The organism is Bradyrhizobium sp. USDA 4503 (assembly GCF_054055815.1).
The window spans coordinates 6,727,532-6,840,858 of the sequence record NZ_JBSRXS010000001.1 but is presented as its reverse complement, the minus strand read 5'-3'; the positions used below and the strand labels follow the sequence as shown (position 1 = coordinate 6,840,858).

The window sequence follows — 113,327 nt, the reverse complement described above, 5'->3', positions numbered from 1 at the left end:
GCCAGCAGGGTGACGATGACGGACACCGCGAGGATCACCAGGACCGCGATACCGTGCTCGGCGAGCAGATCGAGCTTCTGCACCACGCCGACGCCGGCCGGAATGAACAGCAGCGAGAGATTGGCAAGCATGCCGCGGCTCGCGCTCTCGACGCCGTCATCGCCGAGCGGCCCGCGCGCCAGCGCCGGAAGGCGGTCGCGCGCCAACAGCAGCAACAGCAGCAGCACGAGGCCAACCACCGGGCCCGGCACCGGTACCGCCAGCGCGCGCACGGCGACCTCGCCGACCAGCTGGCAGAGCAGGATCAGGCTGAGGCTGGCGATCATGGCAGGAAGCTCACGCGAGACATCCGCCTATCAGGTCGGTGTGGCGGGACCTTGTCAATGCGTGGGTCTTGGATGCATGCGCAGATCTTGGGCGCCGCCGCCTTCAAATCCGTCACACTTTCTCAGACCGTCATCCCCGCTTTTCGTCCCTGCGAAAGCAGGGACCCATAACCACCGCATTCGGTGATGACCGGGATCGTGGCCCCAGCCAGCGCAACAATTGAGATTCGGGGTAATGGGTCCTGGCTTTCGCCAGGACGACACGGGGTGTGTGGCGCGGCCTGCATCCGCAATCGTCGTCCCTGCGAAAGCAACACGCGCTTCGACCAGCTCCGTCCTCCCGAGGTGTGTGCCTTGCGCCGCAAGGCTCGCACCTCAGGGTGACGGGGAGAGAGTTAGCCTTCTACGACTCCCGCCGTGCCAGCGCCATCAGCGTGCCGCTCATGGTCGCGACCAACGTCTCGGCGCCGTCCTGGATCGCATAGGCGCGGCCGTCGCAGACGGTCAGCGTGCGGCCGGGCTTGACCACGACGCCGCGGAACACGAACCGCTCGCCGCGCGCCGGCGCCAGCAGGTTGGTCTTGAACTCCACGGTGAGGATGTCGGAGCCTTCGGGCATCAGCGTGAAGGCGGCGATGCCGCAGGCATTGTCGAGGCCCGCGGTGATGATTCCGGCATGCACGAAGCCGTTCTGCTGGCAGAATTCCGGCGCGTAGGGCATCGCGAGATCGACCTCGCCGGGCTCCATCCGCGCGATCGAGATACCAAGCGTCTGCATCGCGCGCTGGCGTGCGAATGTATCGGTCGCGACCGCACGGTAATCGGGATTCTTCGGCTCGAAGCGGGGCATGGCGGTTACGCGATTGCGGGCTCGGACGGCACAAGATGCGGCATCGCCGCGTAGCGGATCGCCGGCGCAAACGGCGTCGATCTGCGCGCGGCACGGTCGATATGCACGGCCGCGATCTCGCAGGTCGCTGCGATCTCGCCGGTCTCCGCATTGCGCATCTCGTGCAGGATACGGATCGACTTGTCGCGGAACTCGACCAGCCGGCTCTTGACCTCGACGAGGTCGCCGGCGAGCAGCTCGCGCTTGTAGGCGATGTTCTGCTGCACGGCGGCCATGCCGCGGCCGGACTCGCGCAGATAGCTCGGCGTCAGGCCGAGCCGCGCGAACATGTTCCAGCTCGCCTCGTCGAACTTGCCGACATACCACATGACGTTCATGTGGCCGATATGGTCGCAGTGCCAGGGATAGACCGTGCCGCGATAGGTCGCCTCGCCCTCCATCGGATCCCTCCTTCGATTTTTGATACGGTAGCGTATCAGGGACGAAGCAGGCTAGCAATACGGTACCGTATCAAAGCATGATCCGGAAAAGTGCGAAGCGGTTTTCCCTCGCGACAAACGCAACGCGTTTGCGCGGAGATCATGCACAAACAAGCGATTAATGCGCGATGACGATCCCATCGCGCATTAGGATGCGCGGAGATCGCATGACTGAAAGCAAAGGCGACGTCTGGGTCGCGGCCGGCTTCGCCGAACTCGCGCATAGCGGCGTCGACGGCGTGCGGGTCGAGGTGCTGGCGAAGAATCTCGGCGTCACCAAGGGCGGCTTCTACCGCCGCTTCAGGGATCGCGCCGCGCTGCTCGAGGCCATGCTGACGCGCTGGCGCGACGGCCGCATCGCATCGATCGAGAAGCACACCGCGCTCGACGGCGCCAGCGCGCGCGAGCGTCTGAAGGCGATCATCACGCTGTATTCGGAGCGCATGAACACCGAGGCGATGGCGGTCGAGCTCGCGATCCGGCAATGGGCGCGCACCGATGAGGCCGCTGCCGCCGCCGCCGCGAGCGTCGATGCCGCGCGGCTGAAGAATGTCGCCCAGCTCTATCGCGCCACCGGGCTGCCGACTGAAGAGGCCGATGCGCAGGCCTTCCTGTTCTACTGCTTCATCTTCGGCCAGAGCCTGCTGTTCCTCGAGCGCGGCCCGCGCAAGCGCGCGCAATTGCTGGCGCAGTCGGCGGACAAGCTGCTGATGGAAAACCCGTAGAGAGAACTGCAGCCAATAGAGCCGGTGCAAACAGAAAGCGGCCGGCTTACGCCGGCCGCTCGCCAAACTCGGTCGGCTCGCTCAGGCGCCCTTCAGGCGCTTGTTGCATTCGCTGTAATAGCCGCCGCCCTTCTGGATCCACTTCAGGCCGCCATTGCCGCCGGTGGCCTTGTTGGCGTTGTACTGGTCGACGCAGGTGTGCATGCGTCCCTTGCCTTCGGACTCCTTGGCGTATTTGGGATCGATGGCGTTCGGAAATACGGCGGGTCCTGCCGGCGCCGCCGGTGCCGCGGCGGGCGCCTGCTTGGCTTCCTTCGGCGCGGCCGGAGCGGGCGCGGCGGCTGCCGGCGGCGGAGCGGCGGGCGCCGCAGCCGGGGTCGCGTCGGCGCCGCACTGCGCCTTGCGGAAATCATTCCACTTCTGGCCGCCGAGGGTGCCGGCCGACTTGGCCGCCTGGTACTTGGCGCTGCATTCCTGCGCGGTCAGGGCCTGCGCCGGCGCGCTCGCCGCAAAGGCTGCAAAGCCCGACACCGCAAGCACGCACAACAATCTGATTTGAATGGTCATCGCTGGTCTCCCGTCATCCCTGGTTTCCCGTTGGTTTCCCGTGGGGAGCATTGGCGTAAGACCATTATCCTAGCGCAACCCCGACTTGCGACAACGCGCCTGCGCGCCTGCGCGTTAAAATATTGTGGCGGCGGGACCGCTGCATGTTCATCCACGGTTCAGCATCGTCGCGCGACGTTTCGGCCCTCTTTCCCTCACGAGGTGCCCCATGAAGACGATTTCCACGCTCGCGTCCGCAACCGCCCTGGCCTCCCTGCTGCTGATGGGCGGAGCTTTCGCGCAAACGGCCGCGCCCGCCGCCAAGGACGCCGCTCCGAAGGCCGATACCAAGGCGCCGGCCGAGAAGAAGCCGCGCACCGCCCAGTCGCTGGAATGCTCGAAGGAAGCCGACGCCAAGGGGCTGCACGGCAAGGAGCGCAAGAAATTCCGCTCCGAGTGCAAGAAGGAGAAGTCGGACGGCGCCGCCGCTGCGCCCGCGGCGACGAAGTAACGTCCGGACAGGCTTGATGCGATTCGCTCTCCCCATCGGGGAGGGCAATCGCAAATGCGCTCGATCGCTCGACGAACCCGTGATGCCCGGCCTTGTGCCGGGCATCATGGGTGTTGGCTGGCACGTGGAAAAGACGTGGATGGCCGGGACACCTGCGCGAACACGCGCTTCGCGCTTCTGCCCGGTCATGACGAGTTTGTGGCGACACTGATCGCAATCCCCGGCGCGTTTCGAAGGGTGAAAAATCCGTGCGCCGGGCGAGCCGCGGCGCAATGCTGCAATCGCGAGATGCATTTGTCGCGTTCACGCGAATTTGCCATAAGGCGGCGTGACCCTGATCCGCGCTTCGATGGCAACGGCCATTCCCGACCGCAGCAAAGTCCTGAACGGGCTCGAGACCCTCGTCATCGGCACCGTCGGCGGCTTGCTGTTTCTGTGGGCAGAATTGCCGGGCGGCCTGATCTCGGGGGCGATGGTCGCGGTCGGGATCGCCGCATTGGCCGGACGGCCGCTCGCGGTGCCGGCGGTGCTGACGCAATCGGTGCTGCTGTTGCTCGGCATCTCCCTCGGCTCGCTGATGTCGCAGCAATTGCTGCAGCACATGAGCTCCTATCCGCTCACCATCGGCCTGCTGGCCCTGGCGACGTTCTGCTCGACCTTCGGCTCGAGCCTCTATCTGCAACGCATCCATGGCTGGGACCAGACCTCGGCTTTCCTTGCCGGCAGCCCGGGCGCGCTGTCGCAGATCACGATCCTCGCCGCGGAAAAGGGCGCCGACGTCGCGGCGATCGCGGTGGTGCAGACCATGCGCGTGATCATCTTGACCGCGGCGCTGCCGCTGGTGCTGGCGCTGACCGGGGTGACGCATGCAGCGCCGCCGCCATTGCCAACCTCAGTCGCCTCGCCGTTCGGCCTCGTCGCGCTGGTCGCCTTATCGATCGGCGTCTCGCTGCTGCTGCGCTGGATCAAATTCCCCGCCAGCTGGATGTTCGGCGCGATGCTCGCCTCCAGCCTGCTGCACGGCTCCGGGCTGGTCGATGGCGGCCTGCCGCCCTGGCTCCGCAACGTCGCGCTGGTCGGCATCGGCGCCATCATCGGCACCCGCTTCGCGCGGATGAAGACCTCGACGCTGCTCAGTCACGTCAATGCCGGGCTCGGCTCGTTTGCGATTGCCATCCTGATCTCGGCCGTGTTCGTCGCGGTGATCGGCTTCACCACCCATGTGCGGCTCGCGGACGTCGTGGTCGCCTTCGCGCCGGGCGCGATGGACGCGATGCTGGCGCTGGCGTTGACGCTGCACATCGACCCGATCTTCGTCGGCGCGCATCATCTGTCGCGCTTCCTGTTCGTCACCATCTCGACGCCGGGCATCATCCATCTGTTCGGCCGGCCGCAGGACGACGTCGACGATTAGGCCCCCTTTGTCCCGTCATCCTGAGGAGCGCCACCGGGTCCGCGCGAAGCGCGGCCCGATGACAGGCTCCGCGCGTCTCGAAGGATGAACGGCCCGGCTGGTGCCCGTCCATGCTTCGAGAGGGCCGCTTCGCGGCCTCCTCCAGCGGCAAAGGCGAAGCCTTTGCGCGGGCATGACGGATAACGGGAAAACCGTACGGCCCGACCTCAGGCCCTCGCGGCCTTCATCACGCCCCAACCGGCGATCGCGGCCATCACGAGCGAGATCAGCGCGTTGTAGCCGGCGAGCGAAATGCCGAGGAAGCGCCACTGCACCTCGTCGCAGCGCACCACCTTGACCTTGTCGAGCTGGTCCAGCAGCGAGCCGGCCTTGCCGAAATCCACCATCGGGCCGGTGCAATCGGTCGGCCCCGGCCAGAACCCCCATTCGACACCGGCGTGATAGGTGCCGAGCCCGGCATTGGCGAGCGCGGCGAGGCCGAGGATCACAAGGCCCGCGAGCAGCACCGGACGCGGCGCGTCGCGGGCGGCCGCGAGCACCACCACGGCGCCGAGCGGCACCGCGAGGTAATAGGCATAGCGCTGCTCGAGGCAGAGCGGACAGGGCATGATCTCCAGCACGAGCTGGAAGAACCAGGCGCCGGCCAGGGTCGCCGCCGCGATCACGGCAATCGCCAGCGCCGAGATCAGCGCCGGATTGCCGGCGGCGGAAGCATGCGACGGATGGGCGGTGGCAATCGTCACGTCGGTCCTCCGGGGAGCATCGTTCGAGAGGGTCATGGGCCCTGCTCCAAGGTCGTCGATTGCGGTCGTATCGCGTGAAAATACCGCTGTCGAGGCGCGGGACAATCACATCCGCGCGGGTTGACCGTGACGGCCACCGTCCGCCGCGGTCAGATCGCGTTCAGTCGGTGATGCATGGGAACGCGCAGGCCCCACTGGGTCATCGCCGCCTGCAGCTCATCGGAAAAGAAAAGGCTCGGATTGAGCAGCCTGCGTTCATGTACGTCATCGAGATCGACGAACCGGACAATACCGTTACGCTCGCGCCTCCGTCTCGAAGTAGGTTGCCGCAGCCGCGGCCAGGCTTGGGGACGGTGGCAGCGGCTGCCGCCGCCGGGCAAACTCTTCCGTGACTGCCATACGGACGGCAACGGCCTTGCGTCGTCCTCGGGGTCACACCCACCGGAAATTCCGCTGCCGGGGCGCGGGACATCCCGCCCGTGCGGGTTGACCATGACGGGCCGCCCGCTATAGTCCGCCGCGCTTCGCGACCCCGGCCTTCCCGGCCGGGACCGTTGCGAATGCCCCTGTGGCGGAACTGGTAGACGCGCTCGACTCAAAATCGAGTTCCGCAAGGAGTGCTGGTTCGATTCCGGCCAGGGGCACCAACTAGGCTGTTCGCTCCCATTCGCAAGCGTTCGCAGCCGTCCGCGCGGCGCTTCAAACCCTTGAAAAATAGGCACTTCTGCATAACTCGGTGATCGTCACCGTTTGTTCTCATCCGATCCCAGCCGTTCGATTTGTTGGTATTTCTGTTGGTATCGGGAGAACAGACGTTCACGGCGACTTCCGTTATTCCAAACTAGGAAATTGAGCAGATGGCCCGCAAGAGCGACGGCGCGCACGCAAATCCAAAGCAGATCAGGACTGACGTTGACTGCCGAGCTGCCCGCCCGAAATTCGGCGGGGACGCGTGGTAGCGCGCTCCGCGCCGCTTCATCTCGGCCTCAGCATTATAGGGCATGTATTTCGCAACTCCGGCCAGCACTTCTTCGCGCCACGAAAAACCGGTGATGCGCTTGCCGGCGACCAGCAGCTTGCCATCCGAGAGTTTTGTGTTGAGCAGGCCGCAATAGCCGTGGCAGACGGCGGAGACGATGCCGCCACGCTCCCAGATGACGCGAGTGATCTCTTGCAGCCCTTCGCTGTCCGGAAAATCCCACATGACTGCGTGACCGCCGGTGAAATAGATCACATCGTAATCCGCTGGGTCGATCTCATCAGGCCGCGCCGTCGCCGACAGAAGCGCCATGCGGCTCTTGTTCGCCAGCCACGCCTTTGCCGAGGCGTCCAGGAGCGGCCATTTGAGCGCGCGAGGTTCGAGCGGAGACGATCCGCCCTTCGGGCTCACGATCCTCTGTTCGTAACCTTTTTCCGCGAAGACATCGAAGGCGTGCGTCAGTTCGGACAGCCACAACCCGGTCGGGTGCGACCGATCGTCATAGTAGGCGACGTTGCTGACGACATGGAGAACACGCCTACTCATTGTTGCAATACCTTCGAAAAGCCCGAAGAAAGGAGCGCGCCGGAGATAGTCCGGCGCGCGTCATTCATCCACGGATGAACGCGAGAAGATCGGCGTTGATCACATCTGCGTTGACCGTGAGCATCCCGTGCGAGAAACCGGGATAAATGATCAATTTGCTGTTTTGCAGCAGCTTGTCCTGCATGAGCGCTGCCGCCTTGTAGGGGACCACCTGGTCGTCGTCGCCCTGCATCACGAGAGTCGGGACGGTGATCGCCTTCAAATCCGCGGTCTGGTCGGTTTCCGAGAACGCCTTGATGCCTTCGTAGTGAGCCTTCGCGCTTCCCATCATGCCTTGCCGCCACCAGTTCTCGATGACCCCCTGCGAGGGCTTGGCGCCCGGCCGGTTATATCCGTAGAAGGGACCGGCGGGCACATCGAGGAAGAACTGAGCGCGGTTGGCGGCAAGCGCCGCGCGGAAACCATCGAACACGGCGATTGGCGTGCCCTCGGGATTCGCGTCGGTTTTGACCATCAGGGGTGGCACTGAGCTGACCAGCACCGCCTTGGCGACGCGCCCTTGTGGTTGGCCATGCTGCGCAACATAGCGCGCAACCTGCCCGCCACCTGTCGAGTGGCCGATATGGATGGCGTTTCGAAGATCAAGATGCTCGGCGACCGCCGACGCATCGGCGGCATAGTGGTCCATGTCGTGGCCTTCGCTGACCTGGCTTGACCGTCCATGGCCGCGCCGGTCGTGCGCGACGACGCGAAAACCCTGCTTGAGAAAGAACAGCATCTGGTTGTCCCAGTCGTCGGCGCTGAGCGGCCAGCCGTGGTGGAAATGGATAGGCTGCGCGTCCTTTGGCCCCCAATCCTTGTAAAAGATGTCGGTCCCGTCCTTTGTTTTAACAAATGCCATGACGACTTCTCCTTTGTTGACAGGCCCAATCCGGTGATGTCGCTTTCAAATCGCGGGCAGAGCGTTCAATGAACGCGGCAGGTACAAGACCATCTGCGCGTCTTTGACGACATCGAACCGCAGGATGGTGCCCACGCCTAACCCGTTCAGCAACTGGCTGATCGGACCGCCGGCGCGCGACAGTTTAACATCGCGCGGAAACAGCGTCTGTGCGAGTTCGATAGGGTTGGTAACAAACTGTGTCTGCCGCCACTCGCCATCCACCAGCCCGATCGACGTGTTAGTTGAGAGGCGCGACTGCGATGTTATCCGGCGAAGCGTCGGCAGTGGTGCGGTCAACGTCACGTCCGATTTTCCGTCGGTCGCTGCGATGCTGGCCGTGATGCCGTTCGACGAGACATCAAGCCTTATGTCGGTCAGCCATTTCGGTAGTTGATAGCCATAGACTCCGCGCACGCGGGCGATCTCGGTATCTACCGGCAACGCCAGCACATGCGCGAAGAAGCTCTGCCGCCGTATCGAGTCGAGCAGTTCCAGCACGTGTGGTCCACGCGCGCCTGGCCGGCGGATGACGATGGCGACCGATACCTCGTTATAAGGATCGTTGTCACAGACCGCGTAGGAGAAGAAAGTGAGCGCTACGAGTCCGTATCCGGGCAGCGCATGCAGCGGCTCAAGCGGCGACGGCAACATCGAACGCAGCTTCTTGAGCGGCGCGAGCATCAAAGCCTGCACGTTGCTGGTGCGGTAGTAGAAGTTGGGCGCCCACGTCGGGCCGATCCGCGACGGAACCATCACTTTCCGGATGCGCCGGAAGAAATCGATATTGCCGGCGGTTGGATCTTTTGCCACCTCGTCGAGCTCGGGATTGGAGCGAAAGCGGTCATAGTAGCCGCCTTTCGGCACCATGACCTTGTGACCGGCGAACTCGACTTCCGTTAGGTCTTTAGCCATGAACGATGACTTTCGTCGATAAGCGAGGCCGGCGGACAGCCCATGGTATGCCGCTCGTCCCGCCAGCGGACGGGATGGTAACGTTGAAGTCCAGTTTAAGCTCAAGCATTAATTGCGGTTCCCTCCGCTGGTTGCGATCCCGGCGATCTGCCATCAAGCCGCCGCCTTTCGTTCCGTCACCCAGCGGCGATATTGGCGCGCGCTGCGCTTTGCCTGCATCTGCGAGGTAAGCAACGCCCAGACCGGAGATACGTTAGGCGCGCTGCGCCGGTTTCGGCTAAGGCGGACTAACTGGTAGCGGACGGCGGCCATATACGCCGAAGACGCGGCCGGCTTGTTCTTCCAGGTGATCGGCTTGAGCTTTGGAGCGTCCGATTTGCCGAGCCGCCAGTTGTGCGGCAGGTTCGGCTCGATCGCGAGTGCGGTCGCGATTCCTGCCATGGCCACCCCACTCTTGATCACGTTTTCCGCCACTTCACGGCGCCGGATGCCGCCCGTGACCATCAACGGCATTGCGACCGCGGCGATCTCGCGCGCGAATTCGAGAAAATAGGCTTCGCGCGCCAGTGTGCGTTCGTCGCGCGCCGAGCCCATCATGGCAGGCGCCTCGTAGCTGCCGCCCGATAGCTCCACGAGATCGACGCCGAGCGGCGCAAGCATCGCAACCACGGCCTGAGCATCCTCCGGCGAGAAGCCACCGCGTTGGAAGTCGGCCGAGTTCAACTTGACCGACACCGCAAAGCCAGACGACACAGTCGCCCGCACGCCGCGCACGATATCGAGCAGCAAGCGTGCGCGATTCTCCAGATTGCCGCCCCATTGATCCGTGCGGTGGTTCGCGAGCGGCGACAGGAACTGGCTCAGCAAATAGCCATGCGCCGCGTGGATCTCGACACCGGTGAAGCCCGCGCGTTCCGCGAGGGCTGCGGTGGCCACGAAGCGGCGTTCCACCTCGGCAATGTCGGCCGCTGTCATCGCACGCGGCATCGGGAAGACCTTGGACTGCGCGCCAAGGTCGAGCGGAATCGCGGATGGCGCCAACGTCTCCTGTCCGAGTCCCGCCGGCATCTGGCGGCCGGGATGATTGATCTGCATCCAGACCTGGCCGCCGCCCGAGCGTGCGGTGTTCGCCCACGTCTTGAAGCGATCGAGGAAGCGATCGTCCTCCAGCACGACCCCGGCCGGACCGGTCATCGCGCGCGCATCGACCATCACATTGCCGGTGATGATCAGGCCCGACCCGCCCGCGGCCCAGGCCTGGTACAGGCGGATCAGTTCGGCCGATGGCGCATGATCGGCATCGGCCATGTTCTCTTCCATCGCCGCCTTGGCGACGCGGTTCGGGATCACGGCGCCACTAGGCAGCGCCAGTGGGGAAAACAGCGACATTATGGATCTCCAAGCAGAAAGTTGGACAGACCATAACCTTTGAGTTAAGTTGAAGGTCAACCCTTTTTCGAGGATTGTTCGCGATGAATATCGGGGAACTGGCGAAGCGAACCGGGCTGACCAACTCGCGGATCCGCTTCTATGAGCGCGCCGGGCTTTTGAAGACGGTCGAACGGCTGCCGAACGGCTATCGGACCTATCCTCCGGAGGCGGTGCTGATGCTCGAATTGATCACAACTGCGCAGAACGCTGGATTCAGCCTCGACGAAATTCGTTCGCTGCTGCCGTCCGATCTCGAGCAGTGGGATCATCCTGTGCTAATCGACACACTCCGTCGCAAGGTGGCGGATATCGGGAGATTGGAGGCGCGGCTCGCGCAGAGCAAGGAGCAACTGGTTGCGCTTATCAAGGACATCGAAGCGAGGCCTGACGACATCGACTGCGCTGCCAACGCACGGCGGGTGCTGTCGCAATTGCTAGGCAAGGAGATGGAGAGACCAACAGTGACGGTCGGTGACGTGAAGCTTTTCGGCAAAACAAGGCGTCGTCGACGTCCCAGAGCCGGCTAAATGCACTGGAATCATCATCGACCGCGCGGGCGGCGATGTGCGCCTTTTTGAACTGAGCTAACATCGTTGGCTGTTGGCCCATCGCGATATTTGCTGCGGTTGCGCAAAGGAGGTCCGTATTGAAGCCACGCGGACTTCGCCGCCGGTTTATGAGTACACGGCCTAGTAGGAGGGGCGCGTCAGATCACGAAGTGCCCAGCCACCCCGGTGACGTGCATCTCCCAGATACCCCACTCACCGATGGAAAGGCTGGATTCCGGAGGGCTGGATGCAACTCTGATACTGTCTCTGTTGTCATCGGGTCACGCCATAAGCGGCGCTGGTCGCGGTTTCGCTCATGGAGATACCATGCCGGCCACTCGCCAAGTTGGTATGCCCAGGATTCGGCACGAGCGTAACACCTACTCGCGATGGCCAAGCATTCTGAAGCGGGTGGAACTGCTATTGAGATACGGAAGTTGGGGCCTGGCTGATCTTCGGGTGGTATGAGATATGCGTAGTTCTTTGTCTGCTTGACCAGCGTCCATCCCCGCCTGGGAAGAACCACGCTTAGCGTGAGGGAAGCTCCGAACCGATAGGCGTTCGGTCCAAATTTCTTTGGCGCCTTTCCACTCGCACTGAACTCGATCACTTCGATCGGCCAGCCTACAGGGGTGTGAGAGCGTGCCCTGGCGCGCGCGAGGGGCAGCGCCCCTGAGATCTCAACTATGAGGATGGCGGGCAGCTTGAGAGAGAAGAATCACAAGGCAACAGTGAGAAAGATCAAGAAGGCAGCCGCCGGGCCAGGTTGTCCATTGATTGCTAACTCCTTGTCTACCTGACATGGCCAGCAGGACTCGTTATTTCAACATTTGCTTCTCGGCTGCGGCGAGTACCACCGAAGCTTCAGTGGTCAGCACCCGGAAGGTAAAAGCCTCCTGGAAATAGAGATCGACCGTTGTGTCGGTGTGGTTGAGGTAGCCGATCGAGAGGTCCTGGCCGATATCCAGTTCGAAATCACCTCCTCGCGTCGTCAGGACAAAGGCGCCGCTGATGGCAGGCGCCCAGACAACGCCGCCGTCGACGATCCGTTCGAGGTGGTGAAAAACGGGGTATCCTTCGTCACTTCCGCCGCTGGCGCCCGTGTACGCCTCTGCCCCAAGGACGAGGGCATATGGCCCATTGCAGCCGGCAAGTCTGAGTTCACTGACCGCTTGCGCGACGGCACTGGGATAGGCTTTCACATTTGTCGGAAGAATGCATCCTGCATTGCTGCTGGCCTGGCGAATGCCCTCGATCCCTGCAGCCGCATATCCATCGAAAATCGCGCGGTCTTCGGCAAATGCGATTCTGCGGGCAGCATCCTTGACCGGCGTCCAGTCGGCGTCCAGGGCGCCACGCTCAACGTCATCGATCTGCTGACGCGAGAGCTGGAATGGAACGCGCAGTTCGACGAGCGCCCTCGCCTCGCGCTGTTGCGCCATCATTCCCTCGCCTGGAGCCGGAAGTTGTTTGACATGGCCAGTGCCCACCGCCGAGAAGCCACTCCCCTTGGCTTCGGGGACGTCGACCACGCGCCGCCCGGCAAGGTGCCGCTTCAGGGTACGGGAAGCCTCCTCCTCGATTTGAGCCCAGGCCGCGTCGGATATGGGAGCGAGTTGGCGGTGAAGATTATTCATGGTTCGCCTTCTTGTTTTAAAGACCCAATTCCAAGCGACCCGTCGTTGACGGGCGGATATGTGCGAGCTGTATCTGACGAGCCTGCTCCACGCTGCTCAGCGCAAACCGGCGCTTCCCCGCTGGCTGCCGCGGCGTCATTGTCTTCAGGCGAAACGTCGTCAAGAAATGTCGCTGACGGTACGAAGAACAGCGCCCCCGTAACGGCGCGGCTGACATCCAGCAGCCGGTCGTAGTTGCCGGGCGGCCGACCGACAAACATGTTCTCGAGCATCTGTTCGATCCGGTGGGGCGAGCGCGCATAGCCTATGAAATAGGTACCAAATTCACCCTTGCCGATCTCACCGAAAGGCATGTTGTCGCGCACGATCTCAAGCTGCTCGCCGTCTTCGACGACCGTCGTCAGAACATTATGTGCGTAGGGCGCCTTGGCCGCATCGTCCTGCTCGATGTCCGACAGTTTGTGACGACCGATGATATTTTCCTGCTCCGAGGTTGATATCGCATTCCAGCGCTGCAGATCGTGCAGATACTTCTGGGTGATGACGTAGCTTCCGCCGGCGAATGCAGGGTCCTCCTGTCCGATGGTCGTCGCGTCAACCGCGTCCTGATCGGACGGGTTCTCGGTTCCATCGACAAACCCAAGCAAGTCGCGATCGTCAAAATATTTGAACCCATGAACCTCGTCGATCGTCGTCACGGCTTTGCCCAGCCGGGACATGATCTGTGAGGCAAGCTCGAAGCATAGGTCCATGCGGACAGACCGGATATGAAAAAGGATGTCGCCCGGCGTGGAGACTGCGTGATGCACCCCATGGATTTCCCTGAAAGGATGAAGATACTTGGGCCGCGGATCACCGAACAGTCGGTCCCAGGCATCGGAGCCGAGAGCCATCACACATGATAGCCGCGCTTCCGGATCGCGAAATCCGACGGCTCGCAGGAGTGCCGACAGAAGGGCACATAGACCGCGCACCGCATTCTCGCTGTCCTTTCCGGGATTGATCCGGACGACGAGAAATATCGCGGCACGCGTCAGTCTTGCGACGACGGGTTGTGGGACGACAGCTGACACAATCACTCCTTGGCGGCCTGCTCGGCGCACTTGATGCTCCGGGCTGGCCCGTCCGGCTGAACACGGCCCGCGCGTTCGGCGCGGCCAGCGGTCGTTGGCATCGACGAGCTTCTCGAACGACGCGTCGTGCGGAAATCACCGGAAGGGCGATCGGGATAACGAACACACAAGGTCACTGGCATCCCTTGAGATGTTCACTCCGACCAATCAGGCCGAGGGCCGGTCAATCCATGTCCCGAAAGGCATGGCCATCGGCCTTGACACCTTCGATCACGCTCGACGGCAAAAGATCCTGAGCGGAGGTCCCGTCAAAAACCCAGTCGCCCTTGTCCGCGAGGTCCGGGAGCTGCGCGCCCTTGCGGACGTAGATCCCGATCGCCGGCTGCTTCACATTGATGTAGAGATCGTATTCTTCCATCGCGTCGATGCTTTCCCTCTTGCTCTATCGAGCCATTCATCGGCTACGGAGCAACCGCCATGCCAATTTGAGTGCATCGAGATATCAAGAGCTTACGCCGACCTGACCGACCGGATCTGACAAACTGTCCGATCGAGCACGGACAAATTGTCCACGCTGCGGGCGCAACGGGCTCGCGCAGCGTCGAGCCCGTTGTCGCCTCTGTGAAATCGAAACGTCTTGCCCCAGACAACAGCGGCCGCAGCGGTCCCGCTGCACTATCCCGGCTATCCAAGATCGACAGGACGTCCTGACGGCTCTTCTTCCAGTGTCACCGCAATGTCTGCGTTGGCGGACAAGCGCACCCTGTTGCCCTCGACGCCGGCGACGAATCCCAGCTCGATATAGTGCTGGTGACCTTTGTGCTGCCCGAAACTGTCGCTCTTCTTGAGCCTGATACGATCACCTTCGACCTGATCGACCGTGCCGACATGCACTCCGTCAGCGCCGATTACTTCCATACCGCCGTTGATCTTGTTCATGGCCATACCTTTCTCCCTGAAATCCATTGCAGCGGTCACGCGAGCCATAATCCATATCGACTGCGTAACCGCGGACCACGCGCAACCAAATCACTTGACCGGGCGGCCCGACTTTTCTTCCTCAAAGAGTTCGACGATATCGGCGTCAGAGCAGAGCCGCACCTTGTGATCCGTGACGCTGTCGACGAAATCCATGCCGATATAGTGGTGATGTCGTCTGTGCCGGCCGCCGCCAGTTTCGCTTTTCTTCAGCCTGATACGGTCGCCCTCGATGCTATCGACGACACCGATCTGCACACCGTCAAACCCGACGACCTCCATGCCTTCCTTGATCTGATGCTTCTTCAAGAATTGCACCTGCTCGTTCCATGTCTTTCTCAAGCCTGACGCTCAGATCGCTTCGTCCTCATCCGGAGGCTTCACTGTCTTCCCGTTGAATGTCAGACCGTCTTTCCCCGACGAGATCTGCACGGTCGAGCCGTCGCGGACGTCGCCCGCGAGCAGCATTTCGGCCAGCGGATCCTGTACATATCGCTGGATGACCCGCTTTAATGGCCTGGCGCCATAGGCGGGGTCCCAGCCCTTCTCGGCGAGCCAGGCTTGGGCCTTGGCGTCGAGCGACAGTGTAATTTTGCGATCGTCGAGGAGCTTGCGGAGACGCGCGAACTGAATGTCGACGATTCGGCCCATGTCGTTCTTCTGCAGCCGCTGAAACAAGATGATCGCATCGATGCGGTTGAGAAATTCGGCCGGAAATGCGCGCGGACCATCTCCATCACCTTGTCGCGAACGGCACTCGTCTTTTCGCCTTCCACCTGATTGACGAGGTATTCCGCCCCGAGGTTTGAGGTCATGATGATGAGCGTGTTGCGGAAATCCACTGTCCGCCCTTGGCCGTCGGTCAGGCGTCCGTCGTCCAGCACCTGCAGCAGCACGTTGAACACATCCGGATGCGCCTTCTCGATCTCGTCGAACAAGACGACCTGATAGGGTCGTCGCCGCACGGCTTCCGTGAGCACGCCGCCCTCGTCATAACCGACATAGCCCGGAGGCGCACCGATGAGCCGTGCGACCGAGTGCTTCTCCATGAACTCCGACATGTCGATGCGAAGGATGGCGTGCTCATCGTCGAACAGGAATTCCGCAAGGGCCTTGGCCAGTTCGGTCTTGCCGACGCCGGTCGGGCCAAGGAACATGAACGAGCCCATCGGCCGGTTCGGGTCCTGCAATCCCGCGCGGGCCCGTCGCACGGCCGTTGACACGGCACGAACCGCTTGTGTCTGTCCGACAACGCGTTTGGCGATCATCTCCTCCATCTGGAGGAGTTTCTCCCGCTCGCCCTCGAGCATCTTGTCGACGGGAACGCCGGTCCAGCGCGAAACTACCTGGGCGATATTGTCGGCCGTAACCGTCTCGCTGATCGAACTGCTCTCGCTGGCCTCGACGGCAGCCAGTTTTTTCTCCAGTTCGGGAATCGTGCTGTAAGACAGCTCGCCTGCCCGCTGGTATTCACCTTTTCGCTGCGCGTTCGCCAGTTCCGTACGAAGCTGCTCGAGTTGCGCTTTCATCTTCTGGGCGTCCGAGAGCTTGCTCTTTTCGGCCTGCCATTTCGTCGTCATGTCGGCGGAGCGCTTCTCGAGATCGACCAGATCCCCGTCGAGCGTCTTCAGACGGCTCTTCGACCCGGCATCGCTTTCCTTCTTGAGTGCCTCCTGCTCGATCCTGAGACGCACGATTTCGCGGTCGATCGAATCCAGTTCCTCCGGCTTGGAGTCGACCTGCATCTTGAGCCGTGCGGCAGCTTCGTCGACGAGATCGATGGCCTTGTCGGGAAGGAAGCGGTCGGTGATGTAGCGGTTGGATAACGTTGCGGCGGCGACCAGCGCGGCGTCCGAAATCCGTACGCCATGATGCTGCTCGTACTTGTCCTTGAGGCCGCGCAGGATCGAGATCGTGTCCTCCACCGTGGGCTGCGACACGAAGACCGGCTGGAAACGGCGGGCAAGCGCGGCGTCCTTCTCGACATGCTTGCGGTACTCGTCGAGCGTGGTCGCACCCACACAGTGCAACTCGCCGCGAGCCAGCGCGGGTTTGAGGAGATTGGAAGCATCCATCGCACCGTCTGTCTTGCCAGCACCGATGAGCGTGTGCATCTCGTCGATAAAGAGGATGATACCACCATCCGCGGATGTCACCTCGGAGAGCACGGCCTTCAATCGTTCCTCGAACTCGCCGCGATACTTGGCACCGGCAATCAGCGCGCCCATGTCGAGCGCGAGCAGCTTTTTGTCTTGCAGGCTCTCGGGAACATCGCCGTTCACGATCCGCAAGGCGAGCCCCTCGACGATGGCGGTCTTTCCGACACCCGGTTCACCGATCAGGACCGGATTGTTCTTGGTGCGGCGCGACAGCACCTGGATTGTGCGACGTATCTCCTCGTCGCGACCGATCACCGGGTCGAGTTTGCCGTCACGCGCGGCCTGCGTCAGATCGCGGGCGTACTTCTTCAGTGCGTCATATGCATTCTCGGCTGACGCGCTGTCTGCGGTGCGGCCCTTCCGGAGCAAATCGATCGCGGTGCCAAGAGCCTGGGCATTGACGCCGCCTTGCGCCAGGATCTTCGCCGCGTCGCTGCTCTTGTCCGTGGACAAGGCCTGCAGCAGGCGTTCGACGGTGACGAAACTGTCGCCCGCCTTTTCCGCTAGCTCCTCCGCAGCGGTGAACAGGCGCGCGGTGTCGGGCGCCATATAAACTTGTCCCGCACCCGAACCGGACACCTTCGGCAGTTTTGCCAAAGCCGCTTCCGTCGCGTGCAGGATCGCCCGCGAGTTTCCACCCGCCCGATCAATCAGACCGGCGGCCAAGCCTTCGTTGTCGTCGAGCAACACCTTGAGCACATGGAGAGGCGTGAACTGTTGGTTACCCTCCCGTGTTGCCAGAGACTGCGCCGACTGGATAAAGCCCCTCGCGCGGTCGGTATATTTTTCGGAATTCATGGAGCCCCTTTCAAACGCGCGGTCTGTCGTCAATGGTCAGGAACGGAATTACGATCCGGCCGGCGTCGGCGCAGCGTGTTGCGCGCCTGGAAGCTTCTGCCTGATCCCTTCGGCTTTGCCCTCGGTGGGATGGACGATGAGGTCGAACATGGCTATTGCCCATGGTTGATGATCAATTCCGGCTCTAGACGACTGCAGTATGAAGTGCCCCGGTCTCAGCGCGGCGTGGCGCGGGTGGCCGCGGATCGCGCGACCTTTTCGTCAAGGCGTTTTCGCAGTTTGGCGAGCTCAACGACCATTCGCTCGTGAGTCCCCTTGCCAATTTCCTCGATTTCATCGGAGGCGCGGACGGAAAATGCGATCCGGCGGCCGTCGACCGCTGTGACTTCGGCCATGGCGGTAACCGTCTGTCCAACCACAGTCGCAGCAAGATGCTGCACGTTGACCATGGTGCCGACCACGCTCCCGCCCGGCTCGAGATAATCACGAACGGCATTGAGGGCAGCATTCTCCATCGCCATGATCATGACCGGTGTCGCCAACACCGGCGGCAGGATGCTATCCTTGAACCGGTTGGCCAGATGTTCGGGCTTCACGACGAGCGTGAAGCGTCCGGTTGTGCCAGTCGATATGCGCTTCATCGGTCACGCTGCCCTCTTGAAGAGATCCTCGACATACTCCCAGTTCACGAGGTGCTCGAGAAACGCCCGAATGTAATCGGCCCTTCGATTGCGGTAATCGATATAGTAGGAGTGTTCCCAAACGTCACAGCCCAGTATGGGCTTTGCACCATAGACGAGCGGATTCTCGCCGTTGGGCGTTCTCATAACAATTGTCTTGCCGTTCTGCACTGCAAGCCAACACCAGCCAGAGCCAAACTGCCCGACGCCGGCGGCGATGAACTCCTCTTTCATCTTCTCGATCGAACCGAAGTCCGCCTTGATTTGCCGCTCCAGGATTCCCGGCAGCGCGCTTCCGGCATGCGGCTTCATCCATTTCCAGAAGTAGGTATGGTTCAGGTCCTGGCTCGCATTGTTGAATACAGGAACGTTGCTTCCAAAGGAGCCGATGACGACATCCTCCAGGCTCATTCCCTCCCATTCGGTGCCTTTGATAAGGGCATTGAGCGCATTGACATACGCGGCGTGGTGCTTGTCGTGGTGATATTCCAGCGTTTCCCTGGACATGTAGGGAGCGAGCGCGTCATGCGCGTAGGGCAGATCAGGAAGCGTGAAGGACATGGACATCTCCTCTGGAGAGAACATTCGCGACGGCGCACCGCCTGGTGCTTGCGACAAACGCGCGTCGCCGTGGATCTCGTGGTTCAGATGTCACCGGCTGTTTTCTCTTCGACCTCGGTTCTTCCGAGCAGAATGCAGTCATGCAACGGATGAAACGCCATGGGGTCCTCTCTCGGGGGTGAACGGCGGTGCCAAAGTGCGATCCTTGCCGATATCGGGCCGGAGGCCGGCAGTACGTGACGGATAGTCGTTGCCGCTGCGGCCCCCAATCCTGATCCTGAGCAACTCATGTGCCACATCGGAAGCTCTACGATATCAATCAGTTGCGTCGTAGGAGGGAAGCGCTATCGGACAACTTGTCGAAAGCAAAACGGACAAAATGTCCTGCGTGTCGCTTTGGGGCACTACTCACCAAACTGAGGGTGAAAGATTGCCTGTCAAAACTACCGTCCGATATGGATCGAAATCGATGAGGGCGATCGGCGATAACCCTCGAGAACGTCTAGCCTTCCAAGAACCGGCACGCCCAGATGAGGCTGCGTCGATCATTCACCTACGTCGGCCATGGCCGGCTATTTCGCTAGGATTGGGCTAAGGGACGCAAAGTTCCGGTATGAGCTCTTTAAGCGAGCTCTGGAAGCGTTTCGGAACAACACATCGAGACGACGGCGCGACTAGTCGGCCTCATCGAGTGACGGCCGGGCTGCACGAAATCCGTGCGCGTCCGCAAAACGTAGCGCCTCGACGATCATCGTCTTCACGACCTTGGGCTCATCATCGTGATTGAGCTCGTACTCCAACAGCATTGAGGCAAACGCCTCCTCGTCAACCTTTTCCAGCGCATCAGCCAGTTCATTCAGCGTCATCACGCATCGCCTCGTTCGCGATCTCGCCCTGCCGCTGGTACAGCGGGGCGCCCAGCTCGCCTAGTTCCCCTGACCATACATAATCGCGAGGGCGGCAAGGGCAAGCAGGATGTACTCGCCATTGTAGTCGGCGTCATCGTCGGTAGAGAGATCGAATTGCTTCCACACGCCGTCCAGCTTTCCAGCGTCATGCTCAGCAACGACTTTGACGGCGACCTCGCGGATGGCATCGAATTGCGAAAAGTCGAAGTGCAGCCCCTGATCGTCCATGAACAGCCCGTGGTTTTGCAAAAAGGCCGCCATCGGCATCGTCGTCTCACTGATATAAAAGAGCAGGTCGTCCGCTTCCAACGGCCGATCCTGTGCCTGCGGCATGAGACCGACCTGATTGATGAGCAGATGCGCCTTGGCCTGCATATCTTTCGATAGCTGCTGGTTGGACACAACGGTCATTTCTGGAGCTCCTCGCTCTTCACACCAGGCTGGGAGGTGTCACCAACGGCCGGAAAACAGCGGCCTGCCTGGCATCATTTGATGCGGCGTCCCTGGAAGTAGCCCTCGTTGGTGGTGTTCTCGCGGATGTTTGCTGTATCACCCTGTTCCGCGTAGTTGTCTTCGCGCTTCTTCGACGACGTATCTTTCTTGACTTCGGGGTCACCGCCGGTGCCCTTCGGGCTACGGTTGGCCGGCGGAACAGGGGGCATCTTCCCATGATGACGTGGCATTGCTGCGTCTCCTTGACATCAGACTCATTGTTGCACGCGGTTGAAGCTCCTGCCGCCCTTGGCGATTCCAGCAACAGCCATGCCAAGCGAGGCTTCACGCGATATCAATCGCTTGATGACCGCGGCCAGGGGCCGATGGACAATTTGTCTTTGCAGCGGGACGAAATGTCACCGGCTCTTCGGTCGCCATCAGTCCTCCGCAGGCAGCCAGACCGTAAATGTCGTACCCTTGCCGGGTTCGCTCTCAACGGAAATCTTACCACCCTGGCGGGTTACAAGCATCTGGCTGATGGACAGCCCCAAGCCGGTTCCCTCCCGCCTCTTGGTGGTGAAGAATGGATCGAAGATCCGCTGCATCACGTCCGGCGTCATACCGCCGCCGGTGTCCGTCACATCGATCATGACGCCACGGCGCCTGCCCTCATCCCGATCAAAGGTTCGAATCGTCAAACGCCCGCCTCCGGACGTCGCGTGAATTGCGTTGACGAGGAGATTGACCAGCACCTGCTGCAATTCAGTGCGATTCATTGAGACCAGGCGTGAGGCGTGATATTCCGTTTCGACGCTGATCGTTGTCTTGTTCAGCAGATGCTGAACGAGTGGCAACGTGTCGGTGACGACGACGGCTGGATCATATTGATCGGTAAAGCCGGCATACTCCTGTGGCTTGGCGAATTGCAGAAGCCTCGTCACAATTTCACTGACGCGATGCATCTGCTCGTCGATGAGCCGAAACTCCGTTTTTGCTTCGTCGGCCTTGGCGCCCATCATATCCCTGATGATCTCCAGGTTGCCCTGCATCACCGCGATGGGATTGTTGATCTCATGGGCTACACCAGCGGTGATTTCGCCAATTGCAGCGAGCTTTTCGGACATGATCAACTGCCTGGTTGTTGCTTCGAGCTGCTGGTTCGCATGCAGGAGCTTGTTTGTGCGCTCCTCGACGCGCTGGTTGAGCTCCTGGTTCCATTGCCGCAGCTGGGCGTCGCGCTCGTGGATCTGATCGAGCAGTCGATCCAGATGAACCGCAACCTGCTCGATCTCGTCGCGCCCATCGACGGGTCCCGTTCGTGCGCCTAGTTCGCCGCTTTCCACTTTCGAAATCGTCGTCGTCATCCGCTCAAGAGGCCGGAAGATACTTGCCGCCCACGTCAAGAACAGTGGAACAGTCAGTGCAACCGCGACGGCAAATGCCAGCGCGATTTCCAGAACCGTACCGCGCTTCGCTGCGGTGAACGGTTGCCGAAGATAGCCGGCGTAGAGCATTCCGACGCGACGATCATAGCTGTCACGGATCGGCTCATAGGCAGAGATGTACCAGTCGTTGACGACGAATGCGCCATCGAGCCAGGTCTGGCCACGATCGAGAACCGCATCTAGAACTTCCGCAGAGACGCGCGTGCCAATTGCACGCTGCCCCTCGAACATCCTCACATTGGTACTGATACGCACATCATCGAGGAAGAGCGTCACGGTCCCGCGACTGCCTTCCGGCAAACCCGCCCCGAAATAGATTAGATCGTTGATCGTGTCGACGAACGCAAGGTTCTGATTGAGCAGCATCCCACCAACCAACGCGGCCTTTCGTCCATTCGGCAGCGAAACCGGCGTCGCCGACTGCAGTACCAGCCCCCGGCTCTCCTGCGTCCGCGTGGTCGGCGCGCTTCCGGGTGTCGCCACGATGTCGATCTGGGCGCGCTTCGGAAGATCGGCGGAGATCGCCGCGAGCTCCATCGATTGAAACACATCAATCGCGGTTCGTGCCCGCCCCTCAAGCGCTGAGCTGACGACAGGCCAATTCCATCGCGGCACCGCTGCCATCTGATATTCACTCGCGATCACCGCGCCATCGTCAGCGACAACGTAAAGAAAATCGAAACCGCGAGCCTGAGCGATGTCCTTGAGATAATCGCTCAGGGCCCCACGCTCATAGCCCTGGGTTTGCACAATCGACTGAAAGCGCGCGGAGTTTACCGACGATACCAGATAGTCCTCCGTGTTCTCGAAAATTCGTCCGAGATACTGCCTGGCGATCGTCAGGTCGTCATGAACCTTGGACGTCAGTACCGCGTCGAACCTGACGTTCCAGCGATAAATGCTGATTCCAAGAAGCAGCGGAAGAATGACGAGCATCGGCAAGAGCGCCATCGCCAGCAGACGATACCGCACGGAGGCCTTCGGGGAAAAGCTCGTTATCAGAGCTGCCAACTTGCGCATTTGCGGTCGATTGTTTTGCGTGAGATCCCGAGACGGCGAGCCGCTTCCTCACGGTCGCCCCCCGATTCGCGAAGCACAAAAAGGATATGCCGCCGCTCCACGTCGGCGAGCGTGATATCGCTTGTCGATCTTTCGCCGCGTGACTTGAGATAATCCTCCCGGAACTCACCGAGGATTACCGTCCGCTCGATCAGATTGCGCAGTTCGCGTATGTTGCCCGGCCAATCGTACTGCAGGAGAAACATACGCATCCCAGCATCGATCGGAACGCGCGGCATGCCAAGCTGCTCGGAAATCTCGCGCATAAAGATCTCGGCAAGCTCGAGCACATCCTGATCGCGGTCCCGAAGGGACGGAAGATCGATCTGCATGATGTTGATGCGAAAATAGAGATCCGCGCGAAAAGTGCCGGCTGCAACCCGCTTCTGCAGATCGGCGTTGGTCGCGAAGACATAGCGGGCGTCGATCGGCACCTCCCGCTCCGAGCCGACGGGACGCACCCGACGATCCTCAAGCACACGCAACAGCTTGCTTTGCAGATGGTATGGGAGCTCGCCAATCTCGTCCAGGAAAAGAGTGCCGCCTTGCGCGAACATAAAAAGACCCTCTCGGGTCTTCCCTGCGCCGGTGAATGCCCCCCTCACATGGCCGAAGAGTTCGCTTTCGATCATTTCTGAAGGGATTGCCCCGCAGTTGACCGGCACGAACAGCTTGTCCGCTCGGTTGGACAACGAATGGAGCGATCGAGCGGCAACCTCCTTGCCTGTTCCGGACTCGCCAGTAAACAGAACCGGCGTCGGCAACGGCGCCACCCGGGCGATGGTCTCCCGTGCCTTTTGAATTGCTGCGGATGCTCCGAGGAGCTTGTTTCGCAGATACAGCTGCTGCGAGGACGACTTCAGCTCATGGCGCAGTACGAAATTCTCCCGCTGCAGTCTCGCCCGGTCAAGGCAACGCGCAACCGCATTCAGCAATTGATTGGATCGAAATGGCTTGATCACAAAATCGATGACGCCGATGCGCAGTGCGCCAATTGCTGTATCCAGATCAGCATAGGCTGTCATAAGGATGACATCGGTGAAGAACCCGATCGCTCGCTGCTCCGCAAGCCAGTCCAGGCCACTCTTTCCAGGCATGACATTGTCAAGGATGACGACGTCGAAATGCTGCCCATCGAGTTTCCGCGACGCATCCCTGGCGTCCGCGGACTCCTCGATCAGCTTGCAGCGCGGTCGCAGGAGCTTGACGAGGAAATTGCGTATGCCGGGTTCGTCGTCAACGACAAGAATCGAGGCTTGCGCAAGCCAAGGTCCAAATTCCGGGTCGACCACCGGTTCGGCAACGTCACGCGGGGTTTCCTCAGACATTCATATCTCTCCCGACACCGCTCTTGACGACCACCATCTCAACGCAGGGCGATGGCCTTCTCCAGCGCCATGAAAAAAGCGAAGGCAAAACAGTATGCCTACCCGCCACGCCAGGCCATAAGCCATTCCGCTCCTCGGCTGGATCGCGAACATCGCAGGATGCCCAAGCCAGCGCTTGAAGCCGTTGTCCGCGACCGTCAATTCGCCGATAGAGAAAACGCCCTGACGTTGGCATAGTGTTCCCCACCCATCTCTGTGGTTGTTCTCCAAGGCGACGGCGCGCTCGCGTTAACGCTCGCGCGCGGGTTACTTTTCTTCGGTCGGTGTCGAGATGAACGAGGACTTCCCGAAGTGCGGATCGATCGACGCTTTCTTGTCGTCACCAAGGAAGACGGGCGCCAGATCCTCATCGACCAGGATCTTCGCTGCCTGCGGCGTTTGCGGGTCCCCGTCAACGTCAAGGCGCGTCGCCGCCTCAAGGAGCAAGGCCCACACGTCATCGGACGACAAGACGTTCTTCACGAGGAGCGTGCCGGACCAGGGCCTCAAGCACCAAGCCAACAATCGGTCCGTTGCCGAGCGTGCGTTCCATCGAATAGCTGCTCCCTAATGCCTGTCCCCCGATCGACCGTGGTCACCCGTTCTGTCAAACCGTTCGTGAATCGTCGTCAAGTGCGGTACGCATCAGCGCGAAAGCCTGTCGAACACCATGCAGCTGATCGATGAGATGGAGGATGACGTGGATCCCCTCATCGTTGACACCTAGATCGCTCTTGAGATCGCGGATCAGGTGCGCGCGGGCGACGTCCGCGTCAGAGAATTGCGCGCCTGAAGCCGCCTCGGTTGGAATCAGCCATCGTTGCTCCAGCCAGAACTCGAGTGTCTGCACCCGCAGTCCCGACGAGATCAGAAATTCCTGTTTGTTGAGGGTCATCACAAGGTGCCTTCGCGCGGATCGAACTCTCTCCCCTTGGCCCAGTTCTCGACGAACGCTTCCAATTCCGGATCCGGCGATTTCGGCAGGACGATCGTCAGCTTCACCAATTCGTCTCCGGCACTTCCCCCTCGGCGCGGGGCGCCCTTTCCTCTGAGGCGCAGTGTCGTGCCTGTGTTCGATCCCTTCGGCACCGCCATCGTAACATCACCGGTCGGTGTCGGCACCCGGATTTGACCGCCCAGAACCGCCTCGGTCAACGAGATCGGCACTTCGAGCAGAATGTTGTCGCCGTCCCGCATGAAGCGCCGATCCGGCATGACCTCGACTTCGATGAGGGCATCGCCTGGTCCGCCTTTGCCGGCACCGGGAGCTCCCTTGCCCTTCAAGCGCAAAACCTGCCCATCTACCAGGCCCGGGGGAATTTTCACTTCCAGCGTCCCGCCATCCGGCAGTGTGATTCGCTTGGTTGCACCGCTGATCGATTCGACGAACTCGATAGGCAGGCGATAATGGAGATCTTCACCGCGCCGGTTTGCGCGTGCGCGCTGCCCGCGCCTTAGCAGCTCGGCAAGCGCATCGTCCGAATTCATGAAGTCGGCAAAGCCGGCCCCGCTCGTGTAAGCATGCGGGTCTCCAGCATCGGCGTAGTCGCGATAGAAGTGATGCTGCGGCCGCTCAGCTCCCGTCGCGTCGATCTCACCATTATCGAAGCGCTTGCGCTTGTCGGCATCGCTAAGCAGGTCATAGGCGCCGGCCGCCTCTTTGAACTTTTCCTCCGCAGCCTTGTCGCCGGGGTTGAGGTCAGGATGCAGCTTCTTCGCAAGCTTGCGATAGGCCTTTTGTATCTCGGCAGCCGAAGCTGAGGAGGACACTCCCAACACATCGTACGGGTTCTTAGCCAATTGCCGCTCCCGACTTGAAGATGGCAGAGATCGGCCTTTCCCGTAGCGGGGAACGGCCGCGAGCCGGGTCCCGATTATTCAACATGACCGGGATCCACGTATTTGGGGTAATTCTTCAGTTGCTGAGGCGTCATTCGTGCGGGATCCGGTGCTCCAGGAACACCGCGCGGACCTAGCTGCGCCCGCACGATGTCGTCTTCCGTTAGACGCGGCTTGCCGTCGTCGAGTTGTCCATTGCCTCCGAGACTCGTTGTCATCGCCTTCCAATCGTCCGCGTCACGCCTAGCGTTGCTCGGGCCGCCGCTCCTCGGGTCTTTCACCGGAACGCTGCTGTTCCGGGGGCCCGCGGCGCGGAGGCGCTCCCATTTCCTCCCTCTGCGGTTCTGTTCTCGCAGCGGGTGCGGCAGGTCTGGCTTCGATTTCCGGCCGCGCCGCCGGACGAGCCATGGGTTCGGGGCGAGGCTCCGGCCTCGGTGTGGACTCTGGCCGTGCTTCCGGCACGCGGATGTCCTCACGCTTTCGTTCTTCCGGAGGAAGAGGTCCTGGGGCCGCCTCGGGCCGCGGCGTTCGTTCACGCTCAGATTCGCGAGGTGCGGCTTTTCCGGCTTCATCCGCTGGCGACTTGCGCGCCGGCGCGGACCCCTCCGCTGGACGTCGAGCGTCTTCGAGCCGCTGCCGCGAGGGGTCCTGGGGACGCGCGCCCTTCAGCTCTTCGGGTCGATGTTTTTCCGTATTCGACGGCATCACCTCGGCGGGCGCGTGTGGTCGAACAATGTCCCGCCCGTTCAGGATCGATGGGCGTGGCGTAGCCATCACGGGCGGTGCGCCAGCGTTTGCTCTGTTAAACAGACGGGTGTCGTGGCTCGCGACCTCGACGTGTTTGCGTTGCAACGGCGTGGGTGCGAAATGTTGTTCCTTGGCGACGGCTCTGTCCGCAGCGGTCGGACGAGCCTCGACGCCGCCTCGTCCGCCATTGTAGCTGACGTTGTTCACCGTCTCATTGACGACGACGGTTTTCTGATAGACGTTTCTAATCGTCACACTCCGCACGTTGTTGACCGTGCTGTTGTAGAAGAATTGGCCACGATCCCAGCGGCCACCTTCGTAGCCAATGCCCGAATAGCCGAAGCCATAGTTGACGCCGCCATAAAAGCCGACGCGCTCACCCCAATAGCCCGGGTGGAAAATGTAGGCTCCCGCAAGCCGCCCCCAGTAGCCCGGGGTCCATAACAGGCCCGGTCGCGGTGGTTGCACCCAGGTTCCCGGCACCCAATAGTAGTCACCGGCATCCTCATCCCACGACCAATATCCCGGAGACCAGAGATAGCCCGGCGCAGGCACAGGGGGCTGTTCGTATCGAGGCAACGGCGGCGGCGGCGTTTCCACCGCCGTGACTTGAGAACAAGCTGCTTCCTGGGACAACGCGGCCGCCGGCATTACGCATGCGCTTCCAAGCAGCAATACGGCGAGAACTACGGGAGATGTCGTCGTCAACAGTCGCTTCAACATATGAGAACCTTCGCGAGAAAGCGTTGCTATTCGCGTGATGGCGACACCGTTCGCAGCGGCGAACGGTGTCAATTTCGGTACCCCTAGCGACCCGGCTGCAGCGTCATGCTCTCCAATCCTGCTGCGACGATCAGGCCGGTTTCCGCCTGCACGCTCAGGGGTTGCAGCGCGATGCTGTTGTTCGAACCGCCCAGCAGCACATTGCCGCCCACACCGACGATTGCCGCAGCCATCGCGTCGACGCCGACATAAGTCCCGGCGATATCGCCGCGGCCAGGCTGGGCAACGGGCGCGAACACCGACCAGGCAAGCGCCGTGCTCTCGGTAATGCCGATATCGAGACCAACCTTCTGAATCGTGGCGATATAGTAGTCCTCGGGGAGCCCGTTGATCCGCAAGACGCACGCCAGATTGGTTACCGCGCCGACGATAAAGCCGATGCTCGGCCCACCCTTGCATTCAAGTACGCCGACCTGCACCTTTTGGGCGGGCTGCTGGGCTTGCACGGGTGATACCAGGGCGGTCAGCATTGCTCCGGCAAAGGCAGTGAGGACCGTCGAACGTCGTCGCATAAGAAAGCTCCTACAAAATGAAGGCGGGATGCCTTCAAACTTCTGGTGATGTTGGAGTAAGGAAGCAATCGGGATTGCATTCCAGCACTTGAGAACCGGAGTTTCGTCCCGACGGCGGCGCAAAGCACGACTGGTAGCCGCGAGCTCGCGCCCGCGCTTGCAGGGGGCGTGCTATTTCGAATTCTTCTTGTCGTCGTCGATTTCCGTAAATTCGGCGTCGACGACATTGTCGCCGCCTGAACTCGGTGCAGAACCAGGAGCCGCGTGCGAGGAACTCTGCATGGCTTCCGCAAGCTTCATCGAGTGCTGCTGCAAGGCATTCACTTTCGTGTTGATCGTCGTGGCATCGTCGCCCTTCAACGCTTCGCGCAAATCGGACATGGCACTCTCGACTGCGCTGCGATCTGATGCCGCGAGTTTTGAGCCATGCTCGGCAACCGTTTTCTCCGTTGCATGCAGCAGCGCCTCGGCGGCGTTCTTCGCCTCGACTGCTTCCTTTCTCTTCTTGTCCTCCGCGGCATGCGCCTCGGCATCCTTGACCATCTTTTCGATGTCGCTCTCGGACAGGCCGCCGGATGCCTGAATCTGAATGTTCTGTTCCTTGCCGGTGCCCTTGTCCTTGGCCGAAACGTTGACGATGCCGTTGGCATCGATGTCGAACGTCACCTCGATCTGCGGTACGCCGCGCGGCGCCGGAGCAATGCCGACGAGATCGAACTGGCCGAGAAACTTGTTGTCGGAGGCCATCTCGCGCTCGCCCTGGAAGACGCGGATCGTCACCGCGCTCTGGTTGTCCTCGGCGGTGGAGAAGACCTGGCTCTTCTTCGCCGGAACCGTCGTATTCCGCTCGATCAGCCGGGTGAACACGCCCCCCAGCGTCTCGAGGCCGAGTGAAAGCGGCGTCACGTCGAGCAGCAGCACGTCCTTGACGTCGCCCTGCAGGACGCCGGCCTGGATTGCCGCGCCGACGGCGACGACCTCGTCGGGATTGACGCCCTTGTGCGGCTCCTTGCCGAAGATCTTCTGCACGACCTCCTGGATCTTCGGCATACGGGTCTGGCCGCCGACGAGCACGACTTCGTCAATGTCCGTGGCCGTGAGCCCGGCGTCCTTCAGGGCGTTGAGGCACGGCTCGATCGTCCGCTGAACGAGGTCCTCGACCATGGACTCGAATTTGGCGCGCGTGATCTTGACCTGAAGATGCTTTGGGCCGGAGGCGTCCGCCGTGATGAACGGCAGGTTGACCTCCGTCTGGGTGACGGTGGAAAGCTCGATCTTCGCCTTTTCGGCCGCTTCCTTGAGGCGCTGAAGGGCGAGCTTGTCGTTCCGCAGATCAATGCCTTGTTGCTTCTGGAACTCGTCGGCGAGGTAGTTGACCAGCCGCATGTCGAAGTCTTCGCCACCCAGGAAAGTGTCGCCGTTGGTCGCCTTCACCTCAAACACTCCATCGCCGATATCGAGAACGGAGATATCGAAGGTGCCGCCGCCGAGATCGTAGACGGCGATCTTGGCCTGCTTCTTCTTGTCGAGACCGTAGGCAAGTGCCGCCGCGGTGGGTTCGTTGATAATGCGCAGAACCTCGAGACCGGCGATCTTGCCGGCGTCCTTGGTAGCCTGGCGCTGCGCATCGTTGAAATAGGCGGGAACAGTGATGACGGCCTGCGTGATCTTCTCACCGAGATTGGCCTCGGCTGTTTCCTTCATCTTCTGCAGGATAAAAGCCGATATCTGGGAGGGCGAATACGGCTTGCCCTCAGCCTCGACCCAGGCGTCGCCATTGGACGCCTTGATGATCTTGTAGGGTACGAGCGTCTTGTCTTTCTCGACCGTCGGATCATCGTAGCGGCGGCCGATCAGGCGCTTCACGGCAAAAATGGTGTTGGTCGGGTTGGTCACCGCCTGCCGCCGGGCCGGCTGCCCGACCAGACGTTCGCCATCGGACGTGAACGCCACGACGGAAGGTGTGGTGCGCGCCCCCTCCGCGTTCTCGATGATGCGCGTGTTCTTGCCGTCCATGACCGCGACGCAAGAATTGGTCGTTCCGAGGTCGATTCCGATCACCTTTGCCACGTCGCGCTCCTCTACTTTTTAATTGACCGACAATGTGCGGTTTGCGTCCCTGCGCCAATACCGTTGAGCAACAGATGTGCCACATCACAGCTCGCGTGATTTCAACGACTTACGCCGCGAGATCACGACACGTCGGACATTTTGTCCGGAGCGTCTCGGACAAAGTGTCTATTGGCTTAGGCACGCGTGACGGGCCTCGGTCTGTCCTGCTGCAACCGACGCTATGGAAAGATTGTCGATTATCGCTGGACAAATTGTTCGTCGATCCACCGAAGCCACGTCGTAAGCTACTGACGTCGTTCAGTCGGCCGGGTGGCACGCATGTTGCGACGGGACTTCCGATAACGTTCACCCGAACGGTCCAGATCGTCGGCTAGCGCGAGCAATGACATGACCAACCAAACCCTGAGCATTTCGGCACGACGCCTTGCGTTCAACGATCGCAATGACGGCGATCTCGTTCGTGCTGTTCCCGTTGAAACGCCCGTCGCAATCGAGGTCTGTGGGATAGGCTATGCCGTGATGATGGCAACGCCGTCCGACCTTCGCGACTACGCGGCGGGATTCGCGTTGGCCGAGGGCCTTGTCAAGCATGTCCGGGACCTCAGCGACATCATCGTCCACGAGACGGAAGGCGGCTGGATCATCCGGCTCACCTTGCCTGCAGAAGGCACGGCAATCGCACTGGAGCGCGCTCGCAGGCGCGTTTCGGAGAGCAGCTGCGGGCTGTGCGGATTGGAAAATATCCAGCAGGTGCTCCGCCCGTTGCCGCCAATACGTGGGCGCATCACCACGAGCCGGGAAGCCATCGCTGGCGCGCTAAACGCCCTGCAACACCATCAGACGCTCGGCCGATCCACCGGCGGAACACATGCGGCGGCATTCTGCCGCCCCGACGGATCAATCCTGTGTGTTCGGGAGGACGTCGGTCGACATAATGCGCTCGACAAACTGATCGGCGCGCTGGCGCTGTCCGACATCCCGGCGTCCGGTGGTTTTCTGCTGCTCTCTGCCAGATGCAGCTATGAACTTGTTGAGAAGGCCGTTCGCGCGGGCTGTCCGATGCTCATCACCATTTCAGCGCCTACGAGCCTTGCGGTCGAACGCGCAGAGCAAGCGGGACTCACGCTCGTCGCACTGGCTCGCCCGGACTCCGCCCTGATCGTTTGCGACGTGCACCGAAACATCTCGTAAGGAAGCCTGTGCACATCCATGGACAATGCATCCGCCTTCGGGCATGCAGCCATCGGAGATCTACTCCGGACGACCGCTGCCCAGCAGGGCGGAATCCCAGCCCGCCGCGGTCGCACCGGCGTTGTAGGTCGATTCCAGGAAGGCAAGCAGATCGCCGTCAGGATCGCCGGACAGGCGCAGGTCGTCGTAATCGAGGAGAAACTCGCCCAGGCCGGCATCCCATCGCGCAGCGCTTGGCCCGATCTTCGCACTCTCGATACTTTGTGGCTGCGGATAGGTGAAGGAGTAGAATGCGGGTCTGGGACACGAGGGATCACCCGGCCACCACCCCATCTCCATCAACTCCGCATTCATTGCATTGCGCCGGACAAAACCGGCGTTCGGCGCCGGTGAAGCAGGTTTGCCGTTATAGAATGGCAGACGAATGTCGAACGTCCCCCACATCAGACCGATGGGTTGCGTCTTGCCCGTGAACCTTCCCTGAAAGACCTGCATGACGCGTTGCGTATTGAGAAGAATGCGCCACCAGGCGTTGACCATGTCGCGTTCGTATGGGCGTTGTTGCCTATCCTCGTCGAACGGGATCGGGTTGGACACTTCCTGCGGCATGAGCGTGATGGCAGCATCTATTCCCGCATGACGTAGCCGGTCGAGGAATGTGTCGACCAGCACTGCGACCGATGTCGGGCCCAGCGGCAGTTGTCCCGATCCGCCCGAACTCGTGAACCACTGCAACTCGTGCGAGACGAAGTCGGCGCGGACCTCGTAGACGCCGCCAGCGCAAGGGATCGGACCTGTGGTCGGGCCTCTCGCGCCGAGCCACAGCGGAACCCCAGCCCATTGCGCCTGGAAAGGTCCGGCCAGCTTGAGCTTCCCAACCGCCTGCAACACCATGTGGAGAAGATGTCGCGTCTGCTCGAAGGCCTGGCAGGACAGAGCCGGCCAAAGATCGCCAGAAGGAGCATTGGAAGATGACTTGCCGGTATTCATGGCATGTCCTCGCACAGTTGTTGGCGGGGGAGAATTTGCGCCTTGGCTTCAAGACAAGATCTGATCATGGCGGGCTCGATCAACCGTTCAACGCATGGAAAGCCGAAAGCCATCATTCGCCTATTGCAAGCCACGCCAAGGCTTGACGACCCCCGCTTCGAGAGCTCTTCGACGAACTGAAACCGCTGTGTATAGCTGCGAAATCCTGATCACGTTCGATCGATCAAATACCATTTCTTGGTCTAGATCCTGAATTGCACGCTCGAAGCGCTTCCGTCGCCACGCCTCAACGCGACGCAATCGCTCCACAAGAAGTCGGACGTCAGCGATCTCGGACGCGGCCTGTTCGATGTTGCTCGACACTCGACACCTCCCCAGCCTGCATGATCAATGCTAGCGCCATTTTTGGAGACGTCCAGAGCGTACAAGTGGCGATCGCGCCAGACTTGCAGACAACTTGTCCGATCGACTTTGACAAAGTGTCTGCGGGCTCACTGATCAACACCTTAAGCCGTTGATATGACTTGCCGCGCGGATGGCACGCGTATTGCTGCCGGTTGATCCGGTCGATGGGCTATGCCGTCGCATGTACGACCAGGATGGTTCACGATGCTGAATGTTGACGTGAACGAGACAGATGACGAACTACAAATCGTTGCAGAGCTGCATGGTCTAACGGCAAACGACATAGACGTGTCCGTTGAGCGTGGTGTACTCACCATCATCGCTGAGCGGCAGGTGAACGACGGCCGTGGTGCCGAACGGACAATCAGAGTCTTGAGCTCGATGCTATTACCCAGTTCGGTCGATGCTCATAAGATAAACGCGTATTTCGACGACGGCGTGATGACCGTGACGTTTCCCAAGCACAGGTAGTCGATCCGAGCCGACACTGCTAAAGCCATCGAGGCCATCGCGCGGCACGCCCGGAGGCGAGCGGGCATTTCAGCTCGCGACGCCGACTTTCGCGGACCTCAACGAACGCGATCCGATCGCGTAACCGGGCTGCACGACCGTCGTGACGGTGCCGCTTGGCACTGACGGATCTTTGACCTGGAACATGGCCTCGTGAAAGTGAGGATCAAACCGGCTTCCGGCCGGATCGAGCCTCTTGACGCCGTGCGCTTCCAGCGATCGCAACAGCTCCTTTTCGGTAAGCTCCACACCCTCGACAAACGTCTTGAAGGGGCCGGCACTGTCGCGCAGCTCCGCAGGAAGACTGGACATCGCACGTTCCAGATTGTCCGCGACATTGACCATATCGCCCGCGAACTTGGTTACGGCGTATTGCCGCATGTCGTTCAACTCACGCTCGGAGCGCCGGCGTACATTTTCGGCATCCGCGAGCGCCCGAAACAGCCGGTCTTTGAGATCGACATTCTCCGCCACGAGCCGCGCAATGGCCTCATGCACGTCTTCTGCGGCGCTTGGCGGCGTGTCCGCAGCATCTGGCGATCCGGAGGTTGTTTCCCTTGCAGAGCCCTCAGGCATCACCTTCTCTACACCTTGCTCCGCATGATGAGTCCCTCCTTGAGGGCGGTGTGAGTGAATCTGTCTGCTGTGATGAGGATCGTTGGGCGGGCCGTTATTAGTCATGGCAGCTCTCTTATCTCGCCGTTGATATGACGTTTGAAGGTCGGCCGGACAAGCGGCGTTCTTCGCTCGCCCGAGCCGGCCGTCTACCGCGTACCGCGGAGCTGCAGGCCCAGACCAAGCAGCGTGCAGCCCTGGAAAACCAGGTCGATCGACAACAACAGGCCAAGCAGCCAGAGACTGTTGAGTGGCCAACCTAACAGAAACGCCAATCCTGCGATCGCGGTGAGCAGTCCAGAGGCAAATAGCCAGCCCCAGCCGCGATCTCCCTTTGCTCTAAAGCTGAGCAACAGGCGCATGACGCCGGACGCGGTCGTGCAAACGGCCAATATGAGAGTCAAAACAAGTGAAGCGATTGCTGGATCCAGAACGATTGTCGTACCGGCCGCAGCATAGAAAAAGCCTCCCAGGCCCCAAAGAAAGAACCCACGCCAGTTTTTGACCCTAAACGCATGGACGATCTGAAAGGCGCCCGCGATGATCATCAAGACGCCGATGTAGAAGATCGTTGCGATGGTCGCCAACAGCAGATTGCTGAGAGCTCCGAAGCCCAGCACAATAAAGAGAATGCCCAGGGCGACGAACCAACCCCACTTCCCTCGCGCTTCGGTCATCAATCCCGTGAACGCCCGCCTCGGTTCCGGCATTCCAATTGTTTGCGCCATGATGAATTGCCCAGAGATTGAGTTGTTGGTGACTCGCTGCACATGGGCCGTGCCCCGCGATGCAGACGACGGCATTCTTGCAACTGACGACAACGCAATCGACGTGCCAGACCGCAATCGACGTGATTTCAATCAGTTATGACAATCGATGTCGCTGAAAGGTCATTTTGTCCGGAATCGTTGGGACAAAATGACCGAAGCGCCGAAAGGCTAACTCGCCGGCACGAGCGTCCACGAAGCAAGAATGTTGCTGGGATTCATGCCACGCCGCCTTTCGGAACGGCCTTGCCCACCACCCCCGTCCCGTTCGTCGGATCACTGCTCGGCGCCGTATTGTGAGGAAAAAGCTCGATCCCTGTCGGGACGGCCTCCACGTAGAGCGACTGACTTGGAAAGGCGAAATCAGATCCCGCCTTTTTCACGATCGCCTTGATGGCATACGCCAGCTCCTCCTTGATCTTCAGCCAGTCACCCCAGACCGTGGTGCGGGTGAAGCAATAGACCATGACATCGATCGACGATTCATTGAACTTGTCGACACGTACGAACGCGACGGCTTCAGGAGGATGAACGAAATCTTGACTGCCGAGGATGTACGCCTCGATTGCATCACGGACATCGCGGAGCTGGCCGATCGTCGTGCTGTAATCGAGGCCGATGATCCAGGAAATGCGGCGAAACCTCATCTGCGAGAAGTTGGTGACGGCATTGTCCGCCAAATACGAATTCGGAACGAATACGGGTGCTTGATCGAATCGGCGGACTTTCGTTGTCCGCAGACCAATGGTTTCCACCGTTCCCTCGACGATGCCCTCGGCGAGGATCCAATCGCCGTTTCGAAAGCGCTGCTCGCCAATGATGAAGATCCCGGAGATCAGATTCTTGAACAGATTCTGGGCGCCCAGCGCCACCGCGACGCCGACGAGGCCGAAGCTCGCCAGTACAGGCCCGACGTGAATGCCCCAGACCTCCAGGACGGCGGTCGCACCGAGCGCAACGATGATGGCGCGCCCGACCCTGACCGTCCAGCCGATCATGGCCTGACTGAAGATCGGCGTCCGGCCATCCAGAACCGCGCATAGGGGCCCGATCACCTCGAACAGTGCCCAGAAGATTGTGAATGCGGTCAACGAACGATCAATCTGGAGGAGCCCCTCCTTGAGCCTCTGATTGGTCAGCACGCATTCGCCGATAATAAATACGGCCAGGACGATCGGAATAAACTGAATCGGCGGAGCAAGTGCCTCGACGATCGTGCGGTTGAGGCCGACCTTGCTCGACGACCAGGAGTGGATACGGGAGACGATAAAGCGGCTGAAAAGCCGCCGGATCAGCACTGCGATCGCGAGAATGACGATCGAAACGATGAAGTGTCCAACGGTTAGGTCCAAGACGCTTCGCTGCCAGAACGAAAGCACGATTGTCCAGAGCGCGGTCAGTTCGCTATTCGGAGCATGTGTCATGCAGGAACGTGCCAGAGACTGCGGTGCTTTCCGCCGGAACCTGCGGCTCCGCGACAAACGAGGCGGTCAAATGACCGGGCTGACCGGAACTGAATTAACGTAACCACATTCTGATCACGCCCGAGACCAAGCCGACCGCCACAACGCTTGCGATCCAGATCGCGGCCATCCACACGAGCCGTTGCCATAGCGGAATCCGCGCCTGCATCAGTGATACCCTGCGGTGCCGGCCTTGCCGCGAAACACCCAGTACGCCCAGCCTGTGTATGCGAGGATGAGCGGAATAATCACGCAGGCGCCCACCAGCATGAACAACTGGCTTTCGACCGGTGCCGCGGCATCCCAGATCGTAATCGCGCGTGGAACAGCGTAAGGATAGATGCTGATTCCGAGCCCGATGAAGCTCAGCAGGAAGAGTGCCAGCGCCATGAGGAACGGCAACCGCTCGAACTCTCGCTTCAGACTCCAGAAGAAGGTTACCGCGCAGATCAGCACCAACAGCGGCACCTGGGCCGTCAACAAGACGCCGGGCATTGCGAACCACCGCCGCCAGTAGTCATAATCGAGAAACGGCGTCACCGCGCTGACGGCCCCCAGCGCCAGAAGCGTACCGGCGCCGAGCCAGAAGGCGGCACGGCGCGCGTGACGTTGGCTCGTCCCCTCCGTCTTCCAGATCAGCCACGTTGCGCCGAGCAGCGCATAGCCGATCACAACCGCGACGCCGGTCAGGATGCTGAATTGGCTTAGCCAGTCGAGCCAGCCGCCGGCATAGGCATCATTGACAACGTGGATACCCTGCAGAACTGCCCCAAGCGTCACGCCTTGCGCGAACGCCGCAATCAAGGACCCCAACCAGAAGGCGATGTCCCACAATGGCCGATGCCCTGGATCGCGCCAGCGGAACTCAAAGGCGACGCCGCGGAAGACGAGCCCAAGCAGCATGGCGATCATCAACGGATAGGTGGCCGGAAGGATGATCGCATAGGCGAGCGGAAACGCCGCCAGCAGACCGCCGCCGCCCATCACCAGCCACGTCTCGTTGCCATCCCAGACCGGCGCGATCGAATTCATGGCCTGGTCGCGCTCGTCGCCGACCGCAAAGCTCGGGAACAGAATTCCGATGCCAAGGTCGAACCCGTCCATGACGACGTAGGCCATCACCGCAAGTCCGATAATCGCAGCCCAGAAGGTCGTAAGGTCGATGCTGGACATGGCCTCACTCCGCCGCAGTCAGAGGCACGCCGACACTGCCCGCCGGCGTAATGCCTGCGGCGCGCTGCGGCACCTTGGGCGGCTCCTTCTCACCCGGCGCGGGCGGCTTCGCCATCAGGCGCAGGAGATAATAGGTGCCAGCGCCGAACGCTGCGAAATACACCAGCACGAAAGCGACAAGGGAGGCCGCCACAGCCGGCGCAGCCAGCGGCGAATGTGATTCCGCCGTTCGTAACAGTCCATAGACCGTGAAAGGTTGCCGACCGACCTCCGTCGTCACCCATCCAGCGATCACAGCGACAAAGCCGGCCGGTCCGAGAACGACGCACGCGCGATGCAACCAGGCCCAGTCGTAGAGCATTCCCCGGAAACGCGCGAGCAGGCTCCAGATACCGACAGCGAGCATCGCAAATCCAAGGCCGACCATGATCCGGAACGACCAGAACACAATCGGTACCGGCGGCCATTGATCCCGCGGAAAGTCGCTGAGTCCCGGTAAAGGTGCATCCGGATCGTGTTTGAGGATCAGTGACCCCAGGCGAGGCACTTCGAGCTTATGATGGACCTGCGCTGTCTCGTTGCTGGGGAAGCCGAAGAGGATAAGCGACGCGCCATCGGGGCTGGGTTCGTAGTGCCCTTCCATGGCGAGAACCTTGGCGGGCTGGTGTTCCAGCGTGTTGAGGCCATGGGCATCACCCGCGAGAATTTGGATCGGAGTCACGATCGCGGCCATCCACATCGCCATCGAAAACATCTTGCGTGCGCCGGCATTGCTGCGGTCTCGCAGCAGATGCCAGGCGCCCACACCGCCAACCACGAACGCCGTCGTCAGATAGGCCGCGATCACGGTGTGAACGAGGCGATACGGAAAACTGGCGGTGAAGATGATCGGGATCCAGGATCCGGCGGGCACAAACTGGTCCTTCGCATTGATCGCGAAACCCGCCGGCGTCTGCATCCAGCTGTTCACGGCAATGATCCAGGTTGCCGAGATCAGTGTGCCAAGCGCGACCATGCACGTTGCGAAGAAATGAAGGCCTTTTCCGACCTTGCTCATGCCGAACAGCATGACGCCGAGGAAGCCGGCCTCCAGAAAGAAGGCCGTCATCACCTCATACGCCATCAGCGGCCCGATGATCGGCCCGGCTCGCGTGGAGAATACCGACCAATTCGTACCGAATTGATATGAGAGCACCACCCCCGAGACGACGCCCATGCCGAACACAACGGCGAAGATCTTCAGCCAGTAGCGGAACAGGTTGGCATAAACGCCTTGCCCCGTCTTGAGCCACAACGCCTCGAGCACCATCAGATGACTCGCAAGCCCGATCGAGAAAGATGGAAATATGAAATGGAACGAGACGGTGAACGCAAACTGGGCACGTGCCAGAATCACCGCATCGAGATTGTCCAGCAATGTCCCCTCCTTGCCTCAGGATATGCGTCCCGGCACTTCGTCTCCGGCATCCGGCCGACAAGCGGCAACAACTCGCACCGGAATGGACTTGGCTGCCGGCGTCCCGCTGATCTTGTCGTAGTAGTCGAGAGGCAGCAGCGGATTGAGCTCGGGGTAATATCCCGCAACCGATCCGCGCGGCATCGGATAGTCCAACACCCTCAGTCCGCTCACGCGCCGCTGTATGCCATCATCGCTGATCGTCTCGAGCGCAATGCCCGAGCCGTCCTCGAGCCCTCGCGCCGCGCGGTCCTCGGCGTTCATGAACAGAACCATTCGGTCATTGTAGACACCGCGATAGCGGTCGTTGTTGCTGTAGATCGTCGTGTTGAATTGATCGTGCGAGCGAATGGTTGCCAGTCGCAGCATGTCGGGATCTGAAACGGATGCGTTCACTTCCAGACCCGGCAGAAGCAGAAAGTTCGCCTTGCCGTTCGGCGTCGGCCAGACCAGTTCGCGCGGCGGCACGTCGAGGTGAAAGCCTCTCGGGCTTTCGATCCGCTCGGAGAAGTCGCTGTAGATCTCCGGATAGACCTCCGCGATCTTGTCGCGGATCAAGCAGTAATCCGCGCTGTAGCTCCTCCAGTCGACCTTGCTGTTCGGCAACGTCGCTTGCGCGATCCGGCAGACGATTTCCACCTCGGGCAGGAGATGCGGGCTCGCCGGTTGCAACACGCCGCGAGACGCGGTGACGTTCGACATCGAGTCCTCGATCGTCACGAACTGCTCACCGGCTGCCGTCCGGATGATCTCCGAACGCGCGATGACGGGCAGCATCAAGGCGTCACGACCATGAACCAAATGTCCGCGATTCAGCTTGGTGGTAATGGCGACCGTCAGCGCGAGCTTTCGCATCGCCGCGTACGACCGTTCGGTATCGGGCACGGCACGAACGAAATTGCCGCCGAGGCCGATGAAGACCTTCGCCGTCCCCGTCTGCATCGCGGCGACGGACTCAATGGTATGATGACCATGTTCGCGCGGGGGCTCGAACCCAAAGACGTCGCGAACGCGATCGAGATAGTCCTGGCTCGGCTGTTCGTCGATCCCGACGGTACGGTCTCCCTGCACATTGGAATGACCGCGAATGGGCGATATTCCGGCGCCCGGCTTGCCGAAATTGCCCTTGAGCAGGAGCAGATTGACCAGCTGCTGCACCAGCCGCGACCCCTCCTGGTGCTGCGTGATCCCCATCCCGTAGCAAATGATCGTCGCGCGCGAGCGAATGTAGATTTCGGCGCATCGCCGGATCTGCGATTCCTCAAGCCCGGAGGCCCTCTCCAATTCCGGCCATGTCTGCGCCATCGCGTCGTCCCGGACCGCATCGAGGCCGACGGTATGCTCGCGGATAAACTTCCAGTCGACGATCTTCTCGCCGAATTCCTCGCGTTCGAAAATGACCTTCATGACCCCCTTGAGGAAGGCGAGGTCACCGCCGATGCGGACATGAACGAACTCGCTGGCAATCTTGGTCGAACCGAACGTTGCCATCTGAATGACATCCTGCGGATCGGCGAAGCGCACCAACGCACGTTCGGGCATCGGATTGACGGCCACGATCGGAACCCCGCGCTTGCTCGCTTCGACCAGATTGCTCATCATCCGCGGCGAATTCGTTCCGGTGTTCTGCCCGATGACGAAAATCGCTTCGGCGTGCTCGAAATCATCGAGGATAACGGTGCCCTTCCCGACACCGATCGAGGGCGGCAAGCCCCGGCTGGTCGGCTCGTGGCACATGTTCGAGCAGTCGGGGAAATTGTTGGTTCCGAACTCCCGGACAAATATCGAGTAGAGAAACGCCGCTTCGTTGGGTGTGCGGCCGGATGTATAGAATTCGGCCTGGTGCGGACTTTCAAGAGCCCGCAAATGCTTGCCGATCAGGGCGAACGCGTCGTCCCAGCTGCAAGGCACGTAGCGATCCGACGATGAATCATAGCGCATCGGCTCCGTCAAACGTCCTTGCATCTCGAGCCAGTGATCCGGCCGCTCCATGAGTTCGGACACGGTGTGCCGTTCAAAGAACTCTCGTGTGACCCGAAACTTCGTTGCCTCAAACGCCAACGCCTTGGCGCCGTTCTCGCAGAAATCGAGCGTTTTCTTGCATTCCGCGTCGGGAAACGCGCAACTCGAGCACTTGAATCCGCCGGGCTGGTTCATCGACAGAAGCGCGCGCGATCCCTTCGTCACCACACTCTGCTCGAGAAGAATCTTTGCAGTCGCTGCGGCGGCACCCCAACCGCCGGCGGGATGATGATACGTCTTGAAGCGCGGCTTACCGTCCAACATAAATCAACTCCGCAATTGCCAGATCTTCAGTAGGGTCTTCAGCTGAGTGACCTGAATAAGATCACCCGCAGCACGCTGGGCCGCGTTTCCGGCTCGCTTTATCGATCCTGATTGAGGTTGGCGACGATCACCTTGTCGATCAGACCTTCGTTGTGCCGGATGAAGTCGTCGCGCGTCATGCCGGAAGCACGCCACGCATCCTGAAGGCCCGCGTCTCTGTGAAGCCACTCGTTTCGCGTTTGATGATCGATCTTGTGACGTCGCGCGTCCTGCGATCCGTGCGACGCCTTGTCGTGGTCCTTCGACATTGTATCTCCTCATGTATCCTGTCGTAGCTTGGCACACTCGTCGAGGCGCAGATCTCCGCAGTCCAAGAGAGTCTTGAAGCCGCACTCCGCCGATCAGCGCTGCGCAGCGACCTGTTGTGATGGCGTTCGGCGTCCAATTTCGCGCGAGCTCTACGAACAATCGGGCATCGATACTGCTTCGCAGCAGCCATGGATCCGCCGGGGTCAATCAATCGGGATCAATCCCAATTTGCTTCCTTGGCCCACTTGTCGACCTCTTTGCGGACCTGGTTTTTGTCAATGCCGTAGAGATCTTGCAGCTTGCCCTCCAACCGCTCTCTGTCACCGTTGATGACATCAATGTCGTTGTCGGTCAGCTTCCCCCATGTTGCCTTGAGCGCACCCTTTGCAGCCTTCCAGTCTCCTTCGATGCGATCCCAGTTCATTTTCATCTCCTTCTTTTCCCAACCGTGAAACGTGCATCGAGGAAAGGTTAGCAACAGGCGTGCCAGTCTGAGCGCATCGTCATATCAATGAGTTAGGCGGTCTTGGCTACCGGCAATGGACAATTTGTCACGACAGACTTGGCCAAGTTGTCCGCCGACAACGGCCGCGCCGGCGCCGCGCCGACGCCAACCAGCCTGAACGCGTTACTATTGGGCGTGGGATGGGTTCAGCGCCGACAGACATTTGCCTGACGCAATGAACGACGTGAGCCACGTGATGACAAATGACTTCAACGCCGCTTTCGTTTAACCTCACGTGAGTTGAAACTCGTTGATTGTTCGCGCCAATGAGGAAATCGAGATGAAGCGCGCCTTGAGAGATCGGCGACCAATCCATCATTCTCCCATTTTCTGGATCGGTATCGCCTTATGTCTGGCAGCCATAGCCATCTACGTCTGGTCCAATGATCTTTCCTGGCGACCCGCCGCCACCCCACACTGAATCGTTGGAGTGATTAGAGCGCACTTCGCCCTTTCCGGCGGGAGCGTTACTTTCGGCACCTTCCGTGCCGTTGAGCATTGAATGACATTCGGTACGCCAGCGCGGAGTAAGCGCGGCCCCGGCCACCCTTAGACTACCCCAGGCCGGGGTCGCGCCCTCCACGCGAGGCATGTCGCGTCCGTCTGCGCGACGAGCCCTGACGCCACCGCGCCGTCAGCATGCGCTATGCCACTTGTTTTGCATTACATCAGCACATTCTGAACAGGCTCCATGGGAGCGGGCAGATCGCGCTCACCGAGCAGAGCGAGCAGCTCGCGCTCAAGGGCTCGTCTCATTGCGTCAAGCGGGAGCGCATTCGGCTCCAACCCGAAGGGTGCCTCAAGCTGATGGCCAAGCGCGTCGAGACCGAAGAAGGTGTAGGCGACGAGCAGGACGGGCAGCAGCGTCCACCAATCGAGCGATCCGGCAAGCGCGAACGGCAACGTCACGCAGAAGATCAGCGCGGTCCGATGCAGTAGCAGCGAATAGGCGAATGGCACCGGGGTGGACGCGATGCGCTCGCAACCGCCCTGGACGTCGGAAAGCGCGGTGAGTTGCCCTTCCAGAACGGCGTAGTGGATCGGCTCGATCCGATCCCGCTTCATCAGCATCAAACAATGCAGCCCGATCTGGTTGAGCACGGCATTGGTGGGGTTGGGACCGCCTGAAGCAGCGTCGATCTCACTCCACGGTTTGATTGCCGCCACTTCGTCTTCACCCCGAAGGCGTGCCGTTAGCCCGCAGCAAAAGCCGCACAGGCCGCGGAGCAGGACGCGCCGGTCGTCGTCTTCGAGGGTGGAGATCTGACGCGCGAACGAGCGGCTGGCGATGATCAGCTTGCCCCAGAGTTCGCGTCCCTCCCACCAGCGGGCGTAACATGTGCTGTTTCGGAAGCTCATGAAGACCGACAGCGCTATGCCGATCAGCGTGAACGGAACCGCACTGATGCGCGCGAAGATGCCCGGATGCTCCATGGCAGCAAAAATCGCCAACACACTGATCAGAGCAATCGCGACCAGATGCGGCGCGATCCGCGGCAAGATCGATCCATTGACGGCAAACGCAACGTCCCAGAAGCCGGGCTTGGAGCGCACGATCATTGCAGCCTCCCCGACATCCGGGGCTGCTTCTCATGCCCGGACTGCAAAGCTGCGCTAGTCCGAGTTTCGCTGCCTCGGGCAGGCCGGAGCAGATACTTTGACCATCGAACAATTGGATTGGCTCGGGAAATGCCCGAGAGCACGCCGAGTGTCCAACAACCGGACCTGATCGCTGTGGACATCGATGCTTTGTATCCGGGAGGACTTCCCTGTGACGGAGCAGGGAACGCGGCCGCTTTGTCGAGTTGTAGCATCATTTATAAAGCTGAGTTTGGCTCAGAAATCCACGTCGAACCGATCGAGCGAAACCACGCGGGTGGCGCTGGACTGACGGTTTTCAAACTTGTCGCTGGCGGCGCGTTCGATTCGCGCTCGACGCATAAGGAAGAATTCCTCCGCGCTTGGAATGGGATGAAACCGAACGCGCATCACGTTGAGAGCTCGGCGCGCGATCATGCACGTGACCTCGGAATTATCCTTGTACATCACGAAAAAGATTCCATGACGGTGAACCTCATACTGACCATCGGGATCTCGCGCGAGCGCCATTTGACAGTCCTCAAACGATGGTCGCGCCCGGATCAACCCGGACCGAGCGGCCATACGATCATTGACCCGATCACTCCCAGAGCAAAGAGCACGCCAAATCCCAAGACGACGCAAATTCAATGAATTAGAGCGCTATGGCCGCCTTTAAGGCAGACATTTTGTCCCTTGCGGCGGACAAGTTGGGACCAGGGGCCTCTCCGAGGCACCTACCGTCGGCGGATTGTCGATGCCTCGAGGAGGGTGGCGCGACTGCCGAACCCAAAGCCCGTGAGGTCGCTTCATATATCTCGAACCATGAGAGTTGCATCGACGCCCCTCCAATTGGTGCGATCGGCGGTCGACCATCCGAGCCGCGCATAGAAGCCGGTTGCCTCTGACGTATAGAGGTTTAGCCGCGAAAATCCGCGCTGCCGCGCTTGATCCTCAATCGCCCGCACCAAGATGGTGCCCACTCCTTCATTGCGATGTTCGGGGACAACGAACAGACCTGTGAGCCATGGTGCGACATCGTGATTCGGCTCGAACTCGGACTCAACCAAAAGGCAGGCGCCTATCGGCGCACCATCTGCTTTCACGACGAGCAGCACGCCAAGGCTCCGATCGGCAGCAAATTGTTGCAATGATCTTAGCTCTTCCTCGAAGGAAGTACGAAGCATTGAAAATGAATTGACGCGCCAACGCGCGCAGATAGCCACTTCGATCGCTCCTGGCTCTGCGGTGAGTATTCGAATATCTGTCATCGCAAAACAATCAACTTCGTGACGCGATCGAAAGCGTTCCGAGCAATAGATGGACCATTTCCGGTGTGCAACAATGCCGGCGATCCAGAAGGAGCATCGAACGACAACGGACAATCTGTCTGTGTTGTTATGGACAACTTTTCTATCACCTTTGCGTGGAGCACCCTGCTCGCCGCACTCAGTGAGTCAAGGCACGATTGCGCGACATGAGATGTTCCGCCAGATTGGAGCAAGCGGCTGATCTGCGGACGAAGTCCGGACAGATACTGCGCCAAGCGACACATTGCTTATGCAACGGACTTGAAGAGACGATCCTGGTTCGACGAGGGAGGGGCCGCCGCCGGTCACGTCGGAAATCTTGGCAGGACTTCAGGCGACACGTTCGAATCTTCGAGTTTTCGCTGTTCCGAAGGCTGGAAGCGTCTGGGAAAAAATCCAGACGATCCTGTCTCGACGCCATGCCAAACCGCCAAGGCTCAACGGTCCGCCACGGCAGGATCGCCTTGAAGTTCGCCGAAACCTGCGGGCGCGAGCGAGCCGGCCAATCCCGGATCGCGAATACGATTTCCGACGCTGATCCGTTGTCGCGCGCCCACATTCACGCACTTGCATAAATGGCCATGCCATTGAATATTCGTTGCGCGACTTGCAACGATCAGGACCATGCCGATGAATGCGAAGCTGGAGCCGCGCCGACTGCACTATTTCATGGAAGTGCTCAATAGCGGCTCCGTGCGCGGCGCCGCCGGCGCGCTCGGCATGGACGCCTCTGCGGTCAGCCGGGCGCTAGGCCTGCTCGAGAAGGAATGTGGCGCGCGCCTGCTCGAACGACGGGGCCGCGGCGTCGCGCCGACCGACGCCGGCCAACTGCTGGCCGCCTACCTGCAGCGCCAGCAGGGCGAACGACGGGCGCTGCTGGCGCAGATAGACAGCATTCGCAAAGTTGAGTCGGGTCATATCGATCTCGTGACGGGCGAAGGTTATGTCGACTGGCTGGCCAAGAGCAGCCTGTGCCGCTTCATGCAAAGCCACCCGAAGATCACGATCAGCCTCGACATCGGCAGTACCGACGAGATCGTCCAGCAAGTCGTGGGAGAACGCGCGCATATCGGCGTCCTGTTCAATCCGCCTCGCGACGATCGGCTGCGCTCGCATCATTCGCAGCCGCACCCGATCAAGGCTATCGTACCGCGCGGGCACCCGCTGACCCAGCTGGGCCGGCCGCTCAGGCTCGCCGACCTCGCGCCTTACCCAGGCGCCGCGATGCATCCGAATTTCGGCCTGCGCCAGCATGTCCAGGCCGCCGAGATCAGCGAAGGCGTTCGCCTCAATTTCGCGTTCACGACCGCCTCGTTCGATGCGCTCGCCCATTACGTGACCGCCGGACTTGGTTATGCGCTGGCGTCGCGCCTTGCGATGACGGAGGCTGATGCCGCCAAGGTGGTGGCGCTCCCGATGAAGAACGCGCTGCTGCATCGTGGCCGCACCCACGTGGTCTCCCGTCAGGGACGCACGCTGCCGCCCGCCGCAATGCAGCTGCTGCGGATGATGGTCGCCGAGATGCGGTCACCGGGAAGCGCTGCGCGGTAGCCTCAGGCAGCTGCGCCCTTTCGATCTCAATCGCGGCGCGTCGCTGTCGGAAACCAGATTCCGACCTGCGGAGGCGCACGAAACGGCTTCCAGGTTCCCGCCGGCTGGGCGAGGCGATCGGCAATCACCCACAGCGCCGGCGCGTGAAAGCCAAGCCCCAAATGCGTCGTGTTCACTTCGACGTTCTCGCGCTCTCCGCCCTCCTGCTCCAGGCAGGCGCGCCACGCCACCACGCCATCGGTGCGGGTATAGATCGATGTTGACGGCACGGGAATCGGTTGCGCGAGGCGGCTGATCCGTTCGGCCGTCGGCGGCTGGTATTTCTGGCCGGTCAGAAGCCGCCAGATCGCGCGAACATTGCTCGCCCCCGGCGCCGCGAAAGGACTGCCGAGCGTGATGACCATCCGCACCGCCGCGGGGATTTGCCGGGCAACCTCGCGCGCAATGATGCCGCCACGGCTCCAGCCGACCAGGCTGACCTTCGAGCCGCCCTGCTTTTCGAGTTCGAGGACTCGCGCCACCACGGCGGCAAGGTCGGCGTCTGGCGCGCGCACATTGCGGCCGCGGCCCCATCCATGAACCTGATAGCCGAGGAACTCGAGGAATGAGCGGATGGCCAAGGTCGACCGGTCATCGGCGCCCAACCCGGGCAGAACCATCACCGGATGGCGTTGCCCCCGCGGCGCGGTCGCCAGAAGCGGCGCCGCCACGGCAATCAGCGCCGGGATGTCGAGAAAGCCGCGCCCTTCCGCGGCAAGCAGCGCGAGCGAGGGTGGTTCGACGGTCTGCTCGTCACGTCCCATGGGTAGCGTCCGTTGTTGATGGTCAAGAATGGCCCGTGCAGCCGTGCATTGCCGGCGAGCACGAAACGTCAGTTCGGCGGTGCGGCCTTTCCGAACACACCGCCGATGGCCCGCAGCAGCCAACTCGGCTGATACTTGATCCATTGGACCGCCAGCTCGTTGGCAAGCCCTGCGACATGCACCGGCTTGCCTGCCATGCAGGCGCGGTAGCCCTCCTGTGCGACGGTCTTCGCATCCATGATCATCATGCTTGGCATGTTGCCGAGATTGGTGCCCTGGACCATTCCGGTGTCCGTCACGCCGGGACACAATGTCGTCAGCGTGATCTTGCTGCCGCTCAACTCCTGCGACAACGCCTCGCCGAACGACAGCACATAGGCCTTTGACGCGGCATAGACCGCAAGATTCGGCACCGGCATGAAGGCCGCGACCGACGCAACGTTCAGGATCCGTCCACTGTTGCGCTCGAGCATCGGCGCGAGGAACAGACGGGTCAATGCCGTCATGGCCACGACATTGACCTGCAGCAGCCGCAACTGATCGTCGAGGCCGATTGTGCCGACGCGTCCTTCGAGCAAGAGACCGGCATTGTTCACCAGCAGGTCGACCCCCACGCCGGCGTCGTCAAGCGAATCGAACACCGCCTGCGGCGCCGCCGGCTCGCTCAGATCGGCGGCCACGATGGTCACCTTGGCGCCATGACTTGCCTCGAGCTCGCGCGCGAGCTTCTGCAGCTTGTCGCGGCTGCGCGCCAGCAGCACGAGGCTGAGGCCATTGGCCGCGAGCACGCGCGCGAGCTCGAGCCCAATGCCGCCCGATGCTCCGGTCACCAGCGCGCATTGACCTTCATTTCCGCTCGCCGACATGAGGCGCCTCCCTTCGTTGCCAGAACGGTTCTGCGCAATCCACGAACGGCGCGTGCGACAAGCCGCCGCCGCGCCAGCTCGGCGGGTGCACCGCCGCAGTTCCGGTCGGCAGCATATCTGCGCGAGAACCGTTCGATCGCCCGCAACAACAACTGGGCCTGCTCGAACTGGTCGGCCGTCTCCTTCACCTCGCCAAGCGACTTGCGCAATGGCCCCAGCACCTCGATCCGGTCGGGATAGCCGGACAGCCGAGGGTCGCGACTTTGCGTCGCCGGCATCACATCACCGACCGATCTTGGCCGATCGCCTTGACGACGGCGAAGGCGACCGCATCGACCGGCTGCAGTCCGTCGACGGTTCGAAGGATGTTTCGCGATCGGTAGTAGTCGACCAGCGGCGCGGTCTGCTCGTTATAGGCATCGATACGCAGCTTGAGCGTCTCGTGATTGTCGTCGGCGCGCACCGCGCCACCTTGCGCTCTCGCCTCGCGGGACCGCGTCTCGATCCGGTCCAGCAACACCGTCTCGTCGGCCTTGAGCTCGACGACATGGTCGATCGCAAGCCCCTCGGTATCGAGCAGATCGTCGAGGCCGACCGCCTGGGCCATCGTTCGCGGGAAGCCGTCGAGCACAAAGCCATGCTTGGCATCGGCTTGCGAGATGCGTTCGATCACCGCGGCGATCACGAGCTGATCGGGAACGAGCCCACCCCTCACCATGGTATCCTTGACTTTCCGTCCGATACTGGTGTCCGCGTCAACCGCAGCACGCAGCATGTCGCCGGTCGAAAGGTGCGGTATGTCGTACTCCTCGACCAGGCGCTTCGCCTGTGTTCCCTTGCCCGCGCCAGGCGGCCCCAGCAGAACGATCCTCATCGCATGTGTCCCAATATTCGCTCGATCACCGGCAGCATTCCCGCGGAGCGTCGAGCGACCCGGCTCCGTGCGGGCCGGGCCGCTCGTTTCGTCCTCACGCCATCGCCAGGCGCGCACTGGGCGCAGGCCGCATCGACAGCAGCAACAGCAATCCCGACAGCACGTAGAGCGCCATCACGAAGTACATGCTGTAGATGTTGTCGCCGGTACTCCGCACGATCAGGCCGTTGATCGAGGGGCTGATGGCCGGGCCTAGGTTTCCAAGGCTGCTGATCAGTGCAAGCCCGCCGGCGGCGGCACCGGTGGAGAGGTATTCGCTGGTCAGCGCGAAGAACAGCGGCGTCGCCGACGCAATGCCGATCACCGCAAAGGACAGCGCAAGGATCGATCCGACGAGGTTGCCCTGCAGCATCGTCGTGATGAAAAGGCCGAACGCGGCGATCGCGACGCAGGCGGCATAGTGCCAGCGGCGCTCGTGCCACTTGTCGGAGTGACGGCCGATCAGGATCATGCCGATGACGCCGGCGGCATTCGGGATCGCGGCATAAACACCGACAAGGAACAAATCCTTGACGCCCCAGCTCTGGATCAGGGTCGGCATCCAGAACACCATCGTGTAGGTCGCGCCGAGCAGCAGCAGATAGACGAACGACAACACATAGACCTTGGGGTCCTTGAGCATCTGCCCGAACGTTCCCGAGGGTTCGCTCTCGATGTCCTTCTCATCGTGCTGGAAGGTGTCCTCGAGCAGGGCTTTCTCGTCCTTCGAGAGCCACGCGGCCTGCGCGGGCTTGTCCTCGAGCAGGACGTAGACCAGGATGCCGAGTATCAGCGCCGGCAGACCCTGGACGAGGAACAGCCACTGCCAGCCATGAAGGCCGCCGGCACCGTCGAAATACTTCAGGATCGAGCCGCACAAGGGACCGGCGATCACGGACACGATCGTTGTCGCCGACATGAAGGTGGCGATCACCTGCCCGCGCCGCGCCGACGGATACCAATAGGTGAAGTACAGGATTACGCCGGGAAAGAAGCCGGCCTCGAACACGCCGAGCAGGAACCGGACGACATAGAACTGGAACGGCGTCGACACGAACATCATGGCGGATGCCGCGAGTCCCCACAGCACCATGATGCGCAGCAGGGTCTTGCGCGCGCCGATCCTCTCCAGCAGCAGGTTGCTCGGTACCTCGAACAGAAAATATCCGACGAAGAAGATGCCCGCGCCGAGACCGTAGACTGCATCGTCGAACGGTAATGTCTGCTTCATCTGCAGCTGCGCGTAGCCGATATTGATGCGATCGAGATAGGCGATCATGTAGGCGATCAGCAGAAGCGGGATCAGGCGCCAATCGATCTTCGAGAACAGGGATTTATGCGCCGGACTTTCCAATACCGACAGCGATCCCTTTGCGGCGGGTGGGTGCATCCTAGTTTCCTCCAAATGTTCTTTTGATTCCGGCGCCGGGCGGGAGACCGCGGTGGCGTCCCGGCTCCGGCGATGTGAAGCGTTGAAGGCCTCCGCGCCTAGCTGGCCCGGCTCGCCTTGTCGTTTGCGGCGGCCGGTGGCACCTCGTCGGTCTGGATGACCGTCACCGACGCCGCGGTCGCGGATGGCGCCTTCGCTTGAGCCGCAGGTTGCAGCTCGACGATCTCGGCCTCGACCGACGGCAGAGCCTCGATCTCGCGCAGGGCGGCGCGCAGGTGCTCGATCATCTCGTAGGACTCGTCCTGCGAGAGCACGCGCCGGCATGCGGTCAGACCGAACTCAAGCAGTCCCGCATAGCTGTGCACCGTGATGTTCAGCGCGCTGCCGTGATAGGGGATCGAAACCGGGAAATAATGCACCATCCGTGCGCCGGCCATGTAGAGGTGCTGCCCCGGTCCCGGCACGTTGGAGATCAGCACGTTGCCCGCTGCCGGCATGCGGCTGGCGAGGTTGGAGCGGCCAAGCAGCGAGGCGAGCCCCGTCATCAGCCACGGCGACCCCGTGATCGGCACATCGACGCCGAGCACCGGCTTGAGCTCGCGCACGACTGCCTTGGCCGCCTCGGATGACGCGTGGATTGCCTTGAACCGGGTCGGCAGGTCATCGATATCGGTCGCCAGGTCGACGCGTACCGCCGAGACCTGGTTGTTCATCGCCTTGTCGCCTTCGGCACGCAGGCTGACTGGCACCATCGCGATCAGGGCTTCCTTGGGCAGCAGGCCGCGCTCGGCGAGAAAGCGTTGCAGCGCGATGCTGCACATCGCCATGACGATGGTGTTGACGGTGCCGCCGACACGTTTGCCCAGGACCTTGATGTCGGCAAGCGGCAGCGACATCGTGCTGTAGGAGCGCTGGTTGGTGATGGAATCGTTGAACACCGTCTTCGGAGCCAGTCCAAGGCTGAGCGAGCGCTCCCCCTTCTGTGAGCGCTGGCTGGCCATCACGGTGGCGGCGGTGCCGAGCGCCTTGGCCGCCGTCGGCAGCAGCTCCGCGAGCTTGCGGTATTGCTGGGCCGCATTGTTGGCCGCCGCCTGCAGTAGCTCGGTCACGCCGAGCTGGTATTGCCCGGAGGCGCGCTTGCGCCGTGGCGGCGGCACCTCGCGCATCTTGGGCGAGACATCATAGAGCACCTTGGCGAGCTCCACACCGGCCTTGCCGTCGACGCCGCTGTGATGCGCCTTGGTGTAGAACGCGACCTGGCCGTTCTCGAGGCCATCGATGACATACATCTCCCACAGCGGACGGCTGCGATCGAGCAGCGAGGCATGCAGCCGCGCGACCAGTTGCTCGAGCTGCGCCATGGTGCCTGGACGCCGCAAGGTGACAGTCCGCACGTGATAATCGAGCTCGATATCATCGTCCTCGGTCCAGACCGGCTCGGCGAGCTGGAACGGCATCTGCGCCAGTTTGCGGTTCAGCAATGCCGAGAGATGGAGACGCTTGCCGAGCATCTCCTTGACATCCTCGTAGTAGTCGCCCTGATAACCCTCGGGGAGATCGAAGATCATCAGGCTGCCGACATGCATCGGCGTCTCCGGCGTTTCGAGATGCAGGAACGATGCATCCATGCTGCTGAGTTGATCCATTCTTCCCTCCCTTGACGTTGTGACGGCGATCGCCGTCTTGATGACGGCGTGCCGATATCTGGCGCGTCGCGGTCATTGCCCAGGCGCGACACCTGTCCGCCGCTGCCGATCCGGTTCGCGCAGGCGATCTCAGGCCTGCGCCCGGGCGGCGCGCTCCTCCTCGTCGTACAGCTCCTTCTTCGATAGCTTTCCGACCGCGGTCTTCGGCAGTTCGGCGCGGATTTCGAGCGCCTGCACCATCTCGTGCTTGCCGAGCTTGTCCTTCAGGAACGCCTGCAGCTCTTCCAGCTTGAACGGCTTGGCATCCGCCTTCAGCTTGATGAAGGCCTTCGGCGACTGGCCGCGATACTCGTCGCGGATGCCGATCACGGCGACCTCCTCGACCGCCGGATATTTGTAGATCGCCTCTTCGAGCACGCGCGGATACACGTTGTAGCCGCTGCACAGCAGCATGTCCTTGGTGCGGTCCACGATGAAGATGAAGCCATCCTCATCCATGTAGCCGACGTCGCCCGTGCGCATGTACCCGTCCGCGGTAGTCACCTCGGCCGTCGCGTCCGGCTTGTTCCAGTAGCCCTTCATCACATTCGGGCCCTTGATGCAGATCTCGCCGCGTTCGCCGAGCGGCACATAGCTGCTGCTGTCGTCGACATTGAGGAACTTGATGACGATTCCGGGCATCGGCATCCCGCAGGAGCCGGCCTTGCGCATGGCGCCATGCTGCGCCGGCGTGTAGGTGCCGCTCGGCGAGGTCTCGGTCATGCCCCAGCCTTCGCTCAAATTGCAGCCGGTGATCGAGGCGAATTGCTGCGCCACCTCGAGCGGCAACGGCGCGCCGCCGGATCCGCAATATTTCAGCGCGCGCAAGCTATGCTTCGGCGTCTCCGGATGGTTGATCAGCGCGGTGAACATGGTTGGCACCCCGCAGAAGACACTGACCGACTTGGTCGAGATTTCCTCCAGCGCGGCCTTCGGATCGAAGCGGACATGCTGGATGATTTCCGCGCCCATCAGGACGCCGAACAGCACATTCACAGAAAGCGCATAGATGTGGAACGGCGGCAACACTGCCAGGAAGCGCTCCTGCCCGTCGACCAGCACCGGCGGCGAGCCGGCCGTCGTCGCCCGGTACTGCTGGCACGCGCTGGTCAGATTGGCGTGGGTGAGCATCGCCCCCTTCGGCAGCCCCGTCGTCCCGCCGGTGTATTGCAGCACGGCGATGGTCTCGCGCGGATTATCGATCGGATAGGCCTGGTAGACACCATCATTGTGCGTCAGCTGGCCGAAGCTGATGTGATGATCGTCCCAGGCGACGTCGCTCAGCTGCTTGGCCGCCTTCATCTGGTTGACGACGGTGTCGGGGTCAGCCGTGATCTCGCCGAGCGACCCGACCACCAGCTTCTTCAATCTTGTCTTGCCCAGCATCGCCGACATCTGCGGATAGAGCGAAACCATGTCGAGCGTGATCAGGATATCGGTCTTGCTGTCCTCGATCTTGTGTTCGAGCACCTTGGCAGCGTCCAGCGGCGAATAGTTCACCGCCGTGCCGCCTGCCTTGAGGATGCCGAAAAACGAGATGATGTAGTGCGGCGTGTTGGGCAGATAGAGGCCGACATGGACGCCCGGCTTGACGCCGAGGAGCTGCAGGCCCTTGGCCACACGATCGGTGAGCCGCCCGAGCTCGGCATAGGTGATCCGCTTGCCCATGAAATCGATCGCGGGACGATCCGGCCATTTGGCAACGGCGCCGCCCAATATCTTCTGCACTGGTCCGGGAGCTATCTCGACGTCCCAACGCACGCCGTCGGGATAGGATCGGATCCAGGGCATATCGTTCATGAGATCTCTCCCTTCTATGGTCTTGCGGATCAGACGGCGGTCACGCCGCCATCGACCGCAATGGTCTGGCCGGTGATGAATGCACAGGCATCGGAGGCGAGCAGCGCGGCGACGCCCTTGAGGTCCTCCGGGCCACCCTCGCGATTCATCGGCGCCATATGCGCGGTCGCGCTCTGGTCGAGCTGTGCGGTCATCTTGGTCGGGAAATAACCTGGCGCGATCGCGTTGACGTTGATGCCGAGCGGCGCCCATTCATTGGCAAGCGTGCGGGTCAGGTTGACGACCGCGCCCTTGCTCGCGTTGTAGGCCAGCGTCGGGGTGCCTTCCGGATAGCAGCCGGTGAGGCCCTGGATCGAGGCGATGTTGATCACTTTTCCGCTCCGCCGCGGTACCATGCAGCGCCGGCCGACCTCCTGGGTGGCGACGAAGATCGCGGTCACATTCAGGTTGATCACCTTGTTCCAGCCGTCGAGCGTATGCTCGATCGTGGCGGCGCCCCAGGACGTACCGGCATTGTTGACGAGGATGTCGATCGGGCCCAGCGCGGCCACGACCTGCTCGATCATCGGCGGGATTGTCTCCAGCCTGCCCATATCGCACACCACCGGAAGCGCCTCGATGCCAAGCCCCTTGAGGTGAGCAGCCGCGGCATCAAGCTCATCCCGCTTTCGCGCGGTGATCGCGACCTTGGCGCCGAGTTCGCCCAGCACCTCGGCGATCTGAAGACCGAGCCCCCGCGATCCGCCCGTGACGAGCGCAACGCGCCCCGTCAAGTCCTGCAACTTGGCCAGACTCATGGCTTTCCCCCGATGGTTTACGCCTCACACGCGCAGCGCTATTTCGGTTGCAACAGCTTCTGAAGGTTCGCGAAGTTCTCCTGCATGCGGTCCTGCATGACCTTCCAGACGTTGTTGCGCGCCTGCGCTTCCAGCTGCGACAGCTCGCGGAAATCCGCGACCGCCTTCTCGACCTGCTGCTTGGCAGTCTCCGTCTGCTTCGTCATAGCTTCACCGCTTGCGAAGCCCTGCATCGCCGCCTGCCACTGCGCGAGCGTCTCTTGCAGGATCTCGTTGCGCCGGCTGACCAGCGCCTGGACGCCTTCGTAGGCCTGTCTGTTGGCCTCGACCAACGCCTCCATGTCCTTGCGCTGCCATTCGACCAGGGCAGCAATATCGAACCCGGGCAGCGTGAACTTTTCGGCCATTTTCTTCAGGTCCCCGAGCCACGGCATCGCTCCCGTGCCGGCTGTGTCGGATTGCCTGTCATCGGTCCCCATCGACGTCCTCCTTGCGGTACTTGGCTGGCGGCGGCGAAACGCCGTCCCGTGGACTGCGCGTCAGGCGGCCGCCCAGCGCGGCCGGAACAGGGCGGCGCTGTCATCGGCTCGATCCGGATCCGGGTACACCATGCCGCGAAGACCGCTGCGGTCGAATGGCGACCATTCATCCTCCCCGAGCGCGAGGCGGTCCGCGATCGCATAGAGCACGGCCGGATTGTGCCCGAGCCCGCAATGACTGCCTTCGACCTCGATGTTCTGTGTCCGCTCGGCATGCTGCTCGCGGCACCCCCACCACGAGACGATGCCGTCGGTGCGTGAGTAGATCGCCGTGCTCGGTACCGGCGGCGGCAACTTCATGATGTCCCTGTCGGGCCAGTCGTCGACCTGGCGCTCGCTCAGGATCTCGTAGAGACGCCAGGCATTGCTTGCCTTCGGCTCATTGGCGAACGGGCTGCCGAGCGTGATCACCTGGCGGACCAGATCGGGCGCGCGCCGTGCAATCTCGCGCGCAAACACACCGCCGAGGCTCCAGCCGATCAGGCTGACCTTGCGACCGTATCGCTCGGCGAGCTCGGCCAGCCTTGCGTCCATGGCAGCCTCGACGCCGGGACGCGGTCCGCGATTGGGTCCGAGCTTCCAGCCGTGGACCGCATAGCCTTGCGCCTTCAGGTAGGCGCGCAACGGTCGCGTCGAGATATCGCTGGCGGAGAGCCCCGGCAAGACGAGGACCGGATGTCCGTCCCCGCGCGGCGCGCGGCGAAGCAGCGGATAGCTTGCGAAGAACGCCTGCAGCTCCCAGATCCCGCGCACCTCGAGCGCGAGCAGCAATTGCGACGGCGGCGCAGAGCGGTCGACGACCATATTCATGTCAGAATGTCCCCTCCCGGATCACGCGGTGTGTCCCGCACGACCCGACATTTTATGATTACTGCCCGGCGCCGCGAGCGGCGCCATGCAGACCCCGATCGCGCAACCGCGCATCTTCTTGGTCTCAAAACGCTATCGAGCAGGTCAGACCCGTAAAAGGTGCAATTGGCCCGCTTGACCGGTTAGTTTGGGACATCCGCCAATGAATCTTGCGCGCCTGCTGCGATGCCTGGCGCCCGGCCGTCGCGGAAGTCCGACGGGCTTTTGCCGGTCCAGCGGACAAAGGCGTGGCGAAAGTTCGCCGCGTCGCTGTAGTCAAGCCGCGCGGCGATCTCGTCATTGGTCATTTGCGTGTTGCGCAGATAACCGACCGCGAGCTGCATGCGGACCTCGGAGACGATCTGCCGGTAGGTTTTCCGCTGCAGCTGCAGCCTGCGGCGGAACGTCCGTGGATGGATTGCAAGCTCCGCCGCCATCGCCTCGATACTCGGGAAGCGGCCGGGATGCTCGACGAGCCGTCGCCGGATGTCGGCAGCAAGACCGTCGTCCCGCGCGACAGGATCGAGAAGCTGATCATAGATTCGGCCGGCCATCGCCCTGGTCATCTCGTCGGGGCAGACCGCCGGACGGTCGATCCAGGCAGTGTCGAATTCCAGCGCGTTCCTGCGCTGGCCGAACTCGACCGGACACTGGAAGATGCGGTCGTAGGTCCCGGCGTGCGGCGGCGACGCATAGGCGGCGCTCAGCTTCGAGAAGCGGAACGAGTTGCCATAGACGTCGCGGCTCAGCGTCTGATAGGTCGCAAAGGCGAACTCGAGCGCGAACCGATAGACGTCATCGGCCGGATCGCGCGAAAGCAACGGCTCGAGCAGACAGCTCACCGTATCGCCCTTGCGGGTGAAGTCGATGTCGGCGACCGTTCCGAGGATCCGACCATACTTGGCCGCAAAGTCAATGACTCCGGCCCGCGTCGGGCTGCTCAGCATGGCATAGCCGTACATGCCGTAAGCCATGACATGCATTCGTTCTCCGGCGCGAAACGCGATCGCCGGATTCCGTGACAGCCGCATCGCATTGCGAAATACCGTCTCGACCTGCCGGTAGGAGACACGTACCGACGAATCCCTGAGGTCAGCACGCCTCAAATTGGTCGCGCCGAGCGCGCGCGACGCTGAGATCCCCTCCTCGGCCAGGACGTGCACCACCGCCGCGATCCGTTGCGGCGAATAGAGACACTGCAGGAGATTTGGTGACGGGTGATACACGAGCGTCCTCGTCCGCCTTCCGCGCCTGCTTCGGGTCCAGCAATCCGGTGCCCGCAAGCTGAAGTGAGGCTAGTCAGCCGGACCGGGCAGCAGAAGGTTCGATTGGTCGCGTTTGCAGGTGAGTTCCGGACAAGACCGGCCAAAAGAAAGACCGCCGAGGGAGGGCGGTCCAGGTTGGGAGAACGCGATCGCGAGCGCAACCACGGTGCCGAGCTTACGCGCGCTTCGGTCGCACAAAAGGTTCGATTGAACCAATTTGGCGGTGAACTCCGGACACAGCTGGCGAAGCCCCCCAGATATCTCGGGGTCAAAGACCCTCCTCGCCGCGGAATTCGGATGGATTCCTGCCGGTCCAGCGCGAGAAGGCGTGGCGGAAGTTAGCCGCGTCGCTGTAGCCGAGGCGGCTTGCGATCTCCTCATTGGTCATGCGCGTCTTGCGCAGATACTCGATCGCGAGCCGCATGCGCACCTCGGAAAGCAGGCTGCGATATGAGGTTCCCTCCGCCTCGAGCCTGCGCCGCAGCGCGCGGGGATAGATATCGAGCTGTTCGGCGATCGCCTCGATGCTTGGGTAACGACCCGGCTGCTCGATCAGTATCCGGCGGATATCGGCAGCAACGCCACCGGCGCGATTCACCTCGCCGAGGATCTCCTCGCACATCTCCCGCGCCATGGCGTGGGTTCGCGGATTCGCCAGCGCCCGTGGGCCGTCATTGCGTATGTATTCGTATCCACAATGATGCTGATTGAACAAAACCGGGCACCCGAAGAGATCACGATACGCCGCGGCGGACGGCGGCGGCGTATAGTCGAGCAGCACGCGCGAGAAGCCGAAGCCCTGGCCCGAGCGGTCGCGAATCGTCGTCAGATGCGCGGCCAGTGCGAACTCGACCGCGAAGCGATGCACACTCTCGGTCGGATTCGGCCAGTGCATGGGCTGGAACGTCGCCACCACCGTCTCTCGATCGTATGAGAGGTCGAAATCGCAGAACGGCCCCACCACACGGATGTATCGCGCAGCGAAGTCGCGCGCCTCCGCGTGCGTTGCACTGCTCAGCAGCGCGTACCCGTACATGCCATAGGCGGTGACATGCATTCGCGCTCCCGAGCGCAGCGCGATAGCCGGGTCGCCTGCCAGCCGCAGCGCGTTGCGGATCACCGTGTCGAGCTGCCGATACGATATGCGCGTCGTATGGGATTCGAGCTGGCCGATCGCGAGCCCGGTGCCCTCCAGAACCTCAGATGGATCAATGCCCTGCTCACGAAGCTCGGCCGCGATGGCTGCGATCGAATGCGGCGGGAATATTCGTTGCGCGAAGCCGGGGAGCATTCGACCCGGCGATTGGCGTAGGTGCGACTCTTGCCTAGTCATTGCAACCGCATGTCCCTGGCATTCCGCGCATTCCTGCTCCACGATTGACGATCGGTCGAACGTAAGCCCGATCCCGTACCCGACGCAATAATCGCGTATCCACGCGCGCGCGCCGCAACCCGCGTCCGGAAGTCACCCGGTCGGCGGTCCAATCGCACCTTTCTCCGTTTGCCGAGATCGCTAGGCTCGCGACGCCTTGCTCGACAACCGGCACGCACCCGGAGGCGGTACGGACCACGGCAAGCGCCAACAAGGGAGGAGCGGATGCGACGGGAAGACGTTCTCAAGCAGCTGACGACACCGATCGGTGCCCCGGCATTTCCCCGCGGACCGTTCCGCTTCAACAACCGCGAATACCTCAACATCCTGTATCGCACCGACATCGAGGCGTTGCGCGCAGTCGTTCCCGAGCCGCTGGAGATTGACGATCCACTGGTTCGCTGGGAGATCATGCGGATGCCCGACACCTCCGGTCTCGGCGACTACACCGAATGCGGCCAGGCCGTCCAGGTGCGCTATGGCGACGAGAAGGGCGAGTACCTTCACGCGATGTACCTCGACAACCTGCCGGCGCTGGCATCGGGGCGCGAGATCAGCGGTTATCCCAAGGTGATCGGCAAGCCGAAGCTCTATGTCGATTCCGACACCCTGGTCGGCACCATGGACTACGGCAGCTTGCGCGTGGCCACCGCGACGATGGGTTACAAGCACCGCGCGCTGGACCTCGAAAAGGCAAAGGCCGAGATCTGCGTACCGACCTTCATGCTGAAGATCCTGTGGACCTATGACAGTCCGAAGCCGGCGGGCGAGCCGCGCATCTGCGAACTGCTGCGCTCCGAGATCACCGACATCACCGTCAAGGGCGCCTGGACCGGCCCGGCCCGGCTGGAGCTGTTCGCCCACGCATTGGCCCCGATGGCCGATTTTCCGGTGCGCGAGATCGTCGCGTGTAGCCACATCATGACCGACTTGACGCTGTCCCGCGCCAAGCGCTGCCACAACTATCTCGATCAGCCGCGATAAGCGGGCACGTCGGAGGAAGCCATGCCATCATCCGCAGATCGCGCCGCGGCGCTCAACCGCTATCGCAATGTGTGCGTCATCGGGGCCGGTGTCATCGGCTCCTCCTGGGCGGCGCTGTTTCTCGCACACGGGCTCAATGTCGTGATCAACGATCCGCAGCCCGGCATCGAGGCCACGGTCAAGGACGCCCTGATCAAGATCGGGCCGACATTGCTGAAGCTCGGCCTGCCGCATGAGGGATTGGAGCGCAACCTGCGCTTCGAGCCGGACCTCGCGCGCGCCGTCGCCGGCGCCGACCTGGTGCAGGAGAACGGGCCGGAGAAGCCCGAGTGGAAGCAGCAGCTCTGGGCACGAATCGAGGCAACGGTGCCGAAACATGCATTGCTGCTGTCGTCGAGCTCGGCGCGGCCAGCCACCGAACAGGCGAAAGAGATGAAGGATGCAAGCCGGCTGCTGGTCGGCCATCCTTTCAACCCGCCGCATCTGATCCCGCTCGTCGAAATCGTTCCCGGCGAGCGCACCGATCCAGAGGCCACCGCCGACGCCGTGGCGTTCTACGAGGCGCTCGGCAAGGTGCCGCGCGTGCTCAAGAAGGAAATCCAGGGCTTCGTCGCCAACCGGCTGCAGCGCGCGATCATGCGCGAGGCCTGCTATCTCGTGCAGGAAGGCGTCGTCACGGTCGACGAGCTGGACGACGTCGTCACCAGCTCGATCGGGTTGCGCTGGGCGGTGAACGGGCCGTTCAGCTCGTTCCACATGGGTGGTGGACCGAACGGGCTGGAATCGTTCTTCCAGCACCTCGGCAAGAACATGGCCGCGTCGTTCAAGGTGATTCCGGAGATCGATCTCGACGAGGCGCTGCAGCGCAAGATCATCGACCAGGCCGCGGCATCTTTCGGCAAGACGCCGATCCCGCGGATGGAGCGCGAACGCGACGACACGCAGGTGGCGCTGCTGCACGTGCTGGCGGCACGCAACGGCAGGAACGGGACATGACCGGCTCACCCGCAGGCCTGCGCGCATTCGCAGACAGAGGCGGCCGCCACGTTTCGGAATAGGCCAACCTGGCCGACGGACAACAGCTGATCCCGGGCATCAAGCGGAAACGAACTCACATGAGCATCTTCGAAGGTTTGAAGGTCATCGACTGCGGCAGCTTCATCGCCGCGCCAACCGCCGCGACGCTACTCGGCGACTTCGGCGCCGACGTGATCAAGATCGAACCGCCCGGTGCAGGCGACGCGTTCCGTCAGGTGCCGAAGCTGCCGGGCATGCCGAGATCCGACCAGCCCTATGGCTGGCTGCTCGACAATCGCAACAAGCGCGGCCTTGCGCTCGACCTGTCGAAGCCCGAGGGCCAGGCGGTGCTGCATCGCCTCGCCTCCACCGCCGACGCCTTCATCACCAACTATCCGCTCGCGGTCCGCAGGAAGCTCGCGATCAGCTACGAGCGGCTTGCCGCGGCGAACGACCGGCTGATCTACGCCTCCTTCACCGGCTATGGCGAGACCGGCGACGAGGCGGGCAAGCCCGGCTTCGATGTCACGGCCTACTGGGCGCGCTCAGGCCTGATGGACATGGTGCGGAGCGACGCCAGCACGCCGCCGGCGCGGGCGCTGGCCGGCATGGGCGATCACCCGTCGGGCGTTTCGCTGTTCGCGGCCGTCGCGGTGGCGCTGTATCAGCGCGAGCGCACGGGACGCGGCACCCAGGTCGGCTCCTCGCTGCTCGCCAACGGCGTCTGGTCGAACGGCATCATGGCGCAGGCGGCGTTGTGCGGGGCGACGTTCACGCCGCGGCCGCCGCGCGAGAATCTGTTCAATGCGCTCGGCTGCTACTACCGCTGCCGCGACGGCCGCTGGCTGCTGCTCGCGATCGTCAACGAGCAGCGCGACTTTCCGACCGTGGCGAAATGCCTCGGCCTCAACGACCTGCTCACTGATCCGCGCTTTGCCAAGCAGGCCGATCGCTTCGCCCGTTCCTCCGAATTGATCGCCCTGTTCGACGCGGCATTCGCGACGCGTGACCGGGACGAATGGCGGACCCGCCTCGATGAAGCAGGCATCGTCTTCGAATGCGTTGCCGAGATGGGCGACCTGTCCGCCGACCGGCAAATGCTGTCGGCCGGCGTGCTGGTGCCGTTCGAGAACGACGAGATGCTGACCATCGACAGCCCGTTCTTTGTCGACGGTGCAACCAAGGTGAAGCCGCGCAAGGCGCCCGCGGTCGGTGAGCACAGCACGCAGATCCTGCGCGAGGCCGGCTACGATGACGCGGCCATCGCCGGGATGCGCGAAAGCAAGGTCCTGGCGTGATGCGCTGACCGCAAGGCGGCGCCTACCGCCCTCACCGCACGCACGAGAAAAGGCCGCGCCCTCGAATGAGAGGCGCGGCCAGTCTCGAGGCGCCCGAACCGGGGGGCACCACAGCGGCGGTGTGGCGCAGCTGAGGTTCGGAGGACGCCCCCGAGCAGAAGCGATCAGCGCCCGACGCGCTTCCAACTCCCTGACGAGCCATCGCATTTGCCGTCGATGGCCAATCTATGCATCGAGTTCGACCACGAGGAGGTTCGACGAGGCCGGTTCGGAGGTGACTTATGGACAGCGTGGAGTAACGAGCGGTCACATACAGCGCTGCGCCGCCCGCACGGCCTTCACACCGGCGAAGAGACCCGGAAATCGGACGGGCTCTTGCCGGTCCAGCGGATGAAGGCATGCCGGAAGTTGGCGGCGTCGCTATAGCCCAGCCGGCTCGCGATCTCCTCGTTGGTCATCGCGGTCTTGCGCAGATATTCCATCGCTAGCCGCGTCCGCACCTCGGCGAGCAGCTCACGATACGATGTATCTTCCGCTTCGAGCCTCCGCCGCAGGGCACGCGGATGCATCGACAGCCGCTCGGCGATCGCTTCGATGTTCGGATACCTGCCGGGCTGCTCGATCAGGACCCGCCGGACATCGGCGGCGATGCCGCCTGCATGATTGACCTCGGACAGCACCTGCTCGCACATCTCGCGCGCCATTCCGTGGGTGCGGGAATCCGCCAGCGCCACCGGACCGTCGGCCTGAGACAGCTGATATCTGTACTCGTTGCCGCGCTGGCGAAACTGGACCGGGCAGTCGAAGAACATCTGGTAGGCGTCGGCATGCGCCGGTTCACCATAGGCAAGGGAAATCCGCGAGAAGCAGAACGACTCGCCCGCCAGGTCCTTCATCGTCGTCAAATGCGACGACAGGGCGAACTCGGCCGCGAAGCGATGCACGTCTTGCGTCGGATTCGGCCAATGCAACGGCTCGAACGCACAGACGACCGCCGCGCCGTCATACGAGTATTTCGCATCGCACAGCGGGCCGACGACCCGAAGGTATCGATTGGCGAAGGCGCGCGCATCGTCATAGGTCGCGCTGCTCAGCAAAGCATATCCGTACATTCCGTGCGCGGTCACGCGCATGCGCTGTCCGGCGCGGAGCGCAACCGTCGGTTCGTTCGACAGCCGCAGTGCATTGCGAATCACGATGTCGATCTGCCGGTACGAGATACGCGTCGTATGAGCTTCGAGCTGATCCTCGGTCAAGCCGGTGCCCGCCAGCGCCACGGACGATCGAACCTGTTGCCTGCCGAGCTCGGCGATGATGGCAGCAATCAACTGCGCCGAATATACATGCTGGTCGAAATCCGGCGGCAATTGGCATTCCGGCACAGCGTCTCGCAGGCGCCTTCCAGCGCTCATGGTCGTCTACCTCCTTGGACCTAAAGTCTTGCTCAAATCGAAATCATTCGCAATGCCGGCAGCAACTGGCCGGCTTCCCCTATCCCCAACCTTGGGACGGCGCGCGGATCGTATCCAATCATGCCGAGTTCGCTATCGAGGTAATTCGCCGGCACCGCCGTGCTTCAGCATTCCACGACGTTCACCGCGAGCCCGCCCAGCGATGTCTCCTTGTATTTGGACTTCATATCCTCGCCGGTCTGCAGCATCGTCTTGATGACGGCATCAAGCGATACATAGTGCTTGCCGTCACCACGCAGCGCCATTCGGGCGGCGTTGATGGCCTTGACGGCGCCCATCGCGTTGCGCTCGATGCAAGGGATCTGCACCAGGCCCCCGACGGGATCGCAAGTGAGTCCGAGATTGTGCTCCATCCCGATCTCGGCAGCGTTCTCGACCTGGGCCGGCGCACCGCCGAGCACGGCCGTCAGGCCGCCTGCGGCCATCGAACAGGCGACGCCGACCTCGCCCTGACAGCCAACTTCCGCGCCGGAGATCGAGGCATTCGCCTTGTAGAGCATTCCGATCGCAGCCGCGGTGAGCAGGAACGTCACGACGCCGTCGTCGGTCGCGCCCGGACAGAATTTGACGTAGTAGTGCAGCACGGCCGGGATCACGCCGGCGGCGCCGTTGGTCGGCGCAGTCACGATCCGTCCGCGTGCTGCATTCTCCTCATTCACCGCCATCGCGAAGGCGTTGACCCAGTCCATCGCCGCCAGCGGATCGACGCTCTCGGTGTCGCTATTGCGGGCCGACAGTTCGCGGTAGAGCGCCGGTGCGCGACGGCGAATGCCCAGCGGCCCGGGCAACGGTTCGGCCGCGCCGGCATTGTCGATTCCGAAGCCGCGGTCGACGCATTGCTTCATCGTCTCCCAGATCTTCAGGAGGCCGGCGCGGACGTCCGCGTCGGTGCGATGGACGCACTCGTTGGCGAGCACCATGTCGGCGATCGAGCGACCGCTCGACTGCGCACGTGCAACCAGCTCGGCGCCGGTGCCGAACGGATACGGCCAGACCGGGAGCTCGGCGCCTGCGCCGCCAGCGGCGTCGCCAAGGCCACGCTCGATCACGAATCCGCCGCCGATCGAGAAGTAGTAGCGTTCCGCCAGCAGACTGCCGTCGGCCGCGAACGCCACGAGGCGGATTCCATTGGGATGTTCCGGGAGTGCGCTGTCGGGCTTGAACACGATATCGTGCCCGCGCCGAAACGGGACCGGATGAACGTTGAGCAGCCGCAGCTCGCCAGAGCGCCGGATGTCCGCAAGCTGCGGAGCCACCTCGGCCGGATCAACCGTATCGGGCTTTTCGCCGAGCAGGCCGAGGATCACGCCGAGATCGGTCGCATGCCCTCGCCCGGTCGCGCCCAGCGAGCCATAGAAATCGGCGCGGACCCGTACCGTTCTGGAAAGCAGGCCATCGCGCTCGAGCGCGCGGACGAATTGGCCGGCCGCGCGCATCGGCCCCACCGTGTGCGAACTCGAGGGGCCGATGCCGATCTTGAATATGTCGAAGACCGAAAGCATCAGGCAGCAGGCAGTTGTTGCTTGACGAGCTCGACCCAATACGCGGCGCCCATCGGCAGGATGGCGTCATTGAAATCATAGTACGGGTTGTGCAACGGCGGATCATTGGCGGTCTCGCCCGCGCCGATACAGATGTAAGCGCCTGGGCACTCCTGCAGCATGAACGCAAAGTCCTCCGATCCCATCGCCGGCTTGATGTCGGTTTGCACCTGTTCGACGCCGACGAGGTTTGCGGCGGCCGACGCCGCGGCATTCGCTTCGGCAGGCGTGTTGATCACTCCCGGATAACCTCGCATGTAGCTCAGATCGATCTTTCCGCCATGGGCTTGCGCCACGCCGGCGCAGACCTGCTTCATGGCAGCCTCGACCTGATCCTGTATCTCGGCGTCCAGCGTTCTGACCGTACCGCGCAATGTGACGGTTTCGGGCACCACGTTCCAGGTGTCGCCGCCATGGATCTGTGTGACGCTCACGACGGCGGCGTCCATGGCACCGATGCGGCGGCTCACGATGCCTTGTAGCGCGGAGACGAGATCGGCCGACACCAGGATCGGGTCGATGCCCTTCTCCGGCGTCGCGGCATGACAACCGCTCCCGGTCACGACGATCTCGAACGTATCGAGGAAGGCCGTCGCAATGCCGGTCCGGATCGCGAATTTTCCTCGCGGGATATTCGGAATGTTGTGCATCCCGTAGACCGCGTCGGCGGGAAACATCTTGAACAACCCCTCCTCAACCATCCTCTTGCCGCCGCCTTCATTCTCCTCGGCGGGCTGGAACACGAAGTGAACAGTGCCGCGGAACGGCCGGCGGCGGGCTAGCTGTACGGCGGCGCCAAGCAGCATTGTGGTGTGGCCGTCGTGGCCACAGCCGTGCATTTTGCCGGCCCGGGTTGATTTGTGGGCGCGGTCCCCCAGTTCCTGTAGATCAAGCGCGTCCATGTCGGCGCGCAGCGCGATCGTCGGGCCTTCGCCATTCTTCAGCGTTCCGACCACGCCGGTGCCGCCGAGGCCGCGATGGACCGGAATCTGCATCTCCATCAGCGCATCGGCCACGAGCTGGGCGGTGCGGTGCTCCTGGAACGCGGTTTCCGGGTTGGCATGGATGTCATGGCGCCAATCCAGCATGCGGGCACAGATATCGTCGGCGATTCCAAACTTCTCTGACATGCGTTGGTCCATCTGTTCGTGGGTTAGCGATGGAAGAATTCGGCGATCAATGTCGCACCGAAAAACGTGCCCGCCGCAGCCGTCAGCGAGACCACCACGATACGCCAGCTCAGCTTCCTGAAGATCGGAAGATCCTTAGCGACCGAGAAGCCGGCGAGCGTCAGCACAGGGGTCGTGAAAGCCAGGAAGTTCAGCTTGTCGACCGAGCCAATCATCGCGTTGGAAAACGGCAGCAGGCCGGGAATGCCGAGCACAGTCGTGACCACGACCAGGACAAGGATGTGCGGCACTTTCGGCAACAGACGGGCAACGACGTCGACCAGCAGGACGACCGCGAGCACCACCAGGAGACCTGCGCACGATTCCAGCAGGGGAACCTTGTAGGTGAGCGAGTTGCCGATCAGGACGCCGCCCGCAACAGTAATCCACGCGAGCAGCGAGTCGGAGAAGCCGAACGTGCCGTGCTTTGTCTCGCTGGCGCTGGCGATCGAGGGCCCGAGATCTCCCGACGTGAAGTTCGAGAACCGGCCAAGCACTGGTTCCAGCCTGTCATACAGCCACGAGCAAACCGGCAGCGAGAAGAACAGGGCGAAATAGAAGCCGAGGACGGCGGTCATCAGGTTCGCCGCCGAGGCGATCGCGATCAGTTCTTTCGCTGTCTCGGGAGGATTGTGGCCGTTGATGGTGCCGATCGCGGCCGCCATCATGCTGCCCGAGCCGACGCCAGCGCCCATCGCGAGCGACCGCGGATCGAAGATGTGCAGGCTGGCGACAAAGCCGGCCAACAGCGCGATGAACAACGCACCGAGCACGGTGCCCGTGATGTACTCGGCCAGCACGCCGCGCCCCTCGGCGGAGTTCATGCCGTATTTCTCGCCGATGATCACCATGTTGCCTTCACGGCCGATCGAAAACGTCGCGCCGACCGCTTCGCGCTTGACGCCGAGCAGGAGCGCAATCGGCAGGCCGAGGACGAGCGTGCCGAAGGTGTGCCCGAGCTCCTGGAAGATCAACGCCCAGCCTGCCTTCTGCACCTCCGGCAGCGCGCCGCCGACCGTGAATGCCATCTTGATCACGAACAGCAACAGGCCCGCGTTGAGCAGTTGTCCCGCATAGGTCTGCAGGCTCGGCCCGATCCGCGCGGCGGTAGGTAGATAACGCGCTGAGAGGCTCCATGCGGCCGCAATCAGCAGCGCCCACACCATCGGTTGAAGCAGCACCTTGCCCGGTCCGATCTGGAACTGGACGATCCCGACCGTCTCAGCGACGGCAACGATGATCAGAACGGCAGCGAACAGCGTGAGCTTGCCGGTGCTTGCGGGGTTGACCGCCGGGGCGACCAGGTCTGCGGAAGGCGGAGAAATCGACGTCATGATGCTGGACACCTTGGGAAAAGGATTGCGAGGCAATGCGGTGAACGGTGAACGGTGAACCAACTTGCCTGCGCAGCATCGGAGAGAAAGCATCTTGCATCAATGATCGTGTCATCCTATTTCCGTTGCATTTTTTGCAACGTTGGCACCGACCGGCGAAAGCCGGCATGACCGCGACCGTTGCCGTCATGGATGCAAACGGTACGAGGACGGCGAAGCGATTCCTCGGCCAGTCCTCGTGCTACTCGATCGCACCGGGCGCACCGCCCGGTTCGAGCTTCTGCACGTCCGCCACATTGACGCCAAGCACGACGATGTCGTGCGCCTTGCCCTGAAGGTCTTTCACCTGATCGCGCAACAGCGCCTCGGCTCGGAAGCCGAGTGCCTCGAAGATCGCGATCGCGCGGGTCTGGTCCGACGTCATCTGCACGGTCAGGCGTTCCAGGCCCATCGACAACGCGAGGTCAAAGGCCTCATTGGAAAGTGCCCGTCCGATGCCGGTGCCGCGTACATGCGAGGAGATCACGGTCCTGATCTCGCCGACATGAGCCGACCACGACACGGGGTCCCGCACGATTGTGCCGCACCCCACCACGATGTCGTCCTTCACCACCAGCAGGCTGACGATCGAGCCGCGCTCGATCTCCTTGATCCAAGCCGATAGCACCTTCGGCTCACGGATATTCCGCGGCAGGAAAAGCATGTCGTGCACGGCAAGCGCGTTGGCAAATTTCCCGACGGCGGCTTCGTCGGCAGGCCCCATCAACCGAAACTCGACGTCCCCGCTCTCGAAGTTGACGCGACGCGGATAGGATCGCATCTTGATGGTCCTCATGCAGATCACTCGCTCAATCGAAATCCAGACTTCGCCGCAACCAATTTGCGGGCTCTGCGGCGTTTCTTCCTGCAGTCCTGCACGCGAGAGCCAGATCAAGCAAGCCGAGCGCACCGATGTCCGAATATAACCCCTGAGACGGCCTGTTTGCACCTTTCCGAACGACGATGAGCACAAGAGCTTGTTGCCAATGACCAATACAAACCCTTCCAGGGACGTCGACGAACGTCCGCTTCACGAGATGCTCCGCAGCCATGCCCGCGAGCGGCCGGAAAAGCCGGCCTGCATCTGGTATGGCCGTGCCATCACGTTCCTCGAGCTCGATCGCGCGAGTGATGCATTCGCGGCGCGCCTGCAGCAGCTCGGCGTCGCCAAGGGCGAGCCGGTCGCGCTGTTCATGAACAACTGTCCGCAATACCTGATGGCGCAATACGGCATCCAGAAGATCGGCGCCATTGCCTCGCCCTGCGGGGCGCTGAACAAGGAGCACGAGCTCGCCTACCAGCTCGACGATCTCGGCGCGCGCGTGATCGTCGCGGCCGAACCGCTCTTGCCGATCGTGGCTCAGGTCCGTGACAAGACCAGGCTCGAGCATGTCTTCGTGGTCCGCTACCCGGACCTGCTGCCCGAGCGGCCGCCGATCGGCGTTCCCGACGAGCTGTTCGCATCCGGCTCCAGGCCGGCCGGTACGGCCGGCGAGATCGAGGACTTCCTCGCCGTCACCGCAAGCGGCGCGTCGCCCCGCGATGTCGCGATCGACATGAACGATACGGCGCTGATGATCTACACGTCGGGCAGCACGGGTCGGCCCAAGGGGGCGATGCTGTCCTATCGCAACGTCATCTTCAAGACGGCCGCGACCGTGACGTGCAACGGGATCGGCGCCGAGGACGTGCTGCTCTCGATCGCGCCGCTTTATCACATCGCCGGCATGGTGATGGGCGTCAATGCACCGGTCTATGCCGGCGCGACGTCCGTGCTGCTGTACCGGTTCGATCCGCTCGTAACGGCCCAGGCGATCGACCGCTATCAGGTGAGCTGGTGGTACAGCGTCGCGCCGATGAACGTCGCGGTCACGCAGCTCCCGAACATTTCCGACTTCAGGCTGAAAAGCCTCCGCGTCAATCCCGTGACCAGTTTCGGCATCGACTGGACCGAAGCGCTTGCGGGGCAATGGCAGGCCGTCGCGTCGAACTGCGAGAGCTTCGAGGCGGCGTACGGGCTGACCGAGACCCACACGGTCGACACTTTCATGCCGCGCAACGCAATCCGCTGGGGCACGCATGGCAGGCCGGTGCCCGGCAACGAGATCCGGATCGTCGATCCCGACTCCGGCACGGACATGCCGGCCGGCGTCCCCGGCGAAATCGTGATCCACGGCCCGGGCGTATTCAAGGGTTACCGCAATCGTCCCGACGCGACCGCGGAAGCGCTGCGCAATGGCTGGCTACACACCGGCGACATGGGCAGCCTCGATGCCGACGGCTATCTGACCTTCATGGGGCGCTTCAAGGAGATGATTAAGGTCTCCGGCTACAGCGTCTTCCCGGAAGAGGTCGAGTCGATCCTGAACAAGCACCCCGACGTGGCGGCGTCGGCCGTGATCGGCGTGCCCGACGCAACCAAGGGCGAAGTGGTCAAGGCCTTCATCGTCCTGGCGCCGCGCGCCGAGCTGGACACCGCCCAGCTCGCGGCATGGGCGCGCCAGAACATGGCGCCTTACAAGGTGCCGCGCGATGTCAGCTTCGTGACCGAGTTGCCGCGCTCACCGGCCGGCAAGCTGTTGCGGCGGCTGCTCAAGGACTGACGCAAAGCTGCCCGACCGGCCGATGGCGCGCGCTGGAAATCCCGATCAGCTCATGTCCTAAAATCACTCCCAACCTGGTCCGACGACACCTTTTCGCGGCTCGATACCCATGTTTGGCATGCCTCTTTGACCCGACGATTCATCGGCAAAGACCAAATTGCAGCCTGCGACATGTTCAGTCACGACGACGAAAGCTCGAGCATCAAGTACCGGCGACGTATGAAACGGATGATCGAAGCGCTCAGCAGAGAACTGACGCTGCAAGGCATTATCGGTCAGGGGACGACCACGGATCTGCGGGTGGACATTATCAGCCTGGCCGAAACCGCACTCATGGTGTGTGACTTCGATAAGGTCGCGGACTGACGCGTCTCCTGGACAGAATGAAAGACTTTCGTGCGCCGAGCGACCTTGCCGGCCGCCAAAGAACCGGCACACAGACCCTCGGCAGATAGGCACTTCGAAGACTGAAAGCTGTCATCTTGTTGGTATTGCTGTTGGTATCCGCAGCAATCGGCGGCTAAAACTATTGCAAATTCAATTCGTTATGCCATTAGGCGATTATCGGCCAGGGGCACCATTCATCCGCACGAAGGCTCGTCCCGGCGTAGCCCGAAGGGCGAAGCCGAATCCCGCCGCTGGGCGCCATTCGCGTGCGATCCAGGCCGTAAACATTCGAAAGACCTCCCCTTAGCTAGAGGGGGCCGGTTTCCTGCCGCGCCCGAGCGCGAATTGACCGACCGGGCCCTCCACGTGGAATTCAAGCCCCGTCATTTTTGCAAACAGATCGATGTTGCAGGTGCCGATTGCGCAGCCACCAAGGCCCATGTCGGTCGCCGTCAGATAGAACGTCTGGATCAGGTTGCCGACGTCCTTCAGGATCAGCGAATATGCGATTGAGCTGTATTTCCAGGAGATCCGCCCAAAGCGCGCGGCGATCGTGATCAAGACCTGCGGTGGACCGGATGCGTCCATGGCAAACTCGGCCGCCGTAGAAAGCGCTTGGAGTTGTTGGGCGGAGGTGTCGATCGCGACAAGCGCGTGGCTGCCCGCGTCATAGTGGTAAAGTCCACGTGCAAGCTCCCCGCAGTTCAAGACCGCCAAGTATAGTTCCAGCTCATACGCGCCGCCTGCCGACGGATAGGGTCTTGCGCTGTAGGTGACCTCGGGACCGCCGTCAAAATCTGCACCGATCTTCCATTCCGAGAGCACGCGGGCTGTCGTGTCGAGAAACTGCGCGAGCTCGGCGAGCGTGACCGGATGCTGGTCGTCGAAATCTCGTATTGAATGGCGTTCGCGCAACAGCTTCGCGAAGTGCGAGGCCGACCCCGACGTGGAGAATTTGCCGAGGTCGATCTTCTTGCCGGGCCAAGGCGGACGCACCGCGGGTAGCGGTGGAACGACGCCCGCATGGGTGAACGCGCCGCCCACTGGATTAGTGTGCCGGCCCTCCGTGCTCCTCGTATGAAACACGAGATCGTGGAAGTCCCAGAGAACGAGATTGCCGTCGCCTTCATTCACCCGAAGGCCGTCGCCGTCTTTCGCATTGAGCCTAATCAGCATCTTGCTGTCGATCAGCAATCCGAGCAGATCGAGGTTCGCGGAGGCCGCATGGCGGCGAAGGTTGCTGATCTTCTGAGGCCGCGACAGGGCAGCGAGGGTGGCAGCGATGGCGGGATCGAAAATCCGAAACAGCGCGCCGGCGCGCGGCGATTCCAGCACCATCTCGCTGTCGCGCCTGCGCAGATAGGCGAAGCGCGACAACACAATGGTATCACCGCTCCCCAGCTTTGCGCGTTGTGGCCAGTATTCGGCGACCTGCGGCTCGATGACCACGAGGTCTTGCTCGTCACGCGGAGAGCATAAGCGGTATTCGAGAAGTCCATGCCCTGCCAGTCGCCGCACGAGGGCATGAACCTGCCTCGCGAGGACGCCTTTGCCCGCAAAGGAGGCGAGCGGCAGGCCGCTGGTGAGATGTCCCGCACGGTCGACCGCTGCCGCGCTGAATTGTCCCAGATTGATCGAGTAGCCGCCCAAACCTGCAGCGATGCTTCCGTCCGCCTGCATGTGAAGGGAGCAACGACCGTTCAATCGGGCGACGATGACGGGTGCGATCTTCCTGAGCTTCGTTTTCCGGAAGTTGCGCAACGAGCCAGCCTTCAGGTGTGTGGAAGGAATGGCGTGAGCTCGCTTTCCAGTCGCGGACGATTGAGCAATCCGAGCTTCATCGGAACATCGTAAAGTCGGCCGGGCGCGAAGCGGCGATAGAAATGTCGCAACCCCGGAACGAGCACTCTGACGACGGGCACCTCGACATCGGGCCGCGTCTGGTCGAGCACGAGGAAATCAAATCCCGCGCCGGTGGCAATCTCGATGCAGGCATTGACCTGGTCGCGCGCGTTGTCGTGAACCTTGAGGCTCGGCGCCGACGGCACGATCGGATTGTCGCTGGGGATCAGGAACGGATAATCGTCCAGTCGCAGCGGCGTGACACCGTCCAGCGTCGGCTTCTCGCCACTTCCGCCGCCCATCATGCCAATCGACATGAACTGGGTCAGTTCGGTGAGGGAACGCAGCAGGGCTATGCGGCGATCGAAATGCGAGCCGGAACCGAATTCGATATTTTCGTGTCCGTTCTGCATCCAATGGATGATCGCCACGTAAGAGGGAATGCCGAGATCGCTGGTGATGTCGAGCACCCAAAGCCTGCGCCCCGCATCGGCAAGCTGGGCTTGCAGATCCCGCACATAGGGATCTTCGAATTGCGCGAGGTCGACTTCTGCACGTTGCAGCCGGTTGTACCACCAGATCGCGTAGGCGTCGCGTTCGACCAGTTCGAGGAAGCCTTGAACGATGGCTTCCTCCCGGGTGTTGCCGGCCGCGCATCCGTTGGAATCGGTGTGGAAGCCGCCATAGAAGAAGTACAAGAGACCCGTTGGAAGATGTTTGAAACGCTTGTCGCGTAACGACCAGACCGGCGACCACTCCGTCTTGGTCGAGGGATCGAGCGGCTCAGGCACCAGATGTGAATCGTCCGGCTGCGAGGTGTGTCTGTTTTGAAACTGCGCGTCGCTGAAAAGCTGTACTTCGTTGGGAAGAAGAGCGTCGCCGGGAGCGAAATCGACAAAGCGGCGCTTCGTCCTGATCTCGTCCCCCTGGAAAATACCCGAATAGCGCTCGATCGCCTCCATCAACGCGCTTGCCTCGCCCTGCTCGGCTGTGGAGCCCTTGCCGAAGCTGCCGCCGCTCAATCCGGATCTGAGCTGGTCGACGTTCCAGGCCGGCGCCGAGAAATTGTGGTAGGCGAAAAAATTCGTGTTCATCGGCAGATCGGCCTCGATCCGCTCGAGCCGCGAGACGACGCCGGTCAGCGGACTGACGTGCTTGCGGAACCGTGCTACGGTGGCTCGCGACGTCACGGCGCGGTAACCGCCGCTGGTCATGACGAGCTTTCCGCCCTCCGCGATCTCGATCGGCGCTGCCGCCCGGCGCGGACTCTGCAGCTTCCTGCTGCCGCAGGTAGGACACTGCGGGCGTCGCGCGACGTAATGCTTGGCAATGACGGCACCGGTCAGGTCGAAGCTTGCGATGTGATCGCGCAGATCGGTACGAAATCCCGAGGCAATCGCTTTTGCAATTTCAACAGCAGCGAAGTGGATGCCGATCTGTCCGACGGCGTCGCCGACCAGGGGCGATACGGCGACCACCTGCGCCGCTCTGCGATCGAGAAATCCCTTGATCTCCCGATTGCGTATCATGCGATCGAACAAGCAAGTCCAGCAGGCGCTCTCGCCCGGCTTGAACACGGGTCCCACCAGCGGAAACACGCCGGACGGCTGCGCCAGCAGCCAGGGCGTCCCATCGCCAAAGCGCTTTCCGTTCAATTCGACGAGCCGCCGGTCAAGATAGTCGTTCGCCAGTGTGATCGTGAGCTTGGGCGACCGCTTGGTGATCCGAACACCGAGCTTGCTCAAGGCCGCGGCAAGTTCGTTGGCGCCTTTGACATCGATGGCTTCGACCCGCACGGGGCAATCGCGGAGATTCTGTTCTGCGACCTCGGGGGGGAGGCCGAGACTCGCCCAATATCCATCGACGGCGCCTGCGAACGCGTGCGGCGCGCCGCTTACAACATATCGGCGCTCCAGCAGCCGCCTGATCGCTTCCTCGATCTTGTCGGCGGGAAAATTCTTTGAGAGCTGCCGAACGATCTCTGGTGCAGCCTTACCATTTTTGCCGATCGCCGCGGCCACCGCACAATAGAGATCACCATGCAGGAAGAATTTGCGGTTCTCGGAGTAGAGGCAGACCACATCGGGAGGAATCACATAAGCGGTAAAGTTCGGCGCGAATCGCAAAATGCCCTTGCGGCTCTGCCTCGCGGTGCGGCTCTTGCCATTGACTGTCATCGGGGCGGCACGCTGATCCTGTTGCTGTCACTTCCGATCGCCGGCGCGCGGCGAACCATTGGCATTGCGCGACTTGTGCGCCGCGTTCGCCACCGGCATTCTGCGAGCAATTTGGATCACACTCGCCCACCGTCGGCAAGCTGATCAGCCAGGCGCGGCGAATGTATAACGAAAGCAAAAAATTGGCCGGGTCGTTCGGGCGCCCGGCCAATGAAATCGCGACGTGTCGACGCCCAGTCAGTGAGCGCTAGCACCAGCGGCAGCGGCCCCAGGATGCACAGCAGCCTGCGCATGTGACCAATGGCACGCCTACGCCGATCCAACCAACGCCGCAGCCGCCACATCCACCGCAACCGACACCGCAGCGGCAGCCTCTGCAGGCCCTGCATCCTCCGCAACCCCTGCAGCCTCCGCAACCTCTGGCGCCTCCGCAGCCACGGCAACCACCGCATCCCCGCGCGAGCAGCACGCGGCCTCCGACGCTTTCATCGTCGATGAGATTGAGGTGAAAGGTGGCGAGACTGACGTCGGCGAGTTCTTCCTCACTGAGCGTCGTCATATGGCCCGGCGCGAAGTTCGGCTTGTGTTGAACGTCGTCGGAGGGCACGGCGGAGGCATATGCGCTGCCCGCGAGCGAAAAAGTCAGACCGGCTAATCCCAGCGCCGGTACCGCGGCGTTGGTCGTTCGCTTCTTTCTCGAAGCTTGCTTCGCCCGCTGCATGGCCGCATCCTCCCAGTTTGGAAGAAAGGACTTCCGAAGCACCATCTTACGCCGAGCGAACGAGGCAGACAAGAATTACGATATACACAAAATGTAATAGAGCTCGTTCTGATTGCATTCATCTTCATGAACGATATCGCGCAATTTGGTCGATTAAATCGAGAATCCGCGCCCGTGGAGCGGATTGCAACGGGTGCAATTTGATGCAGTGCGCAATCGTCGGTCCGCTTGAAGGGGAAATTAGCTTGGTCGATCAACTCGGACGCTTCGCTTGGTATGAGTTGCTGACGACGAACATGTCGGCAGCAGCCGCATTTTATGGCAAGGTCATCGGCTGGGCGGTGGAGGATGCGTCGACTCCGGAATTCGCCTACACGCTGCTTACTGCAGGCGACGCCCCGGCAGTTGGACTCATGCATCTCCCGGAAGAAGGGCTGCGATTGGGAGCGAGGCCGAGATGGGTCGGCTACATCGCCGTCGACGACGTGGATGCGAAAGCCGTGCAGGTCCGCCGTCGTGGGGGCGCCATTCTGATAACGCCGACCGCCAGCAATATTGGCCGAATTTCGGTGGTCGCCGATCCGCAAGGAGCGACGTTTGCACTGGTTTCCGGGCTGACATATGGCCAACGGCAGTCCAGCGGATTGGACGAGCCTGGACGCGTGGGCTGGCACGAGTTGCTGGCTGAAGACCGGAACAAGATCTTCCCGTTTTACGGCGAGCTTCTTGGCTGGCAGAAGGCTCACGCTGAAACCGGGCCGGCCGACCTGTACGAATTGTTTTCGGCGGCCGGCCAGACGATCGGCGGAATGCTCACCAAACTTCCGAGCGTATCGCAACCCTGCTGGCTCTATTACTTCAATGTCGATGACATCGGTGCGGCTGCCAAGCGCGTTGATGCTGGCGGGGGCCGGGTCCTCCAAGGTCCAATCGAGTTGCCCGACGGTTGCTGGATCTTGCGATGTGCCGATCCCCAAGGGGCTCTATTTGCGCTACAGGGAGCTTGGGATCAGAAAGGCACTGAGCGACCCTCCGCCTCGGAACTCAATTGGTCCGCCAGGTGGGGCGATGTCGCTTCACAGGGCAAATTGGTCCTTCACAAGACCAAGCGATAGGTCGGAAACGTGTCGACCTTGTCCGCAGCTGAATTATACAGGTATTTAGATTAGGTAGATTGCGCATTTGTATTCTGAATGGTGCACCACGCTTCGCCTTTGCAGGCTTCGCGTGGCGCGGCCGCGAAGCCTGCAAGGGCGAAGCGTGTCCGGCGAAGCTCGAGCAACGCGAAAGCGAAGACGGACTGTTTACAATCACCACACCGCACTGACTCACGATCGGCAGCCGATCCTAGGCTGGCCGGCTCGACAACGCGTCGCTGTCCGAGAGCACAACCGCGGTGATCAAATTAGCAGCCATTGCGCGGACCAAGCCTGACGTCTTCGGCAGTGTCGCGGCCGCCTGACGGGACGTACCGGCCATATTTTGGCCATAGCCCGTTTCTTAAACGCCTGCGCGGGCCATGCCCCGCCTTCGTTATGCGTCGCCTGACCGATGCGGTCGCTTCGCAAGCCAATCGCAGATCATCGCTGCGCTTCCCCCCACAACATGGATGGTCTGCCAACAGCAAGAAGGACTTTGTAATGCGTAAACTTCTCGCCGCTGTGGCGGTTCTTTTGGCGTTCGCTTCAACTGCCGAAGCCCGCGGCCGTCACCATCACCATCGGCACTCTGCACATTCCGGTCGCCCAGCTGCGTGGTGCGGCTGGTTCATGCGCACCCAGGTCGGCAGCGATCCCGGTCCGCAATTCAATCTGGCCCGATCCTGGGCAAGCTACGGCACCAATGCCGGCGGCCCCTCGGTCGGCACCATCGTGGTTTGGCGTCACCACGTCGGCAAGATCGTGGGTCAGGAGAACGGCCAGTGGATCGTGCAGAGCGGCAACGACGGGCATGCCGTGCGCACGCGGCCGCGCTCGCTGGCTGGCGCCATCGCATTTCGAAATGCCTACGCTTCGTTCTAAAGCGCGATGAGATTGGGTCGAATCGTCATCGCGCTTTGGCCTCTTGTTTGAGCATGATCTTTTTCGGAAGACCGCTGCGCACTTTTCCGGATGATGCTTTAGGGAACCTCGACGCTTCAGCTGACATGCGAGCTTGCGACAGCCGGGCGGTATACGAACCGTTCATGATCGCACCTTACGCTGCAGCAGGGTTTCGCCCTGAAGCCCTCAGACGGGCGCCGTCATCTGTGTTGACCAGATGGCGGCGCCTTTTTCAGGAGCCAATTGGCTTGCCCCAGAAGTCGAAAAAAGTTGCGACGGCCGCTCAGACTGTTTCTTACTGGTCGGCCGCTTACGTCAGTCTCTGCAATGGCGTGACGGTTTTCGCTGTGACCGGCGGCGTGCTCGGGTTTCTGCTGGTCGCCAAGCACTATCTGTGAACTTCAGCGCTTTCCGAGACTCCTCAGATCGCGCAGAACATGTCGACCATGGCGTCGGCATAGGTCGCGATCTCGGCGGGCGTTCGCGGGCTCTCGGAAAAATCCTTGCCCACCGTACTTAGCGTCGTCGTGATCAGATCGCCCGCCGTCGCGCACCGCGCCGGACGCTTTCGGCAACGCCTCGCGCATGAACGCTTCGACGATGCGCTCGCCGGATGCCCGCGCCTCGCGCGCCTCGGGGGCATCGCGATAGAGCGGCGCGGCATCGCTCAGCGCGACGCGTACCGCGGCTTCCTCGCATTCGGAGCGGATGAAGGCGTGCACCAGCGAACGCAGCCGATCCAATGGCGGCCAAGTCGGCGATCAACATTTCCGACGATGCGCTGCTGAAGGAGATGTTCAAGGATTGGGGGACGTTTCAGACCCGGCTGGCGCAAGCCATCGAGAAGAAGTCGCCAAGCGACGTCAGGCAGACGCTCGAGCCCTGGCTGAAGCGCAACAAGGACTTCATGAAACAGCTGCTCGTCGAAACCCAGGGTAAGGTGGAGAAGCTGCGGCCGCCGGAGGCCCGCTAGAGCACAAGGAGCGCAGATCCGCTTCGGCCGGACCCTGCCGCTCAGATCATCGCAGCGACACGTTCGAGGCCAATCAGGCGCGCCAGCGAACGGACCTCGTTCTTCTGATCCTCGCGGAGCTGGAACAGCAGCGGCATCGCCGCCGACTTCAGCTGCTGGACCTCCTCGGAGTCCGGATCGATCGGCATGCTGCCGGATGCGGGATCGCCCTGGCGCTTGGCGTGGATCTTGCGGGCGACGGCGCGCAATGCGGTCTCGACCGCCGGCCAGTAATATTCCTGCGACGACGACAGCTTCAGCCGGTCCTTGATGCCGGCGATCTGGGCGTCGCTCAGCAGCGCGTAGCTCTTCTGCGGCGCCGGCTTGGCCGCAGCCTTGGGCTTCGGCGGCGCCGGGGCGACCGGCGCGGGTTCGGCGATCTTCGGCTGAGCCGCATCGACGGGGTCGGTGATCTTCGGCAGGCCGACATCGGTCGGCTCGACGGAGGCATAGGCCTGGCGCACCGTGTCAGTCGCGCCCGGAATCGCGGCTTGGGCCCGTAACAAGAGCGGAGACGGATTGGCGGGAGGCTCAATCGGCTGGGGCGCCTCAAACGCGGCCGCGGCAAGCGTCGAGACGGCGAGCTTGTCCTGCTTGCTGGCACGATTGGCGACCGGTCCAATGTCGGCCTGCGCCGCCGGCAGGCTGTCACGGCCCAAAATGGCTGTTACCGCGGCGCCTGCGAGGAGGAAGCATGTCAGCGCGGCGAGGGTGATGGCTCTGGTCAAAAACTACTCCATTGCCGGCCGGTGTCACCGCAAACTGCGCGCGAAATGCGGCGGTAGCGTGCCGTGACGGCGCCAAATAGGTGAAATTGTCCCGAAACGGCCGGAAAATCAGGCCGCGACGTCAAGCTCATAGGCTTCCTGGATGTCGGCGACGATCTCATGCGCCGTCCAGAGCGCGCCGGGCTGGACCGTGTGCATGCTGACCGTCCAGTTGGTGCGGCGGGTGCGCGGCGTGCTGACAATGTCGAATTCGACCTGACGGCACAGCGGATGCCGCTGCAGGGCGTAAAACACCCGGGTCCGGAGCTCGTCGAGCGATGCCGGGGTCTTGGAGAGCGCCTCAAAGGCCATGTCGCATTCCCACAAACTGCCGGGCGACCAGCCGTGGCGGCCCGTGACGCTATTGTTGGGACTGGCATGGTTAATGCCGCGTTAAGCGGATGGGCGGGATTTGAGTGCTGCTATTTCGCGAACCAGCGGGCCTTCGGGCACCAGTTGGCGCGAAGGGAACGCGTCAAAGCAGCGACTCTAGAGCCGCACCCGCGCGCTCGCCGCGTCATACTCCGCGATCGTCTGCGCCACGAGTTCGTCGACGCCGAGCACCCCGGTCACCCCTGAGGTGGAATGACCGCCGCTCCAGATATCGCGCCAGCGTTTGGGGCGGCTTTCGCGGGCGCCGATGTCGATGTCCTTGCCGATGTCGATCGCGCCGCGCGCCGGCAGATCGTCGGGATCGAGACCGGCGGCCTCGATCGAGGGCCGCAGCATGTTGGTCTGCAGGCCGGTGAACGCCCTCGTGAGCAGGATGTCGTCGGCGGTGGAAGAGACCAGCATCTGCTTGTACCTGCCGTCCGCCATGCTCTCGCGCGTCGCGATGAACTTGGTGCCCATATAGGCGAGGTCGCAGCCGAGCGCCTCTGCGGCGCGGAGCGCGTGGCCGTCGCTGATGCCGCCGGCAAGCACGATCGGTCCATCGAAGAAGCCGCGCACAGCGCGGACGAACACGAACGGATTGAGCCAGCCGGTCTGGCCGCCTGCACCCGCAGTGAGCAGCACGAGCCCGTCGGCGCCGGCTGCTGCCGCGCGCTCGGCATGGCGGATCGAGGCGACATCGGCGAACACCAGCGCGCCGGCATCGTGCAGAGGGCCAAGCACCGGCGCGGGCGAGCCGACCGAGGTGATCACAAGCTCGGGCTTGTGCCGCAGCAGCACGGCGAGATCCTGGGCCAGCCGCGTATTGGAGCGATGCACGATCAGGTTCGGGCAAATCGGCGCGGCTGCTTGGCCGCTGGCATCGGCATGTGCCTGCAGGCGGCGCGCGATGTCGTCGAGCCAGGCATCGAGCTGTTCCGTCTCACGGCAATTCACCGTCGGAAACGAACCGATCACGCCGTTGCGGCAGGCGGCTACCACCAGCTCGACACCGGAGACCAGGAACATCGGTGCCGCAATCAGCGGCAGCCGGAGGCGATCGCGAAAACGCGCGAGAAGATCGGCGGACAAGTTGTTCCTTCCCATCATCATTGTGTTAGCGTTGCCGCCAACATTGGCACGACAAAAGCCAAAGACAAAGGCGGGAGGGACAACCAGATGAGCAATCCGCTCTATGCATTTCCGGCGGTGTGCGAACAGACCCTGCGGGCGCTGGCGCGCTATCCATCGCGCACCGCCTTCGCATGGCCGGGCGGCTCGCTCACCTATCAGGGCGCGACCGATCTGATCGGACGAATGCAAAGCGTGTTCATGCGGCTCGGCTTTGCGCCCGGCACCCGCGTCGCGCTGCTTACCGCCAACCGCGCCGACAGCTGGTGCGCCGGCGTCGCCGCGCAATTGTCGCGGCTCGCGATTACCTGGCTGCATCCGCTGGGCTCGCTCGACGACCAGCTGTTCCAGATCGAGGATTCCGAAGCGCAGATGCTGATCGTCGACGGCATCACGTTTCGCGATCGCGGCGGCGAGCTCACGGCGAAGGCGCAGGGCCTGAAGACCGTGTTCACGCTCGGCCCGGCGGATTACGGCGCCGACCTGTTGCAGGTGGCCGGGGACGCCGGCAGCGCAAGCGCGAAGAATTTCGCCCGCGCCGACGACATCTCGACCTTGAACTACACCGGCGGCACGACCGGCAAATCCAAGGGCGCGCTGCGCTATCACCGCGAATATGGCGGCTTCGCCGCGGCGATCCTCGCCGATTTCGAGATTCCGGAGACGCCGCGCTACCTCACCGTGGCCCCGATCAGCCATGTCGCGGGCACCAAAGTGCTGCCGACGCTGATGCGCGGCGGCACCGTGCACATGCTGAAAGGGTTCGATCCGGAGGCCGTGTTCACGACCATCGCGCGCGAGAAGATCAACTTCACGCTGTTCGTGCCGACCATGATCTATGTGATGCTGGATCATCCCGCGCTCGACAGGTCCGACCTCTCCTCGCTCGAGCTCCTGCTCTACGGTGCGTCCGCGATGTCGCCGAGCCGGCTGGTCGAGGGTATCGAGCGGATCGGACCGGTGTTCTCCCAGCTTTACGGCCAGACCGAATGCTATCCGGTCTCGGTGCTGCGCAAGGCGGATCATGACCCGAAAACGCCGGACCTGTTCCTGTCCTGCGGCTTCCCGATCGCCGCCTGCCAGGTCAAGATCCTCGATCAGGACGACGAGGAGGTCGCGACCGGCGAGGCCGGCGAGATCTGCGTGCGCGCCACGCATGTGATGGCCGAATACTGGAAGCGGCCCGACATCACGGCGGAGACGCTGAAGAGCGGCTGGCTGCACACCGGCGACATCGCGCGCATGGACGAGCGCGGCTACATGTTCATCCTCGACCGCAAGAAGGACATGATCGTCTCCGGCGGCTTCAATATCTTCCCGCGCGAAGTCGAGGATGTCTTGTCGCAACACGCCGACGTCGCGATGGTCGCCGTGGTCGGCGTGCCCGACGACAAATGGGGCGAGGCCGTCACCGCCGTCGTGGTCGCGCGCGAGGGCGCTGTGCCCGACGCCGACGAGCTGATCGGACTGGTGAAGGCGAAGAAGGGCTCGGCGCACGCGCCGAAGCAGATCCAGTTCGTCAAGGAACTGCCGATGACCGGCGTCGGCAAGGTCGACAAAAAGGTGCTGAAGGCGCGCTTCTGGACCGGCCGCGACCGCATGGTGGGGTAGGATGCTCGCACGACGATTGCTGGTCCCGTCATCCTGAGAGGTTGTGACGCTTTTGCTCCGCCGTCATTGCGAGGAGCGAAGCGACGAAGCAATCCATCTCTCCGACCTGCCGGGCTATGGATTGCTTCGCTTCGCTCGCAATGACGCGGATGGAGCTGTGCGCACCGTCACCCTGAGGCGCGAGCGGAGCGAGCCTCGAAGGATGCACGGCCCCGATGTTTCAGCTTGCGCTATCTCCGCTTGCGGCAGCAGCCGGGCCGGCGCCCTTCGAGACGCCGCTTCGCGGCTCCTCAGGGTGACGGGGACAGAGTGGAAGGCGTGGCGAGACTGTCGGCGTTGGCGGCAGCAGCTTGCTGACCGGTGCCCTGCCCGAGCAACTGATCGAGTCGGTCGCGCAGCTGATCCTGGTGGTAGGGCTTGGCCAGCCGCGGCAGGTCGACCTGGGTGCCGTCGGGCAGTTCGGCATAGCCGGTGGCGAGCAGCACCAGAAGCTGCGGCCGCACCTTGCGCGCAGCGGCGGCGAGTTCGATGCCGGTCATGCCGGGCATCACGTGATCGGTCATCATCAGGTCGATCTCCTGGTCGCTCCTGAGGATTTCGAGCGCCTGCGGTCCGGAATTGACGCCGATCACGCGGTGACCAAGGTCCTCCAGCATTTCCATGGTGGACATCGCGATCAACGGATCATCGTCAACCAGCAGGATCACCGCCGAGCGCTTGACCGTTTGCGCTGCAGGCGCCGGGCTCTCGACTTCAGGCACCGCCGTTGCAACCGGCAGCACCAGTGCAGCCGTGGTGCCCTTGCCGACCGCGCTCGACAGCTCCAGCTCGCCGCCGAGCTGCACGGCGAGCCCATGCACCATCGACAGGCCGAGCCCGGTGCCCTTGCCCACCGGCTTCGACGAGAAGAACGGCTCGATCGCGCGCTTCAGCACGTCCGGCGACATGCCGGTGCCGCTGTCGATCACCGAGAGCTTTAAATAGTCGCCAGGCTGCAGCGCCGGATCATTCTTCGCCTGCCAGGTCGCGAGGCGGATCTCGATCACGCCGCCATCCGGCATCGCGTCGCGCGCATTGATCGCAAGGTTGAGGACCGCAAGCTCAAGCTGGTTGCTGTCGACGCAGGCGAGCGGCAGCCCCTCGGGAATGTCGAGCCGCAACATGATGCGCGGTCCGAGCGAGCGCTCGAGCAGATTGCTCATATCGCGCACCAGCGCGCCGAGATCGACCGGCACCGCGCGCAGATCCTGCTGCCGCGCGAATGCCAGCAGCCGCTGCGTCAACGACGCGCCGCGCTCGGCGCCCTGCAATGCGCCGTCGACCAGCCGACGCAGGCGTGGGTCCTCCGGCAAGCGCTTGCGCAGCAGATCGAGATTGCCCATCACCGCCATCAGCAGATTGTTGAAGTCGTGCGCGACGCCGCCGGTGAGCTGGCCGATCGCCTCCATCTTCTGGGCATGGCGGAGCTGTTCCTGCGCCCGCTCGCGCGCCGCGACCTCCTTCATCAGGTCGGCGGTGCGCTGCTCGACCCGCTGCTCGAGCGTCGCGGTGAGTTCGGCGAGTGCGGTGCGCTCGGCGGCAAGCTGCGCCAGCAATGCCTCGCGCTCGATCTCCGCGGTCTTGCGTGCGCTGATGTCGGAGCAAACGCCGACCAGCGAGCGGATGCCGCCGTCGGGCCGACGCACCGCACGCGCGCGCACGTCAACCCAGTGCTCGGTGCCGTCGGGCCAGATGTTGCGGTATTCGATCTGATAATCCGAGCCGGTGCGCAACGTTTGTTCGACGATCTCGCTCCGGCGCGCGCGGTCGTCGGGATGCACCGCGTCCAGGAGATCCTGATAGGTGAAGGGATCGCCCGGCCTGCGCCCGAAATAGGTCTTGCAGGTCGGCGACGCCTCGAGCTCGAAATCCGGCAGATGAAGCTCGAGCGCGCCGAGATGACCGGCATTGAGCGCGGTCTGCAGCAGACCTTCGCTCTCGGTCAGATCCTCGAGGATCTGACGGGTCTGGTATTGGCGGCGGCGGCCGCGCACCGTCGCGGCGACCAGGCTTACCAGCGTGGTCGGATGAAACGGCCGCTCGATGAAGGTGACATTGCCGAGCGCCCGGCCGAGCCGCGCTGCTTCGGGATTGCGCTCGGGTCCCCCCTTCTCGCTGATCAGCACGATAGGAAAGTCCGACCATGACGGCTGCTCGTTCAGCCAGTGCGTCAGGCCGGCGAGATCGGCGGCCCTGATCACCTCGTCGGCAATGATGGCAAGGCCCGCCCCGCTTGCGATCTGGCGTTCGAGCTCGGCGAGATCACCGCAGATGTTGGCGTAATAGCCGGCTTCCTTGATCAGGTGAGCAGTCTTGACGGCGTCCCGCTCGCTCGCGGCGAGGATGACCGCGCGTTCCGAGGACGGACCAGGCTTCATCGCGTCTGTCCCCGCGGCGGCCGGGCGTCGACACCGTCCGGCACGTCACACAACCGCCGGACGGCCATGGCCACGATGCCGGCGGCGGGATCAATACGCATCATGGGACCCCCTAACGGGAGCGAAACTCGCACGTGCGCCCAACCGTTCCCGGGAAGCCGAGTTATTTTTGCCGCAGGGGCAGCCGGTTGGCGCGGCTCCCGCACCGCGAATCGGTGAAACAACCCCATGCACAGTACGTGATCGGTCTTCGCCAGCCCCTGAAACGGGGGAAGGTCGGGATTGGGGTCAGCTGATCCCCACCCGCTTTGCTCTGGCGAGCAAAGCCACCTCCCCTTTTTCGAGGGGAGATGGAAGAAGCGCAGCGCGTCCTAGCGCCGCTCGATGACCAGGCTCTGGACCGCCTGGCCGAAATAGCCGCGCTGATCGGCGAGCCGCGACATTGCAAGCCCGGCGCCGTCGGGCCCGATCCAGGACTGGCCGTCGAGCAGGATCCAGTCGCCGACCGGCTCGCGCGCCAGGCTCACCGAGAGATCAGCGTTGATGAAGGTCCATTGGCTGAAATCGAGCGCCGGCGAGGTGCCGTTGGAGAAGTCCGAGGCAACCACTGCCCGCATCGCCTGCGAGACGGCGGCGCCCGCAATCAGCGGGCGGTCGACGCGGAACCATATCGCGCCAGGTCCCGTCACGCCGAAGCGGCCGCGCGCGGCCCGCATCGAGATGCATTTCACGAACGGACTGTTCGCAAGATTGCCCGGCTCGATCATACTTTCGTCGGGGCCCGGCAGATCGACGGCAAGCGCTGTGATGTCAGGCGGCAATTCGGCCGTCTGTTGCTTGATCTTGAGCACGGTGGCCGAAACCACGAGAACGCCGTCGGCAAGCAGCCTGACGCCACAGAGCTGGATCTTGCGGCCGTCGCGCAGGATCTCGCTCGAGACCGTCAGCGGCGCCACCGGCACCGGGCGCATCAGGTCGATGGTGACGCGCGCGATCCGCATCGGCACCGGCGTCGGAAGGGCTTCGGCCGCCCACACCACCAGCGCTGCCGGTGCGGAGCCATGCTGCATCCGCGGATCCCACGGACCCGCGGCGTCGGGACTGGTGACGACGCGGTCGCCGTCGACGCGAAAGATCGGTTCCATCACAGCATGATCCGGAAAAGTGGGACGCAGTTTTCCCCGCGACAAACGCGAAGCGTTTGCGCGTGGATCATGCTGAAATGAAGAGCTGAAGCGCGATGATGATTCATCATGATCTCATCGCGCTTCAGGCAAGCGCCGGATCGACGGCTTCGTCGTACTCCTTCTTGAACCGGCCAATCAGCTCGGCCGCGGGCACCACCTTGGAGATGCTGCCGACGCCCTGGCCGGAGCCCCAGATCTCTTTCCACGCCTTCGGCTTGGCGCGCTCGCCGGATGCATCGGTGCCGAAGCTCATCTTGGAGGGATCGGAGATCGGCAGGTTTTCCGGATCCATGCCGGCCGCGACGATCGACGGCTTCAAATAATTGCCGTGCACGCCGGTGAACAGGTTGGAGTAGACGATGTCCTCGGCGGACGAATTGGTGATCATGTCCTTATAGCCCTCGACCGCGTTTGCCTCCTTGGTCGCGATGAAGGCGGAGCCGATATAGGCGAAGTCGGCGCCGATGATGCGCGCGGCGCGGATGGCGCGGCCGTTGGAAATGGTGCCCGACAGCGCGATCGGCCCGTCGAACCATTGCCGCGTCTCCGCTACGAACGGGAACGGCGACAGCGTGCCGGCATGACCGCCGGCTCCGGCCGCGACCAGGATCAGGCCGTCGGCGCCCTTCTCGATCGCCTTGTGCGCGAACTTCTGGTTGATCACGTCGTGGAAGACGATGCCGCCCCAGCCGTGGACGGCCTGGTTGAGCTCCTCGCGCGCGCCGAGCGAGGAGATGATCATCGGCACCTTGTGCTTCTCGCAAAGCGCCATGTCGTGATCGAGCCGGTTGTTCGACTTGTGCACGATCTGGTTCACCGCGAACGGCGCCGACGGCCGTTCCGGATGCGCCTTGTCATAGGCGGCGAGCTCTTCCTTGATCCGGTACAGCCATTCGTCGAGCAACTCCGGCGGCCGCGCGTTCAACGCCGGAAACGAGCCGACCACGCCGGCCTTGCACTGCGCGATAACGAGGTCGGGCACGGAGATGATGAACAGCGGCGCCCCGATCACGGGAAGAGACAGGCGGCCCTCGAACAGAGCAGGCATGGACATTTGAAGCGGATCCTCAAGCGTTGGTCGTTGATTGGTCTCGAATGTTGACCGTCATACCAACAAGGCAATCTTTCCAGTGTCAAGTATTGCGTTTTGGCGCTGCAAAAAAGATGACAAATCCTCATCCTGAAACCGTGTTTTCGCGGGCGCCTGGCATCCCAGACGCAAAGCCTGGCCGCCGCTATTGGCAGACCGCCCGTGTCACGAAATTTTCCGTCCTGCAGTCGTTCGGGCCGCGCTTGTGGCCCGGCAGATAGACCAGCGGCGAGCATTTCTCGGAGGCGTCGGTATCGATGCCCTTACCTTCCCGAAACCCCTTGCTCTGGCACAGCCGGTCGGCGCCGATCTTGCAGTCCGGCGCACCGTTCGAGGCCACCACGCAGGCCGCGCGTCCGGTCACCACCGTCGAGGGGCGCGCGATGTTCGACAAATCGTTGATGGTCTCGCCGGGGCTCTTCAGCGGCGGCAGCGCCGATTTCGACTTCTCGAACAGCTTTCCGATTTCGTTGATCAGCCCGGGATTCTCGCGCTCGACCGGCGCCGGCGGCAGCTCGATCTGTTGCTGCTGGGATTCAACGGGCTGCGGCGACGGCGACTGCACGCCGAGCGCGGGCGGCGCGGATTGCGCCCATCCTCCGTCGACCGCAGGCAGCGCCATCGACAGTGCAAGGCCCGCCATCGCAACGCGCGCCCTGGCGGGATTGAGTCTCGCAGGATTCACCGGTCGTCGATTCCATCGGCCATCGCAGCGAGCGTAGTCCGAAGCCGTCCGTGGACAAAGACGCGAACGACTAGAACTTTGGTCAGATCAGCTTGAATGCGACGACAAAGCCCAGCACCAGCACGATCGCGCCGATCGCGACCCACAGGCCGAGCCGCTTCTCGAGTTCGGCGCGGATGAAATCGCCATAGCGGTTGAGCAGCACCGCGACGAAGAAGAAGCGGCCGCCGCGCGCGACGATCGAGCACAGGATGAACAGCCAGATGTTGTAGCCGGCAAAGCCCGAGGTGATCGTCACGAGCTTGTAGGGGATCGGCGTCAGTCCCTTCAGCAGGATGATCACGGCGCCCCATTCGGCGTAGGAGGCGCGGAACGCGTCGACCTTGTCGGAGAGACCGTAGAGATGGATGAGCCACTGCCCGAGCGAGTCGTAGAGCAGTGCGCCGATCGCGTAACCGAGCACGCCGCCGGCAACCGACGCCACCGTGCAGACCGCGGCGAACCACCACGCGCGCTTCGGCCGCGCCAGCGACATCGGCAGCAGCATGATGTCGGGAGGGATCGGGAAGAAGGAGCTCTCGGCGAAGGCGACGGCCGCGAGAATCCACAGCGCATAGGGCTTGTCGGCCGCCTCGACGCACCAGTCGTAAGTCCGTTTCAACATGGGCGCGATGAACCATCATGGAGCGGATTTGTCCATGCCGGGATTGAGCTGAAATTTGGTTGATTTACGGCTACCGTTTGCGCAGCCGGTTCTCCAGCGCGACAATTCGGCGCCGAACCACCGGGACCGGCCCCGGTTTGGGCAGCTTGACCGGCGACTTCGGCAGCTTCTCGGCGATCCCGAGCAGCCGTTCGCGCCGCTCCATCTCGCGCCAGACATCCTCCGGCTTCACGCCGGCCGACGCCCAGAGAACGGCGAGGTTGTAGAACAGGTCGGCGCTTTCGCGAATGACGGCATCCGACTTGCCGCTGACGGCGTCGATCACCACTTCGATCGCTTCCTCGGCGAGCTTCTTGGCCATCTTGGCCGGCCCGCGCTGGAACAGCCGTGCCGTGCGCGACGTAGCCGGATCAAGCTCCTTGGCCGCGATCACCGCTTGGTAAAGCCGCTCGATCGAATCACTCATGCTTCGAGCCTAATCGAAACGCGTCGCCAGCGTGTTAACGGCGACGACGAAAAAATCCACCGGGCCGCGGCCGGTGGATTGGATGCTTTGTGACAGTTCTGAGAACCGCCGACGGCCGTCAGTACGGCTGATACGGCAGTTGCGACCGCCGCCCGTAATAGCCGCGGTAACCATAGTACGGTCCGCCGCCGTAATAGACCGGGCCGCCACCATAGTAGACGGGACCACCGTAGTAGCCCGGGCCACCATAGTAGCCGTAGGAGTCGTAATAGTCGCGACGGCTCTGGGCTGCGGCGATCGCGAGGCCCGTGCCGACGATCCCGGCGAACGCAGCCGCAGCCGCTGCGCCACCGCCGCCATAGTAGCGACGGCGGGCACTGATGTCGGTCGCGCCGCTCGTGCCTTGTGACGTCGTCACAGCGGTCGCCTTGCCTGCCGAAGCGGAGCCTGCGAACGCCATCGTCGGCTCGACGGCCGTCAACGTCACTGCAGCAACCGTTGCCAATGTGGCTGCGCGGCCAATGGACGAAAAAACACCTTTTCGCGCAAACATTGCAGTCATCCTTTGTGGAAGCTGGCCCGACGGGCCTTGGTTAGCTAACCCACTGCCTCCAGATTAGGTTCCCCAAACCGAATGCAAGCTGAACGACCTGAGGTGAAAACATGGCAAGCCGAAGCCTGGCAGTCATCGACCGTTCACCTTGCCTGGGGCAAAATGCCTGCAAATAACGCTTGAAATTGACGCTTGCTCTGGCGCATTCGATGTCATGAAGCAGGCGCGCCGGCGCGGCACTTTGTCTCGCCTCCCGGATGTCATGATGCAGGTAAGTCGGACCACCGTTCTCCGCTGGATGCTGGCCGGCATGATCGGCCTCGCAGGAGGCGTGTGGCCGGCGCTGACGCCGCTGCGCGCCAGCGATCCGCCGCCGCCGCTCACCATCCAGTTCACGCTCGACCGTCCGCTTGATGCCGCCGCAGCGCCATTTGTGATGGCGTTATCCGGCGGCCTGTTCAGCGCCGAGGGCCTCAGCGTCGGCACCAACGTCGCGACCAGCTCGGCGGATGCCATCGCGCGCGTCGCCGACGGCTCGAGCGATTTCGCCCTCGTCGACATCAACTCGCTGATCCGCTTTCGCGACGAGCCCGGTGCTGCGCCCGTCAAGGCGGTGTTCGTGCTGTTCAACCAGGCGCCTTATGCGATCATCGCGCGCAAGAGCCGCGGCATCAGGACGCTGACCGACATGCAGGGCAAGAGCCTCGGCGTCGCCGAGGGCGACCTCTCGATCCGGCTATGGCCCGCGGTCGCGAAGCAGAACGGCATCAAGCTGTCGAGCGTGAAGCAGAGCACGATCAGCGCCGCGGTGCGCGAGCCGATGCTCTCCGCCGGCCAGGTCGATGCCGTCACCGGCTTCTCCTATCTCTCGGCGATCAATTTGCGCGATCGCGGCGTGCCCGCCGACGATCTCGCGGTGCTGCGCTTCGCCGACTATGGCTGCGAGGCCTACGGCTTTGCCGTGATCGTCAGCCCGCGCCTTGCCGCCGCGAAGCCGGATGCGGTGAAAGGATTCGTGCGCGCGGCAATCCGCGGCACCAACCTCGCGATCAAGGATCCGGCCCGCGCCGCCGGCGAGGTCGCGAGCCGCATGGATGGCGGCTCGCGCGATCTGGAGCTGGAGCGGCTGAACGCCATCATCCGCGACAACATCCTGACCAGCGAGGTGAAGCGCGACGGCATCGGCGGCATCGAAGCGGAGCGCTTCGAGCGCTCGGTCGACCAGCTCGCGGAGGACTTCAAATTCCAGAAGCGGCCGCACGCCGCCGACATCTTCGACGAGGCTTTCCTGCCGCCGATCGACGGCCGGCTGGTGAATTGACGGCTCCGCTCTGCTCGTCATGCCCGGGCTTGACCCGGGCATCCACGTCTTCGATGACCGCCTGCAAGAAAGGCATGGATGGCCGGGTCAAGCCCGGCCATGACGGAGTGCGATGCACCGCCGGCCGCTGGCCCTGCATCGCGAACACTGATTAAATTGCATTCTCGCCTGATCGGGCGCCCACCGCTGACGAGTGCCGCCGGCATGTCCATGCTTCGCCTCTATACCCGCGTCCTCGAACTGCTCGGCAAGGAGGCGCGGCTCGGCTGGATCCTGGCCATCGCCAACGTGCTACTCGCCGGCGCGCAATTCGCCGAGCCGGTGCTGTTCGGCAAGATCGTCGACGTGCTGTCGGGCCGGCCGGTCACCGGGCTGTTCGCGACCTCCTCGGCATGGCCGCTGCTCGTCGCCTGGGCGGTGTTCGGCCTGTTCACGATCGGCTGCAGCGCGATCGTGGCGCTGCAGGCCGACCGGCTGGCGCACCGCCAGCGCCAGGCGGTGCTGACCGATTATTTCGAGCACATCCTGCAGCTGCCGCTGACCTTCCATTCCGGCACCCATTCCGGGCGGCTGATGAAGGTGATGCTGAACGGCACCGACGCGCTGTGGCGGCTCTGGCTCGGCTTCTTCCGCGAGCATTTCGCCGCGATCATGTCGCTGATCGTGCTGCTACCGCTTTCGCTCTACATCAACTGGCGGCTGGCGATCCTGCTGTTCGGGCTCTGCGTCGTGTTCACCGTGCTGACCACGCTGGTGGTGCGCAAGACCTACGGCATGCAGAGCGAGGTCGAGGCCTATTACAGCGACCTCTCGGCACGCGCCTCGGACGCGCTCGGCAATGTCGCGCTGGTGCAGAGCTTCGTGCGGATCGATTCCGAGGTGCAGGGCCTGCGCTACGTCGCCGACAAGCTGCTCGCGGTGCAGATGCCGGTGCTGTCATGGTGGGCGCTGGTCACCGTGATCACACGCGCCTCGACCACGATCACGGTGCTCGCGATCTTCACCGTCGGCATCGCGCTGCATAACCAGGACCTCACCACGGTCGGCGAGATCGTGATGTTCGTCTCGTTCGCCACCATGCTGATCCAGAAGCTCGAGCAGGTGGTCAGCTTCATCAACAACGTGTTCATGGAAGCGCCGCGCCTGCAGGAGTTCTTCGACGTGCTCGACGCGGTGCCGGCGGTGCGCGACCGGCCCGGCGCGGTCGATCCCGGACGGCTGTCCGGCCTCGTCGAGTTCGACGACGTCTCGTTCTCCTATGACGGCAAGCGGCCGGCGATCGAGGATCTCAGCTTCACCGCCCTGCCGGGCCAGACCATCGCGCTGGTCGGCTCGACCGGCGCCGGCAAGTCCACCGCGATCGCGCTGCTGCATCGCGCGTTCGATCCGCAATCGGGCATCATCAGGATCGACGGTATGGACATACGCGCACTGAAGCTGACGGCGCTGCGGCGAAACATCGGCGTGGTGTTCCAGGAGGCGCTGCTGTTCAACCGCTCGCTCGCCGACAATCTGCGCGTCGGCAAGCCCGACGCCACCGATGAGGAGCTGCGCACCGCCGCGGCGCGCGCGCAGGCGCTGGATTTCATCGAGCGCAGCGAAAAGAAGTTCGATACCCATGCCGGCGAACGCGGCCGCATGCTGTCCGGCGGCGAACGCCAGCGGCTGTCGATCGCGCGTGCGCTGCTGAAGGATCCGCCGATCCTGATCCTCGACGAGGCCACCAGCGCCCTCGACGCCGTCACCGAGGCCAAGGTGAATGCCGCTCTCGACGAAGTGATGAAGGGCCGTACCACCTTCGTGATCGCGCACCGCCTGTCCACCATCCGCCACGCCACCCGCATCCTGCTGTTCGACCAGGGGCGGGTGATCGAAAGCGGAACTTTCGATGAACTGGTGGCGAAAGGCGGGCGTTTTGCCGAGCTGGCGCGGGCCCAGTTCATGGTCCAGGAACAGGCGCGCGCCGGCATCGAGACACCATAATTCCCGCCTTTCCAATTGAGGCGGCTGCCGAAATTCAGCCGATTTCGTCCACGATATAATTCCCCAGCCTCTGTTCTCTGCTGGCAAGCCGGTATAGGGTTTGCATCGCCGCAATGCGGCGCCGGACACGCTTGAAACCCGTACGTCACAATCGCAAGACCTCCTTTTTTCAAGGCGGGTCTCAAAGGACCGGAACCGGATTCGTGCACCTTCCTCGCCCGTCATTGAAATGGATTCTGGCCGTCGCGATGCTCGCCATCGCCTCGCCGCAAATGGCGCAAGCCGAGGCACTGCTGGTTGTCGAGGCCGATTCCGGCAAGGTGCTGCAGGCCGACAATGCGACGATGCCGTGGTACCCGGCTTCGCTCAGCAAGATGATGACGGCCTATGTGACGCTGAAGGCGGTCAAGGACGGCCGCGTCTCGCTCGACACGCTGCTCACGGTGTCGCCGACCGCGTCGTCGCAGTCGCCCTCGAAGATGGGCTTCCGGCCCGGCACCCAGGTCACCGTCGACAACGCGCTGAAGATGATGCTGGTGAAGTCGGCCAACGACATGGCCGTGGTGCTGGCCGAGGGCATCGGCGGTTCGATCGACGGCTTTGCCGGGATGATGAACCAGACCGCGCAAAGGCTCGGCATGACGCAAACGAGCTACGTCAATCCGAACGGCCTGCCCGCCGACGGCCAGATCACCTCGGCGCGCGACATGGCGATCCTCGCCCGCGCCATCATCCGCGACCTGCCGGAATACGAGTATTTCGTCCACATCCCGTCGATCCGCTTCGGCCGCCGCATCACCCAGAACTTCAACAAGCTGATCGGCCGCTATCCCGGCGCCGACGGCTTCAAGACCGGCTTCATCTGCGCCTCCGGCTATAATCTCGTGGCGTCGGCGACGCGTGACGGCAAGCGGCTGATCGCCGTGGTGCTCGGCGCCTCCTCGGGCCGCATGCGCGCGATCCGCGCCGCGCAGCTCCTGGACCGCGGCTTTGCCAACAATGGGATGGCGTGGCTGCGGCCCTCGCTCGGCACCGTCGACAATCTGGTGCCGATCGATTCCACGCCGCCGAACCTGCGCGAGGAGATGTGCGGTCCCAAGCACAAGCGGCCCGCCAGCGACGAGGACGCAGAAGACACCGTCGCCAGCGCCGGAAGCTCCAGCACCAATGGCGACGGCGGCGTCAGCTTCTTCGCCTCGGGCCTGCAGGCTGCGATGCCGACCAAGCCGGCTGACATGCTGGCGCAGCCGGCCGCGGCCTCCGAGCCGGTCGTGGTTTATACGGGGCCGACCAAGACCGGTGCTGCGTTGATCGCCGCGGTCGAGGCCGACACCGAGAAGATGCAGCCGGTCAAGCGCGCCAAGGGCAAGCACAGCCGCGTCGCGGGCAAGAAGCCCGATGCGGCCGATGACGCGAAGGCAGACACCAAGGGTGCCTCCAAGTCGGACAGCAAGCCGGCGGCGGCCAAGCCCGCGCGTCACGCCAACGCCAAGCCGGATGCCGCAGCTGCGAAGACGGCCGCGGCGGACAAGCCCGCCGCCGCAAAGCCGGCCGGCAAGCCGGCGGCGGCAAAGCCGGCCGCCAAGCCCAAGACTGCGGCCGACAAACCCAAGGCTGCCGACAAGCCGAAAGCCGACGCCAAGCCGGCCGGCTAGCACAGCGCCCGCCCGTCATTTCCGACCGTCATTTTCTCCAATGCGTCGATAACGCGCAGCGGCTTGCCATTGGCCGCGGCATCGCTCAATACTGACTGAAATAACGCGGCCAAAGGTCGGAAAACCCGGAAGCAATCCGGGACATCAGCCAAATTTGAGAGAGGGGATTGACCATCATGGAGCGCATCTGGCTCAAGCATTATCCGGCCGGCGTGCCCGCGGATATCGACGTCACGCAATATTCGTCGCTGGTCGAATTGCTGGAAGAAAGCTTCAAGAAATTCGCCGATCGCAAGGCGTTCATCTGCATGGACAAGGCGATCACCTATCGCGAGCTCGACGAGATGTCGACGGCGCTCGGCGCCTACCTGCAGAGCAAGGGCCTGCAGAAGGGCGCGCGGGTCGCGCTGATGATGCCGAACGTGCTGCAATATCCGATCGCGACCGCCGCCGTGCTCCGCGCCGGCTTTGCCGTGGTCAACGTCAATCCGCTCTACACCCCGCGCGAACTCGAGCACCAGCTCAAGGATTCCGGCGCCGAGGCGATCATCGTGCTGGAGAACTTTGCCACCACCGTGCAGAAGGTGCTTCCCAATACCGCGGTCAAGCACGTGATCGTCGGCAGCATGGGCGACCTGCTCGGCCTCAAGGGCGTGATCGTCAATCTGGTGGTGCGCCGGGTGAAGAAGATGGTGCCGGCTTGGTCGATCCCCGGCGCCGTCGGCTTCAACGAGGCGCTGTCAGCCGGCCGCGCCGCCAAGCTCAACAAACCGACGCTGACGCTCGATGACGTCGCCTTCCTGCAATATACCGGCGGCACCACCGGCGTCTCCAAGGGCGCGACCCTGCTCCACCGCAACATCCTGGCCAACGTGTTGCAGAACGACGCCTGGCTGCAGCCGGCGCTGGCGAAGCCGCCGATCGTCGAACAGATGGTCATCGTCTGCGCGCTGCCGCTCTATCACGTCTTCGCGCTCACCGCCTGCTATCTGCTGGGCATGCGGGCCGGCGGCACCAATCTGCTGATTCCGAATCCGCGCGACATGGCGGGCTTCGTCAAGGAGCTGTCGAAGTACCAGGTCAGCTTCTTCCCGGCGGTCAACACCCTCTACAATGGCCTGCTGAACACGCCCGGATTCGACAAGCTCGACTTCTCCAAGCTGAAGATCGCCAACGGCGGCGGCATGGCGACGCAAAGGCCGGTCGCCGAGAAATGGTTGAAGGTCACGGGCATCTCGTTGTCGGAAGGCTATGGCCTGTCGGAGACGTCGCCGACCCTGACGTGCAATCCTGCCACGATCGAGGAGTTCTCCGGGACGATCGGCCTTCCCGTCCCCTCGACCTGGCTCTCGATCCGCGACGATGACGGCAATGAGTTGCCGATCGGCGAGGCCGGCGAAATCTGCGCCAAGGGCCCGCAGGTGATGGCGGGCTACTGGAACAGGCCGGACGAGACCGCGCGCGTGATGACGGCGGACGGTTATTTCCGCACCGGCGACATCGGCGTGATGGACGAGAAGGGCTACACTAAGATCGTCGATCGCAAGAAGGACATGATCCTGGTCTCCGGCTTCAACGTCTATCCGAACGAGATCGAGGAAGTGATCGCAAGCCACCCGGGCGTGCTCGAATGCGCCGTGATCGGCGTGCCCGACGCGAAGTCCGGCGAAGCGGTGAAGGCCTTCGTGGTCAAGAAGGACCCGAACATCACCGCCGAGGACATCATCAAGTTCAGCGCCACCCAGCTCACCGCCTACAAGGTGCCGAAGCAGATCGAGTTCAGGACCGACCTGCCGAAGACCAATGTCGGCAAGATCCTGCGCCGCGAGTTGCGCGACGAGAAGAAGGCCGCGGCCTAAGGCCTGAGTGGACTGACGTTCGATGTCTGATGCAAGCCTCGCGACGCCGGCTGACGTGCTTGGCTTCTGGCGGAATGCCGGCCGCGACCGCTGGTACAAGCACGACGACGCCTTCGATGCCGAGATCCGCGGCCGCTTCCTTGCCACCTGGCAGAAGGCGGCTGCCGGCGAATTGTCGTCATGGGAGGCGAGCGATGAGGGCGCGCTGGCGCTGACCATCGTGCTCGACCAGTTTCCGCGAAACCTGTTTCGAGGCGACGCCAGGACCTTTTCAAGCGATGCGCTGGCGCGTGAAGTGGCAAGGCGCGCCATCGACCGCGGCGTCGATGCGCGGACCGCCCCCGTGCTGCGCGAATTCCTCTATCTGCCGTTCGAGCATTCGGAGGACCTCGACGACCAGCAGCGCTGCGTGACGCTGTTCCGGCGATATGACTGCCATCCCGACAACCTGAAATACGCCGAGGACCACGCCGACATCATCCGCCGGTTCGGCCGCTTCCCGCACCGCAATCGCATGCTGGGCCGGCAGACCACGGCCGAGGAGCAGGCCTTTCTCGACGCCGGCGGGTTTTCCGGCTGATGACGGAACGGTGACCAGAGCCTTTTCCGTTCCGATTGCATCGGAACGGGGCTCTAGATTCTTGTTTTGACGCGCTTTCTTCACGCGAACCGGTATCCACTTCGCTCGAAAACGCTTTGGCCTCCGGCATTGCCGTTCTTCGGCGAGCCCGTATTGTGCCGTGCTGTAGCCGGGTTTAAGACAGTTCCGCTTCACCGAGGGAGAACAACGATGACGATCAATGTTGGCGACAAGCTGCCGGAGGCCAAGTTTCGCGTGATGACCGCCGAGGGTCCGCAGGTCAAAACCACCGACGACATTTTCAAGGGCAAGAAGGTCGCCCTGTTCGCGGTGCCCGGCGCCTATACCGGCACCTGCCACAAGATGCATCTGCCGAGCATCTTCCTCAACGCCTATGCCATGAAGAACAAGGGCGTCGACACCATCGCGATCGTTTCGGTCAACGACGCCTTCGTGATGAACGCCTGGAAGCGCGACACCGACCAGCGCGACGAAGCCGTCTTCCTCGCCGACGGCAATGCCGACTTCGCCAAGGCGATCGGCATGGAGCTCGAGGCCTCAGGCAACGGCCTCGGCATCCGCTCCAAGCGCTACTCGATGCTGGTCGAGGACGGCGTGGTGAAGAAGCTCAACCTCGAGCCCGCCCCGGGCAAGGTCGAGGTTTCCGGCGGCGACACGCTGCTCGGTCAGCTCTAAGCCGACGCTTCTTCCCTTCTCCCCTTGTGGGAGAAGGTGGCGCGGATGCAATCCGCGCCGAATGAGGGGTCTCTATCCGCGGAGACAGACCCCTCACCCGTCCGCGATGCTGCGCATCGCGTCCACCCTCTCCCACAAGGTGAGAGGGCAAGATCGCCGAAATTTAGGGAACGTAGGATGGGTAGAGCGCAGCGAAACCCATTGCCTTCGTGCCGTGCATTGAGATGATGGGTTTCGCTGCGCTCTAGCCATCCTACGCACCCGACACGCTGCGGGCCTAACTCTTCAACTTCGCCATCGCCACGCCTTCGCGCGCCAGCTCGTCGGCGCGTTCGTTCTCGGCGTGGCCGGCGTGGCCCTTGATCCAGTGCCAGCGCACCTCATGCGGCTTCAGCGCGGCGTCCAGACGCTGCCACAGCTCGACATTCTTGACCGGCTTCTTGTCGGCGGTGCGCCAGCCGTTGCGCTTCCAGCCATGGATCCAGCCGGTGATGCCCTGGCGGACATACTGGCTGTCGGTGGTGAGATCGACCACACAGGGCTTCTTCAAGGCTTCGAGCGCCGAGATCGCCGCCATCAGCTCCATGCGATTATTGGTCGTGTGCGCCTCGCCGCCCTTCAATTCCTTCTCGACCTCGCCGAATCTGAGGATCGCGCCCCAGCCGCCCGGCCCCGGATTTCCGGAGCAGGCACCATCGGTGAAAACAGTCACATGCGGCTTTTCGCTCACGCCGCGCACCCGGCCGGCGTGACGCCATAGTCGTTGATAGCAGCGACGCTCTGCTGGAAGCGCAGCTTGCGGACATATTCCAGCGGGTCCTTCGGCTGCACCAGCGCGCCTTCGGGCACGTTGAGGAAATCGACCAGGCGCGTCAGCAGGAAGCGCATCGCGGCACCGCGCGCGAGCAGCGGCAGCGCGGCCTCTTCCGCCGCCGACAGCGGGCGCTCGCGGCCGTAGGCGTTGAGCAATGCGCGCGCCTTGGTGACGTTGAAGGAATGATCCGGCTCGAAGCACCAGGCGTTGAGGCAGATCGCGACGTCGTAGGCCAGGATGTCGTTGCAGGCGAACGGGAAGTCGATCAGGCCCGAGAGCCTGTCGCCCAGAAAAAACACGTTGTCGGGAAACAGGTCGGCATGGATGACGCCGACCGGCAGATCGGTCGGCCAGGCGGCTTCGAGATGATCGAGCTCGCGCGCGATGAAGTCGTGCAAGCCCGGCTGCACGCTGTCGGCCCGCGCGGCGGCGAGATCGAACAGCGGCCGCCAGCCGGAGACCGACAGCGGATTGTTGCGGACCAGCGGAAAATCCCGGCCGGCAACGTGCATTTTGGCCAGCGCCTCGCCGACGCCGGAGCAATGCGCCACGTTCGGCCGCCGCGGCCACACGCCCTCGAGGAAGTTGATGATCGCGGCGGGCCGGCCGGCGAGCCGGCTAGTGACCTCGCCCTTGCGGTTGCGCGCCGGCTGCGGGCACGACACGCCGCGCTCGGCGAGATGGGCCATCAGCGACAGGAAATACGGCAGGTCGTCCTCCGCCACGCGCTTCTCATAGAGCGTGAGGATGTAGGCGCCCTGGCTGGTGTGCAGCAGGAAGTTCGAATTCTCGACGCCCTCGGCGATGCCCTTGTAGGAGAGCAGTTCGCCGATGTCGTAGCTTTTGAGGAATTCCGCGAGGTCTTCGGCGGCAACGTCGGTGTAGACCGCCATATGGTCTATTCCGCCGCGGCAGCGTCAGGCCGCAGCGAACGCGGCAGCGGGAAGAACTCGTTCTCCTCCGCGGCCGAGACCGTCTCCACGTGCAGTTCATAGCGCTCGGCGAAGGCGCCCATGATCTCCTCGACGATCACTTCCGGCGCAGAGGCGCCCGCGGTGATGCCGAGGCTCGTGATGCCTTCGAACCTGCTCCAGTCGATGTCGCTGGCGCGCTGGGCGAGCACGGCGATCGGACAGCCCTCGCGCTCGGCGACCTCGCGCAGGCGCTGCGAGTTCGACGAGTTCGGCGCGCCGACCACGATCAGGGCGTCGACCACCGGCGCCACCTTCTTGACCGCGAGCTGACGGTTGGTGGTCGCGTAGCAGATGTCTTCCTTGTGCGGACCATTGACGTTCGGGAAGCGCTGCTTGAGCAGCGTCACGATCTCCGCGGTGTCGTCGATCGACAGCGTGGTCTGGGTCACGAAGGCGAGGTTGTTGGGGTCCTTCGGAACAAAGGTCTTGGCGTCCTCGGCGGTCTCGATCAGGGTCACGGCGCCCGCCGGCAGCTGCCCCAGCGTGCCGACCACCTCGGGGTGGTGGGAATGGCCGATCAGCAGGATCTCGCGGCCGCGCTTGAAATGGATCGCCGCCTCGCGGTGGACCTTGGTCACCAGCGGGCAGGTCGCGTCCAGCGAGAAGAAATTGCGGGATTTGGCCTCGGCGGGAACCGATTTCGGAACGCCGTGGGCCGAAAACACCACCGGCGCGTTGGTATCGTCGGGAATTTCGGCCAATTCCTCGACGAAAATGGCGCCTTTGGTCTTCAGGCTGTCGACCACATACTTGTTATGGACGATTTCGTGCCGGACATAGACCGGCGCACCATAAATGGTGAGGGCACGTTCGACCGTGTCGATGGCACGGACCACCCCGGCACAAAAGCCGCGGGGGGAACAAAGCACGATTCTAAGGTCGGGTTTTTTGGCTGACATCGGGCTGTCTCGGGGCAATCTCGGGACCGAATCACCCCTCGCCGGCGGGCGGGGAACGGCCAATTTGAGTAAGGACTTGGGACTGCTTTCGGGCGCTGTCAAGGCGATTTTGCTGGCCCATTGCGCCATTCCCCCCGGAGGGCTTATATAGGCCCTATAATTCCCGTCATCGCCGATGACTACCAGCTTCGCCTCGACAGAGGTGGGCGAAGCACAAAGGAGATTTGCCATGAGCAACGCACCGCTGATGCCGAAGGCGACTGCCGTGTGGTTGGTCGACAATACCGCCCTGACCTTCGATCAGGTGGCCGATTTTACCAAAATGCACCCCCTCGAGGTCCGCGCCATCGCCGACGGCGACGCCGCCCAGGGCATCAAGGGCATGGACCCGATTTCCAACGGCCAGCTGACCCGCGAGGAGATCGAGCGCGGCGAGCGCGACCAGAACTACCGCCTCAGGCTCCAGGAGAGCAAGGTGGTGCTGCCCTCCGCCGCCAAGAAGAAGGGCCCGCGCTACACCCCGGTGTCGCGCCGCCATGAGCGTCCGAGCGCGATCCTCTGGCTGGTCCGCAACCATCCCGAGCTGAAGGACGCCCAGATCATGCGTCTGGTCGGCACCACCAAGACCACGATCGCCAGCGTACGCGACCGCACCCACTGGAACGCCTCGACCCTGACCCCGATGGACCCGGTGACGCTCGGCCTGTGCTCGCAGATCGAGCTCGATTTCGAGGTGCAGCGCGCCGCCAAGGAGAAGCCGACCACCACGGTCTACGGCGGCGCCACGCTGCTGCCGGCCTCCGAGACCACGCGCCAGGACGAGCTGGACGATCAGCCGATCGAGCGCCACGACGATCTCAACGTCGATGCCGTGTTCGCCAAGCTGAAGACGATCGGCGGCAAGAAGCCCGCCGACGACGAAGAGTAAGCGCGGATCGCGCAACTCGAAGCGCAGAATACGAAACGCGGCAGGGCAACCTGCCGCGTTTTTGCTTGGAAGCGCATGCGATGGGCGTGACGACGGCCGTCGGCGCGGCTCAATGCCGGTCGGGATTGTTCATCATGTATTCGCCGAGATCGCGCTGCCGCCGATCGGTGCGGGCTTCGGCGTTCTGGCGCTGCACGTCGCGGTTCTTGCGGCAGGCGACATAATCAGGCGAGCCGACCGCCACCTTGCCGCCGGCCTGGCAGTACTGATCGTCGTCGCCCATGCTCTCCGCGATCGGCGATCGGCCGCGTTCGAGGCAGCCTGCAAGCAGCGGCAGCGCGAGCAGCAAGGCGAGAGGCGCGCGAGCGGAAATGGATCGCATCCGTGGGTCCGTATCTCATGGCATATGACAGGGAGGCCGGGATGACCCGGCAATCCATCAAAATCAAGGCCGTTTTGCTTCCGAATGCGGAAGTCTTGTTCCACAGGTGCCGACCTCAGGCGCGGGAGGTGCCAGCACTCCCTCGCCCCGCTCTTGCGGGGTCGAGACGAGCGCTGCTCGCTCTTAGAGGGTTGGGGTGAGGGGCCGCCTCCGCAGAATGAATGCAGCGAGCGCGCGGAGCCCCCCTCACCCGGATCGCATTGCCATGCGACCCGGCCTCTCCCCGCAAGCGGGGCAAGGCAACAAGAGCTACGCCTTCCCCTTCAGCGCCTCGCCGATTTCGTCGAGCACCTTCGGGTCCTCGATCGTCGCCGGCATGGTCCAGGGCTCGCCGTCGGCGATCTTCTTGATGGTACCGCGCAGGATCTTGCCGGAACGGGTCTTCGGCAGCCGCGCCACCGTGATCGCGAGCTTGAACGCGGCGACCGGCCCGAGCTTGTCGCGCACCAGCGCCACGACGTCCTTCTCGACCTCGGCGGGCTGCTTGGTCACGCCGGCCTTCAGTACCAGGAAGCCGCACGGCACCTCGCCCTTGATCGCGTCCTTGACGCCGAGCACGGCGCATTCGGCGACATCGGGATGCGAGGCGAGGATCTCCTCCATGCCGCCGGTGGAGAGCCGGTGGCCGGCGACATTGATGATGTCGTCGGTGCGGCCCATCACCCAGACATAGCCGTCCGCATCCTTGTAGCCGGCATCCGAGGTCTTGTAGTAGCCGGGGAATTCCGAGAGATAGGCGTCCCCGAAGCGATCGTCCTGCTGCCACAGCGTCGGCAGGCAGCCCGGCGGCATCGGCAGCTTGATGACGATCGAGCCCATCGTGCCAGCCGCCACCGGCTTTGCCGCCTCGTCGACGATGTCGACCTGATAGCCCGGCATCGGCACCGTGGGCGAGCCGTGCTTGACCGGCAGCTGGCCGAGCCCGACCGGATTGCCGGCGATGCACCAGCCGGTCTCGGTCTGCCACCAGTGGTCGATGACCGGCACCTTCAGCTGCTGCTCGGCCCACTCCACGGTCGGCGGATCGGCGCGCTCGCCGGCGAGGAACAGGGTGCGGAAGCTCGAGAGATCGTAATTCCGGATGAACTTGCCTTCGGGGTCTTCCTTCTTGATCGCGCGGAACGCGGTCGGCGCGGTGAAGAAGGCGACCGCCTTGTGCTCGCTGATCACGCGCCAGAACGCGCCGGCATCCGGCGTGCCGATCGGCTTGCCCTCGTACATGATGGTGGTCGCGCCGTGGATCAGCGGGCCATAGACGATGTAGGAATGGCCGACCACCCAGCCGATATCGGAGCCGCACCACCAGATCTCGCCGGGCTTCACGCCGTAGAGATTGTGCATCGACCATTTCAGCGCAACGAGATGCCCGCCATTGTCGCGCACCACGCCTTTCGGGATTCCGGTCGTGCCTGACGTGTAGAGGATGTAGAGCGGATCGGTGGCGGCTACCGGCACGCACGGCGCGGCCTTGCCGGCATCGAACGCGGCCTGGCGAAGCGTCGCCCAATCATGATCGCGGCCCGCGGTGAGCTCGCAAGCCTGCTGCGGCCGCTGAAGGATGATGCAGGTCTCGGGCTTGCTGCCGGCGAGGCGGATCGCCTCGTCGAGCAGCGGCTTGTATTGCACGATGCGCCCGGGCTCGATGCCGCAGCTCGCCGAGAAGATCAGCTTCGGCTTGGCGTCATCGATGCGGGTCGCAAGCTCCTTGGCCGCGAAGCCGCCGAACACCACGCTGTGCACCGCGCCGATCCGCGCGCAGGCGAGCATCGCGACGACGGCCTCCGGCACCATCGGCATATAGAGGATGACGCGATCGCCCTTCGCCACGCCGAAATCCTGCATCACCGCAGCCAGCGTCTGCACTTCCTCCAACAATTCGGAATAGGTGAACTTGGTGATCGTGTTGGTGAGCGGCGAATCGTGGATCAGCGCGACCTGGCCGGCGCGGCCGCCGGCGACATGGCGATCCAGCGCGTTGTAGCAGGTGTTGACCACGGCGCCCGCGAACCAGCGCCCATAGGCGCCCATGGAGGGATCGAAGATCTTCTTGGCCGGCTCGATCCAGTCGATCTCGCGCGCCGCTTCCGCCCAAAAGCCCTCGGGGTCCCGGAGCGAGCGGGCATACACCTCATGATACCGGCTCTGCTGGATATTCATCGCGTTTCTCCCTCGCGCGGTCGCGCGTCATTTGCCGACCATTGTCACGGGAAGTGGCGCCGTTTCAAGCCGAAATGACCGCGACCTTCGGCCGGGTCGGAGCAAAGCGTTTTGGAGCGAAGTGGGTCCCGGTTCGCGTGAAGAAAACGCGTCAAAACAAGAATCTAGAGCTCATTCCGCTTCGATCGGAACGGAGCACTAGTAGCCGTCGACGCCGTTGATCCGCTGCAGCCGCTCGCGCATCGCCTTTTCCAGATCGTAGCCCGGCTTGCCGAAGTCGGCATTGCGGCGGGCGATGAACTGATCCTGCGCGCGCTGCAGCTCGCGCGCCTGGCGCGGATTCTGCGTCTCGCGCACCGTGCGGAAGGTGGATGCGACGATCTCGCGATCGAGATCGGCAAGCGTGGGATTGGCGCAGATTGCCTTCTCCACCGGCCGGCGCGCCTTGCGGCAATCGAAGCTCGGCTTGCCGGCGACCGCCATCATGGCGCCGATCCGCTCCAGCTCCAGCGACAGCGATTTGTAGTTGGCCCTGGCGGCGGCGTGATTGGGGTCGAGCTTGACGGCAGCACCAAAATCCAGGATCGCCTTCGGCCGGTCGCCCTTGCGGCGCCACAGCTCGCCGCGCGCATTATGCGCATCGGCAAGCGATGGATCGAGCTTGAGCGCGGTGTCATAGTCTGCGATCGCGCGATCGATCATCTGCTTGCGGTCATAGGCGCCCGCCCGCGCCATCAGCGCCTTAACGCGATCGGGCCTCGTCGCCTTCTCATTGTCGATCAGCGCGCCGCAGACATCGATGATCTTGTCGTCATCGGCGGCCGCTGCCGCCGCGATGCAGGGGCCGGCGTTGGCCTGCACATCCTCGCCCGGTTCGCTGCCGGTGGCGCGCGCAACGCCCGTCATCAGCGCGCCCGACAGGCCGACACAGACCAGCATCGCGGCCAGATTTGCAGGTTTGCGTCGCATCCTGATCGCCGACAAATCGTCCCTCTTCCGCGCCCGAACCGCCGGCCTCCGATGCCCGGCGGCGCGCCATTTGCCGCAAAACCACACGCTGGATTATACGTCAATTGCGACGATCGGCTGCATCGGGGGTTCGGCTTGCTCACATTCGAATGGATCATCGGGCTGTTGCTCGCGGCGGTGGCGCTATCGGCGCTGGCGCGGCGGATCAAGGTGCCCTACCCGACCTTCCTGGCGCTCGGCGGCGTGCTGCTGACGCTGCTGCCGTGGGCCCCGACCTGGGCGCTGGAACCGAAACTGGCGCTGGCGCTGTTCGTCGCGCCGGTGCTGCTCGACGCCGCGTTCGACACTTCGCTGCGCGATCTCCGTAACAACTGGCTGCCGGTCTCGACGCTGGTGGTGGTCGCGGTCGGCGTCACCACAGCGGCGGTCGCGGTGGTCGCGCATTGGCTGCGCCCGGACATGCCATGGGCGGTTGCGATCGCACTCGGCGCCATCGTGGCACCGCCGGACGCGGCCGCAGCCACCGCGATCCTGCGCCAGGTCAACCTGCCCTACCGGATCCAGAAGATCCTCGAAGGAGAAAGCCTGCTCAACGATGCCAGCGCGCTGCTCATCTATCGCGTCGCGGTCGGCCTCGTCGCCGCCGAGCACATGAAGATCCGCGAGTTCGTGCCGTCCATCACGATTGCGCTGGTCGGCAGCCTCGCCGCCGGCTTCCTGTTCGCGCAAGTCTGGATGATGATCACGCGTCGCATCACCGAGGCACCGAGCGCGATCATCACGCAGTTCGGCGGCACTTTCATGGTGTGGATCATTGCCGAGCATCTCGGGCTGTCCGGCATCCTCACCATCATCGCCTATGCGATCACCATCTCGCGCACCGCGCCGGCCCGCACATCGGCGCGGCTGCGCGTGTCGTCCTACGCGGTGTGGGAAACCGTCGTGTTCGTGCTCAACGTGCTCGCCTTCATGCTGATCGGCCTGCAGTTGCGCCCGATCTGGTCCGGGCTCGACGACGAGGTGCGGTGGAAGTATTGCAGCTTTGCCGCCGCGATCCTCGCCGTCGTGATCCTCGCCCGCATCCTCTGGGTAATGCCCTACGGCGCGCTGCTGCGCACACTGAAGACGCGCAACCTGCTGCCCGCCCACGTGGTGGACGCCGTGCCGACCTTGAAGCGCGGCTTCATCGTGTCCTGGTGCGGCATGCGCGGCATCGTCACGCTGGCGGCGGCGTTTGCGCTGCCTGAATGGTTTCCGTATCGCGATCTGATCCTGCTGACGGCGTTTGCCGTGGTGCTCGGTTCGCTCGTGATCCAGGGGTTGACGCTGCGGCCATTGATCCTGGCGTTGAATTTCGCTGACGACGATCCGGTCGGACGCGAGGCGGCCCATGCCCGCGGCGTGGTGTTTCGCGCCGCGCTCGACGAGATCGACGCCGACCCGTCGGAAGAGGCCGAGATCCTGCGGCTCGAATATCGCGCCGTGCTGCTGCGCGCGGAGAATGATCCCGACGGCGGCCTGACCTCACGCGAGCTGCCGTCGGATCCGCTGCGCCGCCGCGCCATCGCCGCGGCGCGTCAGGCATTGCTCAATCTGCGCCGCACCGAAGCGATCGGCGACGACGCATTCCATCTGGTCGAGGAAGAGCTCGACCGCGCCGAGCTCAGCGTGGAGGCCTAAAGCGCCATGAGGTTCGGATGAATAGCCGCCGCGACAGCACTGCGCTCCCTCTCCCCGTTCTTTACGGGGAGAGGGGCTGTCTCCGCGTAACCGGCGATAGCTGCATTTGCGGAGAATCCCCCTCACCCGGAATGCATCTAGCGATGCATTCCGACCTCTCCCCGCGCGCGGGGCGAGGTGAAGCGAAGTTCGCTGCTCAGGCGCCCGACTTCAAGCACCCGACTTGGAGGTGATGCCGCCGTCGACCACGAGCTCGATGCCGGTGACATACTTCGATTCGTCCGACGCCAGGAACAGCGCGGCATTGGCGACGTCCCAAGCGTCGCCCATGTGCCCCATCGGCACCTGTGCGTCGCGGGCCCGCCACATCGCCTCGACATCACCCTTGGCGTAGCTCTGCGCCAGCCCGGCCGAATGCGCGACCATCGGCGTCTTCATCAGTCCGGGCAGGATCGCGTTGACGCGCACATGCTTCGAGGCGAACTCGACGGCTGTCGACCGCGTCATCTGGTTCATCGCGGCCTTGCTCGCGTTGTAGCTGACATAGGAAATGCCGACATGGCGGATCGAGGCGATCGAGGAGATGTTGATGATCGAGCCGCCGCCCTGCTTGATCATGACGGGAATGACGTGCTTCATCGACAGATAGGCGCTCTTGAGGTTGACCGCGAAGACACGGTCCCACTCCGCTTCCCCAACTTCCACCACGCTGCCGACCTCGGCGATGCCGACATTGTTGTCGAGCACGTCGATGCGGCCATAGGCCTTGAGGCAGGCCGCGACCATCGCCTCCACCTCGCCGGCACGCGAGACATCGGCGGTGAATGCGACAGCCTTGCCGCCCTCGCCGGTGATGATGCCGACGGTCTCCTCCGCCGCGGCGCCGTTGCGATCGACGCAGAAGACGCTGGCGCCCTCGCGCGCAAAGGTGACGGCGGTCGCCTTGCCATTGCCCCAGCCGGGCCCGATCGAGCCCGCACCGACCACCATCGCAACCTTGCCCTTGAGCCGATCCATCGGTCTTTCTCCCTTGTTGTTCTTGCAGCCGGACCGTAGCCCGGATGAGCGAAGCGATATCCGGGGGCGCTATCCCCGCATATCGCTGCGCTCATGCGGGCTACGGATTCTTGCACACCCTGATCGTCGTGACATTAGCACCGATCGGATGCCCGATAATCTCCGATAAGGTCTGGCAGCGCCCCTCCTGGCACAGGTGCCATTCACCCGCGGCGCCGGAATTGCCGAGCACGACCTCCGCCCTTGGCATCGGCGGGGGCGACCATTGAAACCAGCCATCGACAAGGCGCGCCTCCGGCGGCGGCTCCATGCCGGCGCCGGTGCCCTTGACGCGCGCCTGTTGCAGCGTCAGCCCGGCCGGCGTGACCAGCCAGTCCTCCTGCCACGCGCTCTTCTCGATCGAATGCGTCCAGGCGAGCGTGAACGCCGCAATCGACAGCGCCTTCACGACTCCCGCGGAAGCGAGGCAGAGGCTCAAGCCGCCGCCTCCGCATTGCGCGGACGCTGCCGCCATTGCCATAGCACGACAGCAGCAGCGAGCGTGAAGCCCGCTGTATCCGAGAACGGGAAATCGCCGAGCAGGCAGAGCGCGGCGCCGAACGCGACCAGGATCTCGATGAAAGTCAGCCGCGTGAACAGGAAGCCGATCGCGACGATGCCGAACAATCCGATCGCCACCAGCGCCTTGAAGGTCGCCAGCGCCACCGCTCCGTAGAAGCCGAGTTGCGCCTGCATCGGATCCCCGGTCTGCAGCATCAGCGCCGGCGAATAGACGAAGATGAACGGAATGACGTAGCCGGCAAGCGCGATCCGCATCGCCTCCCAGCCGATCTTGTCCGGGTTCTCCTTGGCGATCGGCGCCGCCGCCAGGGCCGCGAGCGCAACCGGCGGCGAGAGGTCGGCCATGATGCCGTAGTAGAACGCAAACATGTGGCTTGCGATCAGCGGCACGCCGAGCTTGGCGAGCGCAGGCGCGGCCAGCGCCGCGGTGATGATGTAGGTCGGGATCGTCGGGATGCCGGTGCCGAGCAGGATCGACAGCAGCATGGTCATGATCAGCGCCAGGAACAGGCTCTTGGCGCCGAGCCCGATGATCCAGCTGCCGAAGATGGTGCCGACGCCGGTCTGCGTCATCATGCCGATGATGGTGCCGACGATGGCGCAGGCCATGCCGACCGTCAGCGCCGATTTGGCGCTGTCGGCGAGCGAGTCGCGGCAGGCTTTCAGGGTGGCGCGGCCGCCGCGGGTGATCGCCGCGATCACGATGAGACCGGCGACGACGCTGGCGACCGGAACGATCTCGATGCCGTGGCGCGACACCGCGGCAACCACCAGCGCAAGGCCGATCCAGAAGATGTAGCGCACGACGGTGTTGGAGAAGCCGAGCGTGATGCTGGCGCCGAGGATCAGCGCGACCGTGAGCGCAAGTCCCATGCTACCGGCGTAGAGCGGCGTGAAGCCCTCGAACAGCATGTAGACCAGCGCCGCGAGCGGCAGCACGAGATACCAGCGTGCCACCAGCGCCTTCCAGGCGCTCGGGATCTCCGAGCGCTTCATGCCGACGAGGCCGTGCTTGCCAGCCTCCAGATGCACCATCCAGAACGCCGAGGCGAAATAGAGGATCGCCGGGATCACCGCGGCCTTGACGATCTCCGAATAGGGCACGCCGAGCGTCTCGGCCATGATGAAGGCGACCGCTCCCATGACGGGCGGCATGATCTGGCCGCCCATCGAAGCGGTGGCCTCGACGCCGGCGGCGAAGGCGCGGCGATAGCCGAACTTGATCATCAAGGGGATCGTGAACTGGCCGACGGTAACGACGTTGGCGACGCCCGAACCCGAGATCGTGCCCATCATGCCCGAAGCGAACACCGCGACCTTGGCGGGGCCGCCGCGGGTGCGGCCGAACAGGCCGAGCGAGACGTCGGTGAACAGCTGGATCATGCCGGCGCGTTCCAGGAACGAGCCGAACAGGATGAACAGGAAGATGTAGGTTGCCGAGACGTAGATCGGCACGCCGTAGAAGCCCTCGGTGCCGAACGAGAGATGGGTGACGATCTGGTCGAAGTCATAGCCGCGGTGATTGAACGGCGACGGCAGATATTGGCCGAAGAACCAGTAGAGCAGACAGGCGCCGCACATCAGCGGCAGCGCCGCCCCCATCAGCCGCCGCGTGCCCTCGAAGATCAGGACCGCGAGCAGCGTGCCGACCGCAAGGTCCATGTTGGTCGGATCGCCGTCGCGGGCGATCAGGTCGGCATAGAAGATCCACTGGTAGAGCCCGCAGAGGAACCCGGCGGCGCCGACGATCCAACTCACCGCGCGGCCGAAATCGGTCTTGGCGGTGAAATTGCCGATCAGGCCGAAGGTCAGGAGGATCAGGAAGCCGACATGGACGCCGCGCACCACCTGGCTCGGCAGGTAGTTGAAGGCCGCGACATAGAGCTGGAACACCGCAAAGGCGAGACCGATGGCATAGGCCAGATGCCCCCAGGCACCCGGGCCGAAGCCTTCCGGAAAGCCATGCTCGAAATTGTCGAATTCAACCTTGATGGGCTGCTCGCCCTCAAGCTGCTGCTGCATATGATCAGCCCCCCGCCGTGCCAACGGCGCTTATATCCACTGAGTCCGCCCACCGAAAGCCGGGACAGGAAAAACGCGCCACGTCATTGCGAGCGAAGCGAAGCAATCCATCGCGCCACAAGGAGAGAGATGGATTGCTTCGTCGCTTCGCTCCTCGCAATGACGGCAAGGAGCAGACGTTCCGGCCCTACTTGATCAGGCCCTTCTCCTTGTAATACCGGATCGCGCCGGGATGCAGCGGAACCGGGCTGCCGGTCGCGGCGGCCTCGAGCTTGATCTCCTTACCCGCGGCGTGGGCATTGGCGAGTTCCGGCAGCGATTCGTAGACCAGCTTGGTCATCTGATAGGCGAGATCGTCCGACACCGCGCTCGAGGTCACGAGGTAGTTCACGACCGCGGCGGTCGGCACGTCCTTGTCCTGGCCGGTATAGGTATTAGCCGGGATGATCACGGAGACAAACGGCGGGCCGATCTTGTCGACGGTCTCCTTCGGCACGGCGACCACGGTGATCTCGCTCGAGGTCGAGAGGTCCTTCAGCGAGGCGACGCCGAGGCCGGCGGACTGCAGCGTGGCGTTGAGCTGGCGGTTCTTCATCAGATCCACCGATTCGGCGAACGGCAGGTACTCGACCTTGCCGAGATCCTTGTAGCTCATGCCGGCGGCCGCGAGGATCGCGCGCGAGTTGAGCTCGGTGCCCGACTTCGGCGCGCCGACCGACAGGCTCTTGCCCTTGAGATCGGCGAGCGTCTTGATGCCGCTCTCGGCGGTCGCGACGATCTGGATGTAGTTCGGATAGATCGCGCCGATGGTGCGCAGCTTGTCGAGCTTGTTCTTGAAGCCGGCCTCGGCGTCGCCTTCCCAGGCGGCTTTGAGCGAATCGCCGAGCGTGAAGGCGATCTCGCCGCGGCCCTGCTGCAGCAGCACCAGGTTCTCGACCGAGGCCTTGGTCGCCTGCACCTGGGTCTTCACGCCGGGGATCTTGTCGCCGTAGATCTTCCCCATCGCGACGCCGAGCGGATAGTAGACGCCGGAAGTGCCGCCGGTGAGCACGTTAATGAACTGCTCGGCCTGTGCGACAGGCGCGGACAAAACGCTGGCTGCCACGATCGCGGCAGCCATCAACTTGGAATTCATGAGTATTATTCTCCCCTTAAGCCGGCCGGAAATTGGCCGGACACCCCCGCCGGGTCAACCCATCCAAATGACGCATGCGCGGCGGAAATCCCCGATAGCAACACCACTTTACCTGCCGCGGGAACTCGCCGCGCGACCGGGCGACCGCTTCGAGCTGGTCGCCGCGACCCAGCCGCTGGCGGCCGCTAGCGGCCCGGTGTTCGCGCCGGCGATCGCCGCGGGACACTTGGCATTGTCGGACCCAGGGCGTTCGCGGCGCGGACCGGCCGCAACGAAGCAGCGAAGATCGGCTTGCGGCCCCGGATGTCGGCTTGAGCACCGCTATCGCCGGATTCATTGTCGTCCATGCCGGTTGCAGCGCTGCATTCCTGTTGCTTGCAGCCGTCGCTTGTGCCGCGCTGATCGGCTACTGCGCGTTGATGCGGGAGACGTTGCGAACAGCAGCGACGACGTCACGCACATCTGCATTGGCATCACAAAACGGGTGATCTGATTCGCCGTCGGCGCTCCGCGCAGCACTCTGCATGATGCGATCTCATGTCCGACAATGACGCAGTTCCGCGTCGGCGTCGACGCGACAACACAGTCATTAACGCCGTCTCTCGATGACACACGCGCACGATGTTTCTGCCGATGTGCAAAGTCGGACGCGATCGCGCTCATGAATGTCAGATGACGCATTTGTTGCAGGTGTAACAGCGGTGAGACGCCGCGATTCCAGCGCCATTTGAATCGAATTGAATCCTTTAAGGTTAGCGGGGCAATCAATGTATGATCCAGAAATTTCCATGATTGCCGCCGCTCTAGGATGTACGAGTCAAGCCGGGGTAACTACGGACAAGGCGGGGCATGAATCACATCAGTCACATCGAACGCACGCGAGCCGGCTGGTTCGGACATCGCAAGCTGACCCCACGCGCATGCATTGCGGACAGCAAAAAACACCTTCGGACCTTCCTCGCCGAGGCGCTGGAAGACCTCGGCTTCATCACCAGTGAATGCAGCCAGGCTTTGGAACTCGACACCGTTCTGGACGCGGAACGGCCCGATCTCCTGGTGCTCGGCGTGTCCGTGGACGGCATCGAAGTCAGTAAAATTCTCGAGACTTTGGTGAGAAAGGACTATGGCGGCAAGGTCCTCGTCATCGGGCAGCCGGACTCGATCATAGTCAAGGCGGTCCGGCAAATTGGCGACGAGTACGGCATCGCCATGCTGCCGGCGCTGTCGACGCCGTTCAGCGCCGGGACCCTTCGCGACAGTCTTGCGTCGTTGATGCCGCTTGAACCCGCGCCGAGCCCGGCGGTGGACGTGCCCGAAGCGCTGAAGGCCGGCTGGCTCGAGCTGTGGTATCAGCAGAAAATTCATCTCCGGACGCTGGTGCCGAGCGGCGCCGAGGCGCTGATCCGGATGCGCCATCCGGCCTGGGGCGTCGTGCCGCCAGCCTACTTCATCCCGGACGAAAGCGATCCGCATTTTCATGCGCTGTCCGAGTTCGTGATCGAGCGCGCAATCGAGGACTGGCGCTATCTCCTCGAGCAGACCGGGCCGGTCAATCTCTCGGTCAACCTGCCGATCTCCTTCCTTGCCGACGATCGTGCCGTGCGCGAGCTCTGTTACCGGATGCCGGATCATGCGGCCTTCGCGGGCCTCTTGATCGAGATCGACAGCACCGACGTGGTCGATCATCTGGATCTGGCGATCGATGTCGCCCGGCGCGTTCGACTGCACAATATCGGCATCTCGATCGACAATGTCGGCGCGAACTGGCCGTCTTTGCTGGGACTGCCGAACTTTCCGTTCGTCCAGCTCAAGGTCGACCATCAATTCGTCACCGGCTGCGCGGATCAGCGCCTGAAGCAGACGGTGTGCCGGCGTGTCGTGGAGCTGGCCCACGACAACGACGCGCAGGTCGTGGCCCAGGGAGTCGAGACGCGTGCGGACTTTCTCGCCGCGCACGAAATGGATTTCGATCAGGTCCAGGGCTACCTGTTCGGCAAGCCGATGGGCGTCAAGAAGTTCGCCCGCTCACGCATGCATTTCTCTGAGAAAGAGCCAGCCTCCTGAGGCATCGCCTCTGGTCAGGCTCATGTGTCGCGATCGATCGCGCGCAGCGCTTCGCCGCGCGCGATCAGGCGTTTTGCATTGGAATAGGTCGGCACCTCGAGCAGCGAGCCGTCAAGTTCGACGCGCCCAAAGCCCTTTGTCCGCGCCGCTTCGAACGCCGCGACGATCCTGCCCGCCCGGCGCATCTCCTCCTCGCCCGGCGTCAGGACCCCGTTGACGATCGAGGCATGCGCGGGATCGACCAGGCTCTTTGCGGCGTAACCCAGCCGCCGCGCCCAGATCGTGTCGCGTTCGACGCCTTCAGCGTCGCTCCAGGTGTAGGGACAATCGACCGCGACGACATCAGCGGCACGACATTCGACGATGAAGCGCTGCCGCGCGTAAGCGAGCTCCAGGCCATCGCTGCCGCGCTCAGCACCAAGATCGGCGGCGAGATCTTCGGAGGCCATCAGGCAACCGATGACGCGCCGGCTCGCCATGGCGATCGCACCGGTCTGCACCAGACCGCGCGCGAACTCGATATTCGGCAGCAGCGATGTCGATCCCTCGGCGATACTGCAGTCGCGCTCGAACCGCGTCACCGCCTCGTCAAGCC

109 protein-coding genes, 1 tRNA gene and 2 pseudogenes (2 of these 112 running past the window's edge) are annotated in these 113,327 nt (G+C 63.0%); 28 read left to right on the top strand and 84 right to left on the bottom strand.

Annotated elements, in window-relative coordinates; all coding sequences use genetic code 11:
* From ACVMIH_RS32585 to ACVMIH_RS32575, 3 genes are all read right to left on the bottom strand, one after another.
* Nucleotides 1–326 carry the 5' portion of a CidA/LrgA family protein gene (locus tag ACVMIH_RS32585; protein WP_168859405.1) on the bottom strand. The gene continues 61 nt to the left of window position 1, outside the view, so only the first 326 of its 387 coding nucleotides appear in the window; it begins with the start codon at nt 324–326; the stop codon falls past the left edge of the window.
* Between the two features lie 403 nt (nt 327–729).
* The gene (locus tag ACVMIH_RS32580) at nt 730–1,176 is read right to left on the bottom strand and encodes a PaaI family thioesterase (RefSeq protein WP_076824994.1); all 447 of its coding nucleotides are present in this window, start codon (nt 1,174–1,176) and stop codon (nt 730–732) included.
* 5 nt (nt 1,177–1,181) lie between these two features.
* Complete coding sequence (locus tag ACVMIH_RS32575; protein WP_456864629.1) at nt 1,182–1,616, bottom strand: acyl-CoA thioesterase; 435 nt, start codon at nt 1,614–1,616, stop codon at nt 1,182–1,184.
* Nucleotides 1,617–1,822: 206 nt separating this feature from the next.
* Between ACVMIH_RS32575 and ACVMIH_RS32570 the strand changes: the two genes are divergently transcribed.
* Entirely contained in the window at nt 1,823–2,380 is a 558-nt protein-coding gene (locus ACVMIH_RS32570; protein ID WP_057016300.1) for a TetR/AcrR family transcriptional regulator, read from the top strand.
* 81 nt (nt 2,381–2,461) lie between these two features.
* Here ACVMIH_RS32570 and ACVMIH_RS32565 read toward each other — a convergent pair whose 3' ends face one another.
* Entirely contained in the window at nt 2,462–2,947 is a 486-nt protein-coding gene (locus ACVMIH_RS32565) for a hypothetical protein (RefSeq protein WP_310882955.1), read from the bottom strand.
* A 208-nt stretch (nt 2,948–3,155) separates the two neighbouring features.
* Here ACVMIH_RS32565 and ACVMIH_RS32560 point away from each other — a divergent pair, with 208 nt between their 5' ends.
* Together ACVMIH_RS32560 and ACVMIH_RS32555 are read left to right on the top strand one after the other, a co-directional pair.
* Entirely contained in the window at nt 3,156–3,437 is a 282-nt protein-coding gene (locus ACVMIH_RS32560; protein WP_057016295.1) for a PsiF family protein, read from the top strand.
* Nucleotides 3,438–3,765: 328 nt separating this feature from the next.
* Nucleotides 3,766–4,851, top strand: a complete 1,086-nt coding sequence (locus tag ACVMIH_RS32555) for an AbrB family transcriptional regulator (protein WP_141343460.1) — start codon at nt 3,766–3,768, stop codon at nt 4,849–4,851.
* Nucleotides 4,852–5,057: 206 nt separating this feature from the next.
* On the opposite strand, the gene ACVMIH_RS32550 is transcribed toward ACVMIH_RS32555, so the two are convergent.
* Nucleotides 5,058–5,630: a disulfide bond formation protein B gene (locus tag ACVMIH_RS32550; protein ID WP_456864626.1), complete on the bottom strand. Its 573-nt coding sequence runs from the start codon at nt 5,628–5,630 to the stop codon at nt 5,058–5,060.
* Nucleotides 5,631–6,156: 526 nt separating this feature from the next.
* Here ACVMIH_RS32550 and ACVMIH_RS32545 point away from each other — a divergent pair.
* A tRNA-Leu gene (locus ACVMIH_RS32545) sits at nt 6,157–6,241 on the top strand.
* Between the two features lie 194 nt (nt 6,242–6,435).
* Here the strand turns inward: ACVMIH_RS32545 and ACVMIH_RS32540 are convergent.
* From ACVMIH_RS32540 to ACVMIH_RS32525, 4 genes are all read right to left on the bottom strand, one after another.
* Nucleotides 6,436–7,119 (bottom strand): type 1 glutamine amidotransferase domain-containing protein, encoded by a 684-nt coding sequence (locus tag ACVMIH_RS32540; RefSeq protein ID WP_083714881.1) that lies wholly within the window; start codon nt 7,117–7,119, stop codon nt 6,436–6,438.
* Nucleotides 7,120–7,183: 64 nt separating this feature from the next.
* Nucleotides 7,184–8,020, bottom strand: a complete 837-nt coding sequence (locus tag ACVMIH_RS32535) for an alpha/beta fold hydrolase (RefSeq protein WP_057016293.1) — start codon at nt 8,018–8,020, stop codon at nt 7,184–7,186.
* Between the two features lie 45 nt (nt 8,021–8,065).
* Nucleotides 8,066–8,974 carry an acetoacetate decarboxylase family protein gene (locus tag ACVMIH_RS32530; protein ID WP_456864624.1) on the bottom strand — a complete coding sequence of 303 codons (909 nt, stop codon included), beginning with the start codon at nt 8,972–8,974 and terminating at the stop codon, nt 8,066–8,068.
* A 153-nt stretch (nt 8,975–9,127) separates the two neighbouring features.
* The gene (locus ACVMIH_RS32525; protein ID WP_456864622.1) at nt 9,128–10,363 is read right to left on the bottom strand and encodes an NADH:flavin oxidoreductase/NADH oxidase family protein; all 1,236 of its coding nucleotides are present in this window, start codon (nt 10,361–10,363) and stop codon (nt 9,128–9,130) included.
* Between the two features lie 83 nt (nt 10,364–10,446).
* On the opposite strand from ACVMIH_RS32525, the gene ACVMIH_RS32520 reads away from it, so the two are divergent.
* Nucleotides 10,447–10,932 carry a MerR family transcriptional regulator gene (locus ACVMIH_RS32520; protein WP_076824976.1) on the top strand — a complete coding sequence of 162 codons (486 nt, stop codon included), beginning with the start codon at nt 10,447–10,449 and terminating at the stop codon, nt 10,930–10,932.
* Between the two features lie 839 nt (nt 10,933–11,771).
* On the opposite strand, the gene ACVMIH_RS32515 is transcribed toward ACVMIH_RS32520, so the two are convergent.
* The 20 genes and pseudogenes from ACVMIH_RS32515 to dnaK all read right to left on the bottom strand — a co-directional run bounded on the left by ACVMIH_RS32515 (nt 11,772) and on the right by dnaK (nt 30,004).
* Complete coding sequence (locus ACVMIH_RS32515) at nt 11,772–12,590, bottom strand: family 1 encapsulin nanocompartment shell protein (RefSeq protein WP_456864620.1); 819 nt, start codon at nt 12,588–12,590, stop codon at nt 11,772–11,774.
* Nucleotides 12,587–13,663 (bottom strand): Dyp-type peroxidase, encoded by a 1,077-nt coding sequence (locus ACVMIH_RS32510; RefSeq protein ID WP_456864618.1) that lies wholly within the window; start codon nt 13,661–13,663, stop codon nt 12,587–12,589. Before ACVMIH_RS32510 ends, ACVMIH_RS32515 begins: the two co-directional genes overlap by 4 nt.
* A 223-nt stretch (nt 13,664–13,886) precedes the next feature.
* On the bottom strand, nt 13,887–14,081 hold the full coding sequence (locus ACVMIH_RS32505; protein WP_456864616.1) for a hypothetical protein: 195 nt from the start codon (nt 14,079–14,081) through the stop codon (nt 13,887–13,889).
* 266 nt (nt 14,082–14,347) lie between these two features.
* The gene (locus ACVMIH_RS32500; protein WP_456864614.1) at nt 14,348–14,608 is read right to left on the bottom strand and encodes a DUF2171 domain-containing protein; all 261 of its coding nucleotides are present in this window, start codon (nt 14,606–14,608) and stop codon (nt 14,348–14,350) included.
* 84 nt (nt 14,609–14,692) lie between these two features.
* The gene (locus ACVMIH_RS32495) at nt 14,693–14,983 is read right to left on the bottom strand and encodes a DUF2171 domain-containing protein (RefSeq protein WP_316396438.1); all 291 of its coding nucleotides are present in this window, start codon (nt 14,981–14,983) and stop codon (nt 14,693–14,695) included.
* A 9-nt stretch (nt 14,984–14,992) separates the two neighbouring features.
* Nucleotides 14,993–17,598, bottom strand: a pseudogene (clpB, locus tag ACVMIH_RS32490) (ATP-dependent chaperone ClpB).
* A gap of 215 nt (nt 17,599–17,813) precedes the next feature.
* Nucleotides 17,814–18,239 carry a thioesterase family protein gene (locus ACVMIH_RS32485; protein ID WP_456864612.1) on the bottom strand — a complete coding sequence of 142 codons (426 nt, stop codon included), beginning with the start codon at nt 18,237–18,239 and terminating at the stop codon, nt 17,814–17,816.
* 3 nt (nt 18,240–18,242) lie between these two features.
* On the bottom strand, nt 18,243–18,839 hold the full coding sequence (locus ACVMIH_RS32480; RefSeq protein WP_456864610.1) for a superoxide dismutase: 597 nt from the start codon (nt 18,837–18,839) through the stop codon (nt 18,243–18,245).
* A gap of 674 nt (nt 18,840–19,513) precedes the next feature.
* Nucleotides 19,514–19,705, bottom strand: a complete 192-nt coding sequence (locus ACVMIH_RS32475) for a hypothetical protein (protein ID WP_057016349.1) — start codon at nt 19,703–19,705, stop codon at nt 19,514–19,516.
* 60 nt (nt 19,706–19,765) lie between these two features.
* Entirely contained in the window at nt 19,766–20,158 is a 393-nt protein-coding gene (locus ACVMIH_RS32470; RefSeq protein WP_141340224.1) for a hypothetical protein, read from the bottom strand.
* Nucleotides 20,159–20,232: 74 nt separating this feature from the next.
* Complete coding sequence (locus ACVMIH_RS32465; protein ID WP_057016351.1) at nt 20,233–20,430, bottom strand: hypothetical protein; 198 nt, start codon at nt 20,428–20,430, stop codon at nt 20,233–20,235.
* Between the two features lie 189 nt (nt 20,431–20,619).
* Entirely contained in the window at nt 20,620–22,647 is a 2,028-nt protein-coding gene (locus ACVMIH_RS32460) for a sensor histidine kinase (protein ID WP_456864608.1), read from the bottom strand.
* On the bottom strand, nt 22,626–24,014 hold the full coding sequence (locus ACVMIH_RS32455) for a sigma-54-dependent transcriptional regulator (protein ID WP_456864606.1): 1,389 nt from the start codon (nt 24,012–24,014) through the stop codon (nt 22,626–22,628). The genes ACVMIH_RS32460 and ACVMIH_RS32455 overlap by 22 nt, the downstream gene beginning before the upstream one ends.
* 306 nt (nt 24,015–24,320) lie before the next feature.
* Entirely contained in the window at nt 24,321–24,524 is a 204-nt protein-coding gene (locus tag ACVMIH_RS32450) for a hypothetical protein (protein WP_199805208.1), read from the bottom strand.
* A gap of 136 nt (nt 24,525–24,660) precedes the next feature.
* The gene (locus ACVMIH_RS32445; RefSeq protein ID WP_076825123.1) at nt 24,661–24,948 is read right to left on the bottom strand and encodes a chaperone modulator CbpM; all 288 of its coding nucleotides are present in this window, start codon (nt 24,946–24,948) and stop codon (nt 24,661–24,663) included.
* Nucleotides 24,948–25,853 (bottom strand): DnaJ C-terminal domain-containing protein, encoded by a 906-nt coding sequence (locus tag ACVMIH_RS32440; RefSeq protein ID WP_076825125.1) that lies wholly within the window; start codon nt 25,851–25,853, stop codon nt 24,948–24,950. Before ACVMIH_RS32440 ends, ACVMIH_RS32445 begins: the two co-directional genes overlap by 1 nt.
* Nucleotides 25,854–25,927: 74 nt before the next feature.
* Nucleotides 25,928–26,110 carry a hypothetical protein gene (locus ACVMIH_RS32435; RefSeq protein WP_076825127.1) on the bottom strand — a complete coding sequence of 61 codons (183 nt, stop codon included), beginning with the start codon at nt 26,108–26,110 and terminating at the stop codon, nt 25,928–25,930.
* A 25-nt stretch (nt 26,111–26,135) separates the two neighbouring features.
* On the bottom strand, nt 26,136–27,362 hold the full coding sequence (locus tag ACVMIH_RS32430) for a hypothetical protein (protein WP_456864604.1): 1,227 nt from the start codon (nt 27,360–27,362) through the stop codon (nt 26,136–26,138).
* Nucleotides 27,363–27,445: 83 nt separating this feature from the next.
* On the bottom strand, nt 27,446–27,934 hold the full coding sequence (locus ACVMIH_RS32425; RefSeq protein ID WP_168857361.1) for a DUF992 domain-containing protein: 489 nt from the start codon (nt 27,932–27,934) through the stop codon (nt 27,446–27,448).
* A gap of 171 nt (nt 27,935–28,105) precedes the next feature.
* Nucleotides 28,106–30,004: a molecular chaperone DnaK gene (dnaK, locus tag ACVMIH_RS32420; protein WP_456864601.1), complete on the bottom strand. Its 1,899-nt coding sequence runs from the start codon at nt 30,002–30,004 to the stop codon at nt 28,106–28,108.
* A gap of 390 nt (nt 30,005–30,394) precedes the next feature.
* Here dnaK and fdhD point away from each other — a divergent pair, with 390 nt between their 5' ends.
* Complete coding sequence (gene fdhD / locus ACVMIH_RS32415; RefSeq protein WP_456864599.1) at nt 30,395–31,198, top strand: formate dehydrogenase accessory sulfurtransferase FdhD; 804 nt, start codon at nt 30,395–30,397, stop codon at nt 31,196–31,198.
* 60 nt (nt 31,199–31,258) lie between these two features.
* Here the strand turns inward: fdhD and ACVMIH_RS32410 are convergent, their stop codons facing one another.
* Nucleotides 31,259–32,188 carry a DUF5996 family protein gene (locus ACVMIH_RS32410; protein WP_456864597.1) on the bottom strand — a complete coding sequence of 310 codons (930 nt, stop codon included), beginning with the start codon at nt 32,186–32,188 and terminating at the stop codon, nt 31,259–31,261.
* Nucleotides 32,189–32,797: 609 nt separating this feature from the next.
* On the opposite strand from ACVMIH_RS32410, the gene ACVMIH_RS32405 reads away from it, so the two are divergent.
* A complete protein-coding gene (locus tag ACVMIH_RS32405) occupies nt 32,798–33,064 on the top strand; it encodes an Hsp20/alpha crystallin family protein (protein WP_057016361.1) in 267 nt (88 codons plus the stop codon).
* 69 nt (nt 33,065–33,133) lie between these two features.
* Here the strand turns inward: ACVMIH_RS32405 and grpE are convergent, their stop codons facing one another.
* The 13 genes from grpE to ACVMIH_RS32340 all read right to left on the bottom strand — a co-directional run bounded on the left by grpE (nt 33,134) and on the right by ACVMIH_RS32340 (nt 45,191).
* Nucleotides 33,134–33,679: a nucleotide exchange factor GrpE gene (gene grpE, locus ACVMIH_RS32400; RefSeq protein ID WP_456864595.1), complete on the bottom strand. Its 546-nt coding sequence runs from the start codon at nt 33,677–33,679 to the stop codon at nt 33,134–33,136.
* 188 nt (nt 33,680–33,867) lie between these two features.
* On the bottom strand, nt 33,868–34,446 hold the full coding sequence (locus tag ACVMIH_RS32395; RefSeq protein WP_456864594.1) for an HdeD family acid-resistance protein: 579 nt from the start codon (nt 34,444–34,446) through the stop codon (nt 33,868–33,870).
* Between the two features lie 257 nt (nt 34,447–34,703).
* The gene (locus ACVMIH_RS32390; protein WP_063790071.1) at nt 34,704–35,909 is read right to left on the bottom strand and encodes a mechanosensitive ion channel family protein; all 1,206 of its coding nucleotides are present in this window, start codon (nt 35,907–35,909) and stop codon (nt 34,704–34,706) included.
* A 94-nt stretch (nt 35,910–36,003) separates the two neighbouring features.
* Nucleotides 36,004–36,117: a DUF2474 family protein gene (locus ACVMIH_RS32385; protein ID WP_057016363.1), complete on the bottom strand. Its 114-nt coding sequence runs from the start codon at nt 36,115–36,117 to the stop codon at nt 36,004–36,006.
* Nucleotides 36,117–37,121: a cytochrome d ubiquinol oxidase subunit II gene (gene cydB, locus ACVMIH_RS32380; protein ID WP_057016364.1), complete on the bottom strand. Its 1,005-nt coding sequence runs from the start codon at nt 37,119–37,121 to the stop codon at nt 36,117–36,119. The genes ACVMIH_RS32385 and cydB overlap by 1 nt, the downstream gene beginning before the upstream one ends.
* A gap of 4 nt (nt 37,122–37,125) precedes the next feature.
* Nucleotides 37,126–38,538, bottom strand: coding sequence for a cytochrome ubiquinol oxidase subunit I (locus tag ACVMIH_RS32375; protein ID WP_456864591.1), 1,413 nt, complete (start codon nt 38,536–38,538; stop codon nt 37,126–37,128).
* Between the two features lie 15 nt (nt 38,539–38,553).
* Complete coding sequence (locus ACVMIH_RS32370) at nt 38,554–40,863, bottom strand: FdhF/YdeP family oxidoreductase (protein ID WP_456864589.1); 2,310 nt, start codon at nt 40,861–40,863, stop codon at nt 38,554–38,556.
* Between the two features lie 98 nt (nt 40,864–40,961).
* Entirely contained in the window at nt 40,962–41,171 is a 210-nt protein-coding gene (locus ACVMIH_RS32365; RefSeq protein WP_057016367.1) for a hypothetical protein, read from the bottom strand.
* A gap of 218 nt (nt 41,172–41,389) precedes the next feature.
* Nucleotides 41,390–41,596 carry a CsbD family protein gene (locus ACVMIH_RS32360; RefSeq protein WP_057016368.1) on the bottom strand — a complete coding sequence of 69 codons (207 nt, stop codon included), beginning with the start codon at nt 41,594–41,596 and terminating at the stop codon, nt 41,390–41,392.
* A 744-nt stretch (nt 41,597–42,340) separates the two neighbouring features.
* Nucleotides 42,341–43,237, bottom strand: a complete 897-nt coding sequence (locus ACVMIH_RS32355; protein ID WP_057016369.1) for a bestrophin family protein — start codon at nt 43,235–43,237, stop codon at nt 42,341–42,343.
* A 276-nt stretch (nt 43,238–43,513) separates the two neighbouring features.
* Nucleotides 43,514–43,723: a hypothetical protein gene (locus ACVMIH_RS32350; protein WP_410469738.1), complete on the bottom strand. Its 210-nt coding sequence runs from the start codon at nt 43,721–43,723 to the stop codon at nt 43,514–43,516.
* Nucleotides 43,724–44,064: 341 nt separating this feature from the next.
* Entirely contained in the window at nt 44,065–44,526 is a 462-nt protein-coding gene (locus tag ACVMIH_RS32345) for a GNAT family N-acetyltransferase (protein WP_082653720.1), read from the bottom strand.
* 476 nt (nt 44,527–45,002) lie between these two features.
* Nucleotides 45,003–45,191 carry a hypothetical protein gene (locus tag ACVMIH_RS32340; protein ID WP_156436135.1) on the bottom strand — a complete coding sequence of 63 codons (189 nt, stop codon included), beginning with the start codon at nt 45,189–45,191 and terminating at the stop codon, nt 45,003–45,005.
* Nucleotides 45,192–45,195: 4 nt separating this feature from the next.
* Between ACVMIH_RS32340 and ACVMIH_RS32335 the strand changes: the two genes are divergently transcribed.
* The gene (locus ACVMIH_RS32335; protein WP_256521237.1) at nt 45,196–46,116 is read left to right on the top strand and encodes a LysR family transcriptional regulator; all 921 of its coding nucleotides are present in this window, start codon (nt 45,196–45,198) and stop codon (nt 46,114–46,116) included.
* A 26-nt stretch (nt 46,117–46,142) separates the two neighbouring features.
* Here ACVMIH_RS32335 and ACVMIH_RS32330 read toward each other — a convergent pair whose 3' ends face one another.
* The 12 genes from ACVMIH_RS32330 to ACVMIH_RS32275 all read right to left on the bottom strand — a co-directional run bounded on the left by ACVMIH_RS32330 (nt 46,143) and on the right by ACVMIH_RS32275 (nt 58,314).
* The gene (locus ACVMIH_RS32330; protein ID WP_076825158.1) at nt 46,143–46,919 is read right to left on the bottom strand and encodes an esterase/lipase family protein; all 777 of its coding nucleotides are present in this window, start codon (nt 46,917–46,919) and stop codon (nt 46,143–46,145) included.
* A gap of 68 nt (nt 46,920–46,987) precedes the next feature.
* Nucleotides 46,988–47,785 (bottom strand): SDR family NAD(P)-dependent oxidoreductase, encoded by a 798-nt coding sequence (locus ACVMIH_RS32325; protein ID WP_456864587.1) that lies wholly within the window; start codon nt 47,783–47,785, stop codon nt 46,988–46,990.
* The gene (locus ACVMIH_RS32320; protein ID WP_456864585.1) at nt 47,746–48,063 is read right to left on the bottom strand and encodes a hypothetical protein; all 318 of its coding nucleotides are present in this window, start codon (nt 48,061–48,063) and stop codon (nt 47,746–47,748) included. The genes ACVMIH_RS32325 and ACVMIH_RS32320 overlap by 40 nt, the downstream gene beginning before the upstream one ends.
* Entirely contained in the window at nt 48,063–48,659 is a 597-nt protein-coding gene (locus tag ACVMIH_RS32315) for an adenylate kinase (protein WP_456864583.1), read from the bottom strand. The genes ACVMIH_RS32320 and ACVMIH_RS32315 overlap by 1 nt, the downstream gene beginning before the upstream one ends.
* A gap of 94 nt (nt 48,660–48,753) precedes the next feature.
* Nucleotides 48,754–50,088, bottom strand: a complete 1,335-nt coding sequence (locus tag ACVMIH_RS32310) for an MFS transporter (protein ID WP_057016375.1) — start codon at nt 50,086–50,088, stop codon at nt 48,754–48,756.
* A gap of 98 nt (nt 50,089–50,186) precedes the next feature.
* Nucleotides 50,187–51,734, bottom strand: a complete 1,548-nt coding sequence (locus ACVMIH_RS32305; protein ID WP_083714891.1) for a WS/DGAT/MGAT family O-acyltransferase — start codon at nt 51,732–51,734, stop codon at nt 50,187–50,189.
* 129 nt (nt 51,735–51,863) lie between these two features.
* A complete protein-coding gene (locus ACVMIH_RS32300) occupies nt 51,864–53,573 on the bottom strand; it encodes a long-chain-fatty-acid--CoA ligase (RefSeq protein ID WP_456864581.1) in 1,710 nt (569 codons plus the stop codon).
* 29 nt (nt 53,574–53,602) lie between these two features.
* Entirely contained in the window at nt 53,603–54,370 is a 768-nt protein-coding gene (locus tag ACVMIH_RS32295) for an SDR family oxidoreductase (protein WP_057016377.1), read from the bottom strand.
* A gap of 38 nt (nt 54,371–54,408) precedes the next feature.
* Nucleotides 54,409–54,849 carry a TIGR01841 family phasin gene (gene phaP / locus ACVMIH_RS32290; protein ID WP_456864579.1) on the bottom strand — a complete coding sequence of 147 codons (441 nt, stop codon included), beginning with the start codon at nt 54,847–54,849 and terminating at the stop codon, nt 54,409–54,411.
* Nucleotides 54,850–54,909: 60 nt separating this feature from the next.
* Nucleotides 54,910–55,719, bottom strand: a complete 810-nt coding sequence (locus ACVMIH_RS32285; RefSeq protein ID WP_057016379.1) for an esterase/lipase family protein — start codon at nt 55,717–55,719, stop codon at nt 54,910–54,912.
* Between the two features lie 182 nt (nt 55,720–55,901).
* Nucleotides 55,902–56,984 carry an AraC family transcriptional regulator gene (locus tag ACVMIH_RS32280; RefSeq protein ID WP_229189855.1) on the bottom strand — a complete coding sequence of 361 codons (1,083 nt, stop codon included), beginning with the start codon at nt 56,982–56,984 and terminating at the stop codon, nt 55,902–55,904.
* A gap of 307 nt (nt 56,985–57,291) precedes the next feature.
* Complete coding sequence (locus ACVMIH_RS32275; protein ID WP_083714892.1) at nt 57,292–58,314, bottom strand: AraC family transcriptional regulator; 1,023 nt, start codon at nt 58,312–58,314, stop codon at nt 57,292–57,294.
* 306 nt (nt 58,315–58,620) lie between these two features.
* Here ACVMIH_RS32275 and ACVMIH_RS32270 point away from each other — a divergent pair, with 306 nt between their 5' ends.
* The 3 genes from ACVMIH_RS32270 to ACVMIH_RS32260 all read left to right on the top strand — a co-directional run bounded on the left by ACVMIH_RS32270 (nt 58,621) and on the right by ACVMIH_RS32260 (nt 61,694).
* Nucleotides 58,621–59,379, top strand: a complete 759-nt coding sequence (locus ACVMIH_RS32270; RefSeq protein ID WP_050400709.1) for an acetoacetate decarboxylase — start codon at nt 58,621–58,623, stop codon at nt 59,377–59,379.
* Between the two features lie 21 nt (nt 59,380–59,400).
* Entirely contained in the window at nt 59,401–60,375 is a 975-nt protein-coding gene (locus tag ACVMIH_RS32265; protein ID WP_456864577.1) for a 3-hydroxyacyl-CoA dehydrogenase NAD-binding domain-containing protein, read from the top strand.
* Between the two features lie 119 nt (nt 60,376–60,494).
* A complete protein-coding gene (locus ACVMIH_RS32260) occupies nt 60,495–61,694 on the top strand; it encodes a CaiB/BaiF CoA transferase family protein (protein ID WP_456864575.1) in 1,200 nt (399 codons plus the stop codon).
* A 338-nt stretch (nt 61,695–62,032) separates the two neighbouring features.
* Here the strand turns inward: ACVMIH_RS32260 and ACVMIH_RS32255 are convergent, their stop codons facing one another.
* The 5 genes from ACVMIH_RS32255 to ACVMIH_RS32235 all read right to left on the bottom strand — a co-directional run bounded on the left by ACVMIH_RS32255 (nt 62,033) and on the right by ACVMIH_RS32235 (nt 68,045).
* A complete protein-coding gene (locus ACVMIH_RS32255) occupies nt 62,033–63,106 on the bottom strand; it encodes an AraC family transcriptional regulator (protein ID WP_083714893.1) in 1,074 nt (357 codons plus the stop codon).
* Nucleotides 63,107–63,270: 164 nt separating this feature from the next.
* On the bottom strand, nt 63,271–64,671 hold the full coding sequence (locus ACVMIH_RS32250) for an L-serine ammonia-lyase (protein ID WP_057016430.1): 1,401 nt from the start codon (nt 64,669–64,671) through the stop codon (nt 63,271–63,273).
* Complete coding sequence (locus ACVMIH_RS32245; protein WP_456864573.1) at nt 64,668–65,837, bottom strand: M20 aminoacylase family protein; 1,170 nt, start codon at nt 65,835–65,837, stop codon at nt 64,668–64,670. Before ACVMIH_RS32245 ends, ACVMIH_RS32250 begins: the two co-directional genes overlap by 4 nt.
* A gap of 23 nt (nt 65,838–65,860) precedes the next feature.
* Nucleotides 65,861–67,210, bottom strand: a complete 1,350-nt coding sequence (locus tag ACVMIH_RS32240; protein WP_456864571.1) for a DUF3100 domain-containing protein — start codon at nt 67,208–67,210, stop codon at nt 65,861–65,863.
* 241 nt (nt 67,211–67,451) lie between these two features.
* Nucleotides 67,452–68,045 (bottom strand): N-acetyltransferase family protein, encoded by a 594-nt coding sequence (locus ACVMIH_RS32235; RefSeq protein WP_456864569.1) that lies wholly within the window; start codon nt 68,043–68,045, stop codon nt 67,452–67,454.
* A gap of 190 nt (nt 68,046–68,235) precedes the next feature.
* On the opposite strand from ACVMIH_RS32235, the gene ACVMIH_RS32230 reads away from it, so the two are divergent.
* On the top strand, nt 68,236–69,852 hold the full coding sequence (locus ACVMIH_RS32230; protein WP_456864567.1) for an AMP-binding protein: 1,617 nt from the start codon (nt 68,236–68,238) through the stop codon (nt 69,850–69,852).
* A gap of 126 nt (nt 69,853–69,978) precedes the next feature.
* On the top strand, nt 69,979–70,218 hold the full coding sequence (locus tag ACVMIH_RS32225; protein ID WP_141340218.1) for a hypothetical protein: 240 nt from the start codon (nt 69,979–69,981) through the stop codon (nt 70,216–70,218).
* Nucleotides 70,219–70,542: 324 nt separating this feature from the next.
* Here the strand turns inward: ACVMIH_RS32225 and ACVMIH_RS32220 are convergent, their stop codons facing one another.
* On the bottom strand, nt 70,543–71,919 hold the full coding sequence (locus ACVMIH_RS32220; RefSeq protein ID WP_456866592.1) for a SagB/ThcOx family dehydrogenase: 1,377 nt from the start codon (nt 71,917–71,919) through the stop codon (nt 70,543–70,545).
* A 92-nt stretch (nt 71,920–72,011) separates the two neighbouring features.
* Nucleotides 72,012–74,258: a TOMM precursor leader peptide-binding protein gene (locus tag ACVMIH_RS32215; protein WP_456864565.1), complete on the bottom strand. Its 2,247-nt coding sequence runs from the start codon at nt 74,256–74,258 to the stop codon at nt 72,012–72,014.
* A gap of 966 nt (nt 74,259–75,224) precedes the next feature.
* Between ACVMIH_RS32215 and ACVMIH_RS32210 the strand changes: the two genes are divergently transcribed.
* The 3 genes from ACVMIH_RS32210 (at nt 75,225) to ACVMIH_RS32200 (ending at nt 77,419) form a co-directional block, all read left to right on the top strand.
* Nucleotides 75,225–76,094 carry a VOC family protein gene (locus tag ACVMIH_RS32210; protein ID WP_456864563.1) on the top strand — a complete coding sequence of 290 codons (870 nt, stop codon included), beginning with the start codon at nt 75,225–75,227 and terminating at the stop codon, nt 76,092–76,094.
* Between the two features lie 654 nt (nt 76,095–76,748).
* A complete protein-coding gene (locus ACVMIH_RS32205) occupies nt 76,749–77,000 on the top strand; it encodes a C40 family peptidase (protein ID WP_057016389.1) in 252 nt (83 codons plus the stop codon).
* Between the two features lie 164 nt (nt 77,001–77,164).
* Nucleotides 77,165–77,419, top strand: a complete 255-nt coding sequence (locus tag ACVMIH_RS32200; RefSeq protein ID WP_141340215.1) for a hypothetical protein — start codon at nt 77,165–77,167, stop codon at nt 77,417–77,419.
* A 3-nt stretch (nt 77,420–77,422) separates the two neighbouring features.
* Here the strand turns inward: ACVMIH_RS32200 and ACVMIH_RS32195 are convergent.
* Nucleotides 77,423–77,770, bottom strand: a pseudogene (locus ACVMIH_RS32195) (TetR/AcrR family transcriptional regulator); the annotation flags it as partial.
* Here ACVMIH_RS32195 and ACVMIH_RS32190 point away from each other — a divergent pair.
* The gene (locus ACVMIH_RS32190; protein WP_456783405.1) at nt 77,764–77,994 is read left to right on the top strand and encodes a hypothetical protein; all 231 of its coding nucleotides are present in this window, start codon (nt 77,764–77,766) and stop codon (nt 77,992–77,994) included. The pseudogene ACVMIH_RS32195 and the gene ACVMIH_RS32190 overlap by 7 nt on opposite strands.
* Before the next feature lie 41 nt (nt 77,995–78,035).
* On the opposite strand, the gene ACVMIH_RS32185 is transcribed toward ACVMIH_RS32190, so the two are convergent.
* The 3 genes from ACVMIH_RS32185 to ACVMIH_RS32175 form a co-directional block, all read right to left on the bottom strand.
* Nucleotides 78,036–78,761 carry a hypothetical protein gene (locus ACVMIH_RS32185; protein ID WP_057016392.1) on the bottom strand — a complete coding sequence of 242 codons (726 nt, stop codon included), beginning with the start codon at nt 78,759–78,761 and terminating at the stop codon, nt 78,036–78,038.
* Nucleotides 78,762–78,869: 108 nt separating this feature from the next.
* On the bottom strand, nt 78,870–79,112 hold the full coding sequence (locus ACVMIH_RS32180) for a hypothetical protein (RefSeq protein WP_076825188.1): 243 nt from the start codon (nt 79,110–79,112) through the stop codon (nt 78,870–78,872).
* 177 nt (nt 79,113–79,289) lie between these two features.
* A complete protein-coding gene (locus tag ACVMIH_RS32175) occupies nt 79,290–80,285 on the bottom strand; it encodes an NAD(P)H-dependent flavin oxidoreductase (RefSeq protein ID WP_456853420.1) in 996 nt (331 codons plus the stop codon).
* 66 nt (nt 80,286–80,351) lie between these two features.
* On the opposite strand from ACVMIH_RS32175, the gene ACVMIH_RS32170 reads away from it, so the two are divergent.
* Nucleotides 80,352–81,914, top strand: coding sequence for an AMP-binding protein (locus ACVMIH_RS32170; RefSeq protein WP_057016394.1), 1,563 nt, complete (start codon nt 80,352–80,354; stop codon nt 81,912–81,914).
* Nucleotides 81,915–82,204: 290 nt separating this feature from the next.
* Here ACVMIH_RS32170 and ACVMIH_RS32165 read toward each other — a convergent pair whose 3' ends face one another.
* From ACVMIH_RS32165 to ACVMIH_RS32135, 7 genes are all read right to left on the bottom strand, one after another.
* Complete coding sequence (locus ACVMIH_RS32165; RefSeq protein WP_456864561.1) at nt 82,205–84,331, bottom strand: ATP-binding protein; 2,127 nt, start codon at nt 84,329–84,331, stop codon at nt 82,205–82,207.
* A gap of 371 nt (nt 84,332–84,702) precedes the next feature.
* Nucleotides 84,703–85,476: a thioesterase family protein gene (locus ACVMIH_RS32160; RefSeq protein ID WP_076825194.1), complete on the bottom strand. Its 774-nt coding sequence runs from the start codon at nt 85,474–85,476 to the stop codon at nt 84,703–84,705.
* A 124-nt stretch (nt 85,477–85,600) separates the two neighbouring features.
* Nucleotides 85,601–86,572 (bottom strand): NAD(P)H-dependent flavin oxidoreductase, encoded by a 972-nt coding sequence (locus ACVMIH_RS32155; RefSeq protein ID WP_456864559.1) that lies wholly within the window; start codon nt 86,570–86,572, stop codon nt 85,601–85,603.
* 181 nt (nt 86,573–86,753) lie between these two features.
* Nucleotides 86,754–87,293 (bottom strand): hypothetical protein, encoded by a 540-nt coding sequence (locus ACVMIH_RS32150; RefSeq protein ID WP_375166527.1) that lies wholly within the window; start codon nt 87,291–87,293, stop codon nt 86,754–86,756.
* A gap of 82 nt (nt 87,294–87,375) precedes the next feature.
* Nucleotides 87,376–87,957 carry a YqaA family protein gene (locus ACVMIH_RS32145; protein WP_028334775.1) on the bottom strand — a complete coding sequence of 194 codons (582 nt, stop codon included), beginning with the start codon at nt 87,955–87,957 and terminating at the stop codon, nt 87,376–87,378.
* Between the two features lie 70 nt (nt 87,958–88,027).
* A complete protein-coding gene (gene hisE / locus ACVMIH_RS32140) occupies nt 88,028–88,423 on the bottom strand; it encodes a phosphoribosyl-ATP diphosphatase (protein WP_229190266.1) in 396 nt (131 codons plus the stop codon).
* 118 nt (nt 88,424–88,541) lie between these two features.
* Nucleotides 88,542–88,976: a hypothetical protein gene (locus tag ACVMIH_RS32135; protein ID WP_229190265.1), complete on the bottom strand. Its 435-nt coding sequence runs from the start codon at nt 88,974–88,976 to the stop codon at nt 88,542–88,544.
* A 265-nt stretch (nt 88,977–89,241) separates the two neighbouring features.
* Between ACVMIH_RS32135 and ACVMIH_RS32130 the strand changes: the two genes are divergently transcribed.
* The 6 genes from ACVMIH_RS32130 to ACVMIH_RS32105 all read left to right on the top strand — a co-directional run bounded on the left by ACVMIH_RS32130 (nt 89,242) and on the right by ACVMIH_RS32105 (nt 97,070).
* The gene (locus tag ACVMIH_RS32130) at nt 89,242–90,297 is read left to right on the top strand and encodes an ABC transporter substrate-binding protein (protein WP_057016434.1); all 1,056 of its coding nucleotides are present in this window, start codon (nt 89,242–89,244) and stop codon (nt 90,295–90,297) included.
* Nucleotides 90,298–90,501: 204 nt separating this feature from the next.
* On the top strand, nt 90,502–92,280 hold the full coding sequence (locus tag ACVMIH_RS32125) for a glucan ABC transporter ATP-binding protein/ permease (RefSeq protein ID WP_316395922.1): 1,779 nt from the start codon (nt 90,502–90,504) through the stop codon (nt 92,278–92,280).
* A gap of 203 nt (nt 92,281–92,483) precedes the next feature.
* Nucleotides 92,484–93,935 (top strand): D-alanyl-D-alanine carboxypeptidase family protein, encoded by a 1,452-nt coding sequence (locus tag ACVMIH_RS32120; RefSeq protein ID WP_410469726.1) that lies wholly within the window; start codon nt 92,484–92,486, stop codon nt 93,933–93,935.
* Between the two features lie 176 nt (nt 93,936–94,111).
* Nucleotides 94,112–95,794, top strand: coding sequence for a long-chain-fatty-acid--CoA ligase (locus tag ACVMIH_RS32115; RefSeq protein ID WP_456853427.1), 1,683 nt, complete (start codon nt 94,112–94,114; stop codon nt 95,792–95,794).
* A gap of 22 nt (nt 95,795–95,816) precedes the next feature.
* Complete coding sequence (locus tag ACVMIH_RS32110; protein ID WP_456853429.1) at nt 95,817–96,374, top strand: DUF924 family protein; 558 nt, start codon at nt 95,817–95,819, stop codon at nt 96,372–96,374.
* Nucleotides 96,375–96,584: 210 nt separating this feature from the next.
* On the top strand, nt 96,585–97,070 hold the full coding sequence (locus tag ACVMIH_RS32105; RefSeq protein ID WP_456864556.1) for a redoxin family protein: 486 nt from the start codon (nt 96,585–96,587) through the stop codon (nt 97,068–97,070).
* A gap of 277 nt (nt 97,071–97,347) precedes the next feature.
* Here ACVMIH_RS32105 and rnhA read toward each other — a convergent pair whose 3' ends face one another.
* The 3 genes from rnhA to ispH are packed head-to-tail and all read right to left on the bottom strand — an operon-like array spanning nt 97,348 to nt 99,757.
* Nucleotides 97,348–97,800: a ribonuclease HI gene (gene rnhA, locus ACVMIH_RS32100; RefSeq protein ID WP_456853473.1), complete on the bottom strand. Its 453-nt coding sequence runs from the start codon at nt 97,798–97,800 to the stop codon at nt 97,348–97,350.
* Nucleotides 97,797–98,777: a homoserine kinase gene (locus ACVMIH_RS32095; protein ID WP_057016403.1), complete on the bottom strand. Its 981-nt coding sequence runs from the start codon at nt 98,775–98,777 to the stop codon at nt 97,797–97,799. Before ACVMIH_RS32095 ends, rnhA begins: the two co-directional genes overlap by 4 nt.
* A gap of 5 nt (nt 98,778–98,782) precedes the next feature.
* A complete protein-coding gene (gene ispH / locus ACVMIH_RS32090) occupies nt 98,783–99,757 on the bottom strand; it encodes a 4-hydroxy-3-methylbut-2-enyl diphosphate reductase (RefSeq protein ID WP_057016404.1) in 975 nt (324 codons plus the stop codon).
* A gap of 229 nt (nt 99,758–99,986) precedes the next feature.
* On the opposite strand from ispH, the gene ACVMIH_RS32085 reads away from it, so the two are divergent.
* A complete protein-coding gene (locus ACVMIH_RS32085) occupies nt 99,987–100,685 on the top strand; it encodes a DUF1013 domain-containing protein (RefSeq protein WP_456853475.1) in 699 nt (232 codons plus the stop codon).
* Nucleotides 100,686–100,794: 109 nt separating this feature from the next.
* On the opposite strand, the gene ACVMIH_RS32080 is transcribed toward ACVMIH_RS32085, so the two are convergent.
* The 3 genes from ACVMIH_RS32080 to ACVMIH_RS32070 all read right to left on the bottom strand — a co-directional run bounded on the left by ACVMIH_RS32080 (nt 100,795) and on the right by ACVMIH_RS32070 (nt 104,253).
* Nucleotides 100,795–101,067 carry a hypothetical protein gene (locus ACVMIH_RS32080; protein WP_075969207.1) on the bottom strand — a complete coding sequence of 91 codons (273 nt, stop codon included), beginning with the start codon at nt 101,065–101,067 and terminating at the stop codon, nt 100,795–100,797.
* A 309-nt stretch (nt 101,068–101,376) separates the two neighbouring features.
* Nucleotides 101,377–103,284, bottom strand: coding sequence for a propionyl-CoA synthetase (locus tag ACVMIH_RS32075; RefSeq protein WP_057016406.1), 1,908 nt, complete (start codon nt 103,282–103,284; stop codon nt 101,377–101,379).
* Nucleotides 103,285–103,482: 198 nt separating this feature from the next.
* A complete protein-coding gene (locus ACVMIH_RS32070; RefSeq protein ID WP_082653725.1) occupies nt 103,483–104,253 on the bottom strand; it encodes a tetratricopeptide repeat protein in 771 nt (256 codons plus the stop codon).
* A gap of 135 nt (nt 104,254–104,388) precedes the next feature.
* Here ACVMIH_RS32070 and ACVMIH_RS32065 point away from each other — a divergent pair, with 135 nt between their 5' ends.
* Nucleotides 104,389–105,933, top strand: coding sequence for a cation:proton antiporter (locus ACVMIH_RS32065; RefSeq protein ID WP_057016407.1), 1,545 nt, complete (start codon nt 104,389–104,391; stop codon nt 105,931–105,933).
* 210 nt (nt 105,934–106,143) lie between these two features.
* Here ACVMIH_RS32065 and ACVMIH_RS32060 read toward each other — a convergent pair whose 3' ends face one another.
* The 4 genes from ACVMIH_RS32060 to ACVMIH_RS32045 form a co-directional block, all read right to left on the bottom strand.
* A complete protein-coding gene (locus ACVMIH_RS32060; protein WP_018269644.1) occupies nt 106,144–106,950 on the bottom strand; it encodes an SDR family NAD(P)-dependent oxidoreductase in 807 nt (268 codons plus the stop codon).
* Nucleotides 106,951–107,050: 100 nt separating this feature from the next.
* Nucleotides 107,051–107,464, bottom strand: a complete 414-nt coding sequence (locus tag ACVMIH_RS32055; RefSeq protein ID WP_438077374.1) for a DUF1850 domain-containing protein — start codon at nt 107,462–107,464, stop codon at nt 107,051–107,053.
* Nucleotides 107,425–109,533, bottom strand: a complete 2,109-nt coding sequence (locus tag ACVMIH_RS32050) for a TRAP transporter permease (RefSeq protein ID WP_456853478.1) — start codon at nt 109,531–109,533, stop codon at nt 107,425–107,427. The genes ACVMIH_RS32055 and ACVMIH_RS32050 overlap by 40 nt, the downstream gene beginning before the upstream one ends.
* A gap of 187 nt (nt 109,534–109,720) precedes the next feature.
* Complete coding sequence (locus ACVMIH_RS32045; protein ID WP_018269641.1) at nt 109,721–110,668, bottom strand: TAXI family TRAP transporter solute-binding subunit; 948 nt, start codon at nt 110,666–110,668, stop codon at nt 109,721–109,723.
* 311 nt (nt 110,669–110,979) lie between these two features.
* Here ACVMIH_RS32045 and ACVMIH_RS32040 point away from each other — a divergent pair, with 311 nt between their 5' ends.
* Entirely contained in the window at nt 110,980–111,156 is a 177-nt protein-coding gene (locus ACVMIH_RS32040; protein WP_156436140.1) for a hypothetical protein, read from the top strand.
* 361 nt (nt 111,157–111,517) lie between these two features.
* Entirely contained in the window at nt 111,518–112,732 is a 1,215-nt protein-coding gene (locus tag ACVMIH_RS32035) for an EAL domain-containing response regulator (protein ID WP_456853480.1), read from the top strand.
* 20 nt (nt 112,733–112,752) lie between these two features.
* On the opposite strand, the gene ACVMIH_RS32030 is transcribed toward ACVMIH_RS32035, so the two are convergent.
* Nucleotides 112,753–113,327, bottom strand: the 3' portion of a protein-coding gene (locus ACVMIH_RS32030) for an HpcH/HpaI aldolase/citrate lyase family protein (protein ID WP_456853482.1). 322 nt of this gene lie beyond the right edge of the window; the window shows 575 of its 897 coding nt (coding positions 323–897); its start codon lies beyond the right edge, outside the window; the stop codon is at nt 112,753–112,755.

Coding starts and splice junctions, on each gene's coding strand:
- ACVMIH_RS32240 (WP_456864571.1), bottom strand. CDS start 67,210: ATGACGTCGATTTCTCCGCCTTCCGCAGACCTGGTCGCCCCGGCGGTC.
- ACVMIH_RS32175 (WP_456853420.1), bottom strand. CDS start 80,285: ATGATGATGGGAAGGAACAACTTGTCCGCCGATCTTCTCGCGCGTTTT.
- ACVMIH_RS32255 (WP_083714893.1), bottom strand. CDS start 63,106: ATGAGCGCTGGAAGGCGCCTGCGAGACGCTGTGCCGGAATGCCAATTG.
- ACVMIH_RS32125 (WP_316395922.1), top strand. CDS start 90,502: ATGTCCATGCTTCGCCTCTATACCCGCGTCCTCGAACTGCTCGGCAAG.
- ACVMIH_RS32565 (WP_310882955.1), bottom strand. CDS start 2,947: ATGACCATTCAAATCAGATTGTTGTGCGTGCTTGCGGTGTCGGGCTTT.
- ACVMIH_RS32180 (WP_076825188.1), bottom strand. CDS start 79,112: ATGGCCTTTGAGGCGCTCTCCAAGACCCCGGCATCGCTCGACGAGCTC.
- ACVMIH_RS32305 (WP_083714891.1), bottom strand. CDS start 51,734: ATGGATCAACTCAGCAGCATGGATGCATCGTTCCTGCATCTCGAAACG.
- ACVMIH_RS32520 (WP_076824976.1), top strand. CDS start 10,447: ATGAATATCGGGGAACTGGCGAAGCGAACCGGGCTGACCAACTCGCGG.
- ACVMIH_RS32350 (WP_410469738.1), bottom strand. CDS start 43,723: ATGTACAAGGATAATTCCGAGGTCACGTGCATGATCGCGCGCCGAGCT.
- ACVMIH_RS32205 (WP_057016389.1), top strand. CDS start 76,749: ATGCGCACCCAGGTCGGCAGCGATCCCGGTCCGCAATTCAATCTGGCC.
- ACVMIH_RS32465 (WP_057016351.1), bottom strand. CDS start 20,430: ATGCCACGTCATCATGGGAAGATGCCCCCTGTTCCGCCGGCCAACCGT.
- phaP (WP_456864579.1), bottom strand. CDS start 54,849: ATGGGGACCGATGACAGGCAATCCGACACAGCCGGCACGGGAGCGATG.
- ACVMIH_RS32395 (WP_456864594.1), bottom strand. CDS start 34,446: ATGGCGCAAACAATTGGAATGCCGGAACCGAGGCGGGCGTTCACGGGA.
- ACVMIH_RS32070 (WP_082653725.1), bottom strand. CDS start 104,253: ATGCGACGCAAACCTGCAAATCTGGCCGCGATGCTGGTCTGTGTCGGC.
- ACVMIH_RS32235 (WP_456864569.1), bottom strand. CDS start 68,045: ATGAGGACCATCAAGATGCGATCCTATCCGCGTCGCGTCAACTTCGAG.
- ACVMIH_RS32320 (WP_456864585.1), bottom strand. CDS start 48,063: ATGCCGGCGACGCAAAGTCGCGACCCTCGGCTGTCCGGCTATCCCGAC.
- ACVMIH_RS32300 (WP_456864581.1), bottom strand. CDS start 53,573: ATGAACGATATGCCCTGGATCCGATCCTATCCCGACGGCGTGCGTTGG.
- ACVMIH_RS32285 (WP_057016379.1), bottom strand. CDS start 55,719: ATGAATATGGTCGTCGACCGCTCTGCGCCGCCGTCGCAATTGCTGCTC.
- ACVMIH_RS32115 (WP_456853427.1), top strand. CDS start 94,112: ATGGAGCGCATCTGGCTCAAGCATTATCCGGCCGGCGTGCCCGCGGAT.
- ACVMIH_RS32480 (WP_456864610.1), bottom strand. CDS start 18,839: ATGTCCTTCACGCTTCCTGATCTGCCCTACGCGCATGACGCGCTCGCT.
- ACVMIH_RS32460 (WP_456864608.1), bottom strand. CDS start 22,647: ATGCGCAAGTTGGCAGCTCTGATAACGAGCTTTTCCCCGAAGGCCTCC.
- ACVMIH_RS32410 (WP_456864597.1), bottom strand. CDS start 32,188: ATGAATACCGGCAAGTCATCTTCCAATGCTCCTTCTGGCGATCTTTGG.
- ACVMIH_RS32430 (WP_456864604.1), bottom strand. CDS start 27,362: ATGTTGAAGCGACTGTTGACGACGACATCTCCCGTAGTTCTCGCCGTA.
- ACVMIH_RS32500 (WP_456864614.1), bottom strand. CDS start 14,608: ATGGCCATGAACAAGATCAACGGCGGTATGGAAGTAATCGGCGCTGAC.
- ACVMIH_RS32190 (WP_456783405.1), top strand. CDS start 77,764: ATGGCGGCCAAGTCGGCGATCAACATTTCCGACGATGCGCTGCTGAAG.
- ACVMIH_RS32535 (WP_057016293.1), bottom strand. CDS start 8,020: ATGGCATTTGTTAAAACAAAGGACGGGACCGACATCTTTTACAAGGAT.
- ACVMIH_RS32080 (WP_075969207.1), bottom strand. CDS start 101,067: ATGCGATCCATTTCCGCTCGCGCGCCTCTCGCCTTGCTGCTCGCGCTG.
- ACVMIH_RS32355 (WP_057016369.1), bottom strand. CDS start 43,237: ATGATCGTGCGCTCCAAGCCCGGCTTCTGGGACGTTGCGTTTGCCGTC.
- fdhD (WP_456864599.1), top strand. CDS start 30,395: ATGACCAACCAAACCCTGAGCATTTCGGCACGACGCCTTGCGTTCAAC.
- ACVMIH_RS32475 (WP_057016349.1), bottom strand. CDS start 19,705: ATGACGCTGAATGAACTGGCTGATGCGCTGGAAAAGGTTGACGAGGAG.
- ACVMIH_RS32530 (WP_456864624.1), bottom strand. CDS start 8,974: ATGGCTAAAGACCTAACGGAAGTCGAGTTCGCCGGTCACAAGGTCATG.
- ACVMIH_RS32060 (WP_018269644.1), bottom strand. CDS start 106,950: ATGGATCGGCTCAAGGGCAAGGTTGCGATGGTGGTCGGTGCGGGCTCG.
- ACVMIH_RS32135 (WP_229190265.1), bottom strand. CDS start 88,976: ATGTTTGCGCGAAAAGGTGTTTTTTCGTCCATTGGCCGCGCAGCCACA.
- hisE (WP_229190266.1), bottom strand. CDS start 88,423: ATGAGTGATTCGATCGAGCGGCTTTACCAAGCGGTGATCGCGGCCAAG.
- ACVMIH_RS32335 (WP_256521237.1), top strand. CDS start 45,196: ATGAATGCGAAGCTGGAGCCGCGCCGACTGCACTATTTCATGGAAGTG.
- ACVMIH_RS32170 (WP_057016394.1), top strand. CDS start 80,352: ATGAGCAATCCGCTCTATGCATTTCCGGCGGTGTGCGAACAGACCCTG.
- ACVMIH_RS32035 (WP_456853480.1), top strand. CDS start 111,518: ATGAATCACATCAGTCACATCGAACGCACGCGAGCCGGCTGGTTCGGA.
- ACVMIH_RS32220 (WP_456866592.1), bottom strand. CDS start 71,919: ATGCAGGCGGACGGAAGCATCGCTGCAGGTTTGGGCGGCTACTCGATC.
- ACVMIH_RS32310 (WP_057016375.1), bottom strand. CDS start 50,088: ATGCACCCACCCGCCGCAAAGGGATCGCTGTCGGTATTGGAAAGTCCG.
- ACVMIH_RS32055 (WP_438077374.1), bottom strand. CDS start 107,464: ATGGCGGCAGCGTCCGCGCAATGCGGAGGCGGCGGCTTGAGCCTCTGC.
- cydB (WP_057016364.1), bottom strand. CDS start 37,121: ATGTCCAGCATCGACCTTACGACCTTCTGGGCTGCGATTATCGGACTT.
- ACVMIH_RS32515 (WP_456864620.1), bottom strand. CDS start 12,590: ATGAATAATCTTCACCGCCAACTCGCTCCCATATCCGACGCGGCCTGG.
- ACVMIH_RS32540 (WP_083714881.1), bottom strand. CDS start 7,119: ATGAGTAGGCGTGTTCTCCATGTCGTCAGCAACGTCGCCTACTATGAC.
- ACVMIH_RS32260 (WP_456864575.1), top strand. CDS start 60,495: ATGAGCATCTTCGAAGGTTTGAAGGTCATCGACTGCGGCAGCTTCATC.
- ACVMIH_RS32275 (WP_083714892.1), bottom strand. CDS start 58,314: ATGCTCCCCGGCTTCGCGCAACGAATATTCCCGCCGCATTCGATCGCA.
- grpE (WP_456864595.1), bottom strand. CDS start 33,679: ATGCCTGAGGGCTCTGCAAGGGAAACAACCTCCGGATCGCCAGATGCT.
- ACVMIH_RS32330 (WP_076825158.1), bottom strand. CDS start 46,919: ATGGGACGTGACGAGCAGACCGTCGAACCACCCTCGCTCGCGCTGCTT.
- ACVMIH_RS32390 (WP_063790071.1), bottom strand. CDS start 35,909: ATGACACATGCTCCGAATAGCGAACTGACCGCGCTCTGGACAATCGTG.
- ACVMIH_RS32445 (WP_076825123.1), bottom strand. CDS start 24,948: ATGACCCTCAACAAACAGGAATTTCTGATCTCGTCGGGACTGCGGGTG.
- ACVMIH_RS32295 (WP_057016377.1), bottom strand. CDS start 54,370: ATGAGTCTGGCCAAGTTGCAGGACTTGACGGGGCGCGTTGCGCTCGTC.
- ACVMIH_RS32435 (WP_076825127.1), bottom strand. CDS start 26,110: ATGACAACGAGTCTCGGAGGCAATGGACAACTCGACGACGGCAAGCCG.
- ACVMIH_RS32265 (WP_456864577.1), top strand. CDS start 59,401: ATGCCATCATCCGCAGATCGCGCCGCGGCGCTCAACCGCTATCGCAAT.
- ACVMIH_RS32105 (WP_456864556.1), top strand. CDS start 96,585: ATGACGATCAATGTTGGCGACAAGCTGCCGGAGGCCAAGTTTCGCGTG.
- ACVMIH_RS32230 (WP_456864567.1), top strand. CDS start 68,236: ATGACCAATACAAACCCTTCCAGGGACGTCGACGAACGTCCGCTTCAC.
- ACVMIH_RS32200 (WP_141340215.1), top strand. CDS start 77,165: ATGATCGCACCTTACGCTGCAGCAGGGTTTCGCCCTGAAGCCCTCAGA.
- ACVMIH_RS32455 (WP_456864606.1), bottom strand. CDS start 24,014: ATGTCTGAGGAAACCCCGCGTGACGTTGCCGAACCGGTGGTCGACCCG.
- ACVMIH_RS32095 (WP_057016403.1), bottom strand. CDS start 98,777: ATGGCGGTCTACACCGACGTTGCCGCCGAAGACCTCGCGGAATTCCTC.
- ACVMIH_RS32470 (WP_141340224.1), bottom strand. CDS start 20,158: ATGACCGTTGTGTCCAACCAGCAGCTATCGAAAGATATGCAGGCCAAG.
- ACVMIH_RS32085 (WP_456853475.1), top strand. CDS start 99,987: ATGAGCAACGCACCGCTGATGCCGAAGGCGACTGCCGTGTGGTTGGTC.
- ACVMIH_RS32245 (WP_456864573.1), bottom strand. CDS start 65,837: ATGTCAGAGAAGTTTGGAATCGCCGACGATATCTGTGCCCGCATGCTG.
- ACVMIH_RS32075 (WP_057016406.1), bottom strand. CDS start 103,284: ATGAATATCCAGCAGAGCCGGTATCATGAGGTGTATGCCCGCTCGCTC.
- ACVMIH_RS32145 (WP_028334775.1), bottom strand. CDS start 87,957: ATGTTGAAACGGACTTACGACTGGTGCGTCGAGGCGGCCGACAAGCCC.
- ACVMIH_RS32505 (WP_456864616.1), bottom strand. CDS start 14,081: ATGGAAGAATACGATCTCTACATCAATGTGAAGCAGCCGGCGATCGGG.
- ACVMIH_RS32425 (WP_168857361.1), bottom strand. CDS start 27,934: ATGCGACGACGTTCGACGGTCCTCACTGCCTTTGCCGGAGCAATGCTG.
- ACVMIH_RS32325 (WP_456864587.1), bottom strand. CDS start 47,785: ATGTCGGCGAGCGGAAATGAAGGTCAATGCGCGCTGGTGACCGGAGCA.
- ACVMIH_RS32340 (WP_156436135.1), bottom strand. CDS start 45,191: ATGGTCCTGATCGTTGCAAGTCGCGCAACGAATATTCAATGGCATGGC.
- ACVMIH_RS32580 (WP_076824994.1), bottom strand. CDS start 1,176: ATGCCCCGCTTCGAGCCGAAGAATCCCGATTACCGTGCGGTCGCGACC.
- ACVMIH_RS32215 (WP_456864565.1), bottom strand. CDS start 74,258: ATGACAGTCAATGGCAAGAGCCGCACCGCGAGGCAGAGCCGCAAGGGC.
- ACVMIH_RS32560 (WP_057016295.1), top strand. CDS start 3,156: ATGAAGACGATTTCCACGCTCGCGTCCGCAACCGCCCTGGCCTCCCTG.
- ACVMIH_RS32110 (WP_456853429.1), top strand. CDS start 95,817: ATGTCTGATGCAAGCCTCGCGACGCCGGCTGACGTGCTTGGCTTCTGG.
- ACVMIH_RS32370 (WP_456864589.1), bottom strand. CDS start 40,863: ATGTTGGACGGTAAGCCGCGCTTCAAGACGTATCATCATCCCGCCGGC.
- ACVMIH_RS32160 (WP_076825194.1), bottom strand. CDS start 85,476: ATGGAACCGATCTTTCGCGTCGACGGCGACCGCGTCGTCACCAGTCCC.
- ACVMIH_RS32365 (WP_057016367.1), bottom strand. CDS start 41,171: ATGTCGAAGGACCACGACAAGGCGTCGCACGGATCGCAGGACGCGCGA.
- ACVMIH_RS32525 (WP_456864622.1), bottom strand. CDS start 10,363: ATGTCGCTGTTTTCCCCACTGGCGCTGCCTAGTGGCGCCGTGATCCCG.
- ACVMIH_RS32050 (WP_456853478.1), bottom strand. CDS start 109,533: ATGCAGCAGCAGCTTGAGGGCGAGCAGCCCATCAAGGTTGAATTCGAC.
- ACVMIH_RS32485 (WP_456864612.1), bottom strand. CDS start 18,239: ATGAAGCGCATATCGACTGGCACAACCGGACGCTTCACGCTCGTCGTG.
- ACVMIH_RS32270 (WP_050400709.1), top strand. CDS start 58,621: ATGCGACGGGAAGACGTTCTCAAGCAGCTGACGACACCGATCGGTGCC.
- ACVMIH_RS32155 (WP_456864559.1), bottom strand. CDS start 86,572: ATGTCCATGCCTGCTCTGTTCGAGGGCCGCCTGTCTCTTCCCGTGATC.
- ACVMIH_RS32575 (WP_456864629.1), bottom strand. CDS start 1,616: ATGGAGGGCGAGGCGACCTATCGCGGCACGGTCTATCCCTGGCACTGC.
- ACVMIH_RS32405 (WP_057016361.1), top strand. CDS start 32,798: ATGCTGAATGTTGACGTGAACGAGACAGATGACGAACTACAAATCGTT.
- ACVMIH_RS32360 (WP_057016368.1), bottom strand. CDS start 41,596: ATGAACTGGGATCGCATCGAAGGAGACTGGAAGGCTGCAAAGGGTGCG.
- ACVMIH_RS32130 (WP_057016434.1), top strand. CDS start 89,242: ATGCAGGTAAGTCGGACCACCGTTCTCCGCTGGATGCTGGCCGGCATG.
- ACVMIH_RS32345 (WP_082653720.1), bottom strand. CDS start 44,526: ATGACAGATATTCGAATACTCACCGCAGAGCCAGGAGCGATCGAAGTG.
- ispH (WP_057016404.1), bottom strand. CDS start 99,757: ATGTCAGCCAAAAAACCCGACCTTAGAATCGTGCTTTGTTCCCCCCGC.
- ACVMIH_RS32315 (WP_456864583.1), bottom strand. CDS start 48,659: ATGAGGATCGTTCTGCTGGGGCCGCCTGGCGCGGGCAAGGGAACACAG.
- ACVMIH_RS32045 (WP_018269641.1), bottom strand. CDS start 110,668: ATGAATTCCAAGTTGATGGCTGCCGCGATCGTGGCAGCCAGCGTTTTG.
- ACVMIH_RS32550 (WP_456864626.1), bottom strand. CDS start 5,630: ATGACCCTCTCGAACGATGCTCCCCGGAGGACCGACGTGACGATTGCC.
- ACVMIH_RS32165 (WP_456864561.1), bottom strand. CDS start 84,331: ATGAAGCCTGGTCCGTCCTCGGAACGCGCGGTCATCCTCGCCGCGAGC.
- ACVMIH_RS32570 (WP_057016300.1), top strand. CDS start 1,823: ATGACTGAAAGCAAAGGCGACGTCTGGGTCGCGGCCGGCTTCGCCGAA.
- ACVMIH_RS32385 (WP_057016363.1), bottom strand. CDS start 36,117: ATGCAGGCGCGGATTCCGCTATGGCAACGGCTCGTGTGGATGGCCGCG.